Raw genomic sequence first — 115007 nt, forward strand, 5'->3', positions numbered from 1 at the left:
AGGCGTCGTCGCGCTCCACCCAGACGCCCACATTGGCGTCGCCGCCCTTGTCGCCGCTGCGGGCGGCCGCAACCCGCCCGAGCGGGGCACGCGTCGTCGGGCCCTTCGCTGCGTAAGGAGGCAGTTGCGGCTCCTGGACCGGAGCCAGTGCGACGCCGGCTGGCACGGTTCCACGGTTGGGCGGAACATCCACGGTGGTTCCGTCGGGCAGCGCCACCCTGTGCGGAACCTCCGTAGCAGCCACCCAGCCGGGGGTGTAGATGCCGTAGGGGGCGGCATCCCCGGGAGGGGCCATCAGGTGGAATCCGGGGTAGCTGGCCAGCCCGATCTGCACGGCGGCGTTGGAGAAGGCCCGGCCCACCACGTGGGGATCCTTGCCACGGGCCACGCAGTGCAGCATGGCGCTGGCTTCCTCTTCCGTGGCGGCGTTGGGGTGGTCGGTGCGGGCCAGGGTCCAGGTGGTGCCGTCCGGGACGGCGTCGTGGATTTGGCTTTGGATCAGCGCGGCCTTTTTCTCGATGTCCAGGCCGGTCAGGACAAAGGCAACCTCGTTGCGGTAGCCACCCAGCTGGTTGATGGAGACCTTCAGTGTGTCCGGCGGGGCCTCCCCGCGCACACCGGAAAGGCGCACCCTGTCAGGTCCTTCCTCGGCAACGGTGATGGAATCCATTCTCAGGACGGCATCCGGGCCTCCGTAGCGGGCACCGCCGATCTCATAGACCAGCTGGGCGGTGACGGTGCCGCGTGTGACGGCGCCGCCGGTGCCCGGGTGCTTGGTGATGACGCTGGAGCCGTCCGCTTCGATTTCCGCGATGGGGAAGCCGGGGCGACGCAGGTCCTTGATGGTATCGAAAAAAGCGTAGTTTCCGCCGGTGGCCTGGGTGCCGCATTCAATGACGTGCCCGGCGGCCATGGCCCCGGCAATCTTGTCGTAGTCGGTTTCAGCCCAGCCGAAGTGGTGCGCGGCCGCCCCCACCACCAGCGAGGCGTCAGTCACCCGGCCAGTCACGACGACGTCGGCTCCCGCGCCCAAGGCTGCGGCAATGCCCCAGCCACCCAGGTACGCATTGGCGGAAAGCGGGGTACCAAAGCCGAGCTCTGGCGCGCGGTCAATAAGGTCATCGCCGTGAACGTGGGCGATCCTGGCCTCAACTTTCAAGCTGGCGGCCAGTTCGCGGAGCTTCGCAGCGAGGCCCGTGGGGTTCAGCCCGCCAGCATTGACCACAATCTTCACGCCCTTCTCCTGGGCGAGCGCCAGACATTGCCGCATTTGTGCCAGGAACGTCTTGGCATAGCCGGTTTCCGGGGCCTTGGCACGGTCCCGGGCCAGGATCAGCATGGTCAGTTCAGCCAGGTAGTCGCCCGTGATGACGTCCACGGGTCCGCCCTGAAGCATCTCCAAGAAGGCGTCCGCCCTGTCACCGTAGAACCCCGAGGCGTTGGCAACCCGCAGCACGCTCATGCCGCGGGCCCGGAGCCAAGCCGGCTGGTGCCCGGCTTTCGGCCCTCTCCGGGCGGGCCGGCGAACGCCTGCACAATGTCCAGCCACGTCTCCGCATTGGGCCCCTGCGCCGTCACGGCCAGCTCGTCCCGGTGCCTGCGCCGGGTGGCCAACAGGCAAAAGTCCTCCGCCGGCCCGCTGACCCGCTCCACGGCGTCCGTGGGCCCCCACGTCCACAGCACGCCCGACGGCCCCTCTAGTTCAACCCGGAACTCTGCTTCGGGCGGCGTTAGCTTGTTGAGTTTGAAGGAAAAGTCGCGTGTCCGCACCGCCAAGTGTGCAATGTGGCGCAGCCGGTCCGTTGGCTCGCGGCTGGTTCCCAGGGCATCCACAATGTCCTGGCCGTGCGCCCAGGTTTCCATGATGCGTGCGGTGGCCATGGACGTGGCACTCATGGGCGGCCCAAACCACGGCAGCTTGCCGCCCGGCGCCACGGCCACCAGGGATGCTGCCAGCCGGCGTCGGCCCTCCCGCCACCGTTCCAACAACTCCTGCGGGGGCAGGGCGGCCAGTTCGGCCGCGGCCGAATCAATACTCACGGACCCCGTTTGCAGCGCGCGGGTCCAGGTGGCAAATGCCGCGGGGTCTCCAATCGCGGCGGTGGCCGCGTCACTGGCGACCTCGTCAGTCCACGCCAAGTGGCCGAGCTGGTGGCCGATGTTCCACCCCGGGGCGGGTGTGGGCCGGCTCCAGTCCTCGGCAGGAAGTGCGGCTAGGATGCCATCGAGAACCGCCGACTCAGCCTCGTAGTCGGCCAGAACATCCGCCAATTCCACCATCGCAAAAGCTCCCTTTGTTGCCGTTGTTTGCGCAATTGTGCCGCCGTCGTTGCCGGCCTGCCGTACGCCTAAGGCAAGTATGTGATGCGCGCCATAAAAAAGCAAGCATGCTTGCTTGTTTCTAAATCGTGCTACCGTCCCTCTTGTGAGCAAAACAGTCATTGCACCCCAGCAGGACCGCAGCCGCGCCACACGCGAACGGCTCCTGGAAAGCGCCGTAGCACTTCTGGCCCAGGCGGGTTGGATGAGCACCACAGTGGCCACGGTTGCCGCGCATGCCGGGGTTTCCCGCGGCGCCGCCCAGCATCATTTCCCCACCCGGGATGACCTGTTTTCGGCCGCCATTGAACACATGACGGTCTCGCGGGTCGAGGACATTCGAGCCACGCTGACTGCTTGCGCGGACGGCCCCGTGGAAGTGCGTAAGGTCCTAGATTCGCTAGTGAGCATGTACACCGGCCCTCTGTTCAAGGCGGCCCTGCAAGTCTGGACCGCCGCAGCAGTGGAACCAGCGGTGCGCCAGCACATCATTCCGTTGGAACAAACTGTGGCTCGTGAGGCGTTTCGACTGGCTTCCACCTTGCTCAACATTGACCGGGACAATCCCCGACTGCGCGCAATTGTGGCGGCCACCTTGGATTTGGGTCGCGGCCTGGGACTGGCCAACATTCTCACCGACGACGCCGAGCGGCGCACCTGGGTACTTGACGCCTGGAGTAAAGAATTAGAGACAATTATTGCGGCGGAAGCCGCCTGAACAGCCCGTTGCGAAAGCCGCCGGATAAGATATTCCCAATGCCAGCGTGGCATTGGGGTGGCTGCGTCGAATTGGGATATTCATGAGTGAAACAAAAAATGTAGTGGCCGCGGGGATAGGCACAAATTCATCGGGCACCAAAGTTCTGATCAGTCTCGCTGCCGCAGTCATAGTGCTTTTTGGCCTGAGCCGAATTTCCTCCATTGTGGGTCCGGTATTTCTGGCACTGATCCTGACCATTTGCGTCTACCCCCTCAAGCAAAAAATGCTCGCCCGGGGCGTTCCCGCCGTCGTGGCCACCTTAGTCACTATCCTGACCGTCTTTGCCATGATCGGTGCCCTTATTGCGGCCCTATGGGTTTCGGCTGTGCAATTCACCAGGCTCATCCCCCAGTTTGGGCCCCAAATTGCACAGTTGCGCGACGATTTGCGAGTTTTTCTCCACGATGACCTAGGCATTGGCGATGATCAGATTCGCTCGGTTCTGGCATCCGTGGACCTGCGCGTTTTGTTGGATACGGCGTACGGTCTACTGGGCAGCGCTCTGAACGTTGGATCAGGCACGATCTTTTTGCTGCTGCTGGTCTTGTTCATGAGCATCGACGGGGCGTACTACCCCACAATTTTGGCCGTAGTGAAACAAAAGCGGGCACCGGTCGTGGAGGCCCTGAGCAATTTCGCCAAACTTTCGCGTTCCTTCATGATCATGACCACCATTTTCGGTGCGATTGTGGCCCTCTTGAACCTCACCTTGTTGCTGGTGGTGGGTGTGCCAGGGGCCGGGCTGTGGGCCATGCTGGCCTTCGTGTGCGGTTTCATCCCGTTCATAGGCTTTTGGATAAGCCTGGTCCCGGCCGCCATCATGGCGCTGCTGGCAGGCGGGCTGCCGGCGTTCATCGCCGTCGTCGCCTTCTATGGAGTGATCAACTCACTCATCCAGTCCATTATCCAGCCCAAGTTCGTGGCTGGTTCGGTGAACTTGAACATGACGTTGACGTTCCTGTCAGTGATCTTCTGGTCAGCGCTGCTGGGCCCGCTGGGCGCCCTCATGGCAGTCCCGTTGTCCTTGTTCGCACGGGCCATCCTGGTTGACGCGCACCCCGAGTCGGCGTGGCTGAAACCCCTACTCGGGGACGTGTCCGTTTCCAAGGCAATGCTCAAGGAACAAAAAGCCGCCAAGCGCGCCACCTCCTAACAGACGCCGTATCACCTTTGGCGCGAATTATGCCAACGCCGTATCACCTTTGGCGGAGGCATGTTGCACCACCAGTCATGGTGATACGGCGTTCCCAAAAAAGCCACCAAAGGTGATACCGCGTCGGTGAAAAACGCGCCAAAAGTGATACGGCGTCGAGGGCTACTGGAGGTTGGAGGTCAGCCTTGCTGCACTATCCCAGAACTTCTCCCCTGCCGGCCGCTTGATCCAGTCAGCGAGTTCCAGCTCCTTGCTATTAGCCCGGTAGCCGTCCTCCACCGCCCGCATCTGCTGCACGAACGCGGCACTGTGGACCAGCACCGAGATCTCCATGTTCAGCGAGAAGGACCGGATGTCCATGTTGGAAGAGCCGATCACGGCAACGTCGGAATCAATGCTGAAGTGCTTGGAGTGGAGCACCTCCGGCGCCTTGTACAGGTAGATCTTTACCCCGGCCCGCAGTAGCGCCTCGTAGTAGGACCGTTGGGCGTGGTAGACCATGGCCTGGTCGCCGATCTCTGACACGAACAGTTCCACGGAAAGCCCGCGCCCGGCGGCGGTAATGATGGCCAGCAGCACCGAGTCCTCGGGCACAAAGTACGGGCTGGTGATGCTGACCCGTTCGGTGGCCTGGTGAATCATGGAAACAAACAGTTTGAGGTTGTTGTCGTTTTCAAAACTCGGCCCGCTGGGCACCACCTGCATGTCCACCAAATGCGCGGCCGGATCCATAACCACCGGAGAAGTGTCCAGTTCCAACAACACGTTGCTCTCGCTGAACCAATCGGTGACAAAGACGGCGTCGAGCTCGCGGACCACTGGCCCGTGGACGCGCATCATCAGCTCGTGCCAGCGCAACCCGCGCGCAATGTTCTTCTTCTTGTTGTAGCTCTCGTGGACAAGGTTTTGCGAGCCCGTGAACCCCACTTTGCCGTCAACGACCACCAATTTGCGGTGGTTACGAAGGTCGATTCGCTGCCATTGCCAACGCCACGGCCGCAACGGCAGCATGGCGTGGTATTCGGCACCCATGGCCTTCAGTGCCGCCAGGGTTTCCTTGCGTCCGGGATTCATCACCGATGCTAGGTGGTCGCTCAGTACCCGCACCTGCACCCCGCGCTGGCAGGCTCGTTCCAGGGCGTCAAAGAAGGGTTGCGTGGCCGCGTCTTGCACCAGGATGTAAAACTCCACGTGAACATAGTGTTCGGCGCCATCAATTTCGGCGGCCATGGCGGCGATGGAGCCGTGGTAATCGGGGAGAAGTTCGACGCCGTTGCCTCCCACCATGGGCAACGCACCCAGGGTGCTGTTGAGGGTGACAAGCGTGGCAAGACCTTTGGGCCAGTCGTCCCGGTGGCTAAGCTGTCCCAGCCCCTCGGTACGCTCCAGGATCAGCTCATTGACGTGTTTTTGCTTGTCGCGGCGAGCCTTGGGCAGCCGGTTGAAGCCCACCAGGAAGAAGGCGATGATCCCGATGTAGGGGATGAAGATGATGGTCAGCATCCAGGCGATGGCTGTCGCGGGCCGGCGGCGGGCCGAAATGTAGGCGACTGCCACGGCGCCCAGAATCACGTGCAGGCTCAACAGCACCCAGGCCAGGTTGTCGGCCTCGCTGAACCAATTAAGGATGCTCACGTAAAGTTTTCTCCCTCATGAAAAACGTGCGACGGCGGACTCACCCGAGTCCGCCGTCGCGTCACCTTGAATCTTGCCAGTCTAGGGCAGCTACGCTTGGGAACCCTTGGTGAAGTTCACAATCAGTTCACTGAGTAGCCGGGTGCCGTATCCGGTGGCACCGCGGGGGCGCCAGGAATCGTCGGTGTCGCTCTTCATGGTGCCGGCGATGTCGATGTGCGCCCAGGGGGTGCCCTTGACGAACTCGGACAGGAACAGCGCCGCCGTGATGGCCCCGGCGGTGGGCCCGCCCATGTTGGAGATGTCGGCAATGTCCGAGTTCAGCTGGGAACGGTAACGAGTCTCCAGCGGAAGCTGCCAGGCAGACTCCCCCGTAGCCGCGGCGGCTGCCGTGACCTGGTCTACCAACGGCTGGTCGTTTCCGATGGTGGCCCCGACAAGGGTGCCCAGGGCAGCCATGGCTGCACCGGTCAAGGTGGCAATGTCCACGATGGCGTCCGGCGTTTCTTCCATGGCCAGGCACAGGGCGTCCATCATGACCAGGCGGCCCTCGGCGTCGGTGTTCTTGACCTCCACCGTGGTGCCGTTGCGTGCGGTCAGGACGTCGCCGAGCTTGGTGGCCGTACCGGAAGGCATGTTGTCGGTGCACATCAACCAGGCACTGACTTCGGCGGTGGCGCCAAGATCGCGCAGACCCGTCATGGCGGCCAGTACTGCCGCGGATCCAGCCATGTCCATTTTCATGGCCAGGTGCATGGGATCGGAGGGCTTGAGGCTGATTCCGCCGGAGTCGTACATGATGCCTTTACCCACGAAGGCAAGGTGAGCCGTGGGTTCCGATGACGGCTTGTACCGCAGCACGATCATGCGCGGTTCTTCGTGGCTGCCGGCATTCACGCCCAGCAAACCACCGCAACCGAGCTCGATCAGCGCAGCTTTGTCGTAAGTTTCCACGGTGAGCCCGAACTCCGGGCCCTGCTCCGTGGCAAAGTCGGCATACTCGGTGGCCGTCAAATGTCCGGGCGGATTGTTTGCCAGATCCCTGGCAAGCGACGCAGACCGCACCAGGACCTTGCCCCGTGCAGCCCCGGCAGCGGCACCTTCCCCGGCGCCCACCACCTCCAGGCTGTCCACGGCGATGTCCTTCGGGGCGGTCTGCAGCGCATTGAAACGGTAGCGTGCCAACAGCGCACCCTCCACCGAAAGCTGCGCGGCATGGGCGCCCTGAAGTCCGTGGCCGGCAGGCAGCACGAGCGCCAGTTTGGCATGCCGGCCCGCGGCACGGGCAAACGCGGCGGCGGCGTCACGCAGCTCGTCGGCCGTGCGGGCGGCACCGCTTCCGGCACCCACCGCGATGACCGCCGTCGCATCTTCACGCGGCAATACCAGGGATTGCCCGGCAGCGCCCGTGAAGCCTGCGGCCGCCAAGGCAGCCCTACCCAGGCCGAGCTCGGCCGGGACGTCACCGTCCGTGGACACGAAGTATCCGACGGCGGTTGCGGCGCCAGTGAGCGCCGACGGTGCCGACACTGCTGGGTCCCGCTGCAGCGACGGGGCCGGATCGTAGGATTCGGGAATCAATTTGTTCGGAGAATGAGCCATGGAAAATCAACCTTTCATGGAATGCAGGGAAGCAGAGAAAGCGTCAGCTGGCGGGGCCCCACGGGATGCCTGTGACAAACCACAGCACCAGGAACGCCGTCCACACCACAATCAGGACCACCGTGTACGGCAACATCATCGCCACAATGGTGCCCACACCGGACTTGGGCCGGTACTTCTGGGCAAAGACCACAATCATGGCAAAGTACGGCATGAGCGGGGTGACGATGTTCATGGGTGAATCGCCCACACGGTAGGCGGCCAGCACGGCCTCCGGCTCAATGCCCAGGCGCATGAACAGTGGCACAAAGATCGGTGCCAGGATGGCCCAGGCGGGCAGCCCGCCCGGCATCAAGATGTCGATGATCAAGGCCACAATGACGAAGCCGATCAGCAGCGGGACCGGGCCAAAGCCCGACGTCTCCAGCCAGTCGGCCATGCCGACGGCGCCAACGGTGGCCAGATTCGTGTAAGCGAAGTAGGCGATGAACTGGGCGATGACCAGCAGCAGGAAGATCAGCCCGGCAAGGTTGGCGAAGGTCTTCACGATCGGGTTGATGATGTCCATGCTGTTCTTGATGGTGCCGGCGCCCAGACCGTAGGCGATACCGCAGCCAAGGAAGACGATCATGACCAAGAAGATGATGCTGTCCATCAACGGGGCGGCAACAATCAACGAGCCCGTGTCCGGGTTACGCAGCGGTCCCCAGGAGGGCAGCGATAGCACCAGCACGACGGCGGCGATCCCGATAGCCGTGAACATGGCCCATTTCAGGCCCTTCTTCTCCGCCGAATCCAGGGCACCGTCTTCGTGACCTGCCGACGGGCCCTCGTAGACACCCAAACGGGGTTCGACGAACTTGTCCGTCAGAACGGTGCAGACGATGGTGACCAGGATGGTGGAGGCGATGCTGAAGAACAGGTTTGCCGTCACGTCCAGGTTCCTGGCGGGGTCCATCATATGGATGGCCTCGTTGGTGACCTCCGTGAGCATGCCGTCCAGCGGTGTAATGAGCACGTTCACGCCGAAGCCTGCCGCAACGCCGGAGAATGCTGCGGCAAGGCCCGCCAGCGGATGCCTGCCCAAGGAGTGGTAAATAGCCGCACCGAGCGGGATGAGCACCATGTATCCGGCGTCCGTGGCGATGCTGGAGAGCACACCCAGGAGCACGATCACGAAGGTGATCATGCTCGGGTGCGTGACCAGTACCAGCTTGCGGATGAGTGCCGAAATCAAGCCGGCTTCCTCGGCCAGACCCACACCGAGCATGGCCACCAGAATCACACCAACTACACCAAAGTTGGTGAAGTTGGTGACCATGGAGGTGAACAGGAAACGGATACCATCGGCGTCCAGAAGACTGCGCACCTTGGTGGTGACGTCGTCGATCTCTCCTGTGACGATGTTGGCGCTTTGGAATGTTGCGCTGGCACCGGCCCAGGAGAAGATCACCGACAGCACCATGACGACGCCGATCAGGATCAAGAAGATGACGGCGGGGTGCGGGACCTTGTCCCCCACCACCTCAACGCCTGTCAAGAACTTCTCAAGTACTGACTTCTTTTGCTGCTTTAGTTCGGCTTCTTTATATGCCATGGTGCGCCTATCCCCAATCCCTCAGTGTTTGCTTAGACCAGTGCCTTGGCCTTGAGCTGCGCGTACTCGTCTTCGTTGATGGTTCCGGCGTCAAGGAGGGCCTTGGCCGCAGCGATCTGCTCGGCGGGGCTCTGGGTGTGCGCCACGCGGCGCAGGTACTCCTCGGTTTCCCGCTGTGCCTCATTGAGCTTGGCGATGTTGCGCTCGGCCATGCCCGGTCCGCGGGCGATGATGTACACCAAGGCTGTCAGGAACGGCACCACAACCAGGCCAATGATCCACAGAACCTTCATCCAGCCGGAGAGCTTGGCGTCGCGGAAAAGATCGGCAACAATCTGGAAAAGCAGGATCAGGTAAGACAAAAACAAGAAGAAAACAATGATGGACCAAAGAGTCTCAAGGAAGTTCATTTCGTACCTCAAATTCGTTTAGCAAAACGTGCACACTTTGGCGGCCCGTGAGTGAATTACGACGCTCAAGGAGCCGTGTTTCTTTGAAAGATTAGCAGTCGCTGGCCCCATCAACCTCCTTTGTCAGGTCACAATGTCTCAACGGTTGATTCCGTGTCTTAATTGTTCTAGTGGAGCCAAGTGGCTAGCCTGTGAGAATGACCGAAATAGCTACCATGCTGGTAATTCTGGCAATCACGATTGTCATATTTGTTTGGAACAAGATTCCGGTCGAAATCGTGGCCCTTGGTGTGGCCCTGGTCCTGTTCGCCACCGGGATTATCAGTATTGACGAGGCTTTTTCGGGTTTTGGTTCGGGCACGGTCATCCTCATTGCCGCCCTTTTTGTTGTGGCGGAGGCGATCGACGCCGCTGGCATCACCACCTGGATGGGCGGGCTGCTGGTCAAATATGCCGGCGAGAGCCGGACCCGGTTGATAGTGCTCATCATGGTCTTTACGGCGTTTTTGACTGCCATCATCAGTGTCAATGGTGCGGTGGCTGCCCTGCTTCCCATGGTGGTGGTCCTGGCTGTTCGGCTCAAGCGGGAGCCCGGGCAATTGCTGATGCCCATGGCGTTCGCCGCTCACGCCGGTTCCTTGTTGGTGCTGACGGGTTCACCGGTCAATATTTTGATCCTGGAAGCCGCACTTGATTCAACCGGCAAGGGCATCGGCTTTTTTGAATTTGCCCTGGTGGGCCTGCCGCTGCTGGCAGGAACCATCTTGATTGCCGTCTATCTGGGCCCGAAACTCCTGCCCCGGCGGACACCCGAGGACATCCCCAAAGATCTCAGCAATCTACCCTCGGTGCTGCTGAGCCAGTACTGGCCGGATGAACACGAGCTGGCCAGGCTGCACGTTCCGGCTGGTTCAACGCGGGTGGGCGATGCCCTGGCCGGCGTTCTGCCCACCACGCGGGGCGCAGTTCACCTCCTGAGCGTCCAGAACGTGGACGGCAAGCCACAGACCTCGGAGTTTCTGGAAGCCGGGAACTACCTGGTGGTGAGGGGAACGACGTCGGACATTGCGGACTTTGCGACGAGGAACGAACTGGAGGTGGAGACGGCAGGGCCCACCGAGCTCGCTTGCGGGCTGGTCAGCAAGTCCTTTGGTGTGGCCGAGGTGCTGGTTTCGCCACGGTCGAACTTGATAGGCACCGACGTGTTCCCGGGCATGGTCACCGAAAGCGGTTCGCTGGTGGTGCTGGCCCACCAGCGGGCGGGCAAATCGGGATCGAACGACGTCACCGCCGTCAAGGCCGGCGACACCCTGTTACTGCAGGGAAGTTGGGGCGCGCTGGATAAGCACACGCAGGACCAGAACGTGCTGCTTGTGGACTCCCCCGACGCCATCCGGCGCCAGACAGTGCCGCTGGGCCCCGGCGCCATTCCGGCGCTGATCATCCTGGCCGCCATGGTCATCATGATGACCACCAACATTGTTCCGGCATCAGTTGCCGCCTTGCTTGCCGCCATGGCCATGGTGCTCACCCGCGTGGTCACGATGGGCCAGGCCCACCGGTCCATGTCGTGGCAAACCTTGATTCTGGTGGCCGGCATGATCCCCTTGTCGGCCGCCATCACCAAAACGGGTACCGCCGAAATGCTGGCCAACGGAATTGTGTACCTCACCGGCGGCGGCAGCCCCTACCTGCTGTTGCTGGGCATCTTCGTCGTTACGGCGGTTTTGGGCCAGCTTATTAGCAACACCGCCACGGCCTTGATCATTATCCCCATCGCCTTGTCCGTGGCGGGCGAGGCCGGTCTGGACCCGCTGACGGTGCTCATGTGCGTCAGTGTGGCCTCCTCGGCGGCCTTGCTGACACCCGTCGCCACCCCGGCCAACATGATGATCATGCGCCCGGCAGGGTACCGCTTTGGTGACTACTGGAAGTTTGGCCTTGTCATCATGGCCCTCTACGTGGCGGTCGCAGTGTTCCTGGTGCCCGTGTTCTGGCCGTTCCACTAGCCTCCGCGGGGAAAATGACACCGCTCCCCGTTCTCGCTACCGGTGTACCGGTAGCGAGAACGGGGAACGGTAGCGACAACGAGAAAACCCCCGGCCTAGGGGCCGAGGGTTTTCTCTTCAAGTTGCGGGGACAGGATTTGAACCTGTGACCTCCGGGTTATGAGCCCGGCGAGCTACCGAACTGCTCCACCCCGCGATGTGTTCTTTACTTTACGCTGCGCCCGCCCCGGGCAGCAAATTGAGGGGACGTGACCTTCGTCTCCCACCTGCCAGCCTGGCCCGTACGGTTTAGACCATCCCGTTTAAACGCCTGCGGGGCTCGGAAGATGGTGGCATCTTCCGGGCCCCGCAAGCGTTTGCTACTGCCCTGCGCTAGGGTGCCGGACTCGGCGTGGCGCTCGGGGTTGCGCTCGGCGTTGCTGCCGACGCGGCGCCCTCGGCCGCAATGGCTGCCGTGATGGCTGCCTGCAGCGCCTTTTGAGCCACACCGTAAGCTGCAAAGTCGCCCTTGGCAAGGGCCGCCTGCCCGTCCGCCAGCGCCTGGTTGGCGTCGCTGAGCGCCTTGGCCAGGGCCGGGTTAGTGCTTGCCGGGGTGGTGCCCTCGGTGGAGCTGCCACTGGTTCCGGGGGCCTTTTGAACATTGGCGTCCCCGGCCTGGGCGCCGGAGTCGCCACCGAAGAGCTGGTCCAGGGCGTCGTTCAGCGTTGCCGCGTAACCAATCTTGTTACCGAAGGCGACCAGCACACGCTGCAAGGTGGGGTACGACGTCGAGCCCGTGGACTTCACATAAACGGGCTGGACATAGAGCACTCCACCGCCCATGGGAAGTGTGAGCAGGTTGCCGTTGATGACGTCGGACTGTCCAAGCTTCAACACGTTCAGCTGCTCGGAAACAGACGGGTCAGATTGGAACGTGTTTTGGACCTGGCCGGGGCCGGGCACCTGCGTGGCATCGGGCAGTTCCAGCAGTTGCAACTTGCCGTAGTCGGGGCTCTTGACACCCTTGACGTTGCCGGCGTCGCCGTTGGCGGCCATGAAACCGTACAAGATGTTGCGTGAATCGGTGTTCTTGACCTGCTGCGGGATGAAGTCAGTGGTCAGCGAGAACGCCGTCTTGTCTTTTCCTGGCATTTTCAGCGACTGGTAGTACGGCGGTTGCTTGTCAACAGCGGTGGTGGTGGGATCGTCGGGAACGCTCCATGCCAGGGTGTTGTTGTAGAACTTACCGGGATCGGTCACGTGGTACTGGCCCATCAGCTCGCGCTGGACCTTGAACAGGTCTTCCGGGTAACGCACATGGGACATCAGGTCCCCGGACATTTCCGAGTATGGCTTGATGCTGGTGGGGAAGATCTTTTCCCACGATTTCAGGATGGGATCTTCGGTGTCCCACGCGTAAAGGTCAACGGAGCCGTCGTAAGCGTCCACGGTCGCCTTGACGGAGTTGCGGATGTAGTTCACCGATGCCGGTGCCAGCGCACCGCTTCCACTGGAGGTGGTCAGCGAATCTGTGGTGGCCTCTTGCAGCTGTTGCTGCTGCGAGTACGGGTAGTAGGAGCTGGTGGTGTAGCCATCAACGATCCACTTGACCTTGCCATCAACGATGGCCGGGTAAGGGTTGCCGTCAATTGTCAGGTACGGGGCAACCTTGGCAACGCGCTCCTCCGGGGTGCGGTCGTAGAGGATCTGAGACTTGTCGTTGACACCGTTGGTCAGCAACAAATCCGAGGACTGGAACTTCATGGCGTACATGACCCTGTTGAACCAGTTGCCCAAAGATGGGCCGCCATTGCCGGTGAACGTTGTCAGCGACTCACCCGCAGCACTGGCATCGGTACTGGTTGTGGTCCCCTGGGGGCGGTCAAGCTCCACATTTGGAGTGCCCGTCGGGGCGCCCACAATGGAGTAGTCGGTGGTGGACTGACCGAAGTAAATGCGAGGCTGGTAGCTGGTGTCGGTGCCCAGCAAACCTGTGGAGGGGACACCTGACTGGATGAAATCGGGCTTGCCGTCGGAGGTCACGGTGTTTGCCTTGGCAGCGACCACTCCGTATCCGTGGGTGTAGACCAGGTGCTGGTTGTACCAGCTTTGCTGGTCCGGGTTGATGCCCTGCGGGTTCAGCTCACGCACGGCAATCACGGCGTCCTGGACCTGGCCGTCAATGGTGTATCGGTCCACGTTCAGTGTCTTGGGGAACTCGTAATAGGGACGGAACTGCTCCAACTGGGCAAAAGTGGAGGAAACCAGGTTCGGATCAAGCAAGCGGATGTTGGCCGTAGTGTCGGCGTCCGCGCGCAGAGCCCCGGGAGTCGCCGTCGTGGTGGCGTTGTAAGGGGTGACTTCCATGCCGGCAAGGCCGTACGCCTGCCGGGTCATGTCAATGTTGCGGCCAATGTATTGCGATTCGAGGCTCTGCTGGGACGGGACAACCTGCAGCTGCTGCACCGCCCACGGGTAAATACCACCAGCCACAATGGCCGTAACAAGCAGCATGCCTGTACCGATCAGCGGCAGCTTCCACTTGCCGATGAAGGCAGCAACAATGAACAAGATAGCCACGATCACGGCCGCCACGGCCAGGATCGCCTTCGTGGGGATCACGGCGTTGACGTCGGTGAACATGGCGCCGGCCCGGTAGCCGCCGTTATTTTGCAAGGTGGTGTAGCGGTCAAGCCAGAAATTGATGCCGAGCAGGACCAGGAACACCGCAGCCATCACTGCGAGGTGGATCTGCGACTGGCGCGAGGTGAAGATACCCCGCTCGGTGAGCCTGATTGCGCCGTACAGGTAGTGGGTCAGCAAGCCCACGATGAAGGAGATCACGGTGACGCTGATGAGCAGGCCCATGACAAAGCCAAGGAATGGCAACGTGTTGGTGTAGAAGCTGATGTCAAAACCAAATTGCGGGTCTTTCTGGCCAAAAGGCACCCGGTAGATGAACAGCAACACCTTCTCCCACTGTGCCATCGCCGCTGTTCCGGCAAACAGGCCAAAGACAACTGGGACGCCAATCATCACCACGCGGCGGACCGGCTCCAACTGCACCTGGTACCGGTTGAGGTTGTCATCGCGCTGGTTATCCGGCGCATAGACGGGCCGGGCCCGGTAGGCAACGCGGATGGAAAAGTACACGCTGACGGCCATGATCAGGAACGCCGTGACAAAGATCAGGAGCCTGGCAAGCTTCTCGCGCAGGAAAACCTCTGAGTAGCCCAGTTGGTTGAACCAGAGGAAGTCGGTGTAAATCCCGGAGAAAATCACCAGGGCAATCACCAGGACGGCAACCACAATGATGGTCGGCAAGAGGGCGCCGCGGCGCCTGCGTTGGGGGGCGTTACTGGGCGAAGGGGCTGGGCGCGATGTCACTCTTACCTCTGTTTGCTGGTGCTGGTGTCTTTACAAGCTAGTGTCCTACTGGTGCCACGAATGGCGGTAAGGCTAAGTTCCGTCCGATGCTCAATTGTTACTTACAAGTAGGAAGCGTGGAACTGTCTTTGCCCGAGCCGATGGCCGACACCGCCTCGTACGCTTCTTTAAGGGTAGCGACTTTAATCACCTGAAGCCCGTTGGGGACATGTCCGACGACGTCTGAACAGTTGGCAGCCGGTGCCAGGAAATACTGTGCACCATTTTGCTGGGCCCCGATCATCTTCTGGGCGATGCCGCCGATGGCGCCAACATTTCCCTGCGGGTCAATGGTTCCCGTCCCGGCAAACGGCTTGCCACCGGTTAGGTCCCCCGGGGTCAGGGTGTCCATGATGCCCAAGGCAAACATCATCCCGGCGCTGGGCCCACCGATGTTGCTCAGGGTGATGTTGACGTTGAACGGAAAAGTGAACGTGTCCTGCAGGGTGATTCCCAACAGGTACTTGCCGTCAGTGCCCTTGCGGGGGGTGATGGACACACTCTTGTTGACGCCGTCGCGCAGCAATTCAACGTTCACGGCCTTGCCCGGATCCTGCGCCAGTACGCCTTGAATGACGGAAATCCCTGTGATGGGCTTGCCCTCGATGCTGACCAGGACGTCGTCGGGCTTGATGATCCCGCCAGAGGCGCCGTCCGTGAGAACCGAGGCGACAGCCACCATCGTCTTGTAATCAATGTTCAACGCAGTCAACGCCGCCGCCGTCGCATTTTCCTGCGAGGACGTCATGGCAGCAGAGTTCTCGCTGTTGACTGCTTCCTGGCTGATTCCCGGGGCGTAGATGAGCTCCGCCGGGTAGATCGAATCCGAGGGGGTGAGCCAGGCACGCACGGCTTCGAAGAAGTTGATCTGGCTGTCGGGGAGGCCACCGGTAACATGCACGGTGGTCAGGTCCAGGCTGCCACTTGTGACGGGGAACGTCTCCGTGCCCGAAACCGTGATCACGGGTTGGTTGTTGATCTTGCCAATGGTGTTGATGGCAGGCCCTGGGGATTCCACAACATACGGGACCGGGATAGTCACGGCGGCAACGGCCAAGACCACGGCCACGACCCCGGAAATCATCATGAGGGAAACACGGCGTTCACGGGCAACGGTGGGCGGTGCCGCAACGTCCTGGTTCTCCTGGCTCAATACTCTTTACCTTTCCAAGAATTCCTGGGAATCGCTACGGCGCTGCTAGATCGCAAGGGCCTCTCCCCTACCCTACTGTGTTGAACCGTGTGCAAGCTGAAAGGATCCGGGGAAGAATCCGAAGCCGATTTTGGCGCATTTGCCTGTAGCGAACAGGGGCGGCCCATGGGGCGACAAGCACCCGTGACGGCGGTAACGTGAAGATACTCTTACATTCACTGCAACGATTGGCACATCATGTCTTCCACACCAGCCAACAACGACGACGACACCCCCAAGGACCCGCTCTCCGAGATGCTGGCCAACCTGATGGGCGGCAAAGGCATGGAAGGCTTTGATCCGGCGGAGCTGGCCAAGGCCGCTGGCCTGCCCTCCGATCCGAATGTGCTCGCACAAATGCTCTCCCAGGTCCAGGCCATGATGAGCGGCTCCTCCGACTCCCCCGTCAACTGGGATTTGGCGCACGACGCCGCCCGGAAAGCCGCGGCGGGCGATGACCCCTCCATCACCCCGGCACAGTCAAAGGCCGTCGATGAGGCCCTGCGTCTGGCCGAGATGTGGCTTGACCCCTTCACCGACTTGGAAGCCACTGCCATTACCGGCCGGGCCTGGTCACGTGCCGAATGGGTTGAGGAGACACTGGGAACCTGGCAGCGACTCACGGAACCGGTAGCCAACAGCATTGCCTTTGCCATCACCTCCGCCATGAACGAGCAGTTGCCCGAAGAGATGAAGTCCGCGATGGGCGGCGCGGCTTCCATGATGCAGAACATGGGCGGGGCCCTCTTCGGGCTCCAGCTCGGGGCGGCCGTGGGAGCCTTGGCCAAGGAAGTGGTGGGCTCCACCGATATAGGGATCCCGTTGGCGGACCTCCAAATGGCCTTGCTGCCGGCAAACATCAAGGCGTTTGGTGAGGGGCTGGAAGTTCCCGAGCAGGAGGTCCTGCTGTTCCTGGCCCTGCGCGAGGCGGCCCATGCCCGGCTGTTTGTCCAGGTGCCCTGGCTTCGCGGACACCTTTTTGGTGCCATCGAATCCTATGCTCGCGGCATCCACATCGACATGTCCCGGATTGAGGACCTGGCCGCGAACCTTGACCCGTCCAACCCCGAAACCCTGCAGGCTGCCCTGTCCGACGGCGTCTTCATGCCGGCCCGCACCCCCGAGCAGGAAACGGCCCTGGCCAAGCTCGAGACGGCTCTGGCACTGGTTGAGGGCTGGGTCGATGAGATTACCTTTGAGGCGGCAGCCAACCTGCCCGCCGCGGCGGCCATCCGCGAGACCATCCGCCGCCGGCGCGCCACCGGCGGTCCGGCCGAGCATGCGTTTGGCTCCCTGGTTGGCTTGGAGTTGCGCCCCCGCAGGCTTCGTGAAGCCGCAGCCTTGTGGTCCTCCCTGAAGGAACAACGCGGCATTGCCGGGCGCGACGCCATCTGGGCGCACCCGGACCTGCTGCCGACGTCGGCCGATCTGGACGACGCGGCAGGCTTTGGTGCCCGTCGCTCGGCTGCGGATGCCTCCGACTCCGATGTTGACGCGGCCCTGGCCAAACTCCTGGACGGCGGGTTCGATAACCTTCCCCCCGCAGGCGAGGACAACGACGGCGGCACACCCGGTGATGCGTCCGACGGCGGGCCGGTGGCCGAGAAGTAGCCGACTCGTTTCCTGTCTGGATGCAGATATGGTGCAGGGCGCCCGATATACCGGGCGCCCTGCACCATATCTGCATCCGGCATCTCAGGCCTCGAAATCGCCGTCAAGATCGCTGCTCATGCCCTGGATATTGCGGGCCGAAGCAAACGAGGCACCCTCCAGGAACGCCTCGGCACGCTTCAAATGCGGGTAGCCGGCGAGTTCAGCCCAGAACGCGGCACTGTGATTCGGATGGATCAGGTGCGCCAGCTCGTGCAAGAGCACATAATCAAGCACCCAGTCCGGCATACCCTGCACATGGTGAGAAATCCTGATCGACTTGTGCGCGTTGGTCGCTGAACCCCACCGGCCGTTTTGGTTGGTCACCCAGCGCACGGATTCCGGCACGGCCCGTGACCCCAAGTACCGTGCCGAAAGAAGCTCACACTGTTGCATTAGCGCCGTGTCGCTGGGCGCCACCCGACGACGCCGCCCGCCAGCCCGTGCGCGCTGGTCCGCTTCCAGCCGGGACACCATGTGCGGGACCCAGTACTGTTCATCTTCAATACTCATGCGGGCCGGAACGGCAATGACGGCGCGCCCCTCTTCCCAAAACGCTGCCACGCCGGTCTTTCGCCGCCGGGTGCGCCGCACCACCACCTGAGCCCCGTTGGCGGCCAGGTGCTTGGAAAATGAATCGCCCAGGGGTCCGGGGGTTCCCCGTCCGATGGGATTCCGCCGGGGATCACCCTGCGCTGGATCTTTCGTCGCTGCCATGATTCGACGGTACATCGCCGCACCGACAGAAATCGAGCCAGTACCCTCACCCTGTGGACAACCCCACATTGTGGATAACCTCAAGCGGGCCTACTCGGGCTGTGCCATGATCGCAAGGGAGCGACCCGCCCGTCCAGGAGGCCGGCAAAGAGAAAAGGAAACGCCCGTGACCACTATCAACCCGGGGCTTCGCATGGTTCACCGCGATGCCACCAGCATCCAAATTGGTGTGGGTCATGGCGGCACCATCATCGAGGGCCTCCAGCCACGCGACGTGGACTTCATTCAGGCACTGCGGGAAGGGGTCGCCGATTCCGAGCTCGCGAGCACCGCCCACGCCCTGGGCATCGGAGACGAGCGCGCTGCGGAAATCTGCGCCAACCTCAAGGGCCTGCTCTTCAACGATGACGAGCTGGCCACACGGGGCTTTCGCTCGGAACGGCTCCTACCCGAACATGCGGCCCTGCTAGGGCTGCATCGGGAACCGTCGCGCAAGTACATGGCCCGGCGCGAACACGCGGTTGTGCATGTCACGGGGTTGGGGCGAACGGGAGCCGCGCTTGCCCTGGTGCTTGTCAGCGCGGGAGTCGGGACGCTCTTTCTCGAGGATGACAGGGCCGTCACGGCCGTGGATGTGGCCCCGGGATCATTCAAACTCGCCGACATTGGGCTGATGCGCTCCGTGGCTGTGCGCCGGGCGGCCCTGGCCCTTGACCCGGGAACCCACGCCCACATCCTGCACGAAGGCGGAAAGGGTGGCCCGGATACCCGATGCCTGGATCTGGCCATTGTGGTGTCCCACGACGCAGTCGGTGCCGAGACGACCGGATACTTCATGGGCCTGGACCTGCCGCATCTCTTGGTTCTGGTCCGCGAGCAAGAGGGCACCGTGGGACCGCTGGTCATGCCAGGTTCTACGGCCTGCGCCGAATGTGTGGAACGGCACCGCGGGGCCCACGACCCCCTGTGGCTGTACCTCTGCGAGCAACTATCCTCCCAGCAAGGCCAGATTGACGGTCACCAGCACCGACCCGAGTCCTTAGAAAATACCGCCCTTGCCATGGCACTGGCAGGCACCGCGGCGGCCCAGGCCTTACTGTTCCTGGACGCCGTCAACCAGCCCAGCGCCTGGTCGTCGGTGCTGACCTTTCACCCGGATAACGGCCACTGGAGCCGGGAAGAATTCGCGCTCCATCCCGGCTGCAGCTGCCAATTGCAGCGTCAGGCGTTGGCCACGATTTCCAGTACAGCCTCTCCATAGCGCTCCAGCTTGGAGGGCCCAACCCCGGGCAACGCAGCCAACTCATCAAGATCCTGCGGGGCCGCCTCAGCAATGGCCATGAGCGTCGCGTCGGTAAAGACCACAAATGCCGGAACGTCGGCGGCGGTGGCTTCCTGCAACCTCCACTGGCGCAGATCCTCGAAAACGGCCTCATCGTAACCGGGAGGGCACGTTGAACAGCGTCCAATCTTGCGCTCGGCACCCGTGGTCAGCACCTGCCCACAGACGCGGCACACCGATGGTGCCGCGGTTTTGCGAGCCTTGCGGACTGCCCCTTGACTGCCGCCGGTGGGGGCACCGCCCACGCTGCCGGGCCGGAGCCCGTCAAGGAAACGTGAGGGGCGGCGGTTGGCCCGGCCACCCGGCGTGCGCGCGGTTGACCAGGAGAAGTTCAAAAATTCCCGTGCCCTGGTAATTCCCACATAGAGCAGCCGTCGCTCCTCATCCACAGATTCGGGGGCGTCGGCAAAGGAAATCGGCATCAGGCCTTCACTGAGGCCCACCAGGAACACGGCGTCCCATTCCAGGCCCTTGGCCGAGTGCAGGGATGCAAGGGTCACACCCTGCACGGTGGGGGCGTGTTGGGCCGTGGCCCGTTCCTGTAGTTCCGCCACCAAGTCCACCAAAGTGAAGGCGTGTTCGGGGGTGCTCCGGGTGACCACCAGATCATCGGCAAGCGCCACCAGCGCTGCCAGCGACTCCCATTTTTCCCGGACAGCCCCGCCGGTTTTGGGCGCCTCGTCCTGGTATCCCAGGTTGCCTAGGATGTCCCGGACCAGCTGCCCTAGGGGCTCGTCCTCGGCCGCACGGGAGGCCGCCCGCAACTGCAAGATGGCGTCGCGGACTTCCTTGCGGGCGAAGAACCGTTCGCCACCGCGCAACTGGTACCCAACACCGGCGGCGGTGAGCGCCTGTTCGTACGCCTCGGATTGCCCGTTGGTTCTGAACAGCACCGCAATCTCGCTGGCCTGGGTGCCGTTGTCAATGAGGTTCTTGATGCGCGCGGCGACGGCTGCGGCCTCAGCCTCGTCATCGCTGCATTCAAGGAACTCCGGGGAGGGACCGCCCGGGCGTTGAGCCACCAGGTGTAGTGGTGTGGACCAGAGGGCGTCGGCCGTGAGCCCGCCGCTGCGCCGGCTGTTCAGCAAGGTATTCGCCAAGCCCACCACCTGAGGCGTAGAGCGGTAGTCCCGGATCAGTTTCACAACGTTTGCCGTGGGGTAGCGCTTGGGAAAATCCAGCAAGTGCCGCGGTGTGGCGCCGGTGAAGGAATAGATGGTCTGGCTGGCGTCGCCCACCACGCACAGTTCATCACGGCCGCCCAGCCACAGATCAAGCATCTTTTGCTGGAGCGGGGAAACATCCTGGTACTCGTCCACCACAAAGTGCCGGTACTGGTCCCGGACGGTTGCGGCCACCCGTGGGTCCTCCTGCAAAATCCCCACCGTGATCAGCAAGACGTCCTCAAAGTCAATGAGATTCCTGTCCCCCTTGACGTCCTCGTACGCCTGGAAGAGGCGCCCGACGGCGAGCTTGTCCAAGCCGCCCGGCTCACCCCGGTCAAGGGCTTTGGTGAGGTAGGTTTCCGGGGTCAGCATGGACACCTTGGCCCATTCAATTTCCGCCGCAAGATCGCGGATGGCGGCCCTGTCGGTGGGCAGGCGCAGGCGCCGGGCAGCCTCGGCAATGATTTGGGCCTTGTGGTCGAGCAGTCCGGGGAGCTGTCCCCCGACGGCGTGCGGCCAGAAGTACTGCAGCTGGCGCAGTGCCGCGGCGTGGAAGGTGCGGGCCTGGACGGTGCCCACGCCCAGGTCGCGCAGCCGGGTCCGCATTTCGGCGGCGGCCCGGGCCGTGAATGTCACTGCCAGCAGCCGGTTGGGGTTGTACACGCCCGTGTGGACGCCGTAGGCGATCCTGTGAGTAATGGCGCGGGTTTTTCCGGTACCGGCCCCTGCCAAAACACACAATGGACCGCTCAGGGTGGTTGCCACGGCGCGCTGTTCTTCATCCAGGCCGGCCAGAATGCGTTCCTCGGCCGTGTGCTCATCCATGACAGGCAGCCCAACCTGGCTGGGGTCGTAGCTCATGAGAGACCTCCGGCGACGGCGGATCCTGCAACATCCTCGCCTCGGTCACGGATTGGCCCGCCGTACCAACGCTCGATCAGTTCCCGGGCAATGGAAAGCCGTTGGGAGATGATGGCCTCGCCACTGAGCACAGCCGCCTGCAATTCTGCACGGCCAAACCAACGAGCTTCGCGAACCTCCGTATTGTCCGGCACCGCGTCCACATCGTCCGTGTGGGCGATAAATCCCAGCATCAAGGAGCGCGGGAAGGGCCAGGCCTGCGAGCCGATGTAGTGGGTGCTGTGCAGGTGCACGCCTACTTCCTCGAAGATTTCTCGTCGGGCAGCCTGTTCGGCGCTTTCTCCGGCTTCAACAAATCCGGCCACGGTGGAGTACCTGTGGGGTTCCCAGGCAAAGTTGTTGGCCAGCAGGATCCGCTCATCTGCGCCCACAATGGCCACGATGACCGCTGGGTCCGTTCGCGGGAAATGCTCGGAGGCATCCAGCGTGCATCGGCGCATCCAACCGGCCCACAACAGTTCGGTGGCCGAGCCGCAGCGGGGGCAGAACCGGTGGCTTTGGTGCCAATTGGCCACGGCCTGAGCCTGGATGAAAATGGCCGCGTCCGGCCCGGACAGCAGCGCCGCAGCCTCTCTGTACCCGGCCCAGGAGGTGCCCTCGGATGCCCATGCCGAGGGGTCGGCGTCGTCCGCAAGGACCTTCAGAACGATGTCCGTGCCGGCGGGCAGGTGTTGATGGTGTCCGGGCAGTGTCTTGCCCAAGTAGATAGTCAGTACGTCGGCAGACAATTTCGCCGCCGCCGCTGCCGACTCAAAGAAGAGAATCTCCTGGCCGCGAATCAGCGTCTTTCCACGCTGGAAGATCATGACGCGGTGCGACGGCCGGGCCTGCACAGCATCCAAATAGCCGCTTGCGCTGCGTTGTTCACAGTCGCGATCGAGCACGGCTTCGGGAGAGGGCAGGGCTTGGATCATTCCTCTACCGTACGCAGTCCGCAACACTTTTGCATTCCTTGGGAGGGGCCGTGCACACATGTGTGACTTGAACAACCCGAAGGACTTCTCGCGACTCGCCGCTGCATGGGCGCAACGTTGCCGGTTTCGCGCTCTACGGTGGAGGGGTGAGACGAATGACTGCAATCGAATTGGCCGCTATTGCCAGCGCGGCCGTGCCCGGACTCAATGTCACCGCTTTTGGGCCCGAGCCTGACGACGCAGCTGATTTTAACGCCGCCTTGCTGGTTGATTCGGAGAACCGGCGGTGGCGGGTGCGCGCCCCGAAGCATGCCGAGGCAAGTACACGCTTGGAGACCGAGCGCGAGGTTTTGCGCGCCTTCTCACCCGCTATCAGGGCAGAATTACCGTTCCTTCTCCCCACAGTGGCCGGCACGGTTCGCCAGGGTGAACTGATTACTTTTGTGTATTCGCACATCGTTGGCAGGGCCGAATCCGTAGAGGAATTGGCGTCCGGAGGACCGGCATTGGCGCTGGAAATTGGTGCCGCCATCGCAGCGATTCACGACCTGCCCCAGGAGTTGGTGACCAACGCCGACCTTCCCAGCTACACCGCCAACGAATTCCGCCAGCGCAAGCTCAACGAGTTGGACCAGGCCGCCACGACGGGCAAGATTCCACCGTCGTTGCTACTGCGTTGGGAACATGCCATGGAGGACGTGGCGCTCTGGCGCTTTAATGCCTCGGTGGTCCACGGCGACCTCCATGAGGACAACATCCTGCTCGATGGCACCACCGTGACCGCCGTCATGGGATGGACGGACTTGCGCATTGGCGACCCCGCGGATGACTTTGCCTGGCTCGTGGCCATCAATGACCCGGCCTTCGTCGACACGGTCATGCAAGCCTATGCCGCGGCCCGCAACGAGGCACCAGACCCGCATTTGCTGCGCCGCGCCGCGCTGAGCGCCGAATTTGCGCTGGCCCAGTGGCTAGTCAAGGGCTTCGCCGCCGACTCCGCCCGCATGGTGGCCGACGCCGAGACCATGCTCCTGACTCTGAAGGCCGACATCGACGCGCACGGTGGCCAGCCCATCAGCACCGAACCCGCACCGGCCTCCGGGCCACTTCCGGTTGTCACCGGCGTTGTCCCCGTGGTGAATGCGCACGTCGCCGTGCCCAAGGTAACCACGGCTCCGATCCCGGTCGCAGAGCCAGAGCCAACGCAGACGGCGGCGGCGAAGCCGGCAGAAGAGCCCGCGGCAAAGCCGGCGGCTGACGCCGGCGAGACAGTTGCGGACAGCACCGAAGACTCCACGGCCGAGCCGGTACAAGATCCTGACGCGAACGACGCCGTCGCCCCGGACGCTGGAACTCCGGACGCCGGTACTGTGCCCACCGATGCTTCGGACAGTGCCGCCGAATCTGCCGCAGAGGCAAAATCCGAAGTCGGCGAAGCAACCAGCGAGCCCGTGGCTGGATCCGGTGAGGACGTTGACACCACGGCCATGAAGGTCATCCCGCTCAAGAAATAGCTGCGCAACGCCAGTACCCGGCCGGGCCGCAATTTCGGTGGTGCCCGGGTCGCGAACGCCGGGGCTGCCGCCGTTCCCGCCCCTGAGCGCACGGTTCCGCCGCTACTGGGTGTATGCCTTGGTCACGATCGCCTCCAGCTCTTCCTGGCCGGCCAGGTCCACGGGCCTGATCAATTTGTCTTGCCCCACGTAGTAAAACGCCGCCCTGACCTGCTCCAGGGGGACCCCTTTCAGGCGTGACCAGGCTAGGCGGTAGACGGCCAGCTGCACGCCGCGAACCGCCAGCTGCGTCTTGGAGGGCACTTTGCCCGTCTTCCAATCGATCAGGTCCCAACCGCCGTCGGGATCGCGGAAAATAGCGTCGATGCGGCCTCGGACCACCACCTCTGCCACTCGTGTTTCAATGGGCACCTCCAGTTCCGCCGGTGTCCTGTTGGCCCACGCGGAGTTCTTGAACGTTTCTTGCATGTCGGCCAGCCCGTAGGCCTCATCAACATAGGCGTCGGCGCCGGGGGCTTCGTCAAAGTCCAATTGGCCGGTGCTGCCAAAGAATTCCTCAATCCAGGCGTGGAAGGCTGTTCCCTTGCGGGCCGCCATACCCGGTTTGGTGGGGACGGGCCGGCGCATGGCCCGGGTGACTTTTTCCGGGTCCTCACCCAAGGCAACCAGCCGGGAGGCGGAAATGTGTGGCGGCAATTCCACCCGGAGCTGATCCGATTCCACCTGTTCCTGAGCCAATAGCACCGAGGTTTCCTTGCCCCAGCGCGGGTTTTCCACCAGGAACCCCGAAGTGCCGGCCTCCTCGGCTGGGGCCCCGGCCAGGGCGTCCAGGGCTGCGAGTACGGCAACCCCAGATGCATCTGCCGCGGCGCGGCGGCCCACCCGGGTTGCGACACCGGCACGGCCCTGGATGACTGGACCATTCAGGGGGTCGTAGGGCCACAGGGCCGTTTCTTCCCCGGCGCTGACGGGATTCTCCGCACCGTCCTCGGGGTCTTCGAGCCATGGCCCCATCCTGGCACTGTGCCGGGCTCCTTCTGCCAGCGGCAACAATTCACGCAAGAAAAGTGAGGGTTCCAGCGGTGTTTTCCCGCTTCCCCACACCGTGGTGGAGCACATCAGAAAGTCCCTGGCCCGGGTGAATGCCACGTAAGCAAGCCGGCGTTCCTCTTCCTCGCCGTGCAGTTTCACGTCGTCGGCGAACAATTTTTCATGTTCCACCAGCGTTTTCAGATCCGCCACGTCTGTGTCCCAGACGGGAAGATCGGCCCGGTCCCCGCGCAAGGGCCACGGCAGCGATTTAGCACCGGTGGTCCACCTGTCCGCGCGGGTGCTGGGGAACGCGCCGGTGTTCATGCCGGGAACGAAGACCACGTCCCATTCCAGGCCCTTGGAGGCATGAACCGTCAGCAGTTGGACGGCGTCGGGGTTGGTCTCCACGGCCGTCATCTCAAGCCCTCCCTCCTCGGATTCCGCCGTTTCCAGCCAAGCCAGGAACGCTGTCAGGTCCACACGTTCGGCCGCCTGCATAAACGTGGCAGCGGCGTCGGAAAACGCGTCAAGGTTTCGTCTGGCATGGTGGATGCTGGAGCCGGGCTTGGCCGCTAGTTCAATGTCCAGCAGCATGGTCCGCTCCACCACGCCCAGCAGGTTTGTCAGATCATCGCCCACAAAGGTGCGCAGCACCCGCAACTCGTCGCGAAGTGCCAGCAACCGCGTCCTGGCTGTGTCGGTCAGGGGCCGGGCCGCCTCGGGCCAGTAGTCGGGGCTCAGGTAGTCGAGGGCCTCAATCAAGGATGCGGCGTCGACGACGTCGGAGGTCACCACACGTTCCGGGACCTCCTCCCTCCCGTCCCCGCCTAATTCCCCGTCCGCCACGGCGGAGGGGTCAAACGGGAGCTGGTTCTTCGCCGCATAGGCCCTGCGCCTGGCCAGATACCGCGACCAATCCGCGAAGGCCATCAGGTCGGCCGGACCGATCCGCCACCTGGCCCCGGTGAGCAGGCGCATGAGCGAATCTGAGCGTCCGGGGTCGGCGATGACCCGCAAGGTGGCCACCAGGTCCACGATCTCGGGAGTGGACAGCAGCCCGCCAAGGCCCACAATTTCGTAAGGAATTCCGTGGGCCTCGAACACCGATTGAAATCCGGAGAACTGTGCCCGACGGCGGCACAGCACTGCCACCGTCATGGCCCCTTGGGCTCCCCGATGGGAGGTGAAATCGCCTTTTCGAAAGAGGATTTCCGCGGCAATGGCCTCCGCCTGGTCGAGCTCGGTGGCGAAGCGGGCCAGCACCACTTCGCCGTCCGGAGCGGCAGGCTTTTCCCGCAACGGTGAAACCACCACCTGCGGCCCGGCCGCCTCGCGTTCGGCTGCTGTCAGCCCCGCCGCCAATTTGGCGTTTGCCTTGCGGGTCTGCGCCGCCGTCAGCTCGGCGGACATGACGTTGGCGGCGTGCAGGATGTGCGCGGAGTTCCGCCAGGCAATGGTGAGTTCGGCGGTTGGCGCATAACCGCCGTCGTTCCTGCGGAAAATCTCCGGGAACCGGAACAGCTGGCCTGCCGAGGCTCCGCGGAAACCGTAGATGGACTGGTGCGGATCACCCACAGCCGTGACGGGGTGCCCGCCACCGTAGAGCTCGGCAAAAAGCTCCAATTGGGCGTGTGAGGTGTCCTGAAATTCGTCCAGCAGCACCACTTTGAAACGTTGGCGCTCCATCTCCCCGGCGTGCGGAACCTCCCGCGCGATCCTGGCCGCGAGTGCCACCAGGTCACCATAGTCAAGGGCGTTGCGGCGCCGCTTCGCTTCCGCATATTGCTGGACAAGGTCCACCACGGTGCCGCGGGTGCGCAGTACGTCAAGAAGTTTGGTGGCTGCCACGGACCGCGGCTTGGCGGTCTCGGCAATGTAGGGCAGCGCATCGAATTCGGCCAGGTAGCTCTCAAGCTCCGCTCGGACGTCGGTGGGGTCCTGCAGGTGCTCGGCACACTCGCCGGCCAGGTCCATGACCGATTGGATCAGCGTTGACTTGGCGGCGGTGAAATGCTGGTGCTCTCCGTCGTGCGCCTCAACGACGTCGCTGGCCAGCTGCCAGGCCTCGGCCGCTCCCAGCACCACGGCGTCGCGTTCAATGCCCAAGCGCAGGCCATAGTCGGTGACGATCCCGCTGGCGTAGGAGTGGTAGGTGGACACTTTTGGTTCCAGGGCGTCCTTGGCCGCGGCCGCCGGGGCAAGGGTGACCTCCCCGGAACGGGCCAGGGTGCCCAGCTTGGCCAGCTGTCCGCGGATGCGCGCTGCCAGCTCACCGGCAGCCTTGCGGGTGAAGGTCACCCCCAGGATTTCCTCGGGCAGCACCAGCCCGTTGGCCACCAGCCACACCACACGGTCCGCCATGGTGGTGGTCTTGCCGGAGCCGGCACCGGCAATAACCAACAACGGCTCCAGTGGGGAGCAGATGATGGCTGCCTGCTCCTGAGTGGGCGGGCGCTGGTCCAGAAGGCTGGCAAGTTCGAACGGGCTAAGCAACGGCGGGACCGAAGCTGCGCTCTGATCCGGGACAGTCGTGACTCTGGCGCCGGCACCGTGGTCACGTTCGTCGCGACGGACTTCAGAAAGGGACCTGCTGATGTCATCGCTCATTCGGTGATCTGTTTCCCTTCGCGGCATAGCGGGCAGATGGTAGGCAGCGGGCATCCGCTGCGTTCGGTCCAGTCCGCACCGTGGCGGGCCGGGAACATGGCCTGGGCCATGAGGTGTGCGGCCGTCAGTACTTCCGGGGTGGCCCAGTCCTCCTCGCCTGGGTGCAGAGCAGCCTGGTCCTGGGTGGCTACGGACTTGGTGCCGTCGCCTAGCGGTAGCAGGGCCGCGCCACCGGGACCGGCCTGCGGGAATCCTGCTGCCGCCGCCTTTTCGGCGAATGCCCCGGCCAGCACGGCGGCCTGGTAGGCGCCGAGTTGGAGGTGTCTGGCCAGCTGGGCCTTGGTGGGCTTGTTGCGCCCGGTTTTGATGTCAATGATGATCAGGTTTCCGTTGGCATCGACCTCCAGTCTGTCCACCTGGCCGCGCATGCGCGCTATCCGTGGATCAGAACCCTCGGCAGGTTCGGTGACCGTCTCAGAGCTCTCCTCCAGTGGCAGGTCCACCTCGAAGTCCACTTCCACGCCGATGAGCGTCCTGCCCTGTGCCCGGGCGTCCACCACGTACTGGGCCAGTTTGCGCAGCATTTCCTGGGCCCGTTCGTAGTCCTTTTCCCCTTCCCAGGATTCGCCCATGCCCAGCGAGGGCCAGCGCTTTTGTAGTTCTGCCAGGTACTCGTGCCCGGCACCGTTGGGGATGTCCTGGGCGATGGCGTGGATAAGTGTGCCCAGGCTGCGTGCAAAGTCGGTGGTGGCTTCACCCCCTGCCGCCTTCACAAACCAGTTCAGCGGCGACTTCAGCACCGCCTCAACCTTGGAGGGCGAGACCGTGACCACGTGACCGGCCGGCACAATCGGGGCATCGGTACTCAGGGGCGCCAGCCCCCACCACTGCTCCGGTGCGGCACCGGGAACGGCAGCAGAAGCAAGCACGGCCAGCATGCGGGCGGCCTCGGGCTCGGCGTGCGTTTCCGATTCCTGGCGCAACTCGGCCACCAGGGAGCGTAGCGTCATGGGGCGCGGCACCTGTTCCACGGCCCGTACCGGGTATTGGGACTCGCCGCCGGAATCCGTCACCGGAATGTAGGGCGCGGCCAGGTCAATGAATTGCGAGGGTTGCAGGTCATGCCCCGACGCCGCCGTCAGGATCAGCTGGCGGCTGGCCCTGGACATGGCGGCCGCGAAGCTGCGCAGCTCGTCATAGCGGATGTCCCGCAGCCGGGTGGCAGGGTCGATCTGCCGGGCGGCCACTGGACCCCTCTCGAGCACGTCCACCAGGAACTGGCTGCCCAGGAGCTCGCCACGCAACCGGGTGTTGGGCCACACCCCCTCCTGCAGTCCCGCCACGATGACCACCGGCCATTCCCGCCCGGCAGCACTGGCGGGGGTAAGGATCTCCACGGCGTCGGCCCGCTGGGCACGGGCGGCCAGGGTATCCATGGGCAGTTCCTGGCTGAGCAGGTAGTCAAGGAACTGTTGGGGGCTGGAGCCGGGCAGCTGGTCAACGTACCGTTCAGCCGTCTGGAACAGTGCCATGACGGCGTCCAAATCCCTGTCAGCCCTGATTCCGGTAGGGCCCCCGCGCAGGGCCTGTGACTCCCAGGTCCCCGAGCAATCCGAGGCCTCCCACAAGGCCCACAACACGGTTTCGGCATTGGCGCCGGGCTCGGCCACGGCCTGTTTCCCGGCGGCCAGCATGGCGGCGATCCGCAGCGCATTCTGTGCCTCCCAGCCGAGTGGGGCCAATTTGCCAGAATCGCCCAGCGCCTCCACCAACAGTTCATCGCTGGCACGGCCGCCACCGCTGTTCAGTTCCTGTTGCCGCAGGGCCTGCCTGAGGCGGCGCAGGTGAAGGGCGGTGGATCGTCCCAGCCGTGAGGTCAACAGGGACACGACAAGTTCCGCATCCAGCACCCCGGGGTCCAGGGCCACCTTGAAGGCCTCCAACAGGGGCCGCACGGCGGGTTCGTCGCGGACCGGGTTCTCGGCCACGGGCACCTTGACGGGGATACCCTGCCCGCTCAGGTACCGTTGCAGCTCCGCCAGAGCCGAACCAGTCCGCACGATCACCGCGATTTCGTTCAGGCTGTGCCCGGCCAGATGCTGCAAGTGCAGGATGCGTTCGGCCACCAGGCGCAGCTCGTGGACCTCGGAGGCCACCACATGCGCACTGACGTACGACGCCGGGCCCCCCACATCCCCGTCCAGCCCCGAGTCAGTCTCGGGGCTGGCAACGGGGACCCTCTCTCCCCGAGCAGGCCATTGGAGCACGCGCGCCTTGTGCCCGCCACGGGTCTGGGCGATCCGCTCCGCCACAGCCGACCACGCCTTGGCCACTTCCGGGGTCATCCTGTGCGAAGTGGAAAGGGAAAACTCACGCACGCCCACATGCTCTGTGGACAGGGCGTCCCGCAGGGTGCCCACCAGATCCGGCCGGGCGCCTCGGAATCCTTGCACCACGGTGTCCGGGGACGCCGCAAGCAAGATGTCTTTGCCCCGTCCCACCAACACCAGCAGGTCGTGCACCGAGCGGTTGGCTTCCTGTATGTCATCGACAAGGATCAAGGACAGCCGTGAGCGTTCGGCATCCAGGAACTCCTGATCGTTGCGCAACAAGGTGGCAGCCGCCGTGATGATGCCCGCGGGGTCGAAGGAACCGGATTTTCCCCAATCCACCACGTCCCGGTATTCCTGGTACAGCGAGGCCGCCGCAACCCAATCAGGCCGGTTGTTCTCCCGGCCCAGGGTGGCCAGCTCCTCCGGGGCGAGGTCGTATTCGATGACCCGGTCAAAGAGTTGGCGCAGCTCTTGCCTGAAGCCGCGGGTTTCCAGGGCATCGCCGAGGTCGGCGGGCCACGGCGGGGGTGTGCCCAGGCCGAGCTTGTGCCCGGCCAGCAGGTCCTTGATGATCAGGTCCTGTTCGGGGCCGCTCATGAGCCGCGGCGGGCCGTCAATATAGGGCATTCGACCCTCCACCTTGGCCCGGCGCAGCAGGTCGAAGGCGTAGGAGGACCACGTTCTGGCCGGGGAGGTGCTCAGGCTTCGGGTGAGGCGGGCACTGAAGCCATCACGCAATCTGGCGGCGGCCAGGCGTGAGGGTGCCAGCAGCAGGGCACCGGCGGGATCGACGCCGTCGTGCTCCATCCGCTTGACCGCAGCCTCGATCAACACCGTGGACTTCCCAGTTCCGGGTGCACCCCAAATGAGCACTGGCCCTGTTCCGGGGGCCAGACCCACCACGGCCTGCTGGTCGGAACTCAGCACGGGCGCACCGGTGAGTGAGCCTACAGGTGCCACCAGGGTCAGGCGGGGCAAGGAAATCTGGGCGGGGTTACTCATGCCCCCAGTCCATCACGGGGCTCCGACATTTGAGGGTGAGTGCCCGACGTCGTCGCTTCCGTGGCATGCAACCGTGTAGCGATTAGGTCAATGCGCTCGAAGTCGGGCTCGGTGGGATTCCACCGGGCCGCCGACATGTCCACCCGCCAGGAGGGGTGTTCACCGCTTATCTCCCCGCGCAGCGCCGTGGCTTCCTCGCCGTAGTGCACTAGCGCGCGGGCGTCATGACCCAGGGGTGGCTGCCCGCTGGCCCGGATCACCCTCCACCACGCAACCGCGGACCCGTGGTGGGACATGACCGCACCCACCTGGCGGGGTCCGCCGCGCTCCAACAACGCAGCAATATCACCATAGGAGAGGACAGCCCCGGCGGGGATCAGCTCCGCCACGTCAAGAACCGCTTCAACATACTCGCTACGCATGACTCAAGACTAGTTCCCGCACCAGCCGCGCCCCAGCCGGTAAACCTGCCGGGTAACCGCCACGCTGACGGGCGCGCAGGCGGGTTCAAAGAGGCAACGGGGCAAAGTGTCGGTGGCACCCGGTAGCGTTAGGGCATGACTAGCTGGAGCATGCACCCCCGGGCCGCGTTCGATTTGGAGACCACCGGCAAGGACCCGCGTACGGCCCGGATCGTGACGGCATCCATTGTGATGGTCGATGAAAGCGGCACGCTGACGGACACCTACGAGTGGCTGGCCGATCCCGGCGTGGAAATCCCCGAGGAAGCGGCCGCCATCCACGGGGTCAGCACCGCCCACGCCCGTGAGCACGGGCGTCCGGCGGATGAGGTCACCGCGGAGGTGGGTGCCGTTCTGGCCACCTTGTTCGCGAACAACATCCCCGTCATTGCCTTCAACGCCAGCTACGACTTCACAGTCCTGGCCAACGAGGCTCAACGGCATGAGCTGCCCGAAATCACTCCGGCGCCGGTCATTGACCCGTTCATCTGCAACAAGCATGTTGACAGGTTCCGCAAGGGCAGCCGCACACTGGTTGCCCTGTGCGAGGAGTACGGCATCTCGCTCGAGGACGCCCACACCTCAGCCGCGGACGCCGAGGCCACGCTGCGCTTGGCGGACGCCCTGGCCGCCAAATACAGTTCTTTGCGGATTGACCTGGCCGAACTGCACCAGGCACAGGTGGAGTGGGCGCGGGAGCAGGCCGCCGATTTCCAGCAATATTTACGCCGGGTCAAGGACCCTGTTGCCGTGATTGAGGGAGATTGGCCGGTCCTGCCCTAACCCGGCATGATCTAAATCACACTCGGGGCGGATCGCTCCGGGCGAGAATTGGCGCGTCAATACTGCAGCGTGCCGAGGCTCCTGGCCGGGCCGCCGCCTCCAATGCCGGGCATTATCCGCAGATCCTTTGGCGAAAAGCAATTCTGTGAAGCATTAGTTCGCACGCGCCACATTTTCTATGCGGATGACATAATTTAGTTCCGTGGGTTGAGTTCTGCTATGAATCTCCTGTGAGTTTGCCAAGAGCTCCCCGCCACTCGCGAGACCCCGCCGTCGTGTTACCGGCGTGGGCACCTGATATGAAAGTGAATGCTCCATGAAGAACTCACCCCTGAAGTGGCTCACCGCCGTGCCGGTCGCCGTCGCACTCGCCTTTTCCCTGGCAGCCTGCGGCGGATCTACGGCTACCAGCTCCGGCACGCCCACCGACGCCCTGGCCGGCAGCGACCAGGTGTCGCTGGATAAGTACACCACCGCCGACGTCACGCCCCTGGATAAGATTGATATCTCCAAGCTGGGCCTGATCACCCCCGGAACCATCACCGTCGGTACGCTCTCTGATGCCCCGCCGAACATCTTCATCGACAAGGATGGCAAGTTCACCGGCTACGACAACGAGCTGCTGCGCGCCATGGCCGACAAGCTCAAGCTCAAGGTCGAGTTCAAGTCCACCGACTTCTCCGCTCTCCTCTCGCAGGTGGCCAACAAGCAGTTCGACGTCGGATCCTCCTCGATCTCCACCACTGACTTGCGCCGTAAGACTGTTAGCTTCACCAACGGTTACGACTTCGGCTACATGGCTGTTGTTGCCAAGACCGATTCAGCCGTCAAGGGCTTCAAGGACTTGAGCGCCAAGACCCGCATCGCCGTGGTCCAGGGCACCGTCCAGGACGACTACGTCACCAATACGCTCAAGTTGGACCCGGTTCGCTTCTCGGACTACAACACCGCCTACGCCAACGTGAAGAACGGCCAGGTTGACGCCTGGGTTGCCCCGTCCCAGCAGGCCACCGGCCAGGTTAAGGACGGCGACGGCACCGCCATTGTCGAGTCTGTTGTCAACACCCAGAACTTCACCGCCTACGCTGTGGCCCCCACGAACCAGGCGCTCACCGACGCTCTGAACTCCGCTCTTGATGCCATCATCACCGACGGCACCTGGTCCAAGCTGACCAAGGAGTGGTACCCCACCCGCCCCATGCCCGCTGACTGGACCCCCGGTTCCAAGGCAGCAAAGATCTCCTAAGGAGTCTGCACGTGGACGCATACCAGCAGTTCCTTAAAACATTCTTCGATTGGCAAGCCATGGGGGACGTTGTTCCCCAGATGCTGACCGTCGGATTGCCCAACACGCTGCTCCTGGCCGCGGTCTCGGCAGTACTTGGATCCCTCCTGGGCCTGGTACTGGCCGTCATGGGCATCTCCCGAAACCCGGTTCCCCGGTGGATCGCACGCATTTACACGGATATTTTCCGTGGACTTCCGGCCATCTTGGTCATTGTGGTCATCGGTATTGGTCTTGGTCCGATTATCCGGCAGACAACGGGCATTACTAGCCCCTTTCCGCTGGCTATCTTTGCCCTGACCTTGATGGCGGCCGCATACATCGGTGAGATCTTCCGTTCGGGTATTCAAAGTGTTGACAAGGGACAGTTGGAGGCGTCACGGGCCTTGGGGTTCAGCTACACCTCCGCCATGATTCTGGTGGTGATTCCCCAAGGCATCCGACGCGTTCTGCCGGCCCTGGTCAACCAGCTGATCTCCTTGATCAAGGACTCGTCCCTGGTCTACCTGCTGGGTGTCACGGCGAGCCAGCGCGAGATCTACCGGGTGGCCAATGACTACGCCGCCAACTCCGGAAACATGTCGCCGTTGATCGCTGCCGGCCTGCTGTACCTGTGCCTGACCATCCCGCTCACCCACCTGGTGAACTTCATGGACAAGCGCATGCGGGAGGGCAAGAAATTGAAGCCCGAGCCCGACGACGTCGCCGCAGTAGTTGGAAAGGGCGCCTAAGCCATGAGTGAATTCAAGTCAGGCTCCCTGACAGCTACAAACATCCACCTGGCGTTCGGCTCCAACAAGGTGCTGCGCGGCATTGACCTGCACGTCCCGCAGGGCACCACGGCGTCCGTGATCGGCCCCTCGGGATCGGGCAAGTCCACGCTGCTGCGTGTCATGAACCGGCTGATTGAGCCGGATCAGGGCGACATCTTGCTCGATGGCCGCTCAGTCCTGGCCGATAACCCGGACGAGCTCCGCCGTCGTATTGGCATGGTGTTCCAGCAGTTCAACCTGTTCCCCCACAAGACTGTGGTGGAGAACGTGTCGCTGGCCCTGGCGAAGATCCGCAAAATGCCCAAGGATCAGGCACGTGCCAAGGCCATGGAGCAGCTCGACCTGGTGGGCCTGGCGCACAAGGCCGACGTCCGCCCGGGCAACCTCTCCGGCGGCCAGCAGCAGCGCGTGGCGATCGCCCGCGCACTGGCCATGGAGCCGGAGGTGATGTTCTTTGACGAGGCCACCTCCGCCCTGGACCCGGAACTTGTCAAGGGCGTTTTGGCGCTCATGACGGATCTATCCAAGGGCGGGATGACCATGGTTGTTGTCACGCACGAGATGGGTTTCTCCCGCAACGTCTCCGACACCGTGACCTTCATGGATGGCGGTGTGGTGGTGGAGACAGGCCCCCCGGATGAGCTATTCTCGGCGCCCAAGACCGAGCGTTTGAAGGGTTTCCTCTCCGACGTCCTCTGATCCCCGCGCCCTCCCACCACTCGCTGCGCTCGTGGCGGGTCCCGCGGGCGCATGGGCCCAACAAGTCGCGCATGGGCTCAGCACGTCGCGCGGGCCTCGGGCCCAACGCCCAACAGATTTAGTATCTGACCCGCAGTCGTGGTTTACCCCATGACTGCGGGTCAGCTATTTAAACAGTTTTTCGATTTTCACAGCCGCAACCCAGTGCCCGGGAATACGCTTGGAGTATGTTCCATCAGGAGCCGAAACAGGGCGCGGTGTTCCCCGCCCGCCGGGCCCGGGACGTCTTGGCTCGGGTGCCCGTCTGGGTGTGGCGGCTCTTCATGCACGCCATGAGCAAGGTGGAATTGCGGCACCTCAACGCCGACCCCGTCATCGGTGTCAGGTATTGGCACGACATCGATTTTGTGGGCGATCGGATCCGCTGGCACCGCCTGGATGTCATGGCCCCGTCAACTGCTGGAGGGACCGCCGCTTTACCGGTTTACGTCTATTTCCACGGCGGCGGCTGGACCTCCGGGGACAAGGCCTCCTTGACCAAGTACTGCGCCGGGCAAGCCGCCAGCGGCGTGGTGGTGGTCAACGTCAACTACCGGATGGCGCCGCATTTTCATCTGGGCCATGTTCTGGAGGATGCCAACGCGGCGCTGGCCTGGGTTTCGGTGCACATTGGTGAATTTAGTGGGGACAAGGGGCGCATTGTGCTGGGCGGCGACTCCGCTGGGGGCCAGATTTCTGCACTCATGGCCGCCACCACGTTCCGCCCCGAGCTGGCCCTGCACTACCACTTGGAGCCGGCCCTGCAGCCTGGGCAGGTGCGCGGCCTGGTGCAGCATTGCAGCATCGTAGACTTCTCGGTGTTCTTTGACAAGGGCTTTGTCATGAGCCTGAACTTCATCCGCATGCTGCTGCCCCGTGAGCACGCCGCGGCCGTCCGCCGGCGTCGAAAGGACGTCCCAGAAAAGGCGGGCCATCACAAACTGCGCGAGGCCGCCCACTTCATGTCACCGATCGAATGGCTGGATTCGCGCTGCCCGCCCGTCTTCGTCACCACCTCGGAACGGGACTTCTTCTACGACTCCAACATGAACTTCATCAAGCTCCTGGGCGAGCACGGTGTCAGCGTCGATTCCCTGATCTACGGATGGGGCAGCGCCAACACCGAGCACACCTGGCAGCAAAACTTCCGCTACCCGGAATCACAGGAGGTTTACCGGCGTCTGGAATCCTTCATCACGAAGGTGACCGTTCCGGCCTAAACCCGCTCCAGCGCCTCAAATGGCTCCTCTGGAAGTACGACGACGATTCTCTCGCCTGGGCGGATGGTGCCGCCGCGGCGGATCACACCCATGATGCCGGCCCGCCGAACCAAGGTGCCGGCGTCGTCGTAGCCCACCAACTCCTTGAGCAGCCCCTGCTGGAAATTTTCAATTTGGGCGCAGGGGTTTCGCAGCCCCGTCACCTCCACCACGGCACTCTCGCCCAGGTGCAGACGGGTTCCGCGGGGCAGCGCCAGCAGGTCGATCCCGGTCGTTGTCACGTTCTCCCCCAGGGCGCCTGGTGCCACCGTGAATCCCTTCGCGGCCAGGGCGTCAAAAAGCTCCTGATGCATCAGGTGGACTTGGCGCAGGTTGGGCTGCGTGGGATCCGCACGGACCCTTGAGAGGTGCTGGACGGTGACGCCCTGGTGCGAATCACCGGCCACCCCCAAACCGGCCAACAGTTCAATCTCGGGCACCGTGTGTTTGCTGAAGCGGTGCGTGGTGTCGGTGTGGACGGCCAGAATCTGTGCGTTATGGTTCACGCGCCCAGCCTACGCCCAGCATCCGGCGCGCCGCACACCAAGACGGCGCCAACTCGCCAAACGCCGTCGAAGATGCGCCGTCTGGGCGAGTTGACGCCGTCCTCACGGAATCGACGCGAGGAAACTACGCGGTTGCGGCGGCGGCAGCCTTGGCCGCGCCCGGGAGCGCGTCGAAGATCCGGTTCATGGCGGCGTCATCGTGTGCTGCGGACAGGAACCAGGCCTCGAACACGCTCGGCGGCAGGTACACCCCGGAGTCCAGCATGGAGTGGAAGAACGGGGCGTAGCGGAACACCTCTTGTGCCTGCGCGTCGGCGTAGTTGTGCACGCCGTTTGCCGAGGTGCCAAAGGCCACCGAGAACAGGTTTCCCGCGCGCTGAATGGAGTGGTCCACGCCCTCAACGGACAATGCCGAAGTCAGCGCGGCGGAAAGCTCAAGGGAGCGCGCATCCACGGTTTCGTAGACCGAGGAAGTAGCGGCCGTCAGGGTTGCCACACCGGCGGCCATGGCCACGGGGTTTCCGGAAAGTGTGCCGGCCTGGTAGACCGGGCCCAAGGGAGCCAGGTAGTCCATGACGTCCGCGCGGCCGCCAAGTGCCGCCGTCGGGAGCCCGCCACCAATGACCTTGCCGAAGGTGAACAGGTCGGGGGTCCAGCCCTCGGAAGCACCCGTCATGCCCCAGTACCCGGCCGCACCGACCCGGAAGCCCGTCAGAACCTCGTCCAGGATCAGCAGTGCCCCGTGCGCGGAGGTGATGCGGGACAGGCCTGCGTTGAAGCCCTCCCCCGGTGTCACGACACCCATGTTGGCGGGGGCTGCCTCGGTGATGACGGCGGCAATGCGATCCCCATAGGAGGCAAAGGCTGCCTCCACGGCGGCGAGGTCGTTGTACGGCAGCACCAGCGTCTCGGCGGCGGTAGCGGCCGTGACGCCGGCGGAACCGGGCAGCGCCAGGGTGGCCAGTCCGGAGCCGGCGGCGGCCAGCAGTGAATCCAGGTGGCCGTGGTAGCAGCCGGCGAACTTGATGATCAGGTCGCGGCCCGTGTACCCGCGGGCCAAACGAACGGCCGTCATGGTGGCCTCGGTGCCGGTGGAGACCATGCGCAGGCGTTCGACGCCGGACACGCGCCCCTGCACCAGTGCGGCCAGTTCGCTTTCGGCCGGGGTGGAGGCGCCGAAGCTCAGGCCGTGGTCAACCGCGGTGTGAACGGCGGCGAGCACGTCGGGGTGGGCGTGGCCCAGCAGGGCCGGGCCCCAGGAGCAGACCAGATCCACGTAGTCGCGGCCCTCGGAGTCGGTGAGGTATGCGCCCTTGGCGCTGACCATGAAGCGGGGTGTGCCGCCCACGGAGCCGAACGCACGCACGGGCGAGTTCACTCCCCCGGGCATGAGAGTCTTGGCGCGGTCAAAAAGTTCTTGTGAGCTGGTCATGAAAAATCCTTTGCTTCGGGGATGTCTGGGGCTTAGTTTTCGCGGATCCAGCCGGCCAGCTCGGCTGCCCAGTAGGTGAGGATCATGGTGGCGCCCGCGCGCTTGATGCACAGCACCGATTCCTCGATGGCGCGGCGGCGGTCGATCCAGCCGTTGGCGGCAGCGGCCTCGATCATGGCGTATTCGCCGGAAATTTGGTACGCGGCAACGGGGACCGGGCTCATGGCGGCGACGTCGGCCAGGATGTCCAAATAGCTCATGGCCGGTTTCACCATGACGATGTCGGCGCCCTCGGCCAGGTCCAGTTCCACCTCGTGAAGTGCCTCGCGGCGGTTGCCGGGGTCCATCTGGTAGCTGCGGCGGTCGCCGTCGAGCTGGGAATCCACGGCCTCACGGAAGGGGCCGTAGAACGCCGAGGCATATTTGGCGGCGTACGCCAGCACGGAAACATCGGCGAATCCGGCGGCGTCGAGCGCCTCACGGATGACGGCCACCTGGCCGTCCATCATGCCCGACGGCGCCACCACGTGAGCGCCGGCGGACGCCTGCGCCACGGCCATTTTGGCGTAGATGGCCAAGGTGGCGTCGTTGTCCACCTGGCCGTGCGCGTCCAGGACACCACAGTGGCCGTGGTCGGTGAACTCGTCCAGGCACAGATCGCTCATGACCACCAGGGAGTCCCCGACCACGGCGCGCACATCCCGGATTGCTTTGTTCAGGACGCCGAACGGGTCTAGCCCGGCCGATCCCACAGCGTCGCGGGTGGCGGGGATGCCGAAGAGCATGATGCCGCCCAGACCCAGCGCCACGGCCTCACGCGCGGCGGCGACCAGTGATGCCGTCGTATGTTGCACCACGCCCGGCATGGAGGTGATGGGTTTGGGCTCGCTGAGGTCCTCGCGGATGAACACCGGCAGGATCAGGTTCGCCGCGTCCAGGCGGTGTTCAGTGGCCAGTCGGCGAATGGCTGCGGTGGTGCGCAGTCGGCGGGGGCGGTGTTGGGGGAAGCTCACGTGGCGTATCTTTCCTAGATTACTGGTTGTGTAAATGGTGGTGGGCGGCGCGCAGGGCGGCGACTATCCCGGCCGGGGTGGGGTGCGCAGCCGTGGCGGCAACCGACATCCCCAGCCGCTGCGCCTCGGCCTTAGTTGGCTCACCGATGGCGATCACCCAACAGCTCTGCGGCAGGGGTGCCATGGTGGCGGCAACCCTCCGCGCGGCGCTTCCTGAGGCGAGAACGACGGCGTCGATCAGCCCGGCCTGCACCTGCTCTGCCGCTTGTGCCGGGGTGAGCTGCGGGTAGCCAGCCGGGGGCACGGAGCCCGAGTTAGCAAGTACGGCGTCCAGGCGGCTGCCGGTACGTGCCGGGTAGTCGACCGTTCTATAAGCTGTGAGCACCTCCGTGTTCCAGCCCTTCGAACGGATCCCGTCAGCCAAGGTCGTTTCGGCGAGGTCCGATTGCGGCAACAGGACCTCGCAGCCATCGCCGGGCGCCTGCGGCCACAATGCGAGTAAGCCCGCCGCGGATTGCACGTCCGCAGGTGCCAGAGTGGCCGTGATTCCTTCCGCGGCCAGGACGGCTACGGAGGTGGGCCCAATGGTTGCCACCTGGGTGGTGGCGGGGATGAGCTGCGCCAGCGTGGTGCCGGTACCCTCGCACCACTGCTTCAGGGCCCGCACAGTGGTGATGGAGCTGATGACCAGCCAGCCATACTCCCCCGCGGCCAGGCGCGCCATGGGAGAGGCGAGTACCCGCTGATCCGCCGTTTCAAAGTCGATGAGCGGCACCAAAACCGGCTCCGCCCCAGCAGCAGCCAAGGCATCAGCCATAGCCCCCGCCCGGTCAGCACTACGAGTAACGGCCACGCGAAGCCCCCTGAGCGTGCCCGGATGGGCAGAACTGACTTGTTTGGCCGCGGTCCCGTCTTCGGCGATCGCGCCAAGCGGCGGGTCCGGTGTTTCCGTAGGCGACGTCAGGGAGGCCGAAGGCCGCCCGCGGCCGATGGCCGGAAAGTCGCCGAGGGAATCCCGGTCTTGCCGCGGCGTCCCGTCTGCGAAGGCGCCATCACCGGTTTGCGTCACTTTGCCGAGCCGGCCAGATCTGCCAGGTTCCCTGCACCGTCCGCGAGCAACTCTTCGGCCAGTTCAATGCCGAGCAGGGTTGCGCCAACGGTTGTGAGGCCGTCGGTGGCTTTCTTTACGCGCATGGTGCGGGTGCCGTCGAGGGAGCAGACCACTGCTTCCAGGAACAGCATGGAACCCTTGCGGTAGGCGAAGGCTCCCACGGGGGCGCTGCAGCCGGCTTCCAAACGGGCCAGAAGTCCGCGTTCTGCCGTGATGGCCAGGCGGGTGTCGTGGTGGTCGACGGCGGCCAAGGCCTGGCCAAGAACGCCGGAGAGTTCGGTGTCGGCCGTGCGGCATTCCAGTGCCAGTGCACCCTGCCCGGGGGCGGGGAGCATGACGTCGGCTTCCAGGAATTCGGTGACCGTGTCCAGTCGTCCAATCCTGCCCAGCCCGGCCGCTGCCAGGACGACGGCGTCAAGGTCGGCGCTCTTGCCTGGCACCACATCGTCGGAGGGGTTGCCGGGCAGGCCGGGAACCCGGGCAAGCCGGGTATCGACGTTGCCGCGGATGTCCACGATCGTCAGGTCCGGGCGTGCCGCCAGGAGCTGTGCGGCGCGGCGGGGCGAGCCGGTGCCAACGGTGGCGCCCTGCGGCAGCTCGGCAAGCTTCATGCCATCGCGGGCGCACAAGGCGTCCCTGGCGTCAGCCCGTACCGGCACCGCGGCCAGTGACAGGCCGGGCACGGCCGCCGTCGGCAGGTCCTTGAGGGAATGTACGGCAACGTCCACCCGCGAATCCAGGACGGCGGCCCTCAGCTCGGCCGCGAAGACACCCGTGCCACCCATTTGGGACAACGGGCCGGTGAGGACATCGCCGTCGGTCTTGATGGGCACGATCTCGGCCGTGAAGCCGCCCACGGCACTGAGCTGGTCGGTAATTTGTTGAGTCTGGCTCAGGGCCAGTTTGCTTCCGCGCGTTCCAATTTTCACACTTGCCATTGTTTCAGCCATGAGGGGTTAAGAACCACCCGCAGCGGAGGCGCCCGCGGTGATGAGGCCCACGGTGCTGCCTACTTCGGCAATGACGGGCTTCTCGCCGCGGAAGTTGGCGCAGCAGCCGGGGTTGCAGACGTCGAACCACGGGCCAAGTTTGGTCATGGCGGGGCGCTCTTCAATGTGGTTTTCGATGGTGCGTTCGCAGATCATGTCAACGAGTCCGCGCACAAACTTTTGGTGCGTGCCCGGGGTGGGTGCGCGGTCAAAAGTCAGGCCCAATTCGGCGCACGTTTCTGCCGCCTCCGTGTCCAGGTCCCACAGCACTTCCATGTGGTCGCTGACGAAACCCAGGGGCACGACGACGACGCCCTGAGTGCCAGCGGCAGCCAGCTCGGCGAGAGCATCGTTGATGTCCGGCTCCAACCACGGCACGTGCGGTGCGCCGGAGCGTGACTGGTACACCAGCGACCATCCCTGGGCGGGGTCCACCCGGGCCATGACGGCCTCGGCTGCCGCCAGGTGCTGGGCCACGTAGGCGGAGTTTTCGGCAAATTCGCGCGGCTCCTCCGCCGAGCGTCCGGCGGCTTCGGCGTCACGGGTGGGAATGGAGTGCGTGGCGAACATGACGTGGACTGGTGCGTCAGCGTTTCCGGCGGCGGCCAGCTTGGCCTTGACCTTGGCCAGGGATGCGGCGGTGCCTTCGATGAACGGTTCCACGAAGCCGGGGTGGTCAAAGTACTGGCGCACCTTGTCCACGGCAAGCAGGCCGTCCAGACCCGTCTCGGTCAGTGCCATGCCGATGTCCTCGCGGTACTGGCGGCAGCTGGAGTAGGACGAGTAGGCGCTGGTGGTGACCATGAGCAGACGGCGGTGACCGGCGTCGTACGCGTCCTGCAAAACGGCGGGGATGTACGGGTCCCAGTTGCGGTTGCCCCACAGCACGGGCAGCTCGATGCCGCGGGCGGCCAGTTCGGCCTCCAGCGCGGCCTTGAGCGCACGGTTTTGAGCGTTGATCGGGCTGATGCCACCGTTCTTGCGGTAGTGGTGGCTGACCTCTTCAAGGCGCTCATCCGGGATGCCGCGACCGCGGGTGACGTTGCGCAGGAAGGGGATGACGTCGTCTTGGCCCTCGGGGCCGCCAAAGGAGGCAAGTAAGATCGCGTCGTAGTGAGCCGGTGCGGAGACGGGCGCGCTCATCGAAGAACCTCGGCAACCTCGGCTGCGCTGATGCGCCGGCCCGTGTAGAACGGCACTTCCTCGCGGACGTGCAGGCGGGCGTCTGAGTAGCGCAGGTGGCGCATCATGTCGACCAGATCGGTGAGGTCATCGGCTTCCAGACCCAGCAGCCATTCCCAGTCGCCCAGGGCGAAGGCGGAGACTGTGTTGGCCAGAACCTGCGGGAATTCCCGGCCCATCATGCCGTGTTCGCGCAACATCCGGCTGCGGTCCTCGGCGGGCAGGATGTACCAGTCGTAGGAGCGCACGAACGGGTAGACGCACACCCATCCCTTGGGCTCGTTGGGGCCCATGTAGGACGGGGCGTGGGACTTGGCAAATTCGGCTTCGCGATGCACTCCCATGGCGGACCAGGCGATGTCCGTGTTGGCGAACAGTTCGGTGCGGCGGATGGTGCGCACTGCCTGCTGCAGCCCCTCCGGACTAGGGCCCACCAGCCAGATCATGACGTCGGCGTCGCTGCGCATGGCCGAGACGTCGTAGGCTCCCCGCAAGGTGATGTTCTCGGCGGCAAGTGCGTCCACCTGCGCCTGGAAGCTGGCAGCGGCGCCATCGCCGGCGGTGAAGGAGCCGGTACGCTTGAACACGGTCCACAGGGTGAACGGCGTGGTCAGAGCTGCGTCAGGCTCAGAGGTTTTGGTGACAGATTCAGAGAATGTGTGGCTCATGGGTTCCAGTGTGCACCCAAGCTTCACCAAAACTGAAACCAACCTTCTCTACAACGCGTAGAAAGTGACCAACATCACTTCACTGCCTTGCTGTCAACCAGGGCCCTCAGCCGCCTTCGTGTTCCGGCAACCACGGCCGCCAAGCCGTTGCCGTGCATCCAGCCACCCGTCACCACCAGCCCCGGCATCTTGTTCACCAACGCCTGGATCTGGGCCATTTTTCCCTGGTGCCCGACGGCGGCAAACGGCAGGGTGCCTTTCCACCGGACGACGTCGGCACCCAGCAGGTCCGCGTCACCAAGCTGAACACCAAGCAGTTTGGTGGCATCGGCAAGCGCCGTCGCCACCAGCTCCGCGTCGTTGACCGGGCGGGCCGTGAGTCGCACGGCGTCGGCCGCGGCAACGCCAGCCCGGCCGTAGGAAAGCCGCAGCACGTGCGTGCCGGGGCCGGTGGATTCGGCAAGCCAGTCCCACTTGGCTGTGGCATGCGTGAGCGCTTTAGCCGAGATGCCAGGGGTTTGCGGCGCCACGAGGACGCCGGTTCCGCGCGGCTTTGAATCAAGCTCGGGCACGTCCACCACCAGCGTGACCAGGCGAATGTCAGGCCCCGGGGCGGGCGCGAACGGCAAGAGTTCGGGTATTTCAGGGCCCAGCAGATTCACGGCGGTGGGCCCGTCCGTGGCGAGAACCAACACGGCCGCCGTCTCCGCGCCGGTATCGGAGCCATGCTTCCACTCGACGCTCCAGTGCGCGGGGGCGCCGCCGTCGCGCTTTGACCGCGGGGAGGCCTCGGCAGATTCGTGCCGGACGGCGGTGATCGCATAGCCCAGGTGCAGCGCCACCCCGGCGTCGCGCAGTTGCCTCACGAGCGCGTCGACCATGGTGTGCATGCCCCCGGCCAGCCCTGCCACGGCAGATCCCGGCTTGCCATCCGGTGATCCCACGGCACGTTGGGCCGCCACAGCGGCGGCGAGTGATCCGTGCTCGCGGATGCCCGCCCTCAGGCCTGGGGCCACCATGTCGATGTCAAGAACTTCGGGATCGGCGGAGTGAACCCCCGCCACCACCGGGGCAACCAGCCTTTCCAGCACGCGTCGGCCCATCCGTGCGCGCACCAGCTCCGCCACGCTGGAAACCGCCTCGGAGGTGCCCACGCTGGCCGGCATGGTGGCATCCAGTGACGCCCGCAGGATGCCGGCCTTGCCCAGTGCCGCGCGGACCTCGGGGGCGTGCAGGTCCGAGGGTATCCCCAGGATTCCGGTCCGGGGCAGCGGCACCGGCCCTTCCGGGAGCCAGACCCAGGCCCCGGCCGGATCGGGGCTGACAATGTTGGCTCCAAGACCCAGTTCCGCCAGCAGATCGGCCACGGCGGTGTTTCGTGTGGCGAACGATTCCGCCCCGCTATCCAGCACCACCCCAGCCACCTCGTGGACGCCCACGCAGCCACCCCAGGTGGGGGCGGCGTCGTACACGCTCACCGCAAAACCGGCGGCTTGCAGATCCTTTGCAGCGAGCAGTCCGGAAATCCCGCCGCCCACCACAATGGCGCGTTCCGGGGTTGGCGCGTGGGTCTGCGGATGCTTGCTCTGGTCCATGGGTCTCTCCTTGCGCGATGGGCGGGGTGGGTGGAGGCGGGTTACGGTTCGATCGAGTGGATCAGTTCAACCAGGCGGGTCAGCACCGCCGGGTCGGTTTCCGGCGGGACACCGTGGCCCAGGTTGAGCACATGCCCGGGCGCGGCGGACCCGGCGGCGATGACCTCGCGGACGTGCGCCTCGAGCACCTCCCACGGCGCGCTGAGCAGCGCCGGGTCAATGTTGCCCTGCAGCGGCACCGTACCGCCCAGCCTGCGGTTGGCTTCATCCAGCGGCAGCCGGTAGTCCACGCCCATGACGTCCACGCCGACGTCGTGCATGGCACCCAAAAGTTCCGAGGTGCCGGTGCCAAAGTGGATCAGCGGGACGCCGAGGTCCCGGACGTGGTCCAGTGCCCGGGCCGACGCCGGGGCCACATGGTTGGTGTAGTCGGCCAGTCCCAGCGACCCAGCCCAGGAGTCGAAGAGCTGACCGGCGCTGGCACCGGCCTCGATTTGGGCGCGCAGGAATTTCCCCGAGGCGTCCGCGGCCCAGTCCAGCAGCGCCTTCCAGACCTCCGGCTGAGCGTGCATCATGGTGCGCGGGCCCAGATGGTCCCGGGACGGGCGGCCTTCCACCATGTAGGCGGCCACCGTGAAGGGCGCGCCGGCGAAGCCGATGAGCGGAGTGTTGCCCAGTTCGGCGACGGTGAGTGCCACAGCTTGCCGGATGGGCTCCAGGGCGGCGTCGGTCAGCTCGGGGAGGTTGGCTACGTCCTCGGCGGTGCGGATCGGCTTTTCCAGCACGGGGCCCACGCCCGGGACGATGTCCACGCCAACGCCGGCCAGCTTGAGCGGGATGACGATGTCGGAGAAGAAGATGGCGGCGTCCACGTCGTGGCGGCGCACCGGCTGCAGCGTGATCTCGGCGGCCATGGCCGGCTTGAGGCAGGATTCGAGCATGGTGGTGCCCACGCGGAGCTCACGGTACTCCGGCAGCGAACGGCCGGCCTGGCGCATGAACCAGACGGGCCTGCGGCTGGGTTTGCCGCCCCGGTAGGCGGTGATGAGCGGGGAGTTGGCGGTGCGTCCATCGTTCAGGGGATGGCTGGGGCTCAGTGTCATGGCACCACCCTACAGAGCAAACCTTGCAAGTTTTTGTGCACAAGTTGTCGCCAATACAGAGCCTCGGAATGCGTGCAGCGTAACGAGCATCACAGATACTTGCTGACAAATAAGGTCATCCTGTCCATAAACTCCCATGTTAAAGGTCTACGATATTGGCATTGTGGTTCTTTTCTCTCTCGTTGCCTCGCACTCCGCCATTGACCTGGAAACCGTTGCCCGCCTTAGCGCCGGGGCCGCGGCCGTCGGTGCTGAGGTGGTGTCCGCCGAGAACGCCGTCGCCGGCCTGGTTACGCTGGCCACCTGCAACCGCTTCGAGCTTTATGCCCAGGCCCGCAGTGCCGACGACGTCGAATCTGCGCGCAGCAGTCTCATCGCGGCTGTCAGCGCCCACTCCGGCCTGGCCGAACACCAGGTCTCCAACGCCTTGGCCACCCAGCAGGGGACGGCAGTTCCCCGGCACCTTTTTGCGGTCAGCACCGGCCTGGAATCGGCTGTGGTGGGGGAACGGGAAATCGCCGGACAGGTGCGCAGGGCGCTAAGTTCGGCCCAGGATCAGGGCACCAGCACCCCCGCCCTTGTCCGGCTTTTCCAGGCGGCTTCCAAGACGGCCAAGGACGTCGGCGCGCAGACCGCCTTGGGGCGGCGCGGCATGTCGATCGTGTCCGTAGCCCTGGATTTGGCCACCGACCTTCAGGATGCCCGCTCGCTTGCCGGCAAGACCGCCGTTCTTTTTGGCACGGGGGCCTACGCCGGTGCCGCCATGGCCCAGCTGGCCCAACGCGGTTGCACCGATATCCGGGTCTATTCCGGATCAGGACGCGCGGAAGCCTTTGTTGCCTCACGTGGCGGAGTCGCGTTGACTGACGCCACCTTGCCGGCAGCCCTGGCCGACGCCCACCTGCTTTTGGGTTGTAGCGGTTCGGACCGGCAAGTCTCTGCCGGTGACTTGGCACAGGTGCGCCACGGCCTTTCCCCCCAGTTGACTGTCATCGATCTGGCCCTGACCCATGACTTCGCCGCGGACGTGGCGGACCTCCCCCACGTGGACCTGCTCACCCTTGAAACCGTTCGCCAGGCCGCACCGGCGGAGCAGGAATCCACCCTGGCCGAGGCGGCCGGCCTCGTGGCCGATGCAGCCAGCAATTTTGAGCACGCCCAAAACGCCCGGTCCCTTGACCATGCGATCGTGGCGCTGCGCCGGCACACCATGGGCGTACTGGATAGCGAAATTGCCAAGATCCGCGCCCAGCATGGCTGCACGGCGGCCACCGCTGAAGTCGAGCTTGCCATGCGCCGCATGGTCAAGCAGCTACTTCACGTGCCCACCGTCCGCGCCAAGGAATTGGCCGCGTCGGGCGACACTGAGGGTTACCTGGCGGCCCTCAATGCGCTGTACGGCATCAAGGTTGAACCGGCCGCTGTGGTCCAGCGCGCCGCCGCCGTCCTGGAAGTCGCGCCGCCTGACGCTGCCTCGGCGTAATTGCGCCGGTGATGCCTGGCTCGGATTCCGTGACCCGTGAGCTGTGGCGTCTTAGATTCCTCTAAGCCACCACAGCTCACCACTCACGCCCGGTTATGCGAAGGCGTTGACCTTCGTCAGCTCGGCCGACAACGCCCAGAGCCGCGCGGCACCTTCGGGGTCGATGGCGTGGGGGTCGACGCCGGCGAAGCGAGCCAGCGGTGATTGCGGATCGGTGGGGCGCGCAATGTCACAGTCCTCGCAATAGACTCCGCCCATGCCGTCAAGGCGTGCAGAGGTGGCCGCCCAGACCGAGGTAGCCGCCCCTTGCTCCGGCGTTTTGAAGCCCTCCCGGACATTCCCGGCCTCGTCCATCCAGCCAGCCGCCACCATTTCCTCGCGCGCCAGATGGCGTTGAAGCTCGGTCATGATGCCCCCGGGGTGCACCGCGAAAGCGCGCACGCCATGGTCGGCACCGAGTTTGTCCAACTCCACGGCGAACAGGCTGTTGGCCGTTTTTGCCTGGCCATAAGCCTGCCACTTCTCATATCCGGTGGTGAAGTGGGGATCGTCAAAATGGATGCCGGAGATCTTGTGCCCCGTCGAGGACAGCGAGACCACACGGGCGCCGCCGCGGGACAGCACCGGCCACAGCGCATTGGTCAAGGTGAAATGGCCCAGGTGGTTGGTGGCGAACTGCGCCTCCCACCCCGGGCCAATGCGTGTTTCGGGGCAGGCCATGATCGCGGCATTGTTGATCAGAATGTCCAGCCCCCGACTCGAGGCGAGGTACCCCTTGGCGAACGCCTTCACGCTCGCCTGGTCGCCCAGATCCATAGCCCGCACATCCACCAGCTCCAGGCCGGCTGCGGCCAGCACCTCTCGGGCGTGGGTGGGTCTGCGTGCGGGAACCGTGACGGCCACCCCTGCCCCGGCCAGCGCCCTGACGGTTTCCAGCCCGAGTCCCGAATACCCGCCCGTCACGATGGCTGAGCAACCGCTCAAATCAACCCCGGCGAGAACCTCCGAGGCCGTACTGCCGTGCCCAAAACCGGATCCGATAGGCTGCTGTGGCGTCTGCGCCCGGGCCTGATGAGTCATGGAATGCCCCTTTTCACCGAGTGTTTTTACATCTTCAGCGAAATTTACTCCAGTCTGCCGCTTTTGTCGCTAGCCAGCCAGGCATCGATCCCTCCCTCAAGATGGACGACGTCGGCATACCCCGCCGCGCGCAGGCTCGCCAATGCCTGGGCCGAGCGGGCGCCGGACTTGCAATGCAGGATCAAGGGCACGCCGCGGGGAATCTGCGCCAACGCCGAACCGTCCTTTATACCTCCCACGGGAATCAGCAGGGACCCGGCGATGCGGGAGATCTCAAATTCCACCGGCTCACGCACATCAATGAGAAGGAAGTCCTCGGTTCCTGCGTCTCTTCCCGCCAAGCGGGTGGCGAGTGTTGGGACAGTGATGAGATCGCCGTCGTTCTTCTCCGCCGGAAGGATGCCGCAAAAGTAGTCGTAGTCGATGAGTTCGGTAATAGGGGCAGCCTCGGGATCCTTGGCGATGCGAATTTCACGCCAGCGCGAGCTGAGAGCATCGAAAATGAGGAGACGGCCCAGCAGTGTTTGGCCAATACCGGTGATGAGCTTGACGGCCTCGGTGACCATCATGGCGCCGATGGAGGCGCACAGCATGCCAAAGACGCCGCCCTCAGCGCAGGAGGGGACGGTCCCCGGCGCGGGCGGCTCCGGGTAAAGGTCGCGATAGTTGGGACCGAACTTGTCCCAAAATACGCTAACCTGCCCGTCAAAGCGCAGGATGGAGCCCCACACATACGGTTTTCCCAGCAGGGTCGCGGCGTCGTTGACAAGGTAGCGGGTGGAGAAGTTGTCGGCGCCGTCGAGGATGACGTCGTAGCCGGCAAAGAGTTCCAGCGCATTCGATGCATCAAGCCTGACAGGGTGCAGCACCACATTGACACCGGGGTTGATGGCGGCAAGGGAATCCCTGGCCGATTCCAGCTTGGTCCGCCCAATGTCCGACACGCCGTGGATGACCTGGCGCTGGAGATTGCTCAGTTCCACGGTGTCGTCGTCAACGATCCCCAAGGTGCCCACACCGGCCGCCGCCAGGTAGAGCAGTGCCGGGGATCCCAGTCCGCCGGCGCCAATGACCAGAACCTTGGCATTACGCAGGCGCCGCTGCCCCTGAAGGCCAATCTCGGGAATGAGTGCGTGGCGGGAATAGCGCTCAAGTTCCTCCGGGGTCAGCGGCGGGCCCGGCTCAACCAGGGCGGGCAAGGAATGCACGGGATTGTTGGTCAGTGGCGCAAGCAAGGAAACCATACTTAATAATCTAGTCCTGCCTGCCGCCTTTGGCTTGTTACCGGTAGGTACAATGGCATGGATCCTGCCCGTGGATACAATGCTGGCGGACAAAGTGAAAGGCACGCACCATGACTTTGGAAACCCCTTCCGGGGAACACCCCGCGCGCCGCACCCCCTTGACCCGGTTGCCCCGTGACGAACGCCGCGCCCAACTTCTGGCGTCCGCCCTGCAGGTGTTTGTCAGTAACGGTTACCATGGCGCTGCCATGGACGAGATTGCCGATACCGCGATGGTCAGCAAACCCGTTTTGTATCAGCATTTCCCCAGCAAGCGGGACCTGTACTTGGCGTTGCTTGACAGCCACCTGCAGTCATTGACCACGCTTCTGCTCTCCGCCTTGAACTCGACCACGGATAACAAGCAGCGCGTCCAGGCAACCATGAAAGCCTATTTTCAGTTCATGGCCAACGACGACCAGGCCCACCGTCTGGTGTTTGAATCCGATCTTGTCAACGATCCGGAAGTAGCGGCACGGCTGGAGAAGTTCAATTCCGAATACGGCGATGCGATCGGCGCAGTCATCGCCGAGGACACCAAATTGGCTCCCCTGGAATCGGCGCTATTGGGCCGGGCCTTGGCGGGCATGGCGCAGGTCAGCGCCCGCTATTGGCTGGAAGCCAACGGGGACCTGGACATCGACGTTGCCAGCGAGCTTGTCTACCGTTTAGCTTGGCGCGGAATTAGCCGGTTCCCGAAGGAATCCTAAGCGGCTGCGCATAGAGTTGCTGATACCTATATTTTGCACGTTTGCACCGAGGAGACACCTGTGGAAATCAAGATTGGCATTCAAAACGTTGCCCGCGAAATCATCCTTGAGTCAGAGCAAAGCTCCGACGAGGTTGCCGCGGCTGTTTCCGAGGCACTGGCCAAGGGCACGGAGCTCCGCCTGACGGACGAGAAGGGCCGCGTCATTATTGTTCCCGGCAACGCCTTGGGGTACGTTGAACTCGGTGGCGAGAAGGCTCGCAGCGTAGGCTTCGCCGCGCTCTAGGCGTCCGCTTTCACATCGTTTGGAACACAAGGAAATAGGAAACTTCATGGTTGCTGTGGTCATTATTGCGTTGACGGCCGGTGCCTTTGGCGCGCTTGCCTGGGCTGTTGACAAGTATCGCAGCACCTTTGGAGCGGTGCTTCCTGCCGGTGCCGCCATCGTTGGTGCCTTGGTGGTTTGGATGATCACCATGGCGATTGGCCTGGACGGTTCATCGGCGACGGCGTGGATCCCCTGGATTCTCTCCATGGCCGTTGGTGGCGTGGTGGCATGGGCCACCGCCGGTTTTGTGGGCCGCACACGCCACGCCCGCTTTGTCCAAAGGACCACAGAGATCTTGGCAATGCACTAAGGCGCCAAAACTCAGCAGCCAGTTCTCCTATGCGCAGGACCCGTCAGCGGGTCCTGCGCATAGTGGTTTATGCGCCAAACTCACTGGCGAGTCCTGCGCATAGCGCACCAGAAACGGGAAAGATCGTCCTCACGGCATACTTTGGCACTAGGCGCCTCTGTTGCTCTCGCGGCTGAACTGATAGCTTGCTACGTAATCGTTGCGTAAATGATCGTGATGATATTGATCTAATTGCAGCATGGTCTCAACGCGACGATGTTCCCCCGCGTGCGGAGCATGCGTCAGGGAGGACACCATGGGCAATGCCTCGATTATCGACGTTCATTCGCATTTTCTACCCAGCTGGTACATCGAGGAGGCTGTTGCGGCCGGGCACCTCACGCCCGACCGAATGCCTGCCTGGCCTTCGTGGAGCGTTGAGGATCATCTTCGCATGATGGACACGCACGGCATTGAGCGCTCCATTCTCTCCATTTCGTCACCGGGGGTCCACTTCGGAAGCGATATCCATGCACTTGCGCTGGCCCGGCGTGTCAACGAGTTCGCCGCGGACCTAGTTGCGGCTCGGCCAGAGCGTTTTGGGTTTTTTGCGGCGCTGCCCTTGCCGGCCATCGACGGTTCACTACGCGAAATTGCCTATGCCCTCGACACCCTCGGCGCAGAGGGTGTGGCAATTGAGTCAAATGCTGGTGGAAAATACCTGGGAGACGGGTTATTTGAACCAGTGTGGGCGGAGCTTGGCCGGCGGCACTCCCCCGTTTTCATCCACCCAACTTCCCCTGCGGGAACCGATCCCGCTGCGCAGGGCCCACCGCTCCCCATGATCGATTACATGTTTGACACCACCCGAACCATTATCGACCTTGCCTTGTCCGGGGCGCTGGGCCGGCATCCCGGGATGCAGGTGATCGTCCCCCACAGCGGGGCATTCCTGCCCACGGCTGTCGACAGGGTGGAGTTGTTTCAGTCCTTCATGCGGTCGGGGCTTCCCGCCGATCACCCCGCGCACCAGCTGGGCGACCTTCATGAAATTCTCCGGGGGCTCTGGTTCGACATGGCCGGTACCCCGTTTCCAACGGCGGTCAAGGCGTTAAAGAGTTCGGTAGGGACCGATCATCTGCTGTATGGCAGCGACTTCTGCTTTACGCCGCCAATACTGGTAGCCCGGCAGATCGAGACGCTCGATGCCGCGTGGGCCCAGATATCCGATACGCCTTGGCGCGAGCTCACTACAACGAACGCGCTAACGCTCTTCGCGGCTAGCGCAAGCATCAAACAAGGATAGGTCTAGACATGTCCCGCATAGACTCCATGAGTGTCGATCTCACGGCCGGGCCGATAGTTCTTAGCGGCGCAACTATCGTGGACACCCGCGATGGAACCCGCACCTCCGGCCAAGACATTGCCATCAAAGATGGCCGCATTCTCGACATTGTTTCAACGTCAACATCGCCGTCAGAAACCGATGCGGAACGCATCGAAGCCACCGGCATGTTCGTGGTGCCCGGATTCTTAGATATGCACGCCCACCCACTGGAATCCAAGGACCCAGAGGGTGCCCTCGCACTCATGTTGGCCTTCGGGGTCACCGGATTCCGGCAAATGTCAGGATCCCCGGCCATGCTCGCCAAGCACCAGCACGAGGCCTCTGCATCAAGCGGGCGGGCCCCTTCGGTAGTGGCTATGCCCGGATCGCTACTAACGCCGGCAAATGCCGCGACGGCGGCCATGGCCGTCGCTGAGATACGCAAGCAAAAGGCGGCCGGTGCCGATTTCATCAAGGTCGGCATGACGTCCACCCAGGTGCTCTTCGCGGCGCTGGCCGAAGGGCGACGGCTTGGGATTCCCGTTGGAGGCCATCTCCCGGCGACTACTGATGTCGCTGCGGCCGCTGTTGCCGGCATGAAATTCATTGAACATCTGGGACCAGGCCCGGCATTGTTGGCGGCCTGTTCCGATGATGAGGTTGCAGTACGCAAGTCAATCGCCGCCCGTCCGCAGCTTAAAGTCCCTCCTTTCAAGATTCCGTTCCTTGAAAAAATCATGGGGGGTGCCATTCGCAAGAGAATCGTCAACCCGACGTCCGGGGCTGCCGATGCCGACATAGCGATTCTTGCGCGCCTGGTCAGCACCTTCAGCGAAGAAAAAGCTACCGCCCTTGCGGCGGTCTTCGTCTCCAATGGAACATGGCAATCACCCACACTCATCCGTGAGCGCACCAGCCAATTGTGCGATGACCCGGAATTCAGCAGCGACCCAAACCTTCGCTATGTGGACCCGTCAACGGTGAAACTGTGGCAGGACACAGCTAGAGAATTCGCTGCACGTCCACTGGGACAGCGCGCCACGTATCAAGACTTGTACGCATTGCAGTGCAGGATAACGAAGCTCTTCGACGACGCCGGAGTGAAGATGATTGCCGGGAGTGACGTGACTGGCGCCGTGTGGGAAATCCCAGGGTATTCCTTGCACCAGGAATTCGATGAGCTGGCACGCGCAGGACTCCCACCTCTGCGGATCTTGCAAATGGCAACGCTCAATGGCGCAGAGTTCTTAGGCAAAAGTGCCGACCTTGGGACGGTGACTTCCGGCAAGGCGGCAGATCTTGTCCTGCTGAGCGCCGATCCACTCGAATCCGCGCAGAACCTGCACTCAATTGCCGGCGTCGTACGCTCTGGAAGATACCATTGCCGCGCGGACCTGGAAACGCTGAAGGACCGCCTAGCCGCCTCGCGATCCATCGTCTAGAGAACTCAACCGGCGGCCGTGGCCAGCATGGCTAGCTGGGGAGCGTTCCGGAGGCGAGGAGGTCGTCCGTGGTCTGTTCAAGGTGATGCACGAGCACCGCTTGGGCTTGGGCGCTCTTGCGTGCCGTGGCAAGTTCCATCAGTTCGCGATGCTCCGCGGCAATGTCCCGGTCCATGCCGTGGACGCTGGCCCCGGATAGCTGCCGGTAGATTTCGGCGCCATCACGCAGTGACCGGGTCAATGCCAAAAGTCTAGGGTTTCCACACGCCGAGACAAGGGCCTCGTGAAAGGCCGTGTGCGCCTCGCTCCATTCTTGCGTGCTGCCCGGAGAACTATCGTCGCGGAGCGTGGCCCGTTCAAGGACATGATGGGCGGAGATAACTTCCGCTTCCCAGCGGACGTCGCCGGACTCGATCGAACGCCGTAAGGCATCTGCTTCAAGCATGGTGCGCAGCTCGGTGATATTGACGACGTCGGCGCGTGAAATTTCGATAACACGGTAGCCCTGGTTGGGTGTCCACACCGCAAGATTATGTTCGGCCAAGCGGCCAAGTGCCTCCCGCACCACGGACATCGATCCGTCATAGGCCTCTGCGAGCGCTGCCAGTCGAAGCGGGGTCCCGGGACTCAACACGCCGCGCAGGATGTCAGCGCGCAAGGTGTCGTGGAGCTGGGTTGCGCGGGTCATGGCTTTGGTTGCTTGCATGACCCCATGCTAATACGCATTCGTCACGAAAGTGTAGATTATCGAAAATCCATTGACATTACGTAAATTCTGGGCTGGTATTGCACCATCACTCAACGGAGAGGACAACCCATGCCCATCGAACACAGCAACTACTTCCGCAACCCGAAGCCCCGCCCCCTAACCGTCCCGAAATTGCACCACGCTACCTTCATGACCATGGATGTGGACGCCATGGTGAATTTTTATGAACTTGTCTGCGGCCTTCAGCCCGTGTACTACGCCGAACATGCCGCGTGGCTCACCAACGACGAGGCAAACCACCGAATCGCCTTGCTGCGCCTGCCCGGCACTCACCCACCGGTAGACAAGCCCCACAGTGCAGGTTTGCACCACACTGCTTTCGAATACGCCACCTTCAACGAATGGCTGGATAATTACATCCGCCTCCGTGACCAGGGCATTGTGCCAACCATCTGCCTGGACCACGGCATGACCATGTCCATGTACTACGCGGATCCCGACGGAAACGGTGTTGAGATCCAGGTTGATGCGTTTGGTGACTGGGGCATGTCCAAAGAGTGGATGTGGGCGTCACAGGAATTCTCTGAAGATCAGATTGGCCCCCAGTTCGACCCTGAACTTCTCGTTCAAGCACGTCGAAACGGCCTGGACCCCGATGAGATCCACCGCCGAGCACATGCCGGGGAATACCTTCCGGAGGTACCACGCGCCGAGCTCACCTTCGCTGACCCCTGGCCGGCCAGAATTGAAGCAGACCCCACCCTTACCGAAGGGGTACCTTTCCCTCCCATGCCGACGGAGTCCTAGGATGCGAATCGCAAATCTCGACGGACGGGCAGTGCTCATCCAAAAAGGCCTGGCCGTGGATATCAACACCGCCAGCGAGGGAAGGTTCGGCCCGGATCCGCGCTCGATCTTTGAGAACTGGGATGCGTTCAGGGGCTGGGCCGCCGGAAGGACCCTCGGCCCGGGGAAGCCTTTTGATGAAGGGGCTTTGCAGGCACCGGTCCCCGATCCACGCCAGGTGTTCGCCATCGGACTGAACTATGCCGATCATGCCGATGAGGCGAAGCTGGGTCATCCGGAAAATCTGGTGGTCTTCACTAAATTTGCTTCCGCGCTTGCCGGGCCGAATGTCACGGTCGAACTACCGAGTGAGAGCGTGGACTACGAGACCGAACTTGTTGTGGTGATAGGACACAAGCTGCACAAGGGCGACGAAGCCGAGTCTAGGGCAGCCATCGCCGGATATGCGGTGGGCCAGGACTACAGCGAACGCCATGTTCAGACCCGGGGACCAGCCCCTCAGTTCAGCCTGGGCAAGTCGTTCCCAAATTTCGCACCCTTCGGACCGGCCGTGGTAACCCTCGATGAGCTGGCCACGCCGGATGCCTTGTCCATCAGCGCTGTCCTGGAGGGGCCCAGTGCGGCCGCGCATGGTGGCAGATGGACGGTGCAGGACGGCACCACCGCGGACATGATTTTCCCGGTGTCCAGGATCATTTCAGATCTTTCTGCCGTGGTGACATTGTTCCCCGGAGACCTCATCTTCACGGGAACACCGGCTGGGGTTGGTATGGCCCGGGGAATCTATTTGCGTCCCGGGGACACTCTGACAAGCACCATTGAGGGCCTCGGTTCCATCAGTAACAGGCTAGTTCGGGCATGACCGGCGATCCGGTGGGGGTCAAAGGCCCGGTCCACGCGCAGACCATCCTCTGGGAACCCACCGAAGCGGAGAAGACCACAAGCAAGATGGCCGGCTTCTTCGACTACGTCGGCTCCTCTCGAGGCACCACTCTGACCGACTATCGGGCAGGGTGGCACTGGTCAGTCGAGTCCCCCAACGAGTTCTGGGATGCATTGCGCGAGTTCTTTGACGTCATCGGTGACGGCTTTGGCGGCCCGGCACTAGCCGAGGACCGCATGCCCGGCGCCGTCTGGTATCCACAGGCGCGATTGAACTTTGCCGAGAATCTTCTCCGGCACGCAGATGGCCCGTTTGGGGATCAAGCGGCCATTGTTGACCTTAACGAAGACGGCTTCACACGCGAGATAAGCTGGCGCGAACTCCGTTCCCACGTGGCGTCGTTGAGCGCTGAACTGCGCAGCCTTGGCATCATTGCCGGCGACCGGGTGGCTGCCGTACTCCCCAACATCCCTGAGGCCATCATCGGACTGCTCGCTACTGCGAGCATCGGCGCAACATGGTGCGTTTGCTCGCCGGATCTTGCCCCGAAAGCTGTCCTTTCGCGGCTCCAGCAGCTGGCCCCACGCATCTTGATCGGCTCGTACGGCTATGCCTTCAACGGGCGGTTCTTCGATCGCCGGGCGCACCTTGCCGAAGTCCTTTCCGGGCTACCCAGCGTGGAGCACACCATTGTGGTATCCAGCGGGACAGTCGAGGGTGCACTCAGCTTCGATGGCTTGCTCAGAAACAGCGCAGAACCGCAATTCGCCCGGGTGCCATTCGATCATCCATTGTGGGTGCTATTTACCTCCGGAACCACCGGCACACCCAAGGGCATTGTGCACGGTCACGGCGGCATGACTCTTGAGGCGCTCAAGCTCTGCGGTCTGCATTTCGGACTGGGCCCCTCGGATCGCTACTATGTAGCGGCCAATACATCCTGGATGGTCTGGAATACGCTGCTATTCAACCTGATGGCCGGCGCTTCCGTCGTCACCTACGCAGGATCACCCCTTTACCCTCGCATCGACAGGCAGTTTCAGATACTGGCCCAAACGCGGGCAACCATGTTTGGTTCCGGCGCAGCCTATCTCCGACTGGTCCAAGACGCGGGCCTATCGCCGGGGCTCGATCACGACCTTGGCGCATTGCATACGCTCATGTCAACAGGCTCAACCCTTCCAGATGCGACTGCCCTGTGGATCGGCAGCGACATTGGCGCCCGGATACATCTGGGGGATTCCAGTGGAGGAACTGATATCTGCTCTGCATTTATCGGCCCCAATCCGTTGCAAGCCGTCCGCCTTGGCCGCATGCAGGGCCCTTTGCTCGGTGTCGCCCTGGCTGTCTTCAACGAGCAGGGCTCCCCCGTCCTGGATGAGGTTGGTGAACTTGTCATCACCGCCCCAATGCCGGCCATGCCGGTTGCGTTTTGGAATGACCCCTCTGGCGCGCGCTACCACGAGGCCTACTTTGAACACTTCGACGGCGTCTGGACGCACGGCGATTGGGTCCTGGAAAGTGCCGACGGCAGTTTCGAGGTTCAGGGACGATCCGATGCCACACTTAATCGTGCAGGCGTCCGGCTCGGCTCGGCAGAAATCTACAGTGCTCTCCAAGGCCTCCACGGTATACGGGACTCGCTGGTCCTTGGCATCGAGCTGCCCGACGGCGGCTATTACCTTCCCCTGTTCGTCGTTCTCGATCCCGGGCGTGAACTCGATGAATTGCTCGAACAACAAATTATTGCCGTGATTCGAGAGCATGCATCACCGCGCCATGTTCCCGACGCCGTCATCCCTGCCCCGGCCATTCCGGTGACCCATGCTGGGAAGAAGGTCGAAGTTCCGCTCAAACGCCTGTTCGCAGGGGGTGATCCAGGGAAAGTTGACCGCGGCGCTTTGGCCAATCCCGACGCTTTGGACTGGTTCGTCGATCGCGCCACCTCATTTCGTTCAACGCTGGAGGCCTCTGCCACAACCCCCAAGAAGGGAAAATGATGTCTAGTACACCTACCCACACCACAGTCGTGGACGTGCTGATCATAGGGATGGGGCCGGTCGGAAAAATGGCTGGCCTGCTGCTGGCGCGGGCCGGCCACACCGTAACGGTCGTTGACCACCGCGAGAGCGATTATCCGCTGCCGCGCGCGGTTGGGCACGATTCAGAAATTGCACGGCTGTTCCAGAGCGCAGGCCTTCCCGTGGACTTGATGGCCGAGGCCGTCGATTCCTACGATGACCTCTACATTTGGGCCAACGGGAGGGACGAGGTACTCCAGGAACTGGACATCTCCGGGACCGGTCCCTCGGGTTGGGGAAACATGTATTTCTATCACCAGCCAAGCTTGGAAGCCCGATTGGATGCAGCCCTCCGGTCCTACCCCGGGGTGACGGTTCGCCGCGGTGTACGCGCCGCGGTGGCCGCCCAAGACGAGCGCGGCGTCGATGTAGAACTCAGCCCCATCGCAGAGAACGGTGCGGGCTCAGTGATACGGGCCGGCTACGTGCTCGCCGCCGACGGCGCTAACGGTTCAACACGCAAGGACTTGGGCATCAAATGGCACGATCTTGGGTACTTCTTCGACTGGCTTGTAGTGGATATCATCCCGGGCCCCGATGCCAAAGTCACCCACCTGGCCAAGCAGGTCTGCGACCCCGCACGCCCAACCACAGTGGTCCCGGCCGGTCCAGGCCGCCGGCGTTGGGAATTCATGTTGAAACCCGAGGACGATCCGAGCACCATTGTCCAGCCTGAGAACATCTGGAAACTTCTGGAACCCTTCGGCATCAATACCGCCAACTCGCAGATGGAACGCGGGGTGGTCTACACGTTCGCGGCCGCCTGGGCGGAGAAGTGGCGCTCAGGCCGTGTCTTTCTGCTCGGTGATGCCGCCCATCTCATGCCACCTTTTGCCGCCCAGGGGCTCGCCTCGGGGTTCCGCGACGGGTTGAACCTGTCCTGGAAACTCGATCTGGTTTTGCGGGGGAAAGCCGGGGACGCCCTTTTGGACAGCTACGACAGCGAGCGCATCCCCCAGGTTAATGGGCTGATTGACTTCTCTATGGCCCTGGCACAGGTCATTTGCATTTCGGATCCACAGATTGCGGCCGCCCGCGACGAACAAATGATCGCCGCCATGAAGTCCGGTGCGGCACCGGCCCCTCTTCCAACCCCCAAGCTGGGGCCCGGTGTGCACGTCGGTGAACACGGAGGCGAGTTGTCTAGGCAGGGCATGATCCTAACCTCGAACCTTGCCGCACCAGCCCGATTCGACGATGTCTACGGCGCCGGGGCACTCATTCTCCGGGGAGCAGAAATGCGCGATGCCCTCACCGCCGAGGATACTGCCCGGCTCGCGGAGGTGGGGATCGCCGTGGCAGTCTTTGCCGCCGGATGTTCCCATCCTGGCTCATTCTCCGATGTAGAAGGAAGCTACGCCCGCTGGTTCCAAGAGTGGCAGACGGGGGCCATTCTCATCCGCGCCGATTTTTCCGTGTTCGGAACGGCCTCAAACCCGGCTGATGTTAGCGAACTCGTCGCCGGATTGCTTGAAGCCCTTCACGCCAGAGTTTCACCACGCAGTCAGGAGGCCACCGCATGATCCACCATGTTGTCAGCGTACGTTTGCTTCCCGACACAAACAGCTTGGATGTCCAAAACCTCTGCGACACCTTGAGCGGTCTGGCTGCGACGTTGGACGGGGTTGTAAGTTACGCAATCGGCACAGACTTGCGGTTGCGGGACGGAAACGACGATCTGGCAATCGTCGGGGCATTCGCGGACAGTGAGTCCCTGCACCGTTACCTGAGCCACCCGGAGCACCTGGCAGTCCTGGCCAAATTCGGCCCGAGGTGCATTGCCGAAAAGCACTCGGTCCAATTTGAAAGTACCGACCGGACGCCTGAATAACGGACTCGGTGCCGGGAGGAAGATGTGGAAGCCACATCTTCCTCCCGGCAATGCTAGACGATAGGCGTGATTCGCTCTTCGACACCCAGGAGAGCTTTGCCATAGACCTCGTAGCCGACCGCGGGGAGGATAACTGCATGGCGGGCCCCTGTTGCCGAGTCACGCCAGATGCGTTGGAGCGGGCTGACGTCAGCAAAGCTACCGGCACCGTGGGCGCTGAGCAGGATGTCGATGGCACGGGTGACATGGTCGATAGTCCACCCGATGTCAGCCTTGATGCGTGCACGGGCGACATAGTCGGGGTACTCACCCCTGAGTGCGGCGGCAGAAATGTCATCAGCCGCCCTGTAAGCGTGCAGATTGGCCGTGTCCAGGAGCATGGCTGCCTCGGCAATTTGCAACTGGAAGGCCACAGAATCGCTTTGCTTCTCAAAGAAGGTGTACGAAATGGCCTTCTTTGAGGACTTTTCGATCACCAGGTCGAGGGCAGCCTGACCCAGGCCGAGCTGCGGGCCCGCTAAGACAAGGCCGGCAACAGGGCCAAAGGCGCCGCGATAGTTTGGCTCGGATTCGAGCATCTCCGACGGGTAGTTGCCCTCTAGCGCCGCAGGAACGGAGAGTATCCGGTGGTCCGGGATGAAGATGTCTTCGGCGATGAGGCAGTTGCTGCCGCTGGATTTCATCCCGGCCACGAACCACGTCTCCTCGACCCGGAAGTCCTGGGCTGGGATGAGGGCAAGGCCTTGGTCGACCACGTTTCCATCAGCGTCGACAATGGGCATGCCAACCGCTGCCCACGTCGCGTGCCATGAGCCCGAGTTGTAATACCAACGGCCCGATACCCGGAATCCGCCCTCAACCTTTTCCGCTGTTGATGACGGCGCCAGTACGCCGGAAACCTTCGCGTCCGGATCAGCCCCGAAGACTTCATCCTGAGCTTGGACGGGGAACAGGGAGGTGAACCAGGCACAGACGTTCGTCAGGGTGACCACCCAGCTGGTTCCTCCGTCGGCGGTCCCTACCGCCTTGAAAACATCAAGCATGGTTCGCATATCGGCTTCGTAGCCGCCGTACCGTTTGGGAACGGCCAGTTTGAAGATCCCGGCGTCGGTGAGAGCCTGAATCGACTCTTCCGTAACACGGCGGTCCTGTTCACCCTGGGCGGCGTTCCTCTTGAGCAACGGCAACAGGTCATTGACCCTTGCCACGAGTTCTTGCGCGGTGGGTGTTGTTATGGTCTGCGAATCAATGCTGGTCATTACTCTCTCTTCTCAGTGGTTGATCTGTGGCATTTGTTGGCGGGGTTCATCGGCGAAACGCACCAATGCTTTCTTCCAGGGCCCGTTTGGGGCGGTGGGCAAATTCGGAATGGGTACCGAAAAGACGATGACTGTAAACCATGGGGGCTGTTTCGGTATTGGAAACGGCCGTCACCTTCCCCAGCAAGATCACGTGATCCCCGCCAGGAAGGGTATCGGCCACCTCACAGCTCAGCCAGCTGGCTACCCTGTCGAAGCGGGGAAGCCCATGGTCCAAGTGCCATTCAGCGTGGGCAAACTTCTCCCGCCCCGGCCCGCCGAAGATCATGGCCAGCTCTGCTTGTTGCTCGGCAAGGATATTGACGGCGAACTGCCCGCGCTCCCGAATGCGATCTAAGACCCTGGAAGAATCTTCCATCGCAATCAAGATCAGGTGGGGATTTATCGAAAGCGGCATAAAGGCGCTCACGGTTGCACCTACAGGACCGTTTTCATCCGCCGTTGTCACGATAGTGACCGGGGAAGGAACAGAGGCCCTAAGATCACGGAATTGCTGGGGGGTGACCACGCCGCCTCCTAAAAGATCATGATGATTATGAATTAAGTATTGATGTGATCCAGCTCTCATGTCAAGGGTTGATCTATGATGATGATGGCCGCTCTAAAGAGGCGCCAGGGAGGCAGGACATGACTGAAGGGCCGTACGGAAACGACGTTGCGCTTGACCGGGACGCGTGGGGAGCTCGGAGTCCTAGCCAGGACTCGCTAACGCCAGGGCCCGCAAATCGCGCGGAATTCGCCGCCGGGATCATTGCGGACATCGCTGCGGCAGCCCAACCCGATGATCGACTCGGCAGCAAGGATGAACTTCGCGAACAGTGTTCGGTTTCGGTTGGCACCTTTAATGAGGCCTTGAAGATGGCCGAATCTCGAGGATTTGTTACTCTTCGCAGGGGCCCAGGTGGTGGTATTTTCGCCGCGCAACCCACCCCGATGGTGCGGCTTGGAAACCAGTTCCTGGCTTTGAAACCGGATAAGAACACGGTGGCCGATGCACTCCGAATGCGAAACGCACTCGATCAACTGGTAGTTGAGGACGCGCTGTTGTATTCGTCCTCAGCTGATGTTTCCAGGCTGCGCGAAGAGATAGTGCGCATGCGCGCGGCAATAGCCGCCAACGATGTCAGGGCATTCCTGCACGGAAATTGGGCGTCACAGTCCCACCTAGCCCGCGTATCACCAAACCAGATTCTGCGCACCGTTTACTTGGCGCTGCTCAATATCTTGGAAGAACATGCCACAGAGTTGCAACCGATGCCGGGGCAGACGCTCGATGAAGCGTTCGCTGCCCGGATCGAGCACTATGTGCAAATGGCAGATGCCCTGGCGTCCCGGGACCGCGAAGCGGCGATCCGAGTCGCTATCGCACACCGGACTGGCCCCCAGCCATCCCCCGCCAGGCCGGCGTAGCACCTCGCACTGGCGAGTCCGGCGCAGGCCGGTCCGGCCCCCTACTTCGTGCGGCCCTCCTCCGTGCAGATGCACAGCCGGTTGCCTTGAGTGTCTGTGGCCACCACAAACATGGGCGCCTGCCCGCGGTCCAAGGCCGCCCCGGTGGCTGCCAGCGCGTCCAGCACTGGCCCGCTTTCACTAAACGGCACAATCACGTCTACATGGAACCTATTCGTATTGGGCGTGGCAGTCTCTTGGAACCACAGGGACGGACCCCGCCCCATCGGATCGGCAAGACTGCCATCTTCTTGACGTTTGTATCCCAATGCGGTCCGCCACGTTGCTGAAATCGCGTCGACGTCGTCGGTGTCAATGGCGATTTCCACGGTGCGCAGCAGTTCCGGCCGCGCCGTGGCACCCATTGCCGCCGCGGCCGCGGAAATAGTGGCGGCCAGGGCGGTGTCCCGCGCCGTCACCGCCGAGCCGGCGTCGTGCGAGGTCAGCGTCACGAACAAGGTGTCGTAGCGCCAGTCCACGTCCGGGTGGTGATTGGCTGCCTGGGCCAGTCCCCCAATGCTGGCAAACAGATCCAAGGCGGCAGCCGACGTCGGGCACTTCAGCGCTGTGCACAGGGCGCCTTGGCCATACCGCCAGGCAGGAAGTGACGCCAGCTCCGCATCGATTTGGGTCCGGGCGAGAACATCGGATGCGGTCATCATGAGCTCCTTGAGGTTACATTTACAGGTCCGGGCGTCCGTCCATCGCCGAGGACGCCAAGGCGTGGCGGCGTTTGGGGATGCGGCCACCCTGTGCTGCCAGTCTGCCACCGATGACGGCATGTTTGAAGGCCTGGGCCATGCGCACCGGATCTTGTGCACGGGTGACTGCCGTGGCCAACAGCACCGCGTCACAGCCAAGTTCCATGGCCAGGGCGGCGTCAGAGGCGGTGCCTATTCCGGCGTCGAGCACCACGGGAATGGAGGCGCGGGAGACGATCAGCTCAATGTTGTGCGGGTTCAAGATGCCCAGGCCGGTGCCGATCGGGGCGCCCAGCGGCATGACGGCCACGGCGCCCAGTTGCTCAAGGCGCAGGGCAAGGACTGGGTCATCGTTGGTGTAGGCGAACACCTTGAAACCTTTGTTGACGAGCTGTTCGGTGGCTTCCACCAGTTCCACGGCGTCGGGCAGCAGGGTGTGTTCGTCGGCGATGACCTCCAGTTTCACCCAATCAGTTTCCAGGGCTTCGCGGGCCAGCTCCGCAGTCATAACAGCCTCCCGGGCGGTGAAACAGCCGGCGGTGTTCGGCAGGACGCGAATGTTGTGTTCTAGCAGGAGCTCAAAAAGGTTAGTCCCACCGGGCGCTCCCTGCTCCGGGGTGCTGTAGCGTCGCATGGCCACGGTGGTCAGCTCCGTCCCTGAGGCGAGCAGGGCGGCACCCAGGCCGGCAAGGCTCGGGGCACCGCCGGTGCCCATGATCAGCCTGGACCCCAGGGTGACGCCATCAATGGTCAGCGGATCCGGCTCGGTCAGCAACTCGGTCATGAGATTCTCCTTTGCGCAAGCATGTGTGGGCACTGTTCTTAGCCGCCTTGGACGGCTGTGACGATCTCGACGTCGTCGTTTTCTTCGATGCGACTGTGCGCCCATTGGCTGCGCGGCACAATATCGGCGTTGCGGGCCACGGCAACACCCAGGCGCCCGCCGTCGGCCGCCTGGCCCGTGGCGAGGAGGGTGCGTCCCGTGACCGCAGTGACGAGATCGGCAACGGTGGTTCCCGGGTTGAAGGGGTGAGCTGCACCGTTAAGTTTGAGCGTGGTCATGGTCTCTCCTGGAAGGATGTGAGCGATGGCGAGAACCTGTCCGGGCGAAAACGGGACCAGGCCAGGTCGGTGATGTTGCCTATCAGCTGACGGCAGATGAGGGCGGCAATGGGGGTTAGGAGCACCCCATGGCGGAAGAACCCGGTGGCGATGATGAGCCCGGGAATGTCCCTGCCGTCCGTGCCCGAAACCCGACCCAGCAGGGGCGCGTTATCCGGGGTCCCGGGACGGGCGCGGGCGGTGGATTCCAAAAGCTCCAGCTCGGCAACGGCCGGCACCAGCACTTGGGCGTCGCGCAGGAGTTGGTGAACTCCCCCGGCGTTGACTCCGGCAGAACCGTCTTCCCGGCTGGTGGCACCAATCACCACCGTCCCGTCAGGCCGCGGAACAATGTAGACCGGCAAACCCCTGACCAATCCGCGAACGGTGGCGGTGGTCAATGGGCGCAGATGATCGGGCACGCGCAGGCGCAGAATATCCCCGTAGACCGGACGCAGCGGCAACACCAGGCCTTGCGGCAGTCCATTCAATGCGGGCGCACCCAGCCCGTTGGCCACAATGACCTCCTGCGCGTGGACTTCCCGTCCGTCCGCCAGCACCACGCCGGTCACCGCCGAATGCGTGTTTCCCGCCTCTTGGTGCAGGAGTCCCACAGCCGCCTGCTCCATGACAGCGTCCCCGCCCTCACCACGGTCTGCGGCAACCTCGGCAAGCCGGACCCGGATGGCTGCTGCCACTGCCCGCGGATCGACTTGATGGTCTTGCGCCACCCGGTAGGCGCAGGAAATATGCGGGCCAAGAAGGGGTTCCTCAGAACGGGCGGTGCGGATACTGAGCTGTTCCACGTCGAGCCCGTGGCAGAGCTGGACGTCCCTGAGGTCGGCCAGCGCCGCGCGGTCTGTGGGGTCGGCACCCACCACGAGGGTCGGCGTCGTGCGTAGTGCGGCCTCCAAAAATCCCGCCTCCACCAGTGGGGCAACAAAGTCTGGCCACCGCGCATTGGAGGCCAGGGTCAGCTCCAACAAGTCTTCTTCTTGGTAGTGCAGCTCGCTCACGGGTGCAAGCATGCCGGCTGCTGCGAAGGTGGCACCCGTGGCTGGCGAAGGGTCGATGACCCGCACGCTGCGCCCCGCTCGTTGAATTTCCCAGGCGATGCCCAGGCCCACAATTCCGCCGCCAATGACGGCCACGTCGGTGGTAATAATTTCCGGCACAGCACGTGCCATTGCGTCTCCTTCCCTACGCCGGTATGAGCCGGATCAGGTTCCACGCCCACTGGGCGTATTTCGGTCGGCGCATCAGGCGCCCTCTCAGCCAGCTTGCCTGGCTCCCGCGGTACTGAACTAGTCTATGAGACATGAGCCGTTCCTCCGTCACCTATGACGCCCAGCCCGCAATTTCCACCCCACCCGCGACGTCACCTCTGGCCGATGCCCGGCTCTATGTGTGCACCGATGCCCGCACAGACCGGGGAGACTTCGTAGACTTCCTGCGGGCTGCCTATGCCGGCGGTGTTGATATTATCCAGCTGCGGGACAAGTCTCTTGAGGCCGCGCAGGAACTTGAACTATTGGCCGTGTTGCGCACCGTGGCCCAGGATTTCGGCAAGTTGTGGGCCGTCAATGACAGGGCCGACCTTGCCGCTCTCTCCGGAGCGCCCGTGTTCCATGTGGGCCAAAAGGACCTGCCGTTGCCTGCAGCCCGCTCCCTCGTGGGGCCGCCGGTGTCACTGGGACTCTCCTGTCACGACCCCGCCCAAGCTGAAGCGGCCGCCGCCGATCCCGACACGGATTACTTTTGTGTGGGTCCACTATGGGCCACCCCCACAAAACCCGGGCGGGCCGCCGTCGGGCTGTCCCTGGTGGAACATGCGGCTGCATTGGAATCGGTCAAACCATGGTTTGCCATTGGCGGGGTGGACCTGGGCAACGTGGATCAGGTGGTTGCGGCGGGTGCCTCACGCATTGTGGTGGTCCGTGCCATCACCGACGCCCAAGATCCGACGGCGGCCGCACGGGAATTGCTCTCACGCTTGCCTGAGCTGGGGTAGTTTTCGCGCCCGTTCGATTTCAGGAACCTGCACGGGCTACCGCTTCAAGCTCGGCGCGGTAGGCAAGCCATTGTTCCGGCGTACGGTTTGAGACGTTTAGATCCAGCGGACCGTTGCCAGTGGAACCATCTATCAGTTCGCGAAGGATATCCGCATGGCCTGCATGCCGTGCGGTCTCCACACACATGTGGACCAGGATCTGGTGGAGCGTCACCTGTCGCCGCTCGGCGCTCCACCACGGCACCTCCCCCACTGCGTCTAGGGGGAGCAATCCGATGGTCTCGTCGCTGTGGCGGGCTGAAAACTCGTGGAATTCCACAATGTCGGCCCGGCTTTCCTGCGGGCCTGCCCACATGTCAGCATCCATGGGTGCGCCATCGGCCATCCACGGCATCTCCGCACCACTGGGGCGCCCAAAAACCAGGCCAAAGTACTCAACTTGGACGCTGCTGACGTGTTTGACCAACCCCAGCAGATTGGTGCCGGTGGGTGTCATGGGTCGGCGCACGTCGTAGTCGCTCAGTCCGTCCAACTTTGCCAGAAGGTCCGCACGACGAGCACGCAAGTATCCAAGAAGAACAGTTTTTTCATCCATACTGGCCACTATGGCGTAATACCAACCATTTGTGCCAGCAATTGCAGGTGGGCGTCAAAAAGTGCTGCCGGATCGCTAAACGTTGCTGGTCCATACTGGCCGAAAACCTCGAAGTTCACGACCCCGAAAAGAGCCGCCCATACCAGCACTCCCCGGGTGAGCGATGCATCATCAAGCGGCAGTCCAAGCTCGGCCCGGACGGCATTGAAATCGGCGGCCAGGGCATCCGTGGGCCGCCCCGCGGGGCCGCTTTGAGCCACTAGTGCCCCGGCCTGCTGGGCGCCTTGGAAGATTCGCACCAGCTGCCCGATCACCCGGGTTCCCGGGGCGGTGGTTTGCTCCGGCGGCGCCTGGTACCCGGGCACAGGTGAGCCAAAAAGCAAGCCATAGCGGGCCGGCTCGGCCAATCCCCATTCTCGAACAGCCCGGCCCAAAGCCTGAAACTGCCCGTAAAAATCGTCGTCTGGTACGGCCTTAAGGGCGGCGTCAACACTCTCGCCGAGGGCGTTGTAGCCGTCAACCACCAGGAGCGTGAGTAGCTCATCGCGGTTCTTGACGTACCTGTACACAGCGGAGGACACCACACCCAGGTCACGCGCCACGGCACGCAGCGACAATCCGGCGGCCCCGTGGAGCGCCAAATGCCTGCGCCCGATGCGCACGATCTCCTCCATGGTTGCCAGCCTGGCCCGTTCGCGCGGTGTTTGTGTCATGACCCCAAGTTTTAGACATTTTGAGAGCATCGTCAACTTTTGTGAGCACTGCTCTTGACATTATCGACACGCGGGGTCATTGTTAATTGGAGAGCAGTGCTCTCAAATTGGTGAGCAGGCGGAATGGAGAACACAATGAACGCGATCAAGGTTGTGACAGGTGCTGGCCCGGTGGGTTGGAGTGTCGCCAGCGCTCTGGCCGCGGCTGGCCAAAACGTGCGGCTCCTGACCCGTTCCGGCTCAGGGCCAGACCACCCCCTGATCGATCGCCGCCGCGTTGATGTCGGCGATCCGGCACAACTCAGGCCCGCCATCGAGGGAGCAGACGCTGTGTTTCATTGCATCCACGGCTCAAAGTACCGGGCCGAAACCTGGCTCCAGGAGCTTCCCGGAGCAGAGCAGGTGGTGTTGGCTGCGGCCGGTGAAATGGGCGCCGTCGTCGTCTTCCCGGAAAGTCTTTACTCTTACTCCGCACCGGAAAATCTTATGAAGGAGACCAGTCCCCGGGAAGCAACCGGGGGAAAGCGCGGCGTCAGGACGCAATTGCTTGCCGCCCGAGACGCCTCCGTAACGCCCACTGTCAGCGTGGTGGCATCTGACTTCTTCGGCCCTCAGGTTCGCAATGCCTATGCAGGCGAGCGGATGGTGCCGCCCATTCTGGCAGGCAAGACCGTGCGGGTGCTCGGCAGCGCCGACATGCCGCACTCGTTTACGTACGTTCCCGATCTTGCCGCCGCCATGATTGCCGCCTCCACAACCGCCAGCGCATGGAACACGGTACTGCACGCGCCCACGGGCCCAGTCCTGTCCCAGCGGGCCCTGGCCGCTGCTTTTGCCTCAGCCGCCGACCTGCCGGATCCGAAAATCGGCACCGTACCGGGTTGGGTCATCGAGACGGCGGGCTTGTTCTCCAAGGACATGCAGGAGCTGACGGAGACGGCATATCAGCTGCGGGAGCCGTTCGTCATGGACTCTGCCGCGAGTGAGGAGCTTCTACACCTGGCGCCGACCGCATTGGATATTGCGGCCAAGGAAACCGTTAATTGGTGGCGCGATCAGGCTTAGGTTCATCGACGCTGCGGCGGCGCCGCACGCGAACCGTTTGAATCACCATGATGGGAATGAGCATGACAGCGAGCAGAGGACTGCCGACGGCGGCCACCGCAAGAGCCGCTGCGATGGAGAACGTCACACCGCCCCCGCGTCCCAGACCCAGGGATCCTCCTCCGCCGGCGCTGTCCGCCAGGAGGTATTCGCCGTCGTACGTGTCCAGCGAATCCGCGCAATTAACCGTGTAGGTGCCGGAACTTGTCGCGGTGAACCAGCGGATTTGTTCGACCCCGGGACGGGCGGTGTACCACCATAGGGTGTCCGCCCAGCCAAGGTCGCGAACCGAGTACACAGATGTTGGCTCACCGTGAGGTCCTGCCACAGTGCATTCCGCGGTGCCCAGTAACGCCGATGCTCCCGTTGCCCAGATGCCGATCGTTTCACCGCTACGTGCTTCGTGCACTATCGGGGCCCCAAGGGGCGACGGCGAGGCAGACTCGATGGAGCGGTTGATCGGCATTACCCAAAGAACCCAGACCAACACGGCAACCACCACGCTCGCACCAGCAACGAACCAGCCAAATTGCAGGCGCTCACGGCTTGGCAGCTGCGCCAGCCGGATCATGAACGGCCCCTAGTCTGCACGCCGCTATCGCTGAGCTCCTTGGCCGATTTGGCCGCAAATATGCTCAGATCCTTTCGGCGTGTTGGCTGCTTTTCAAGTCCAGCCCCGGCCAGCCTGCGAATGGTTACTTTCGAAAGCGGTGGAAGCTGGGCAAGCACCGTTTTCGGTGTTCGGGCCAAGCCAGCAAGCAGAGAAATCCTCCGCCCATGGACATGGACTTCAACCCTCGCGTAATCACTCTCGCATCGCCAGATCAACCGATCGAGATCCCGGTAATTGATAGTTACATTTTCGGATCCCACCGCAATCCGGATCCGGTCATTGCCAAAAGCAATTGAACAAGGAATTGTTTTGCGGCCCACGATTGCTTTAAAGATGAAGTAGCCAGGAAGCCCAATCAACAAGCCAAAAACTATGACGAATAGTTTCGGGCTTGCAAGTTTGAGGAAGAACGCGTCAAAGGACATCAACAGCCAAAAGGCTAACCCGCTGCCAACCAGGCATACCCCCACCATCACGAAGGTCAGGTTCCGTGTTTGCATTGGAACCGCTGAAAACTGCAGCTGTGTTCCGGGGCTTGTGTCCTCCCACGCTGGAGCTATCCGAGCAGCTTTGGCCTTTTCTGATGGCTTGGATGCGCTGAAGGTGATCCGGCCCAGCAGACCAAGCCAGATCCAACCTGCCGCCGGGACGGACCCCATTTGGAACAAGAAAACCAGCCCACTAGCCTGTTCCGGCAGCTCCTTCAGAAAGCCTTTACCCCAAAACGTCATCCAGTGAAGAAGTAGCCCCATACCCGCGGCCCCTGCCACATGAAGCACCACACCCAGCCCCGTGTGCTTCATGCCCAGGGTGAAATTGACGAAGGCAAAGCCACACAGCCACCCGCCGACCAACGTCAGCAGGAAAGGCGCTAGATCCATACCGTTCCCAGCCAGATACCACGGCGAAGCAAGCAAAGCGCATAACAACGCCCAGAGCAGTGGCTTCCGAATCAACCGACCCCACCAAGGGACGGGCACTGGCTGGAGGGGGTCGTATGACATAGCGAACAGTCTAACCAACAGTTTCAGAGGCCGAGTGCCTGTGGGCATTGGGTAATCACTGTCCAATTCTCCAGAGAAACATTGGTGAATATTCGTAAAACTCGCGATTATCAAACGAATATTCGATATCCTAAATTTTCACGAGCACTGACACAATTCCGCTGAAAAAGAGTAGTGGACCCCACCGCGAGGAGCAACTGCATGACCATTTCTATTCGGCGGCGCTTTGCCGTCGGTTTCTTTTTGGCCATCGCAGTTCTGCTCGGGCTTATGGCGGTTCCTGCATCGGCGGCTCCGGTGGAACCGCTGGCCACCAGTTGTGACTACGCCAACGCGGACGGCGGCGGTAAGTACCCCACCTCGATTTGCTGGATCGATTTCACCGGTTTCAATGCCACCGAAGCTTCCAGCACGGAGGGCCAGAATCTAACCATGCCCCTGGGTGAATACACCGTGAGCTTCAACGTCATCCAGCGCAACGTTCCCTCGAAGACCTCCCGTTCGACTGTTGCCAGTGCCCCGGTCGGTCCTTTCGGAAAGCCGGGCTACTACGACGGCATTGGCGGGAAGCCCTTGCTCTATGCAGAGTCCGGAAACCTCAATGGCGGAGTGAATATTGCCATTCGTGATTTCTCGATAAGCATCAAAGGCACAAGCGTTGCTGGCTATTCGCTTGTCAGCGCTTCCGCCGAAACCCTTGACGCCTACGACGGGTTCTTCGGCGAGTCCATCAATTGGACCTCCGATCAGCCCCTGACCATGATCGATCATGCTGGCGAGTTCACCAGCGGAGGCGGCTGCCTGCTACCGCCGTCCGGCGACGGAACTACCAATGTCTGGTGCGACGGCGCCAGCGCCGGACAAACAAGTGCCCATGGAGTAATCGTTGCCGCCCCATCCGCCACCACCATTAGCGGTGCGGTCACCATGACCAGGGGCGGTGAGCGCGAGGCCGTCGCCTTCGGAGTCCAAACTGCACGCGCCTCCGTGACAAAGCAGGTCGACCGCCGCGTCGACTCCGATGAATCCTTTGACGTCTCCGTCACTTCCCATGAGGGCCCCTTGCTCGGATCGGCCACTACGGGAACCGCCGCCACAGCCACGACTGGCAGCACCATCGTCATTCCGACCGGCCCCATCACTTTGGCCGAGGCCGCGTCCGCCGGGTCACCGGGGTCCATGGACTTCTACAACAAGTCGTGGAGCTGCACCAATGCAAGGTCTGGCAGCGCCACCGTGCTCCCCACAGGTGGCGGCATGAGCAAGACCCTAGATTTGGCCGCAGGCGATGACGTCTCCTGCATTGTCACCAACACCGCCTTGCCAGCAACGCTCGCGCTGGAGAAAACAGTGAACGTCACCTCCGCAGCGGTCGGCGATTCCGCAACGTTTGATTTCAAGGTCACGAACACTGGAGAAATTCCCCTGGACTCGCTGGCACTTACCGAGGACTCCTTCAGCGGAAGCGGTGCACTTTCGGCCATCTCCTGCCCCACCACCACTCTGCCCCCCGGTGCTTGGACCACCTGCCATGCCACCTATGTGGTCACTCAACAAGACGTCGACGCCGGGTTTGTCACCAACACGGCCACAGCCACCGCTCAGCCGGTCAACACCAAAACCGTTGTCAACTCAAACCTGTCAACGGTCAAGTTCACCACCCCTGCCACGAGCGCGCTGAATGTGAGCAAGACTGCCGACCGCAGAACGAGCCAGACGGGTGAGAAGATCACCTACACCTTGAAAGCTACGAACAGCGGAAAAGTCACCCTGCGCAACGTGACCCTCACAGAGAAGGCCTTCTCCGGCACGGGGACCTTGAGCGGGCTGACTTGCGACGCCGCACAACCGGCCACGCTTTCTCCCGGGCAGGTCCTGACATGCACGGCCCGCTACACGGTGACGGCTACGGACACGATCACCCTTAACAACACGGTCACCGGAGCCGGAACAGATCCCTCCAATACCGTTCTCACCGGCGACGCCTCTGCCACAGTTACGGTGGTCATGCAAAACCTGGCCGTAACCGGATCACAAAACGTTTTCCCCATGCTGGCCACAACGGGTGGCCTGGCCCTTGCCGGTATCCTCTTAGTGGTCGCCGCACGGCGCCGTTCAACGGACTCGGCAATCAACTAATCCGCAATAACAAGGTGCCCTCACTTCACGGTGAGGGCACTTTGCCGTGCGGGGCTACTGCGGTGTCTCGAGCCTCACGGCGATCTTGCGCAATAAAGCGGCCAGCTCGGCTTGTTCCCCGGCGTTCAGCCCGGCCAGCATTTCCCTGTCCCGGATGAGGAAGTTCGGAAACAGTGCATCAACAAGTTCCACGCCAGCGACGGTGAGAGTCAGGAGCACCACGCGCCCATCGTGCTCCCAGGGCAGGCGCTCGATGAGCCCGCGCTTGACCAGCCTGTCGGCATTTTTGGTGGTGGATGCCCCGCTGAGCATGGTGGCGGCGGTGACCTCGCTTGCGCGCAGGGCCCTGCCGGCCCTGGCAAGGGTGCACAGGACATCAAATTCAGCGCGGGTCAGGCCTTCAGGGGCCAGCGCGTGTTCAACCCTTTGAGTCACGAGCGCGGCAATGCGGCTGATCCGTCCCATCACCTCAATACTGGAGACATCCAGTTCCGGCCTGGTCCGCGCCCATCCTTCCCTAGCCACGTCAACAAAGTCCGCGGCTTCCGCTTCTGCTCTCATATCCACCAGTCTAGAGAGTAGTCTCACATAGTTCCCATCTATTTTACTAGTAAAATAGATTGTAGACTTGACGTATGACCAACTCACTTCGAATCCGCCACCTTGGCGTCGCCTTGGCCCATCCACTTTCTGGCAGTGCGTGGCGGAATTCGATGATCATACGACCCGCAGACGCCATATTTGCCCCGGCCCTCAAGGTCGCCGTAGCGGCAACTATAGTGCTCGTGGCAGGTGGGCTGCTTGGCGATCAGCGCCTCGCCGGCATAGCCGCACTAGGCGCGTTGTCCTCGGCTTTTGGCCGCTACCAGCCCTACAGGCGTCTGGCGCAACAGCTTGGCGTCGTAGCTGCCGCGCTGCTCACCGCTGCCGGTGTTGGTGCGCTTCTGGCGGCAGCGGGCGCCCCCTTGTGGCTGCAAATCGGACTGCTGTCGATGATGGCTGGTGCGGCATCGCATCTCTTCACCGCGCTGCGCATCACCGGTCCGGGTCCTGTCATTTTGGTCTTTGCCGCCTCAGCCGGAGCGGGATTCGCCACGTCCTTCACCGCTGTACCGCAGGTCTTAGCGGCCGTCGGCCTCGGGGCAGGCGTTGGCTGGCTAGTATCGGTCGCGCCGGTTTTGGTGGTTCCCATGGGCCCGGCTCGATTGGCCAGCGCTAGGGCCATCACCGCCGTCGTACGCCTCAACGGGGACGACGGCGAAACCCCTCGCAGGGCAGCCAGCGCCGCCATCCGCAATGCCCGGGAGGCGATTGCGCTCAGCACCCAGCGGTGGCACTCCCCCGATCGCGGACTCGCAGCTCAGGCTGCCCAGCTCAACGGTTTACTCGATGAGGCCCAGGCTGTTCTGGACATGGCGGCGGACGTGGACTCCTCCGAGGCCCGTGAACGTCTGGCCCGGCACGAGGTTGCGCTGCGCAAGATCCGCAGCACCACCGTTTCTACTGGGACAGGGAGCACTACCAGCGCACCTGCCGAATCGTTTCTGGCCGTGGCTCGTGCCGGAATTGCCTCCAGGAGCAGCGTGCACCAAGCGCTGCGGATGACGGCGGCATCCGCACTGTCGGGGTGGGTGGCCGTGGCCCTTGGATTGGCGCATCCGCTGTGGGCCTCGATGGGCGCGGTGGCGGTCCTGCAAGGGCTCAACTACAGGATGGGCGTCCAGCGCGGCATCCAACGGCTACTCGGTAATGTGATTGGCGCGTTGGTGGCAGTGGGGATACTGTCCCTGTCCTTGGGGTTTTGGCCGTCAGTAGCTCTGGTCGTCGTGCTCCAAACCCTCGCCGAACTGCTGGTTCTGAAGAATTACGCGTTGACCACCATTGCCGTCACGCCCATGGCGTTGATCATGACAGGACTCGGCAGCCACCTTGGACCGGAGGCCGCCATGATGCGGGTGGCGGATACCTTAGTCGGCGTGGTGATAGGCGTCCTGGTGGCGGCGTTGAGCATTTCACACGCCGACAAGGCCCACCTGAAGCAAACAATCTGACCGGTCTTTGCCGCCGTCGAACTCATCCAGGGTGCAGATAATGCGGGCTTTTACCTCAAAACCCGCATTATCTGCCCACTGAGTGTCAGGCCCGGAGTTCCATCGCCTGCGCCAGCAACTCGAAGCTGCGGATCCACGCCGTCCGGTCGGTGACCTGGGTTGCCACAATGAGTTCATCGGCGTCGGCCTTTGCCGCGAAATCTTCCAAGTACTCCCGCGCCACCGCGGGCGAGCCCACAGCCGAGTACCGCATCATGTTCAGCACCTGCTGGCCGGCCGCCGATTCAAGCAACATGTCGGCCTCGGCATCCGTAAAGGTCCGGCCACCGCCCACCATGGCGGCCACCCGGCGTCGCTTAGCGGTCAGGAACAAGGCGTCGGCCTCCTCCTGGGTGTCGGCCACGATCGCGTTGACCCCCGCAATGACGTACGGCTCTGCGAGCGCATCGGAGGGCTTGAATTCGCGGCGGTAGATCCGCACTGCGTCCTCCAGCGCTTGGGGCGCAAAATGCGAGGCAAAGGAGTAGGGCAGGCCCAGGGCGGCGGCCAGCCGAGCGCCGAACAGCGACGAGCCCAGAATGTACAGCGGCACATTGGTGTCCTTGCCCGGGTAGGCGTTCACCCCGGAAATGCGTGTCTGTCCGGCGAAGTATGCCTGCAGTTCCTGCACGTCAGCGGGGAACGTATCCGCGGCCATGGGGTCACGGCGCAGGGCCCGCATGGTGTTTTGGTCGCTGCCGGGGGCGCGGCCCAGACCCAGATCGATCCGGCCCGGGTGCAGGGTTTCCAGTGTGCCGAACTGCTCGGCAATTTGCAGCGGCGAATGGTTGGGCAGCATGATCCCGCCGGCGCCTAGCCTGATCGTGTTCGTGTGCGCGGCCACGTGGGCGATCAGCACGCTGGTGGCGGAGGAGGCGATCGAGGGCATGTTGTGATGCTCGGCAAACCAGATGCGCGTATATCCCCACTCCTCGGCTTTTTGTGCCAGCTCCACGGAGGCCTTGAAGCTCGCGGCAATTCCGTCGTCGCCAATGTGTGCCAGGTCAAGGATGGAAAGGGGAAGCGTCATGGGAAATGCCTTTCGTAAGGGTCTCACTAGCGCCAACTGCCCAGCGGCCCGGGTTATTTCCCAGCGCTGCCCGGTGCGTAGAGGATCACACGGACGCCGGAACGCTGAGACGTTCAATGGCGGCCAGTGCCGCGGCACGGCCTGCCCTGCTGGCTCCGAGTGTGGATGCTGAGGCGCCATAGCCAACCAGCAGAAGCCGGGGTTCACGGCGCACCTTGACCCCGTCCATGGCGATCCCGCCGCCTGCTTCGCGCAGCTTCAACGGGGACAGATGGTCCATGGCTGCCCGGAAGCCCGTGGCCCACAGGACGGCGTCGGCGTCAAAAGCGCTGCCGTCGGCGAAGGTCGCTCCTGTGGCGGTGAGCCGCTGCAGTGGGCCCCGGGAGACGAGCGTCCCGGCGGCAATGCCGTTTTGGTACTGCTGAGTTAAGGGCAGTCCGGTCACGCCCACCACGCTGAGCGGGGGCAGACCGGCGGCCGTGCGTTCGTTGACTTTCCGTTCCACATCACGCCCCCAGTCAGGATCAAAATCAACCGTGGTGAATTCCGGCGGCCGTCGCGTGGACCACGCGGTTTCCACTCCGGCGTCGGCCAATTGCAGCAGGAACTGCACGGCGGAGGTTCCCCCGCCAACCACCAGAACCCGCTGGCCGGCGAATTCCGTCACGGATTCAAAGTCATGGGTGTGCAGCTGCCTGCCACCAAAAATTTCCACGCCCGGGTAATGGGGCCAATGGGGCTTGTCCCAGGTTCCCGTGGCATTGATGACAAGGCGTGCCGCGTAATCGCCACGGTCCGTCTCCACTACTAGGGGCGAGCCTAGGGTGTCGGCGGGAGCGCCGTCGTCGAACTTTCGCACGGCTCGCACCTTCACTGGCCGGTGCACGGGCAGCTCAAACGTTGTCTCGTACTTCCCGTAGTACCGGGCCACGACGGCGGAGGCCGGCTCGGCAGGGTCCGCCGGCTCCAGCTTCATCCCGGGGAGGTCGTGGATGGCGTGCGCGGCGCCAAGGGTCAGAGACGGCCAGCGGTGGAGCCAGGCTCCTCCCGGCCCGGAGTTTGCGTCCAGCACCACAAAGTCAGATTCGGGCACCAGCCCGTGCCGCGCCAGGTAGTAGGCCGCCGACAACCCTGCCTGGCCAGCTCCGATGATCACCACGTCAAGCATTCAAAACCTCCGTCGTCCTGTGGATGGAACGTGGAAGCCGCGCGTCACTATTCCGATCGTGAGGCAAACCACGGCCGGATCCGCTGTGACAGAGCAACGTCCGCGTAGTAGACGGCGATAGCACCCGCGGCGTAGGCCACCAGGTCAAGGGCGGAAAATGTGGTGCCCAGGACCAGACGCGACGGCGGGAAGCTCACGGCCAGCTGCGCCGGAACACCTGTCAATTGAGCGAACTCGATGACGGCGCTGATGGCAAACGCGCCCAACGCCAAGCGGTGGCGCTGCGCCGTGGGGGCGATGAGCGCCAGGAGCAGGTACAACAGCACCGTGAACAAGGCGTCGGTGATCAGGCTGGCAACGTCCCCGGGAACCAGGTAGTGCAGAACCAGTCCCAGGATGGCGACGTCGGTGGCTGCAATGAACAGCGCGATGCGCCGGGAGCGGTTGGTTTTCACGAAAGACATGGGCTTGAGTCTACAAAACCCTGCGGGCTACGCACGCACCACGGGCAGCTCGGCCCATTCGGTGGTGTACTTCGGCGAGGACAGTTCGCGTTTCATCGACCACGACGGCGGCTCCGCCAGTCCGCCGAATCCGAGCCCTATCGCCTGTCCCCCGAACTTTGTGCGGACCTCTCCCAGAACGTCTCCCACTCCCGGTTGCCCAGCCGGGGCGGCGAACACGTCAAGCATTTCGGGTCCGGACAGGGGTTCGAGCCCGTTGAACATCACCCCTGCCCGCAGGTATGACGCCCCGGGGACGGCACTTTGGCCGATGGCGGCAACGGCGGCGCGGACCAAAACAATCGGGTCTTGGGTGGGGGTGGCGAATCTGATGGTGGTGGCCGGGAAGCTGCCCTCGCCAGCGGCGAAACGGCTGGTGCCGGCGGTTATGGTCATGGTTGAGGCGCGCAGGCCAGCCTCGTTGAGCCGGGCGGCGCCGCGCTGGGCATACACGGCCATGACCTGTTCCATGCCGTCAACGGTGGTGACGGGTGTGGAGAAGCTGCGTGAGAACATGATCTGCTGCTTGTCCACACGTTCCTCGGTGTGCGGGATGCATTCTGTGCCGTTGAGTTCCATGACCGTGCGCTGCAGGACCACGGAGAACTTCTTGCGAATCAGGGCAGGGTCTGCGGCCTTGAGGTCGGCAATTGTTTCGATGCCCAGCATTTTCAGACGGGTGGCCGTCCGCCCTCCAACACCCCACAGCCCGGACACCGGCACACGCTCCTGGATGGCGTGTACGTGCCCGGCGGGCATCGAATCCAAGGCACAAACGCCAGCCAGTGCCGGGTTTTGCTTGGCGATCCGGTTGGCGAACTTGGCCAGCGTTTTGGTCTGGGCAACTCCCACGCAGACAGGCACGCCCACGTGCCGCATCACCGCTGCGCGGATATCACGCCCGGTAGCCTCCAGCTGCGCCGCATCCCCCAAAAGCCCCACAAACGATTCGTCGATGGAATAGACCTCCTGCCAGGTGCCAAACCTGCCCACCACTTCCATGACTCGGGCGCTCATGTCCCCGTACAGCTCGTAGTTACTTGACCGCGCCACCAGCCCCCAAGCCTTGGCCTGCGCCTGCAGTTGAAACCATGGCGCGCCGGTGGTGATCCCCAGCGCCTTGGCTTCGGCGGAGCGGGCCACCACGCAGCCGTCATTGTTGGAAAGCACCACGACGGGGCGGCCTTCCAGCCGCGGGTCAAAGACCCGCTCGCAGGAGACATAAAAGTTGTTGACATCCACCAGTGCGATGCGGTCGCTTGTCACAAACGCCCCACTGTCCGGGGAGCCGGCGCTAGTCGTTGCGGCACGCTTTCCTCCCTGCTGGCACGGTGATGGTCTAGGAGGATCAGTTTACGTGCCGGCACTGACAATGCAGCCTACTGGCCACCGTTTTCGGCACCCGACTGGGCCCTCCCGGCCAATTTTCATATTGCTCCACCTTTTGCCGTCACGATTCTCAGTGAGCGCACTCTTAACAGGTGTGGGTGTTGTTCACGCCGGGCTAAATCAGCCATCCCAAACGGCGGGGAACCACATGGCACCCACCGGCTCTACCGTTGCCCCCCAGTAGAGGGTAGAGCCGAATTTCATCTTGCCCCGCGATCCTCGAGACCAGATCAGTGGGCAAGGTGAAGGAGGCTGGGTCTGCGTTCACTGCCCCCCAGAAGCGCAGGCCCAGTCTCCCCTTTGTATAGGCACCCCTCGCCTGCCTAGTCGTGCAAGAGGATTTGGTAGAGGTTGTGGTCTTGCCATGCCCCGGCAATTTGCAGGTATCGCGGCGCCATGCCAATCTGCTCGAAGCCAGCTTTCAGCAGCACCCGTTGCGAGCCAATATTGTGCAGCAAGGTGCCGGCCTCGATGCGGTGCAGGCCGAGGTCGTCACGGGCCGTGGCAACAATAGTCTGGACTGCAGCCGATGCCAGGCCTCGTCCGGCATACTGGCTGTCTACCCAGTAGCCCAGCCCGGCATTCTGGAAGGGGCCGCGGACGATTCCGGCCAAATTGAACCGGCCTACCAGTACGTCTCCCGCAAACAGGCCAAGGGGATACCCTGTTCCGGCCTCATGGGTGGCCAGCCGGCTGGCAATGTCCGCCGCCTGCCATTCCTCGGTGAAATACTCCCCGGGGCGTACCGGTTCCCATGGAGACAAATATTCGCGGTTGCGCACATAAGCGGCGGCAAGAGCTGCCGCATCGCTGATGCGCAGAACACGCATGGTCACGTCTTGGCTGAGTTGGCTGGATTCAAACACCTGCCAACACTACTCGCGAGCCTTGTTTACCTTCGCCATTGGGAGTGATGTCGCGTCACCTATTACTGAACATGCGACGTCGACCGTGGTAGTCCCAACACGGTCTAGACCCGATTTCACAGTGCGGCCATGGCCAGCCATCGGCCCCTCCCACCCCGGACTTTGATCTGGCCGCGGGAAATATGCCCGGCTCTCAGCGCAATAACGGCCAGAATCCCCAGCCAATACCGGGCTCATTCGCAGCCCCCGCAGCAGCCGTGTGTCTTAGACTCATCACATTGGGCCCAGCTCCGTGCCGGACTCCGCCAGAGGGAGATGAGTCTGAATGGGTGAAGTGATTGCACCGGCACCGCCGCCCGCATTGGATGTTACTGACTTGCAGGTCGCCTATGGTTCACGAACAGTGGTCGACGGCGTGAGCCTCACGATTAGCCGCGGGGAGATTTTCGGTCTACTTGGCCCGAATGGGGCAGGGAAAACAACCACGCTCAGCGCCATTGAGGGGCTAGTCAAAGCCAAGTCCGGCACTTTGCTGGTGGACGGGGTTCATGTCCAGCAACAGCCGCTTGAGGCCAAGGCCCGCCTCGGTGTGCAGCTGCAATCCTCTAGTTTTCAGGCCGAGCTGCCCATCGAACAGATCGCAAAACTCTATGGCGGCTTGTACGGGATGAAACTCTCGAATGAGCAGATCCAAGAGGGCATGCGGGACATCGGGCTCGAGCAGGAACGGGGCAAACGGTTCAAGCAGCTATCCGGCGGGCAGCAACAACGGCTGGCCTTATTCGTCGCCACCATCCACGATCCATTGCTTTTGTTGCTGGATGAGCCCACGGCCGGGTTGGATCCGCAATCTCGCCGCGGACTATGGCGCCGCATCGAGAGGCTTCGCGGCGATAATCGAAGTATCCTTCTCACCACGCATTCCATGGAGGAAGCTCAGGCCGTGTGTGACCGGGTGGCAATCATCGACCACGGCACGCTGCTCACCACGGGGACGCCTGCGGAGCTGATCGACAAACATGAACACGACCCCCGCGTAGTTGCAGAAGCCCACGGCGCGGTCACCTTGGAGGATGTTTTCATCGGCCTGACGGGAAGTGAGATCCGTGACTAGTATCAGCACCGGGAGCGCCCGCCCGTCACCGGCCCTGGCCATGAGGTCGTTGTTGCGCGCCGATTTCCTTGTACTTCTCAACAGTAAAACATCGGGCCTGCTGAGCTTCTTTCCCCCTGTCGTGATTGTTGTGGCCACCACCTTTGGCAAGTCACAATCACGCCTTGGTGGCCCCGGCCTGATTATCGGGCTTGCCCTCACCATCGGCTTGATCATCTCTTGCCTGCTGGGTTACACCTTGGCACTGGCGCATGACCGCGAGATCGGGGTGCTGCAACGGCTCCGGGTCACCCCCGCACCAACGTGGATGATCCTGTCCAGCAGGCTAATAGTCCAAGTCGTCATCAACCTTGTCGCCTCGATCGTTGTTGTCATCGTCGGCGCAATCCTGCATGGCTTGGCAATAACCGCAGGCCAGTACTTGCTGGTTCTGGCCATCGCCACCCTGGGCGCCGCCGTGTTCCTCTCCATTGGCCAAGCCCTTGTCGGTCTGGTTCGCTCCACGAACGCCATCAACGCCATCGCCAGGCTCTTGATGGCTGTCCTCATGATCTTGGGACTTGTCGGGGGAACTGGCCTCCTCGGCGACACGCTGAAAACCATTGCCGACTGGACGCCCGTCGGAGCCCTGATGACCCTGTTCTCGGATGTCCTCAACCACGCGGCATGGAGCAGCCAAACAAGCTACGCCCTTCTTGCCTGCACCGGGTACATCATCGTGTTTGCCTACATTGGCATCCGCTGGTTCCGTTGGGAGTCCCGGTAAGAACCTTGGACCGTGACGCTAGAATCCCAGCCGTGCCAGGCTCGTTGCCTACGGCTACTTGGCGGCCTGGATTCGCCGCGGCGCCCAGAGCCAGAGCGGCACATTGAGCCGCGCGATGGCAACAAACGCGGCAGTCCACAAAAGTACGGAGGCCACAATTAGTACCTCGACCAGTGCTCCACGGCCGGCAAGAATGGCCAGCACCATCCCAACGGTGACACCAACTGCGGCCACACAAAAGCAGGTCGCCGCAACAACCACGGATCGTTGCACCGGTACCTTAGTCCCGCGGCTGACATCTGGAACGGGTTCCTCCCGAATCAGGCCTCCCACAAATAGTCCCGCCAGCGCCGGAGAATACGCAGAGCCGGCGCTGGGCTCGATGAATTGCGCGGCCACAGCTAGAACGAGGAAAACTACCACGACGGCGTAGGGAAGCGGCGAAGCACGGCGAACCAAGCGCGTACCCCCTTTGCCGCCGCGAAAAAGGGCGATCGCCCTAGCGAGGACAGCCGCCGACACCGCCACCCCGAGAACCACGCCCACGGCAGTCCCGCCGTCGGGCTTGGGGAAGATCAAAAGCAACGCCACGGTGAACAATGACAACAGTGTCATCAGGGCGGCGCACCCAATCCTCATCTGCATTTCCCGGTCTTCTCTCATGCCCCATGGTGTCCACGAACCGAGAGGCCTGTCAATGACGCAGGGACGCCCGCACCTCGTCAGCCTGTATCGGTCAGAGAAAGGGACGGCTAGAGAGAATCCTGCTGGGCGAGCTTCGCGTCGTTGGCAGGTGCCTTCGCGCGCTTGGCTGCGATCGCGGCAGTGATAGATCCCAACACGAGGAAAATTCCGAGCATCTGTGGCGCCGTGAAATCTTCGCCGGCCACCGCCCACCCGAGGAGTATGGCGACGACAGGACTGAACAGGCCAAGGAAGGCCGTGGTACTGGCGGGAAGTAGGGCGACTCCCCGAAACCACATGACATAGGCAAAGGCAGTGCCGACAATGGAAAGGTATGCGTAGCCACCAAGGTTCGACGGCGTCAGCGCAGCCGGGAGCCCCTCCACGGCGAGCATGACGATCAGCAGAGTGAGCCCTCCGGTGACGAGTTGCCAGGCGGTGGTTGTCAGTGGAGCTGCGGGTTGTCCCCATTTCTTGGAAAGCACGATCCCGGTGGCCATGGAGAAGGTTCCACCGACTGCGGCGAGGACGCCGAGCGCATCCAACCGGGCCTGCGCTTGGAGCGTTATCAAGCCCACCCCGAGCACGCCCGTCATGCCGGCCACCACCACGCGGGGAGTCAGCTTCTCGCCCAGAACCCTGCTGGCCAGCAGTGCGACGACGAGCGGCTGGATGCCGCCGACGATCGCGGCAACACCTCCCGGAAGTCGGTAGGCCGCGATGAATAGCAGCGCAAAGAACGCCCCGATGTTCAGAATCCCGAGGACCCAAGACTTCCACCACCATTCACCACGTGGCAATTGGCGGCAGATCAGTAGGAGTAGTAGTCCCGCCGGTAGTGCGCGCAGCGTCGCCGCGAGGAGCGGACGGCCAACGGGCAGGAACATGGTGGTGGTTAGGTAAGTGGTGCCCCAAAGCGCGGGCGCCAGAGCCGTGGTCAAGATCAAGAGAGTTCGATTGCTAAGCACTTAGCTATTCTAGCTAAGTGCTTAGCAAAAGCCTAGACTTGGGCCATGGCAGATAAAGTGGACCGCATCCTTGAGCAGTGGCAACTGGAAAAGCCAGGGCTTGACGTCTCACCCATGGCCGTCATTGGCCGACTTAGCCGTGCCGCACTCGCCGTCGAATCCCGCCTGGCGAACACCTTTGCCCGGCATGGCCTGGATGCGTCATCATTCGACGTCCTCGCCACGCTGCTGCGAAGCGGCACCCCCTATCGGATCACCCCGGCGGACCTGGCCCGGGAAGCGATGATCTCCACGAGCGCGGTGTCGCAGCGACTGAACAAGCTGGAAGCTCGTGGGCTGGTCCGACGCGAGTCAAACCCGAACGACGGCCGCGGCACTCTGGTTGGTCTCACCGAAGCCGGAAAAGAACTCATCGAAAGGGCGCTGCCGGACCATCTGGCAACCGAACGAACCATCGTGTCCACACTCAATTCCGAGGAGCAGGCAGTCCTTGCCCGGCTGCTCGGCCGGCTCGAGGACCCAGCAAGTACTTCAGAATCATTGCGTGAACGAGCATGACTACCCCTCATCTTGGCCACTGGCCTCCCACCGACCCCAAGTATCGTCGCTCAGAGGTAACAACACTTCTTGGAAGCGGCGAAGAGCTTTGGCAGCGCGCGGCCGAAGGCGTTCTTTGCTGGAAGGTAAAAACCTCGAGTGGATTTGCAGTGGACTCCCTTCCTCCGGTGTCACCCGGTGCCCGCGTCAATGTCACGGCTCACGTGTTCGGTTTGACCGTCGTCGAACCAGTTGAAGTCGTCTCTGTTGTGCAGGAAACATCAAGAACCGGCTTCTCATACCGGACATTGCCTGGGCATCCCGTTGACGGGGAGGAGGCCTTTATTGTCCACCGTTACGACGACGACGTGCATCTCACCATTCGATCGCTCACTCGAGCAGCATCACAACAACCGTGGCGGCTACTTTTCCCAATCCTCCTCATTGCCCAACGCATAGTCCGCAGAAGGTACCTACGCTATGGGATCCATCTTTAATCGCACTATAGGGTGGGATGACAGCATTGGATCTTGAGCCCACCTAACAGGTGGTGCCGGAAACTGGGGGCTACCGTGTACGCAGGGTTTGGAATAATGGGTGGCCTCTTTTTCGGCCTCTACCTTCTTGTCATCGTCGTGGTTGCAGTACTCGTTATCTGGGTGCTGATCTTGGCCGTTATTTTTCTGAGACTGCGAATCGCGGAACTTCGGCGCACAACGGGCCCGGCAAACCGCAGCGAATAGTCCTGGGGCGGCCGTTCTGCTCCATACATAATCACGTCATTGCGCTCCCAGAACTTTCTTCACCATGGATTCCGCTGCCGAGGCGATCGCCTCGGCAGCGTCGCGTGGCGACCAGCCAAGAAGGTTCCGCGCTTTGTCGTTGGAGGTCTTTTTGGCGTAGCCGAGGTCGGGTAGCATCTCGCGGAACTGTGGGTTGGATTCCGCTGCGGCGCGCACCACCTCATCCGGAATGGTCTGGGTGGGAACCCTCTGCGTTCCTTCGCTCAAGCGTGCTCGGATCGTCGCGGCGATGTCCGTCATCTCGATCGCTGGCCCGTTCGAGAGCAGGAATCGTTGTCCGGCGGCCTCGGGGGTCGTCATCGCCAAGATATGCGCCCGGGCGACGTCGCGAACGTCAACGATGGGGATGAAAAGGCGTGGCGTGGCCGGCATTGCGCCGTTGAGCATTCCCTGGATCAGGTGGTTGGATCCGGTGACATCGCGGCCCATCACTGGCCCCATCACGGCCACCGGCAGCATCGTGACCAGTTCGGTGGAGCTGTTGGCCATGAGCTCCCACGCGGCTTGCTCGGCCAGGGTCTTACTTTTGGCGTAGGCGTCGACACCGGGCCCGTCGAGCACGGTCCAGTCAGCCTCGGTGAAGACGTGCCCGTCGTGGGGGTGTCCCCAGCTGACTGCGTGGAACGCCGAGGTGAGGACCGCCCGCTTGACCCCTGCGTCACGGGCTGCGCGCAGCACTCGCACCGCGCCCTCGCGGGCCGGGATGATGAGCTCATTCTCGTTGTCGATGTGGCCGGGTTGTACCGGGGATGCCACGTGGAGGACAAAATCGACGTCCGCGACTGCTTCGGGCCAGCCCTCGTCGCTGGTCAGATCGGCCGCGACGAAACTCAGCGCACCGCCGTCGACCATTCCGGCGTCTGCGAGGACCTCACGTACCAATGTTTCCTTGGCGAGGGAGCGCACCGTCGTGCGGACTTCATAGCCCGCGTCCAGCAACTGCAGGATGCAGTGGCCGGCGATGAACCCGGAGCCTCCGGTGACGAGAACGCGGCTGGTTGGCATGGTGGTCTCCAATTCTTTGCTGGCGCTGTTCTTCCCAGTCTCACCCCTTGGGCGCATGAGTACCAGCCCTCCCGGCTCCTGATGGTCCGACTAGTGCTTGGCGGTTTGTCGACGGTGAGTGGTCCCAATGATGGCAAATCCGGCGCCTAGAAGTACGATCATGCCGGCGCCGATTCCGAGCCTGTTGACGCCGAATCCTGTCGCCGCCAATTCCTGTGTGTCCGAAGTGAGCGGGGTTATCGCTGCCACTGCTGCGGCTGTGGTTTCGGTTGGGCCAGGTGTTTGCGTCGCAGTGTTGGTGTCCGTCGGAGTTGCGGATGCGGTCTCCGTAGGGATCTCCGGCAACGTGACAAGGATAGTGAGGGTGCCCGATGAGCTGTAAGTCTCGGGATATTCCCTGCTTCCCGGCGTTAGCAGGGTCGACCAGGTCAGCGTCTTAGCTCCCGGTGTAGAGAACATGAAGGTGTTTGTCGCCGCGTTGTATGTGAATCCTGGATCGGCTGAGGTGGGGACGATGGCGGACCCATCCTGATTGGTGAGCGGGTTCGGCACAGCGATGGACCTCACTGCGGACGCTAGGACGGCGTCTTGCGGTTCGGCGAAGAAGTAATACCTGACAATCAGGTCCTTCATTGCGCTGAGGTTCGTGACGTGGTTGTTCTCGATGTGGAAGTCACTCAACGTCTGGCCGAGTCCCGTGAAGTTGCGGCCAAGGGCGCCCAATGGCGTCACATCGCTGATGTTGTTGTGGTCAAGGCTGATTGTTCTGGCCCCGGTAAGATGCTCGATGCCGGTGAGGTCTGTAATCCCACGATTGCTACACGAGACTTGAAGTTGCAGAGCGGGATCACTGACCTGGCTTGGCCGAATATCGTCAGCGGCCCCCTGGCCCAACATCTCATTCAGACAGGCCTTAAGAGCAACATCAGGGATAGCGATCGGATCATCTGCTGCGGAGGCAGGTCCTGCGGTCGCGACGGAGAGAGCGAACAAGGACGCTCCCAGTGCGGTGGTGACGAGAGTGGTTAAACGGCGATTCGACATTAAAGTTGCGTTTCCATTTCTGTACGGCGACCGGCGCGAATATCAAGAAATCTAGGGACATCACATGCTAGATAACGCGATTCCCTGCCCCGAAACTGGCCGAATCAAAATAGTGACAATTGAATTCAACTATTAGTTTTCCATTTTTGCCATAGAAATGCGCAACTGTTTCATAGGACTCATTTGCGCTCTCACTGCGCCGATCAAAGAACACAAATTCCCCACAAAATCAGGCATCCAAGGGCCCTGGAAAGATACCAACGCACCCCCAATAGGGGTCTTTTATTGACAGAAATACGACCAAAGATCGGTATGAAATATAATTAGCATTTCAAATACTTCTATTACTTTCTACCTATTTTAAATAGGCGCATAATATGCGAGTATTGCGTTCGCATTTATCGCGGTGGATATCAGGCGCGGCAGGGGTCGATTGGCGTTCCTCGGGATCACGCGGCGCAAGTTCCTGACCGTTGTCACGTCCTTTCAGTCTGGCGAGGGCGTGATTAATCACGATATTCCTCGCCGGCTCGTCCATCGACTCGGAAGTCGCATTCCCATGGCGACCATTCATCTACATGGACCACGCACTGACCGCAGCCGCGCCTCATAAGTCCAGGCAGTCTCATCATCGCTGCCACAGCTCCACTTGGGTGTGGATCTTCCTCCTCGAAGGCGCAGGGTTCTCATTGCCGCTCGGCGCGGTCAAAGCCTAGCTACCCAGTCTGACCGGCCATGGCGGCATCGGGGTGGGTGGGCAGCAAGAGCCGCTCGGAATCGGCGTCGTACTCGTAAAGTTCGCCGTAGCGACCCCAATCGATGGCTGTCTCCAATTGCTGGTGCGCGTCCTCCTCGCTGTAGCCGCGCCGCAGTTCGGCGAGCAGCGTCTCTGACCTGAGGACGCCGTCGTCGCTGTGCCGCAGCTGGCGCACAATGCTTCGCACCAACGGCGCCTGCTCCACGGCCAGCGTGGCAAACTGCTCCTTGGCGCGCAACACGTCCGACACCGCGTAGCGGCGGCCCTGCTCGCTGAGCCGCAGGCGGCCGTCCTGAGGGTAGGCGAGTTTGAGGAGTTGGGCAGCGTCAACAAGTGGGAGCAGGTCATCGAGTTCGTAGCGGAGCTGGTCGGCGATTTCGGCCAGACCCTCATTGCCTCCGTGGGCGTTCAGGAGTTCCAGCAGGCCGCCGAGCTCGCCGGTGCTGGCCTTGGGAAGAGGAGCCTGGCCTTCGCCAAGTTCGACGCCGAAGGGTGCGGCCGGCGCAATGGTGCGGGCCGCTGACGGCTGCCCCGTCAGGATGCCATAAACCTGGTCCACCAACGACTCAAAGGCGGGGCTGCGACGATCCCGCGGATGCGCCAGGTCGATGGACAGTTCGGCCTTGATCCGGCCGGGATTTGAATCCAGCACCAGCACCCGGTCCGCCAGTTGAATGGCTTCCTCGATGTTGTGGGTGACGATCAAGGCACTGCGGGTGGGGAATGTGCCGTCGTTCCAGAGCCGGATCAGCTCTCCACGCAGGTTCTCGCTGGTCAGGACGTCCAGGGCCGAGAACGGCTCGTCCATGAGTAACAGGTCCGGCTCCACCACCAGGGCCCGGGCGAACCCGACCCTTTGACGCATGCCGCCGGAGAGCTCCTTGGGGTAGGCGGTTTCGAATCCGTCCAGGCCGATCATGTCGATGGCGCGCAGGGCCCGTTCGCGCCGTTCGGGTGCCGGAACTGCCCGTGCCTGCAGCCCGAGTTCAACGTTTTCCTGCACGGTGAGCCACGGCAGCAGGGCAAAGGACTGAAAGACCATGGCGACGCCGGGATTGGCGCCGTTGAGGATCTCGCCCTTGTAGGACACGGTGCCGCTGGTGGGTGAGGCAAGCCCGGCGATGCAGCGCAGCAGTGTGCTCTTGCCGGAGCCGCTGCGCCCTAGCAGGGCCACGATTTCGCCCTCGTTGACGCGCAAGGTGACGTCGTCAAGGACGGTGAGGTGGCCGCCGTCGGTCGCAAAGTCCATGCCCACATTGCGGGCATCGATCAAGGTGTTGGGGGTAGTGTTCATGGTTTCCTCCTTGAGGGAATCAGCTAAGCGAGAAGCGGGTTTCGGCGAGCTTGTACAGGCGGCGCCAGAAGAGTCGGTTGAGCCCGACCACGTAGACGGACATGACGATGACGCCCACCAGGACCTTGCCGAAGTCGCCGCTGGCGGTGGCTTCGGTGATGTAGGCGCCGAGTCCGGATGCGGTAAGTGTCTGGTGGTTGTAGGTGACGATCTCAGCCACGATTGCCGCGTTCCAGGCCCCGCCGGCGGCCGTGATGCCGCCCGTAACGTAGGACGGGAAGATGGCCGGCAGGATCAGTTTCCGCCACCGCTGCCACCGCGTCACGCGCATGCTGTCCATGGCCAGGCGCAGGTCCGTGGGGATGGCGCTGGCACCGGCGATCACGTTGAACAGGATGTACCACTGCGCACCCAGGGACATCAAGACGATCCCGCCCAAGTTCAGCGAGATGCCGGAGAACACGAAGAAGGCAATAGCGAACGGGAAGAGGAAATTGGCCGGGAAGCTCGCAAGCAGTTGGACAATTGGTTGTGCGAGCCTGCTGATTTTCGGGTTCATGCCGATCCAGACACCCACGGGAACCCACACGATGGTGGCGGCGACCAGGATGACCAGGACTCGGCCAAAGGTGAGCGCGCCCAGTCCGAATGCCTCGGCGAATGCAGCAAGACCCACCGTGTGTTGAATGAAGGTGAACGCCTGGTAGATGCCCAAGAGGACCACCGCGCCAACCACGACGGCGAACGCGGCGTCACCACTGCGCCGCACCGAGGCCGGGGTGTGCAGCGGGTGTTCGGCCAGCCCGAAGGGGCGCGTCACCGAATCTAGGAACTTGCCGATTGGCCGCAGTCCGCGCGAGACCACGTGCGGAATGGATGACCGCCGCAGCATGTCTAGGACTATGCTGCGCGGGCGCTCCGCGGCCACGGTGTCCTCCTGCCGGAACTTCTCGGCCCAGGCCACCAGGGGACGCCAAAACAGGAAGTTCACGCCAATCACCATGATGGCCATGGTCAGGATGGCCCACCAGACCCGGCCCAGCTGGCCCTGCTCGACGGCGGCTGCCACGTAGGCACCAACGCCGGGCAGGGCGTAGTCGTGGTTGTTGACGGAGATGGCTTCCGAAGCGGCCAGGAAGAACCAGCCGCCGCCGAAGCTCATCATGCCGTTCCACACCAGCGGGATCATGCCGGCTGGTACGTCTAGTGTCCAGAAGCGTTGCCATTTGGTGAGGCGCATGAGCCGTACGGCTTCGTCCAGTTCGCGGGGCTGGCTGATAAGGGCGTAGTAGAACGCGAAGGTCATGTTCCAGGCCTGCGAGGTGAAGATGGCGAAGATGGCCGCGCACTCCAGCCCGAGCGTTGAATGCGGGAACAAAGCGATGAAGCCGGTCACGGTGACGGACAGGAAGCCCAGGATGGGCACCGACTGGAGGATATCCAGCAGTGGCAGGAGCACTTTCTCGGCCCTGCGAAGCCGGGCGGCGGCAATGGCGTAGACGAAGGTGAACACCACACTGGCGGCCAGGGCAATGAACATTCGCAGCAGGGAGCGTGCCGCATAGTAGGGAAGGTGGGCCGGGTCGGTGGAGATCGACGTCGGCGCGTTGGCAATGTTGAAGGGCGCGTTCAGCCCGGGGCCGAGGCGCACCAGCACATAAAGCAGCACAACGACGGCGCCGCCAACGAGGACGTCAATCCAGTTCAGTGTTGGGCGGCGCAGGATTCCAGCGCCGGGAAGGGTACGAATAGCAGGCATGAAGAACTCCGCACAAATAGTGCCCGCCAGTCTTCACGAAGCCGTCTAGTGCGGTGGTGAGGGGAGACTGCCGGAAGTGAGGTTAGTTGAGGTGTAGCTCGAATGCGGGCCAGGTTTCATTACCCTCACCTCCTTAGCGTCTATGCTGCGGTCCAAGCCACAGCGCGTTCGTCATGTCAGCGAAGCAACGCAGGGGGCGCCGGAATCAGGGACAAAAAGTCAACTGCCGACGGCGAACACCTCCTCGTCAGAGCTTTGGCACTGCACGGCGTAATCCCGTTGAGGGTAGCCACTTGGGGTCACCCCTTAATCCGGGGAGACCTGTCCTGACCTGGGGTGTCTTTCGACAGGGAAGGTCAGTGGCCTGTGTCCATGCAGAAGCCTCACCGAACAAGGTGTTGCAACAATTTGAAGTTAGACCCTCAGAGGTCATCCGTCAACTGGGGTGCATAGAATCATTGTCAATGCTCGCGCAACGGCGCCCCTGCGGTGCAGGTTGATCCTATTTGACGTTGGGCAGGGCAGCTTCTGGGAGCATGGCACTATGGAAGATTTCATGAGGTCACTGGCGATCGACATTATCAGGACCATGGGCCCCGGACGCCGGCTAATAGCGGTGGACGGCGTCGATGGCAGTGGCAAGACTTCCTTCGCCGCCAACCTGATTCTCGAGATCCGGGATCGGCCGGTGATCGTCATTCACGCAGACGACTTTCTGAATCCCCCACTGATCAGGCATGCAAAGGGACGCAACTCGGCGCGGGGCTTCTGGGAGGACACCTACAACTATGCAGCTCTGCAGGATCTATTGCTCGCACCACTCGGTCCGAACGGGGACGGCTGGTACTCGCCAGCATTCTATGACCACGGAGCCGAGCAAACTGCACAAGTTGAGTCCGAATTCGCTCCCCCAAATGCACTAATCCTTGTGGAAGGCATGTTTCTGCACCGCGACGAGCTCGCCTGCTACTGGGATGCCTCAGTATTCCTTGACGTTCCTTTTACTGAAACCGCGGCACGAATGGCGGTTCGCAACGGCAGCAATCCCGACCCGGGGCACCCCACGATGCTCCGATACGTGGACGGGCAGCGACTCTATTTCGAGGCCGCCCGCCCCTGGGAACGAGCCACGTTCGTCGTGGACAATACCGATTTCACGTCACCGATTGTCATCAGGCCGCACATGGTTTCACATCTCCGGTAGCAATTGGGCGTCCGTTTATGCCAGCGTCTGCCTCCGGCTCATGGGCAGCTTTCCCCTGGTAAACATCCAGGCGGCGGCCGCTCCGAAGAGGGGCACAAGGATCAACAGGACGCTAAATTGCAGCCAGGGCACAACGATTGGTGTGCCGCGTGAAAGGGAAAGTAGGACGACGATCGGCACGGCCCCGGCGAACAGGCCCAAAACTGTACCAAGGAATGCCGTCATGAGTGTCTGCGACGCCGACAGCGCCTTGCGCAGCCGGGGGTCGGCTCCCACACTGGCCAGGGTGGCATGATCATTGCGTCCGTCGGCCAGTGCCAGGCCTGCGGTGATGCCGGCGGCGCTGAGCGTGACGAGTGCGGCACCGACGACCACCATCCACAAGATCATGGTGATATTGGCGGCGGGTCCATTTTGAATCTGTATCCCATAGCTCTGTCCCATGAATGAAGCCAGTGTGCCCTGCAGATTGTCCTTTTGGGCCGGTGTGAGCGCTTGCGGGACGGTGACGAGCATGAGCCGATCATCAACGGGGATGCCCAACTTGGCGGCGGCGGCTGGCGAAACCACTCCGTAGAAGTCCAGCGGTTTGTCCGGGGCGTCCACCACAGCGGCCAGTTTCTGGGTACTTGCCGCCACCAGGCTGGGCCGCATGAAGAATTTACCGTCGTCTCCTGGCTGGGTTGCCGCATAGCTCAGTGGGTCGGTGGGATCGTAGGTGATGACCGACGCCGTGTGGTCCTCGTTGAGATAGATTCTGTTAGTAATGACTATCCCGTCCTCGCGCAAGACCTGTGATGCGGCACTGCTGGGAGCGCGTCCAAGAAGGGCCGCCAGTTCGCTCTCCCCGCCCACCACGATGGAGGGGACGTCTCCCCCGAACCCGTTGTTGCTCATGGATCCCTTGCAGCGGAAGTCCTTGAGGTCCTTGGGCTTGTAGTCGGCGGCCATTTCACAGCGGTTGGCGGCTGGTTCCGCCAGGGCCCAGCCATAGCAAGGCTCAGCAGGCTTTTCCAGACCGGCCGCTTGCGCCTGTTCCAGGAGCCGGTGGCACGGGCTGGTTCCGGGTGCTCCGCGAAGGACCTGGGTCAGGGTGTCCTGCCCCAAGGCACCCTTGAGCGCGAGACTCAATTTAGCTGGATTGATGCGGGACGTTTTTGGATCGCTGAGATTTGTGGTGCCTGGCCCAGCCGATGTTTGTGTGTAGCTGGTGTACTCCAGCGGAATGCCGGTTTGGTTGATGTTGTAGCGCCATTGATAATTCTCATTGTCTTGGGCCATGATGCTGGCTGTGACCACCATGAGCGCGCCAGAAAGCGTAGCGGCGGCCAGGACCGCGGCTACCGCGGGGACGGTTCGGCCGCGGTTTCGGGCTGCATCCCGGGATGCCAGACGCAAGGGGATAGGCAGCCACGAGGTTTTGGCTGTTATCAGCTTGATGATGGACCCGGTGAGACAAATCAGTGCGAAGACCAGCATGACGGCCCCGGCGATGACTAGGCTGGTGGTCAGTGACGTCCACGTGTAGGCGGAGTCAGTGCCGTTGCTTACCCAGGTAATCAGGCTGGCTGCTGCCATCACAACTGTTGCCAGAACCAGCAGGGCCAGCCCGATGCGGGCGGTCCATTTCGAGGGGGCATCTGCCGTGCGCCCGGACTTCAAAGCGGCGAGGGTGGCTTGTTTGGCCACAGCCCTCGCGGGAACCATGGCCGCCACCAACCCTGCCGCAACACCAACCACAACGAGCCCCAGCGCCACAGGCCACATGATGTGGACACCAGGGAACCTGGAGATGCCTTGGGATTGCATCACCACAACCCCCACGGCGGCGGCGATGCTGCCTAGTACTGCCCCCACAACGCCTCCGGCCAGTCCCAGCCATAGCCCGCTGGCTGTAACAGTGGTCCGGACCATGCTGCTTTCCGCCCCGGAAGCTGCCAGCAAGGCCAGGTCACGTTGCTGCTTTCTGGCACCCACGGCGAAGGCTGCGCCTGCCAGCAATCCGACCTCCAAAAGTGCCAGGACCCCAAACAGGCTAGCTGCCAGCGCTGAGGAGCCCAGGCTGTCCAGGCGGGCATCTGCGGTCAAGTCCTTGGCGTGTGGACCGATCTCTGCCATTGATGGCGGATCCAGGAGCAGATTGCGAGAGGTCAGGATGACAGCCTTGGCGTTGAAGGCGTTTGCATCGGCCCAGGTCAGCGGCTTTTCACCGAGCAAATAGATGTTCTCCTGGTCAGGGTGGTCCGCGAGGGGAACCGGAATCTGCTCCTGCTTCAAATACACCCGGCTGACGTCGTCGTCGGAGCCGTGATCCCGGATGGTCCCGACGATCGCGAACGCCCCCGCCGACGTCGTCAGTTTCTCACCCATCGTCAAGCCAAAACGATCAAGGAGCCCAGGTGACCCGAGTGCCTCGTTGGCCGAAGTTGGTGCATGCCCGTCCAGCAGGGTGTACTTGCCCTCGAACGCCGGGTTGAGCACGTCGGCGGCCACATTCGGCAAAACCACATTCGCCGCACCCACTGGAACGGTGAGATTAAAGGATCGCCACGGCAGTGCCTGGTACCCGGCCGGGACCATGCTGGCCAGATTGGGGGAAGTGAAATTTGGGTCCGGTTCACCTTCGGAGTGCTGGGGTCCCAGATCGCCTCGGGGGCCCTGCTGGGACAGGCCATTCTGCGCGTACATGGTGCCGATCCTGCCCTGGGTCTGTCCCAGTTCCATGGCCACGGTTTCCGCCGGGGTGGCGAGCATGCTCAACCCCAGGGTCGCGGCCAAGGACATGGCAAAGATGGGCAGCGCGATCAAAGAAATGATCAAGGCCGAACGCCCCTTGTGGCGGCGAATGTCGCGCCAGGCCATGGTCAGGGCAAGCCGTAGGCGGTGTCGTTTTCCTCCTTTAACGGGAGCCAAATCCAGGGCCATCTCAGCGCCCCAAGCCGGTCAGTAACACCGAGGGGTCATGCTGTGCGGCGGCCTCGTCAACAATGCGCCCATCCTTCGAGAACACCACCCTGTCAGCCCAGCCTGCATGCCTGGCCTCGTGTGTCACCAGCACGACGGCGGCACCTGCGTCCGCTCTGTTCCGCAGCACCTCCAAGATCCCATCCCCGGTGGCCGAGTCAAGGGCGCCGGTGGGTTCATCCGCCAAGATCAAGCGCCGGTCGCCCACAATGGCGCGGGCAATAGCCACACGCTGCTGTTGACCGCCGGACATTTGGTCCATGAACCTGTCCGCCAAGTCCTCTATTCCCACCAGTCGCAACGCATCTTTGGCCTGCCGGCGGGCCTTGCGGGCAGGGATACCGTCGAGTTCACGCGGCAATGCCACGTTCTCGGCGGCCGTCAAGGTGGGCACCAGGTTGAAATCCTGGAACACGTACCCCACAGCGCGGCGCCGCAGCCGGGCCAGCTCATTCACGCTCAAGCCGCCAAGCGGGGTGCCCTCTACAAAAACCTCACCGGAGGTGGCTTTGTCTAGTCCACCGGCGAGGGTTAGCAGCGACGACTTGCCAGATCCGGACGGGCCCATGACGGCGACAAACTCGCCCGCATTGATTGTTAGATTCACGTTGCGCAGTGCTGCCACTTCGGTAGCGCCCTCGCCGTAGGTGCGGCTCACGCCAGCTAGCTGCAGGACCTCGTTGCTCACTTCGACACCGCCCTGACGGTCGACGCCTTTGGCTGTGATAGTGGTGTTTCCGTGCTGGCCTTGGCGTTTTTTCGGGCGGCCACAGCACGTTGGGCCATCCAGCCCTCGCAGTGGTCCAGCCAGCGCACCTCCGCCTCCGTGGAAAAGATCAGCGAATCCAGCACCAACAGCCAGGCCGCGTCAGTGGCGTCCCCCGTTGCCTGGGTGCCGGACAGCCCGGTCCCAGCATTGGTCGCGGCCGTGCGCCGTTGGCGGGTGTAGTCCTGCAATAGCCGCATCGACGCCGTACGCTGGGCTTGGATGACAGCGGCTACATCAACGCCGTCCAGAGTCATGGCCAGCGCCAGCTTGATAGCCAGCTCATTCCGAGGCGGATTCGTGGCGGCAACAGGGGCGGCAAACCAGCCCATCACCTCGGCGCGCCCCGCGTCGGTGATGCTGTAGATGACGTGGCCCTCGCCGTCGTCCCCATCCTTTTCCACCAGAGCATCCCGCTCCAGGCGGTCAAGGGTGGTGTAAACCTGACCAATGTTCAGTGGCCAGGTGGAGCCTGTTCGCTGCTCAAACTCGCCCCGCAGCTGATAGCCGTACCGCGGCTCATCCTGCAACAACGCCAACAACGAGTGTCGAATCGACATGAGAACTCCCCCGGCTCGGCGCGACCGCCCCCAATGGCCGGTCGCTGCGGCGGTATGCATACCGCGTATGGTCAAGACTAGCTACCGAGTATGCAAATTGGCAAGGAGAGTAGTGTCAGCTAGCGGCAGTCGAAGTCATGCAGCTCGGGCCAAACGGGATCGACACCGCTGCCATACACCGACAGGAGAGCGCCGTCGCTGGTCCATTTGAAGTCATATGAGCCTGATTCTATGGGCCGGTAGCCGTCATCGGCAGTCCAGGAGCTGACGGGCATGCCAATGCCACCAAAACCCACCTTGTATAACTCGCCTCCGCCGGAAAACAAGAACGAATCTTCCCGCGCCACGGCCTGGCAGAAACCCGGCCCCGAGGGCTGCAAAACCTGGTAGCTGGCATCAAAAGCAAGGTCGCGAAATCCAATAAATCCCGCACAAATAGCGGTCACAACGGCGAGCGCCGTCCACCATCCCGAACGCCTCCGGGGCGACCCCTCCCCCGTGGCACGGTTCCGCTGTTTGCGGATGATGGATCGGGCGACCGTCAGAAGCAGCGACACCAGCAGAAGAGTTGCGCCTACAGCCCACGCCGGCATGACGCGCCCGCCCCACACCAGCAGAAGACCAAACATTCCACCCACGGCAGCCCCGGCCGACACCAGCAGAATCACGCCGATAGCCAGATCCAGGCGTTGTTCGGTCGTTGACCGCTGTCTCAGCGGCTTTTGTGTGGAGGTCATGGCGCAAATCTACAGGCATGGCGGGGCGTGCTGGTGTGTGCGGGTCCGGCAACCAGACCGGCAAGCCCGGTACGGGAAGGAGTCACTGAACGCGATCAGTCGGTCTCCTCATTTGTCGCTTTGCGCCCACCCGTCAGAAAGGCGCTCCGTTTCTCAAGCCAGGCCGCGCGATAGGGATAGCGGGCGTCCTCGATATCAGCCTGCAACACGGCCAGTGTCGCGGGCGCGAGAGCCGCGGCATCTCGATCATCGCCCTGGTAGCCAACTCCCCAGGGCAGTACGAAGCGGGTGCGGTAATAGTCCATCAGTAGCACCACGAGATTGCGGTCGCCGTCGAGGCGAGCTGTAGCAACGCTGCCGCGTTCGTTCCTTGATATCTTCCAGGCACCGCCGCTGATTTGCTCGGCGCTGAATACCGGGTCAGAGTCCCAACTCCATCGACCTCGGGTCATTTTAGGGGCATCCCGCCCGGCATTCTCTAATGATGCGGCGAGAGCTTCTGGGGTCCAGGGGGCAGGAAACCACGTATCAAGACTGACGCTCAGTTCCAGACTGGTGAGCCATGGTGAAAAATCGTCATTACGGTAGTGCATCTGGTTGATCGCAGCGGAAAGCGCAACGGTTGGCAACGCCGGCCCACCGACATCGAGCAGAGCAAGGTGCAGTTGAAGCATCTTCATGTACTGTCGGCGCGCGGCGTTTGACCGGAAAGGGGGCAGCGGAATGGAACTGACGACTGGGCTATTCCAAGGAGCCGTCTTGCTCAGGAAATTCATGCCGCAATGCTACACGGAGATCTGGCACGCTTGCCGCGTCGACGGGCGCCGCGGCCAGACCATCTTGCTGAGCGAAGGCAGGACAGCGCACCGGATTTGGGTGTCCCTTTAACGATCGGCTGGCGGGCACTAGATCGGCTTTGTTGGGAGGAAGTCAGTCAGTGACTTTGTCAAAAGATCAGGCGCTTCTTCGTCCATGTGGTGCCCTGAATCGATGCCGTGTCCTCTCACGTCGTGAGCCCAGTTTTCCCAGATCTTGACTGGATCGCTGTAGAGCTGCTGCAGGTCGTCCCGCAGGGACCACAGCACCAGTAGGGGCGTAGCAAGGCGCCTCCCGGCAGCTTGGTCGGTTTCTTCGTGGGCGCGGTCGATGGTGAGTCCGGCCCTGTAGTCCTCGAGCATCGCTCGCACGACCTTCGGCTTATGGATGGTCTCGTGCCACTCTGCATAGTTCCCGGATCCCATCACTGAAGGGTCGCCGCGGTACCAACTGTCCGGGTCCGCATTGATGACGCGTTCGGGGATGTCAGGTTGCGCATAGAAAAACCAGTGCCACCACATCGTGGCGAAACGGGCATCGGCAGGGGAAAGATGCTCGCTCATGGGTATGCAATCCAGCAAGGCGACGTGGTCGAGACGACTCTCATGGTCCAGTGCAAGCCGAAGATCAACATAGCTTCCGCGGTCATGGCCAACGAGGTGGAAGCGCTCATGGCTGAGGGCCGTCATCAGTTGCGCCATGTCCCCGGCGACGGCTCGCTTTGAATGATTGATGTGGTCCGCCGTCGGCTCCGGTCCAGTCGAGCGACCGTATCCGCGAAGATCCGGACATACCACCGTGAAACCCGCCTGGATCAGCTGCGGGGCCACCTTGTGCCACGTCGCCCCAGTGCGCGGGTGCCCATGAAGGAGCAAAATCGAGGGCCCGTCACCTCCATGCCGAACGTGCAATACCGCATCACCAACGGCAACGTCCTCGACCACGAAATTCTCGAACATTGTCCAATCATGCTGCACCGCAGAAACACGCGAAGCCATGGGTGCGAGCCCGTGCCGCACCATCGAAGAAGCAGTGACAGTTCCGGGCGTGGATCATGGCCGCCCTCACCAGATATTCGACTTGGCCTCAATCCTCAATCCCGCATAACTGGGCAAGTTCGGTCAGTAGCGTTGAGGTTGGTCCGAGGTCAACAGCCCCGCTGCCGCCGGCACGTTCTCCTGACGCTGGCAGCAGCGCGTCGTACGCACGGCGTCCGGCGCCCCGGTTTCCACAGTCAATCGCAGCAAGTCCGATGAGGAACCATGAGACCTCGAGCATCAGATCACGTGGCGGATCGGCAACGGTGTCGAGAGCTGCGGTGGCTTCCTCTTGGCTTCCGCTCCGGGCAAGAAGGAGGGGGCGCACCCACGGTTCGTAAGGGCCAAATTGTCCGTCGGGAAGCTCCATGCCGGCCCGAACGGCAGCCGTAAGTTGCGTCAATTCGCGCAGGCCGACCCTGAATCCGGGCATTTCACTGCCTTCCTGCGGCGATGGTCCCTGCAGGAAGGCCCAACGGAACCAGGTGGTGAAGACGGTCGCCAGGGGTCGATCGAAACGGGCTGCAAGTATGTCGATCCGGTCGGCCTCCCCCGAGGCAGCGATGATGTCATCCAAGGCGCACAGGGCCTGCATCCTGATCAACCGCCCTTGAATTTCGAAGGTCGACAACTCCGCCGCCACTGCCAGATCAATGATCTCGGAACCGATTATTTCGCGTGATGCGGCCTTACCTGTCGTCTCAAAAGTCTGCAGGTAGCGGGCGCTGAGCGCGAAGCACAGCAGAGCGGGATCCGTGAGTCGCCGGGCGATCCGTTCAGCTTCGGCGGCCTCAATGAGTCGGTTGGCGGTGCCACGTGATTCCATGGCAACGGTGGCGAGCAGCCTCGCCCGTACCCGGTCTGAAGTCTCCAGAGGCAGTGCCGTGATGGTCCGCAAAGCTGCGTCGACGATTGCTGCCGACTGCTCCGGATCGTCCGATCGACTCCAGCTGCCGGGCACATCGAATCCACCGATGACGCGCGCCAGTAGTTCCGGGTCGCCGAACTGCTCGGCAGCGGCTATCGCAGACATTCGTTGATCAGCCGCGAACTGGACCGCGCCGGACACCGCGAGGAGCGGAAGGAGAACGGTGACGCTTTCGAGCTGAGCCCGCGCACCGGTACGCGCAGTGGCGGTGACGGTTCGAAACAGGATCGAGTCGCCGTCGTCGTCGAGATCCAGTGAAGGATCGTGACCCAGGATGCCGCGCTCGAGCTCAGTCAGTTGACCACTGGGAGCCAGCCCGAGATCCTGCATAAGGGTGGAGCGGGCCTGAGCGAGTACGGCAAGAGCATCCCCCTGGCGCGCGGACCGATAGAGTGCCAGTGCGAGTAACCGCCAGCCGTCCTCTCGCCAAGGATGTTCACTGATGTGAGTGTCGAGCAGCGCAATGACGTCCTTCGGCCTGCCCATCGCAAGCCGGATTTCAGCTAGCCGCTCGACCAAACTGGCCCGGAGCTCAGCACCCCGTGCCCTTTCACTCTTGGCCCAGGGACGCGTGCTGAACTCCTCGAAAGCGGCTCCGCGCCACTCCTGAAGCGCCGCCGTCAACAGTGCTTCCCGGGCCTCCGTGCTCTGTCCATCCGCGGACTGGATAGCCTGCTCGACCCTCCAGAGGTCGACGCCGGTCACCGGGAGTTTGAGGGCATAGCCGTCGCCCACGGTGACGAGGTTGGCTGGGGGCGTGCGAGCCGGACGCTCCGGCTCGAGGATCCGGCGCAACTCACCGATAAAGGTGCGAACGGCACCCACCGCGCCTGCCGGGGCGTCCTCCCACAACTCATCAACCAGCCTGCCCGTTGACACCGTCCTGCCGTGAGCTGCCACCAGAATGCCCAAGATCTCACGGTGTCGTGCTTTGGAAAGATGAAGCGGACCGCCGTCGATCTCCGCACCGATCGGACCTAGAACGCGGATTCGCAGCTTACTCACCCGCTCAGTCTAAGTCGTAGGCGGGGCCAGCTGATCGGGGGCTGATTCAGGTGTGGGATTCTCACATTGAACCCGCGCTGGAATTACCCGCCGCGGAAGATGCCGCCTTTTCGGTACGCGGCCAGAGGGAGAAAAAATGGACTTGAAGATCAGCGGCAAAAAGGCGTTCGTTAGCGGGTCAACCCAAGGTATCGGCTACGCAATCGCGAAAACGTTGGCCGGCGAGGGTGTGGATGTGACACTCAATGGGCGTGACGCCGTGAAGCTTGCCGCGGCAGTTGAGTCGCTGCGACGAGAGGTACCCGGGGCCTCCGTTACTGGCCTCGCCGCCGATTTCTCTGACCCCACCCAAGTAGAGCGACTGTGTGCCGACCTTGCCGACGTCGACATCCTCGTCAACAACGTAGGGCTCTTCGAGTTGAAACCATTTGAACTCATTTCGGATGACGACTGGCGGATGTACTTTGAGGTGAATGTACTCAGCGGGGTGCGACTCGCCAAACGGACCATGCCGGCAATGCTGGATCGAGGGTGGGGCCGGATCATTTTCGTGAGCAGTGAATCGGGCGTCAGCATCCCGGCCGACATGATCCATTACGGTGCGTCAAAGACGGCGATGGTCGCCGTTGGCAACGGCTTGGCAAAGCTCACCAAGGGCACGGGCGTGACTGTGAACTCGGTACTCGGTGGCCCCACTTACTCAGACGGTGTTGCTCAAACCGTTGAGGAGCTTGCTGAGCAATCGGCCCTTTCGGTAGCCGATATGAAAAAGGCGATCATCGCCACGAACCAAACCTCACTGCTAGAACGATTCATCGAGCCGAGCGAGATCGCGAACATGGTGACTTTCTTGGCAAGCCGTGGCGCCTCAGCAACGAATGGGTCAGCGGTGCGGGTCGACGGAGGTGTTCTGACGGCCCTGTTCTAGGCCAACCGGGTAGAGAAGTATGGCGCACGTCTGGGCGAGCGGTGCCGCGCAGGGGTGGTGGGTTCTCTGGCACTGGCCTAGTGTGGAAATTGGACGATAGGAGCACTTCATGAAGAAAATCCTCATGATACTGACCAGCGTTTCCGAGATCGGCGATACAGGAGAGAAGACCGGCTACAACGTGGCCGAGGCTGCGCACCCTTGGAAAGTCTTCAAAGATTCCGGGCATTTTGTCGACTTCGCCTCGATCAAGGGCGGCCAACCACCCCACGACGAGGTGGACACACACGATCCCATCCAAGTTGCCTTCACCCAGGACGAGGCAACCCGCGCCGGCCTCTATAACACCGCCCGTGTCGACGTCGTCGATCCCGAGCAGTACGACGCCGTTTACCTGGTGGGAGGGCACGGCACCATGTGGGACTTCCCGGACAGTGAGGGCCTGCAGAAGCTAGTGGCCAGCGTTTACAACGCCGGCGGTCTAGTGGGCGCGGTCTGCCACGGACCGGCCGGCCTGCTGAACGTGAAATTGAAGAACGGGCTCGGGATCGTCCAGGGCCGCAATGTGGCTGCCTTCACCAACGACGAGGAGGTTGCGGCGGGGAAAGACAAAGTTATCCCGTTCTTCCTGGCGGACCGGCTTGTGGAGCAGGGTGCGACCCACGTCTGCGCTGACGCCTTTGAGGAGAAGGTGGTGGTGGACGGCAGGCTGGTGACCGGGCAGAATCCGGCCTCGGCCGCCGGCGTGGCCAAGGAGATGGAGAAGCTCTTCGCGGAGGTCATCCACCACGAAAAGGCTGAAGAGCAACACGAGGCGGAGGCCCTGCGTGCAGTGAAAGACGCCGAGAAAAACGCCAAGAAGAAGGCGGCGGCAGACTCGGAGCACTAGCACCGATCGGGAATTGACACTCAACGGCCGCCCCAACAATGAGGCGGCCGTTGAGTTCGGCGGTAAAGGTCCAGCTATGTGGGTAGCCGGTGTTGGTCGTCTTGGAACTGTTCCCTCGTTTTGAGGTTGGTAAAGCCAAAATTGACGATAGGCGCCAGCCCTGTTTTGAGACGCTCCAAGACGTACCGTTCGTGGGGAACGAGGGTCTCGGGCAGGTCATCAAGTTTGAACCACTCCAAGCCAGCCGACTTGTCTCGTTCCACGATTTTGGGATTGCCCGCCCAGGACTCACAGGTGAAGAAGAAATCAACGCGTTGATCCAGGGCACGTGAGGTTCCTTGGGTGCGGTGCATAGTGGTCAAGGGAACCAGATCATGGGCTTCAACAACGATGCCAAGTTCCTCTCGGACTTCGCGGGAGGCTGCTTCGCTCACAGATTCATGGGCCTCAACGTGGCCTGCCGCAGCGGCCGACCACTGACCATTCATAGCCCCGGTTCCTTGGCGTAGCTGGAGCAAAACAGAGTCCCCACGCCGGAGGATAACGTAGCTAACCGGGGTCAATGTGAATCTTTCTACCATCTCTAAATGTCCCTCCTATGATGGAGTCCCACTTGCTAAACGTGGTGAAGGCACCGCGTCACAATGCCCCACACGGTCCCCCCTTCCAGGCTTTGCCCGCCGCCTGCGGCCGGGGACGGCTGGTTGGCTGGCTCGGTCATCAGGGAGGCACCGGCGTCGCGCATTAACAACCGACGGATCAGGAGCTCGCCATCCACCACGGCAACCACTACGGAGCCGTCCTTGGGCGTGAGGGACCTGTCGACGATGATTTCATCGCCGTCGCTGATGCCAGCACCCGCCATGGAGTCCCCCGAGACACGCATAACAAAGGTGCAGGTGCGGTCCCGGATCAGGTGTTTGTTGAGGTCGATGCCCCCATTGAAATAGTCACGTGCAGGATTATCCAACCCAAACATTTGTCATTCTTTAACGTCCTTATGGGAGAAACCTCCCGGTCTCTGGGCCTTCAAGACGATCTTATCTGGTACCCGTCTTTGACAGGACCGCCCGACTGCCGTCGCCTAAAGGGTTGCCTTGCCAGCTATTTCAGGGAATGCTTGATGTCAATCCTGCTCAGGAGGTCTGGAAAGTGCCCAAAATCCAGCGCGTTTCGATTGCAGATCAAGATCCCACGTGGACCGTCATTGGCCCGGATCTTCTGCCGATCGGCCCTATAGAGGACTACCTGGAATTTCTTCGGCAAACCGGTAGCTCCCCCAATACCGTGCGGGCATACGCAACAGGCCTAGGAAAGTGGTGGCGTTTCTTGGATCTCCGGGACAGGCAGTGGGACGCGATCCGGTTTGAGGATCTCACAGGCTTCCTGGGCTGGCTTCGTACGGGGTTACCTCCAGATATGTCAGTCATTGGCACGGACCGTCCCGAGCAGTTATCGGATGCAACCGTGGCGCTACGGCTCCAGTCCGTGCGTTCGTTCTACGTCTTCCATCAATGGCGCGGGCTGCAGATATTGCCAGCTCTTTCTTCGTCTTCACAATTCGGACCGCCCTACAAATCGTTTCTCCATCACACGCACCGAAACGGCTCCAATCAGCGAGCTACCGTGAGAGTTCGTCAACGACGAAAAGCAGCCCCTACCCTGACACCGACTCAGATCGCACTCATCAAGGACACGTGCGCCACCTTCGATTCACGAGTTCGCGCATGGGAGGGCGTGTTAAGGGATCGTCTATTCTTCAACCTTTTGGAAGAAACCGGCTTGAGGATAGGCGAGGCCTTGTCATTGCAGCACCGCGACTGGCATAGCGGCGGTGGCGAGAATCCTTACCTTGAGGTCGTACCAAGGCCGCACCCACATGGGGCAAGGGTCAAAGGCGGAAACTATAGGAAGCTCTATATTTCTGACGATCTCGACCAGCTCTACGCAGAACACCTATGGCAGCTTTGCGACCTGGGCATGGACCTAGTTACGCCGCGCATGGATGAGGCCTACGTCTTCGTTAACCTTCACGGCTCCAATCGTTTTGGGCCGATTCGTCCGGAGACGATCTACAAACTCGTGGCACGAATCAGCCGAGCCAATGTTTCGAAACTGCCGCAAGGGTGGTCCCCTCACTGGTTTCGGCACACTCACGCCACGGCCCTTTTGCTGACCGGCAGCCCGATCCACGTTGTGAGCCGCCGGCTCGGACATCGAGATGTCCAAACCACCCTCAATACCTACGCCTGGGTGACTGAAGATGAGGAATTGAAAGCCCTGGCTGATTGGAAAACCTTGACGAGAAAATGGCGGGCCGTCCATGAAACCAGCTGATGCAAATCTCTACACCCACCTGCGAGAGATCAACGCCGATCCATTCTCGACCTCCGTCAATGAGCGACTCCTGGACGTAGTGCCGGAAGACCTGCAGGTCTTACATTATTCGAAGGCCGTGATCCCGGCAGAGTATTGGCCGTTCTTTGGATTCAATAACAAGGTCACTGTGCTGCGACTCGAAGACATGCCCGTCACGTTTAGACGCGAAATAATCTTCGCAGTGTGGCGCATCATCGAAATTGGGGGCCGAATCCCTACAAGTGCGCTGGGCATCCTGGTCCGCGAGCTCGGCCCCACCCTTGAGCGGCTTCGAACGTCAGGGCGCCCTCAACAAAGCCTCATGACTCTGACGCTGGATCAGTGGCGCAAAGAGTTGGAGGTCACCTTTGCCAGGCGCACTGGTCAGCTTCCCAGTCAATCATCAGTCACGACCCCGTTCTCTGCACTATGCCGCGTATACAAGTTGCTCTGGTTTGCCTACGACACCAACCCATGGTGGCAGCGGGAGATATGGAGCCTTACCCTGGATCAACGAATTCCTAGACGTGGTGAAGAGCCCAACGGGCAACGAGCCATCCACTGGCACACGATCGAACCATACTGGCTTAGGTCAGCTGGCATGTATCTCGTCCGCTCTTTGATGGATTCAGGACAGATCTCGTGGTCAACGGCGCATCAATACAAAGACAGTTTCAGAGAATTCGGCCAGTACCTCACTCAACAGGGCATCACGACGCCACGTCTGGTGGCCAACGAAGAAGACCTTCGCCCACTCATGATGGACTTCCTGACAACCATTCGAACGCTTCCGCCCAGAGCACACGGCGTGGCGGGGCCAAGACGCTCTATGACGTCAATCTCGCACGTGTTCACCACGGTCCGAACACTGTACGGTTTCATGCACGATTTCGGCAATGAAGCAGCCAAAGCCGTTGACGAGCCTCGTTGGGAGGGGTTGGGGCCCGAGTACCTCCGATTCTGGCGACCGGGAGATCTCGGGAAGACTTCCAAGTCGCATGCCGGCGTCGAGCACCTGTTCAGCGACGATGACCTATCTCGCATTGCCTCGAAGGCCCACCTGCTCGGAGCACCGAGCGACCAAGGCGGCCTTGGCGATCCGCAAGCCATGCGAATTCTGCTCCTCATGATTGCTACTGGTCGCCGTATCAGCGAGATCTGCATGCTGGATGCGAACCCACTCACAATCATCGAGACGGGCAAAGCTGGCGACGAGCCATTGGCGAAACTTCACTACGCCCAATCGAAAATCGACAAGGCCCCCAACACAATATTTGTCGACTCCGAAGTCATCACCATCATCGCTGAGCAACAAGAATGGCTCAACCAGCGCCTAGCAGCCACTCCCTCCGAAGACCCCGCGCCGTACCTGTTTGTCCGAACCCAAAATAATCTCCGAGGACAACGACCCTACCTCGGCACCATCTTCCGCAGCCAACTCAACAAATTCGTCAATTTGGCGGGTCTTGTGGATAGCCAGGGACATCCAATGTCTATCAGCAAGACCCACCGGTTCCGCCATACCAAGGCCACCAACCTCCTCAACTCAGGTATGCCACTTCACGTTGTTCAGCGCTACTTGGGTCACACCTCACCCGAAATGACGATGCATTATGCCCAAACTCTCGATTCAACAGCAAAAGCTGAATTCTTGAAGTATCAAAAGCTCACCAGCACTGCTTCACCGCCGATCTTGGCCGCGGAAGACCTCTACGACCTGATGCTGCTGGACTCCCATACGGATCGGGTCCTACCCAACGGATGGTGCACACTACCGCCTTCAAAGTCGTGCGAGAAAGGCAATGCTTGCCTGACCTGCGACCTCTTCGTCACCGATGATCGCTTCCTTGACGTGCATAAAGCCGAGCTAGTGTCCCTCGAGTCCCTGATCGAGACGCGTCAGGATTCCCACCGAGATAGGACCGGCGAACCCATGAGCGAAAACCATGTCTGGTTGACCTTGCGTCGCCGCGAACAGAAGGCGCTCAATGTCATCATTGACGCCATCGATAATCCCTCGGTGACTTCATCAAAAGCTGCAGGTGTACCCGCTCGGGTCGAATCCGACAGCTACCCCGCTAGTGCGGATCCGATGGCGCCGAACCATGGTCGGTAACCCAGAAAACCTGCGCGCAGCTGCGCGCAACAAACATGACGCCGCGCAGCTACGCGCAGAACAAGGACTCCGACAACTGATTCGAAAGAATGAACCCATCACCTTCGAAAGGGTTGCCGCCGAGGCCGGCGTGTCCAAAGACTTCCTCTACCGAATGCTGGACTTGCGAACGCGCATCACGGAGCTACGCGACCACCAACAGACCACCCGGCACACGCCATCCACGATCAGCACCAAGGCTGACATTGCAGCTGAAAGTACCAGTAACATCATCCGAACGCTCACAGCAAAACTCGCCCACGAGCGCGCCAGCAATCGCCAGGAAATTGCCGAACTACAAGCCGCCTTGTCAGCAGCACACGGCGAGATTCTGAGGCTCAAACGATCACTCCGAGCTGATCCCTCCTAGCGCGGTGCCGTCTTCTTCCACCATGTTCCAGACCCGCCTGCACAGACCACCTACGTCCGTAGCGAAACCTTCACCGGGACAGCTGATGGCATCCCAGTCAACGGCTACCGTTCCCTTGTGGTGTCTGCCAAGAAATGGTTCAGGCGCGGTCGTAGGTGAGAACACGCACGCCTGAGTCGAGCAGAGTCTCCTCAACCGGCTGGAACATATGGGATTGGAAAGGGCCGTTGAAGAGCGGGATTCCAGATCCAATAACGGATCGGTTCTGTTTCAGTACGAGTCGGTCAATTTCTGGTAGCAGGGAGTGGGCCAGCTTGCCGCCTCCCACCAGCCACAGGTCTTTGCCTTCCTCGGCTTTAAGCGCGCGCACGCGTTCCATCGCGTTGTCGCGGACAATCTCGACAGCTGGATCCTGGCTTTCCAGTTTGGTTGAAAAAACGAGGTGACGAAGGTGTGGGTACGCGTTGGTCAGCCCAGCAGCAAGCCCGATCTCGTAAGACGCCCGTCCTTCCAATACGGTGTCGAATACCTTGCCGGGGTTGACAATGCCCATTGCAGCACGCACAGGCCCAGGGACGGTTTCGGGGTACTGATCGACGATGAATTGGATGACATCGGGCGTGAGCGGGAAATAGTCTGCACCGCTTGGATCACCGCCGTCAGGGCCAGCGATATAGCCGTCAAGTGTCGTAGCCACGTAGTACACGAGTTTTCGCATTCTTGTCCGTTCCTGAGATGACGAGCGCGTAGCCCTCAGCATGCCAAGAGCGTCGAACCCGGGTCAATAAGCATGTGGATCGCAGCGATAAAAGGTGGCTTTTCGCAGCGCTGAATGTCTCCCCCGGTGCCCGAAAGCCGAACCCTATCCGGGCGTTGATCGTTCACGACATGTCGGCGTGCACTGCCGGGCCTCAGTAGGTACAGCTCCCAGGCTAGAGATCCTTGCCGAGTTCACTGAGCCCTCTCAGGAGGACGTCGGCAACTAAGCGGGCATAGCGTCCATCAGGATCCAGGTCAGGATCGAATACCGTTACCGATGCACCTATCGCGCCCGGAGCAAGCTGGGCCAGCAATGCCGTCAGCTGTGAAGTGTTGAGTCCGCCGGGATCGGGACTGTCAACCGCCGGCATGATGCTTGCATCGAGCACATCGACATCGATTTGCAACCAGTAGCCGGCACTGGCCACGTCGCGGGAGGCAGATCCGACTTCATCCGGCGTTTTCTCGATAGCGCTTGCGGAGGAAATCACGAGGCCTAGGGTGGCGCGCGCTTCGGTCGCTTCTTCATCGTCCGCGCGGTGGCCAATGTGCACAACGCGCTGCCGGTCGAAGTATGGGCCGAGACCGTCAATGTCCGCGACTGCTGGCCAGTGCAGGCCGACCGCGGCTGCGAGGTCTTCACCCGCAACGCTCGCACATTTGTCGCTATTACCGGGGTGCCTGAAATCCGTATGACCGTCGACATGCACCAAGCCCGTCCCGCCGCGTCTCGACAGTGCCATACCGATCCCGAGGAGTACGCTACAGTCACCTCCGATGACCAGGGGGATGTCGCCCGCGTCAAGAACGCTCGTCAGACGGGAGGCCAGGCGTTGCGCATGATTCACCATCGCCGGCTCATTCCGCACGTGTCCGTCGGCACGGGTATCGTCGTCGTCGACGTACCGGCCGCTGAGGACGATGCCCGCGTCCCGGGCTCCTTGGCTGATCAGTTCCCGGAACAGGCCCACTTCTCGCAATGCCTCGGGAGCCTTGTCCGTGCCTGGAACGCTCCCACGTAGGGGCGGACGCAGTCCGAGGTTGGTGGGAGCCGAGATGAGAGCGATCATCTTTACATTCTGACGGATTCGTCGGCGTTAGTCATGCCCGTAGACCGGTCCGGCTCCGGGACGTTGAGTCGCCAAGGTCAACAGTGGCAGAACGATGAATCTTGGTGCCCGCAGGCCAACGGTTAGCTGACAATTAGGCCTGGCCTGTCGAGTCGACTGGTCCTTGAGTGGCGCGGGTTTTTTGCTCGTGTCAAGAATCCGATGCACCGCACCGACGATGTTGATACTAGCGAACGGGCCGATTGCGTAGCGAAGAAAGTTAGCAGGGAGACTCGAAGTGTGCTCCTGCGTTGTCACTTGCCAAGTAATCTCTGCTGGCGATTGATCGAACCCGAATAGTTCGATGACGACGGTCCGGTATCTGTTCTTGAGAATATCGCTGTGGTCGTACTGGCCCTCGGGCCGCTCAGTGGATCGATTCAGCGACTTTGCGTATCGGATTTCGCTGCAGGAAATGACCTTGAGTATTTCGTTGCTTTGTCAAAGAGCTGCATCTATTGTCTGTATTATGCCATCCAACAGTGGGTGACGCATCACAATTGCTGTCCCGGGAGGGTGTGCTGTGGGCGGCCCAATGGAGAAGGCAGGAATCCCTCATGGCTGATCTGATAGTTATCGCTTTCGACTCCGAACAGGAAGCAGAAGACGCTTACGAAGTAGTGCAGCAGCTGCAGAAGGACCTCATCGTTGAATTGTCGGGGCTCGCGCTCGTCAAAGTCGACAGCGAAGGTCGGACGAAGGTGGAGTATCCGGGAGCCACCGGCAAGATCGGCGTCGGGGTCGCACATGGTGCGCTTTTCGGTACTCTCATCGGCATTTTGTTCTTCGTGCCTTTCGCGGGACTGGTCTTTGGGGGCCTGTTCGGTGCCCTGTTCTCCGGGCTCGACAAGACTGGACTCGATGAGCAGTTCCGGGGCCGTGTGAAATCGACGGTCACTGCCGGCAAATCAGCGGTCGTGATCTATGCGGTGAAGCTCACCGAGGACAAGTTTGCGGCAGCTCTAGCACCTTACAACGGGACGGTCGTGCAGACATCATTGTCCGCCGAACAAGAGCAAGAACTCATCCACGACCTCAAGGGTAAGTAACCCAGACCCGCATTGTTCTCTCGCGCTGTGAGTACCATCAATGTGCATCCCCGGCCTGGCGGTCACCATCGTCCCGGGTGGAGACCGCTAGCCGGGTTGCGGCGGGCGTTAATCATCCGTGAAGCACTGGCCGGAGTGACGCTACTGGCTATCGCGGTACCTCTGAACATCGGTTACGCCCAGATCGCCGGCCTACCACCTACCGCCGGGCTTTATGCACTTGTGCTTCCGGCCTTCGCGTACGCCCTCGTGGTGTCCTCACGACAAGTTGTTGCCTCACCTGATGCAGCCGCCGCCGCGCTCGTCGCTTCGTCGATCGGAGGACTCGCTGTGGCTGGCGGCAGCGGATACGCGACCATGGCGCTCGCGCAAGCCATCATCTGTGGCGTCCTCCTCGTCGCGGCCGCAGTGTTCAAGCTCGGCTTTCTGGCCAACTTCCTCTCGAAACCAATTCTCATCGGATTTGTGGGGGGCTTAGCGCTCGATATTATGGTGTCGCAGCTTGCCAAGATGCTCGGCATTCCTCTCAAATCAGGCGAGGAATTCCTCGGCAAACTGAGCCAATTGAGTGCGGGTTTGGGAAAAACCAATCCCTGGTCGCTGCTCATCGCCGTCGCCTCAGTCGCCATCCTGCTACTGGGCCGGCGCATCGCTCAGGTAGTTCCGTGGGCGCTCGTCGTCTTGATCTTCACCACCGTACTGGTCGTGACTGCAGGTCTCGAAACGTCCGGTGTTGCCGTGCTTGGACCCGTGGATGCGGGTCCGCCCGTGTTAACCTGGCCCGTTCTGGACTTGGCGGGTTGGCTCGTGCTGGTTCCCTCAGCGATCGCACTCACTCTCGTGACTATGGCCGAGGGGCTGCTGGTCGCCCGCAGCTACGGCGAAAAGAACGGCTACCCAACATCACCGAACCGCGATCTGCTCGCGTTCGGCGCAGCGAACATCGCAGCGGGTGCCTCCGGCAGCTTCACGGTTGGCTCTTCCACCTCACGAACTGCCGCAATGGACCAGGCGGGTTCGCGCACGCAGTTGCCCACGCTGGTCGCGGCGGCCGGAACGCTCCTGCTTCTGCTCTTCGGCACCGCTCTGCTAGAGCACATACCTTCACCGGCGATCGGTGCCGTCGTCGCCGTCGCCATCCTTCCCCTCCTTGGAATTCGTGAGTTCCGCGTGCTCTGGCGCCAGGACCAGTTTGAGTTCATCGTTGGAGCGGTGTGCTTCCTCGCGACGCTCCTCATCGGTGCCATCCCGGGGATCCTCATTGCATTCGTGCTGGCACTCGTCAATCTGGCAAAACGCGCTGCGACACCAGCGGTAGACGTGCTCGCCGCGGAAGGTGATCCGTTGGCCGCTGTTGTCCGCATCGCCCCGCCTGGCACCGCGACCGCGCCAGGCGTTCTCCTTATTCGCGTCGCCGCTCCGCTCTTTTTCGCCAACAGCAGCGCTGTCGCCGAAACGATCCGGGACCACATCGAAGCGATCGTCGACCCGCTGGTCCGCTACCTTGTCCTTGACTTAGAGGCCGTCACGGACGTGGACGTTACCGCCGCGGAAACCTTCATTTCTCTCCAGCATTGGCTCAACGAGCGCCACATAACACTGTCGTTTAGCCGAGCGAGACCGGGGCTGGAGGATCGGATGCGAGCACTCGGCATCATCACCGATGAAGCGGTCTACCCCACCAACCGAGCCGCCCTCGACGCGGCCGCAGAACGATAGGAGACTTCATGGGTTCCGTCATTGGAGAACTGTTGCCTCTTGCCATTGGCATTGCCGTCAGTCCACTTCCGATCATCGCCGCGATTCTGCTGCTGCTTTCGCCGCATGCGCGTGGCACCTCTTTCGGCTTCCTTATCGGCTGGCTACTGGGCATCATCGTGGCCACTGTCGTGTTCATCTTCGTCGCCACGGTACTCCCTGAAACTGGCACGGACGGGCCACAACCGATCGTCGGGACCTTGAAGATTATCCTTGGCGCAGCGCTGCTGGTGTTCGCAGTGCGCCAGTTCCGCGCTCATCCCGCCGACGGGGCCGAGCCCCAGTTGCCAAAGTGGATGAGCGCACTCAACACGATGACCGCAGGGCGCGGAACGTTGCTGGGGCTCTCCCTCGCGGCGCTGAACCCGAAGAACCTCGTCATGGCCGCCAGCGCCGGAATTACCGTTGGCGCCGTAGAACTCGACCCCGGCAGCACGATCGTTGCCGTCGTCCTGTTCACCCTGATTGCGGGGAGTACTGTGGGCGTCCCCGTGATCGCCTATCTCACAGCAACAGAGCGCATGAGCGCACCGTTGGCCACGCTACGAACGTGGCTGGTGCGCAACAACAGCACAGTCATGGCGGTCCTGCTGCTCGTCCTCGGCGTCACACAAGTCGGGAAAGGCATCGGCGAATTTTCCTGACAGCTCTATGGCACGAAATGTTGTCGCTCGTTGCGCAACGTTCTCTGCCCTGGAGTTGAGAGCCGCCTCTGTCTGCACATGCCCACGTCGGCCCGAGAGCAGCCGTCGGCCCGACCCCGGCTGCTTGATGTAAACATGAAAAAGGACGAAACGAGGTTGTTGAACAAGGCACAGGGCGACAGGGTCCTGCTCCGCCGCGAACACAACAACCTGCGAATTAGTTCGGTTGCGCCCGGTGTCGTGATGACCGGGACTTGTGCGAAATAAGCAGCCGCGGAACGTGACCAGTCTTGTGGACGCTGCCGCTCCTGACGCGACTCCTGAATTGCGAACAAACCCTTGCCCAAGAGCTCACAATGACCTACTAATTGACTATGACGACTGCCGATGAAACTGCAGAGTGGCCTGACCGTACGCGCCTGCCCATCCCGCCGTACCAAAAGGTCGGACGGATAGCCCGCACAATTGCGGAGTCCGATCCCATAGACTGGCCACAAGAAGTGGAAGCACCCGAAGGTGCCCCAAATATCCTGCTTGTTATGACCGACGATGTCGGATTCGGCGCGTGCGACGTGTTCGGAGGACCGATCCCAACCCCGGTCTATGGCAGGCTCGCCGAGCAGGGGCTGCGTTACAACCGGTTCCACACCACTGCACTGTGTGCACCGTCTCGTGCGGCACTCATTACTGGTCGTAACCATCACGTGGCTGCGACCGGGATCATCTCCGAGTTCTCCACCCCATTCCCCGGCTACCACAGCATCATGTCCAAGAGTGTGGGCAGCATCGGTGAGATACTCGGCGCCAACGGGTATGGCACGGCGTGGTTCGGCAAGAACCACAACGTGCCCGATTGGCTCACCACCCCGGCCGGTCCGTTCAATCTCTGGCCGATGGGCCTGGGGTTTGACTACTTCTACGGGTTCCTCGGCGCCGACGCCCATCAGTTCCGGCCGGCCATCTACGAGGGCACCGTACCCATTGACCCTTATCTCGGGAGGGAGAAGGACTACCACCTCGATGCGGACCTCGCCGATCACGCCATCTCGTGGATCCACACCCAAAAGTCAGTGTCACCGAACAAACCATTTCTGGCGTACTACGCCCCCGGTACCGCTCATGCCCCGCACCATGCTCCGAAGGAGTGGGTGGAGAAGTTTGCCGGCCAGTTCGACCACGGCTGGGACGAGCAGCGCCGGCGCACCTTTGAACGTCAGAAGGAAATGGGCGTCATTCCGCCGGATGCGGTGCTCAACCCGACTCCGGAGAGCTACCGCCGCTGGGACGATCTCGATGACGACATGAAGCGTGTCTGCGCCCGCCAGATGGAGTGCTACGCAGCAGCTATTGCTCACTGTGACTACCAGGTTGGCCGGGTCATCGATGCACTCGAGGAGATGGGCCAATTGCAGAACACTTTGGTCATCTACATTCAGGGCGACAATGGCTCCAGTGCCGAAGACCCCACCGGACACGGGTTCACCAGCGAGATCGGAGTGCTCGGCAATGGCGTCGTCGACCGCGAAGACTACATGGTGGAGAACATAGACGAGTTCGGCGGCATGTGGCTGCAGAACCACTTCTCGCATGGCTGGGCGCACGCGATGAACTCGCCCTACCAGTGGGACAAAAAGATCGCATCCCACCTCGGTGGCACTCGAACCTCCATGGTGGTGGCTTGGCCAGAACGGATCGTGTCGGGCGGTGGGCTGCGCAGCCAGTTCACCCACATCACCGATATCGTGCCGACGATACTAGAAGCTGCCGGGCTTCCAATGCCAGTGACGATCAACGGCATCGAGCAGCTGCCCCTCAATGGCGCCAGTTTGTCATCCACGTTCGATGACGAGGCGGCCGAGGAGCATCACACAACGCAGTATTTCGAGGTCATCGCAAACCAAGGCATTTATCATGACGGGTGGATGGCCAACACAGCGCCGAAGCGATTGCCATGGGTTGGAATGGGCCCGACAACGGCGGACCCATTCGCAGACTATGAGTGGGAGCTCTATGAC

101 protein-coding genes, 1 tRNA gene and 2 riboswitches (2 of these 104 cut by a window edge) are annotated in these 115007 nt (G+C 62.4%); of the genes, 42 read left to right on the top strand and 60 right to left on the bottom strand.

Going from position 1 to position 115007, the window contains the following annotated elements:
• On the bottom strand, positions 1–1462 hold the 5' portion of the coding sequence (locus CXQ94_RS10630) for an acyclic terpene utilization AtuA family protein (RefSeq protein WP_104089707.1). The gene continues 233 nt to the left of window position 1, outside the view; the window shows 1462 of its 1695 coding nt (coding positions 1–1462); the start codon lies at positions 1460–1462; the stop codon falls past the left edge of the window.
• A complete protein-coding gene (locus tag CXQ94_RS10635; RefSeq protein ID WP_104089710.1) occupies positions 1459–2280 on the bottom strand; it encodes a TIGR03084 family metal-binding protein in 822 nt (273 codons plus the stop codon). Before CXQ94_RS10635 ends, CXQ94_RS10630 begins: the two co-directional genes overlap by 4 nt.
• 145 nt (positions 2281–2425) lie before the next feature.
• Between CXQ94_RS10635 and CXQ94_RS10640 the strand changes: the two genes are divergently transcribed.
• Together CXQ94_RS10640 and CXQ94_RS10645 are read left to right on the top strand one after the other, a co-directional pair.
• Positions 2426–3037, top strand: coding sequence for a TetR/AcrR family transcriptional regulator (locus CXQ94_RS10640; RefSeq protein WP_104089712.1), 612 nt, complete (start codon positions 2426–2428; stop codon positions 3035–3037).
• An 82-nt stretch (positions 3038–3119) separates the two neighbouring features.
• Entirely contained in the window at positions 3120–4232 is a 1113-nt protein-coding gene (locus tag CXQ94_RS10645) for an AI-2E family transporter (protein WP_104089714.1), read from the top strand.
• Between the two features lie 162 nt (positions 4233–4394).
• Here CXQ94_RS10645 and cls read toward each other — a convergent pair whose 3' ends face one another.
• The 4 genes from cls to CXQ94_RS10665 all read right to left on the bottom strand — a co-directional run bounded on the left by cls (position 4395) and on the right by CXQ94_RS10665 (position 9476).
• Entirely contained in the window at positions 4395–5867 is a 1473-nt protein-coding gene (cls, locus tag CXQ94_RS10650) for a cardiolipin synthase (RefSeq protein WP_258066996.1), read from the bottom strand.
• A 90-nt stretch (positions 5868–5957) separates the two neighbouring features.
• A complete protein-coding gene (locus CXQ94_RS10655) occupies positions 5958–7469 on the bottom strand; it encodes a leucyl aminopeptidase (protein ID WP_104089716.1) in 1512 nt (503 codons plus the stop codon).
• Between the two features lie 43 nt (positions 7470–7512).
• Positions 7513–9066, bottom strand: coding sequence for an AbgT family transporter (locus CXQ94_RS10660; protein ID WP_104089720.1), 1554 nt, complete (start codon positions 9064–9066; stop codon positions 7513–7515).
• Positions 9067–9098: 32 nt separating this feature from the next.
• Positions 9099–9476: an SHOCT domain-containing protein gene (locus tag CXQ94_RS10665; protein WP_104089723.1), complete on the bottom strand. Its 378-nt coding sequence runs from the start codon at positions 9474–9476 to the stop codon at positions 9099–9101.
• A 197-nt stretch (positions 9477–9673) separates the two neighbouring features.
• Between CXQ94_RS10665 and CXQ94_RS10670 the strand changes: the two genes are divergently transcribed.
• Positions 9674–11485 (top strand): SLC13 family permease, encoded by a 1812-nt coding sequence (locus CXQ94_RS10670; RefSeq protein ID WP_104089725.1) that lies wholly within the window; start codon positions 9674–9676, stop codon positions 11483–11485.
• Between the two features lie 122 nt (positions 11486–11607).
• Here CXQ94_RS10670 and CXQ94_RS10675 read toward each other — a convergent pair.
• From CXQ94_RS10675 to CXQ94_RS10685, 3 genes are all read right to left on the bottom strand, one after another.
• Positions 11608–11681 (bottom strand) — tRNA-Met (locus CXQ94_RS10675).
• Positions 11682–11857: 176 nt separating this feature from the next.
• Positions 11858–14788 (bottom strand): UPF0182 family protein, encoded by a 2931-nt coding sequence (locus CXQ94_RS10680; protein WP_258066998.1) that lies wholly within the window; start codon positions 14786–14788, stop codon positions 11858–11860.
• 160 nt (positions 14789–14948) lie between these two features.
• On the bottom strand, positions 14949–16043 hold the full coding sequence (locus tag CXQ94_RS10685; RefSeq protein WP_258066999.1) for a PDZ domain-containing protein: 1095 nt from the start codon (positions 16041–16043) through the stop codon (positions 14949–14951).
• Between the two features lie 237 nt (positions 16044–16280).
• Here CXQ94_RS10685 and CXQ94_RS10690 point away from each other — a divergent pair, with 237 nt between their 5' ends.
• Positions 16281–17693 carry a zinc-dependent metalloprotease gene (locus CXQ94_RS10690; protein ID WP_104089729.1) on the top strand — a complete coding sequence of 471 codons (1413 nt, stop codon included), beginning with the start codon at positions 16281–16283 and terminating at the stop codon, positions 17691–17693.
• A gap of 84 nt (positions 17694–17777) precedes the next feature.
• Here the strand turns inward: CXQ94_RS10690 and CXQ94_RS10695 are convergent, their stop codons facing one another.
• Positions 17778–18449: a M48 family metallopeptidase gene (locus CXQ94_RS10695; RefSeq protein WP_104089978.1), complete on the bottom strand. Its 672-nt coding sequence runs from the start codon at positions 18447–18449 to the stop codon at positions 17778–17780.
• A gap of 166 nt (positions 18450–18615) precedes the next feature.
• Here CXQ94_RS10695 and CXQ94_RS10700 point away from each other — a divergent pair, with 166 nt between their 5' ends.
• Positions 18616–19710: a TOMM precursor leader peptide-binding protein gene (locus CXQ94_RS10700; protein ID WP_104089732.1), complete on the top strand. Its 1095-nt coding sequence runs from the start codon at positions 18616–18618 to the stop codon at positions 19708–19710.
• Here CXQ94_RS10700 and CXQ94_RS10705 read toward each other — a convergent pair.
• Entirely contained in the window at positions 19671–21818 is a 2148-nt protein-coding gene (locus CXQ94_RS10705; RefSeq protein ID WP_258067001.1) for an ATP-dependent DNA helicase UvrD2, read from the bottom strand. The two genes, CXQ94_RS10700 and CXQ94_RS10705, sit on opposite strands and share 40 nt — an antisense overlap.
• Positions 21815–22792, bottom strand: a complete 978-nt coding sequence (gene nudC / locus CXQ94_RS10710; protein WP_104089734.1) for an NAD(+) diphosphatase — start codon at positions 22790–22792, stop codon at positions 21815–21817. Before nudC ends, CXQ94_RS10705 begins: the two co-directional genes overlap by 4 nt.
• Positions 22793–22947: 155 nt before the next feature.
• On the opposite strand from nudC, the gene CXQ94_RS10715 reads away from it, so the two are divergent.
• Positions 22948–24306, top strand: a complete 1359-nt coding sequence (locus CXQ94_RS10715; RefSeq protein ID WP_104089736.1) for a macrolide 2'-phosphotransferase — start codon at positions 22948–22950, stop codon at positions 24304–24306.
• 102 nt (positions 24307–24408) lie between these two features.
• Here CXQ94_RS10715 and CXQ94_RS10720 read toward each other — a convergent pair whose 3' ends face one another.
• Genes CXQ94_RS10720 through CXQ94_RS10730 form a run of 3 tightly spaced genes read right to left on the bottom strand, consistent with a single transcriptional unit; the run spans position 24409 to position 31702 of the window.
• A complete protein-coding gene (locus CXQ94_RS10720; protein ID WP_104089739.1) occupies positions 24409–27945 on the bottom strand; it encodes an ATP-dependent DNA helicase in 3537 nt (1178 codons plus the stop codon).
• On the bottom strand, positions 27942–31280 hold the full coding sequence (locus CXQ94_RS10725) for an ATP-dependent DNA helicase (RefSeq protein WP_104089742.1): 3339 nt from the start codon (positions 31278–31280) through the stop codon (positions 27942–27944). Before CXQ94_RS10725 ends, CXQ94_RS10720 begins: the two co-directional genes overlap by 4 nt.
• The gene (locus CXQ94_RS10730; RefSeq protein WP_104089745.1) at positions 31277–31702 is read right to left on the bottom strand and encodes an MGMT family protein; all 426 of its coding nucleotides are present in this window, start codon (positions 31700–31702) and stop codon (positions 31277–31279) included. The genes CXQ94_RS10725 and CXQ94_RS10730 overlap by 4 nt, the downstream gene beginning before the upstream one ends.
• A gap of 135 nt (positions 31703–31837) precedes the next feature.
• Here CXQ94_RS10730 and CXQ94_RS10735 point away from each other — a divergent pair, with 135 nt between their 5' ends.
• From CXQ94_RS10735 to CXQ94_RS10755, 5 genes are all read left to right on the top strand, one after another.
• Complete coding sequence (locus CXQ94_RS10735; protein ID WP_104089748.1) at positions 31838–32524, top strand: 3'-5' exonuclease; 687 nt, start codon at positions 31838–31840, stop codon at positions 32522–32524.
• Positions 32525–32840: 316 nt separating this feature from the next.
• Complete coding sequence (locus CXQ94_RS10740; RefSeq protein WP_104089750.1) at positions 32841–33770, top strand: ABC transporter substrate-binding protein; 930 nt, start codon at positions 32841–32843, stop codon at positions 33768–33770.
• Between the two features lie 59 nt (positions 33771–33829).
• Positions 33830–34540: an amino acid ABC transporter permease gene (locus CXQ94_RS10745; protein WP_104089983.1), complete on the top strand. Its 711-nt coding sequence runs from the start codon at positions 33830–33832 to the stop codon at positions 34538–34540.
• A gap of 3 nt (positions 34541–34543) precedes the next feature.
• Positions 34544–35281, top strand: a complete 738-nt coding sequence (locus tag CXQ94_RS10750; RefSeq protein ID WP_104089753.1) for an amino acid ABC transporter ATP-binding protein — start codon at positions 34544–34546, stop codon at positions 35279–35281.
• A 227-nt stretch (positions 35282–35508) separates the two neighbouring features.
• Positions 35509–36540, top strand: a complete 1032-nt coding sequence (locus CXQ94_RS10755) for an alpha/beta hydrolase (protein WP_258067002.1) — start codon at positions 35509–35511, stop codon at positions 36538–36540.
• Here CXQ94_RS10755 and CXQ94_RS10760 read toward each other — a convergent pair.
• The 9 genes from CXQ94_RS10760 to hemE form a co-directional block, all read right to left on the bottom strand.
• Complete coding sequence (locus CXQ94_RS10760) at positions 36537–37085, bottom strand: MOSC domain-containing protein (protein WP_219817025.1); 549 nt, start codon at positions 37083–37085, stop codon at positions 36537–36539. The two genes, CXQ94_RS10755 and CXQ94_RS10760, sit on opposite strands and share 4 nt — an antisense overlap.
• Positions 37086–37209: 124 nt before the next feature.
• A complete protein-coding gene (gene hemL / locus CXQ94_RS10765) occupies positions 37210–38517 on the bottom strand; it encodes a glutamate-1-semialdehyde 2,1-aminomutase (protein WP_104089756.1) in 1308 nt (435 codons plus the stop codon).
• Positions 38518–38549: 32 nt separating this feature from the next.
• Complete coding sequence (gene hemB / locus CXQ94_RS10770; protein ID WP_104089759.1) at positions 38550–39530, bottom strand: porphobilinogen synthase; 981 nt, start codon at positions 39528–39530, stop codon at positions 38550–38552.
• A gap of 19 nt (positions 39531–39549) precedes the next feature.
• Complete coding sequence (locus CXQ94_RS10775; RefSeq protein ID WP_258067005.1) at positions 39550–40599, bottom strand: uroporphyrinogen-III synthase; 1050 nt, start codon at positions 40597–40599, stop codon at positions 39550–39552.
• Complete coding sequence (hemC, locus tag CXQ94_RS10780; protein WP_104089762.1) at positions 40596–41579, bottom strand: hydroxymethylbilane synthase; 984 nt, start codon at positions 41577–41579, stop codon at positions 40596–40598. Before hemC ends, CXQ94_RS10775 begins: the two co-directional genes overlap by 4 nt.
• Before the next feature lie 18 nt (positions 41580–41597).
• Positions 41598–42773, bottom strand: a complete 1176-nt coding sequence (locus tag CXQ94_RS10785) for a ferrochelatase (protein WP_104089764.1) — start codon at positions 42771–42773, stop codon at positions 41598–41600.
• Positions 42770–43480, bottom strand: coding sequence for a hydrogen peroxide-dependent heme synthase (gene hemQ / locus CXQ94_RS10790; protein ID WP_104089766.1), 711 nt, complete (start codon positions 43478–43480; stop codon positions 42770–42772). The genes CXQ94_RS10785 and hemQ overlap by 4 nt, the downstream gene beginning before the upstream one ends.
• Positions 43481–43554: 74 nt before the next feature.
• Positions 43555–45075 carry a protoporphyrinogen oxidase gene (gene hemG, locus CXQ94_RS10795; RefSeq protein WP_104089768.1) on the bottom strand — a complete coding sequence of 507 codons (1521 nt, stop codon included), beginning with the start codon at positions 45073–45075 and terminating at the stop codon, positions 43555–43557.
• Between the two features lie 41 nt (positions 45076–45116).
• Positions 45117–46178, bottom strand: a complete 1062-nt coding sequence (gene hemE, locus CXQ94_RS10800; protein ID WP_104089770.1) for a uroporphyrinogen decarboxylase — start codon at positions 46176–46178, stop codon at positions 45117–45119.
• 163 nt (positions 46179–46341) lie between these two features.
• On the opposite strand from hemE, the gene CXQ94_RS10805 reads away from it, so the two are divergent.
• The gene (locus CXQ94_RS10805; RefSeq protein WP_104089993.1) at positions 46342–47661 is read left to right on the top strand and encodes a glutamyl-tRNA reductase; all 1320 of its coding nucleotides are present in this window, start codon (positions 46342–46344) and stop codon (positions 47659–47661) included.
• Between the two features lie 93 nt (positions 47662–47754).
• Here the strand turns inward: CXQ94_RS10805 and CXQ94_RS10810 are convergent, their stop codons facing one another.
• Positions 47755–48741 carry an SDR family NAD(P)-dependent oxidoreductase gene (locus tag CXQ94_RS10810; RefSeq protein ID WP_104089773.1) on the bottom strand — a complete coding sequence of 329 codons (987 nt, stop codon included), beginning with the start codon at positions 48739–48741 and terminating at the stop codon, positions 47755–47757.
• A 44-nt stretch (positions 48742–48785) separates the two neighbouring features.
• Positions 48786–49985, bottom strand: coding sequence for a molybdopterin-synthase adenylyltransferase MoeB (gene moeB, locus CXQ94_RS10815; RefSeq protein ID WP_181034168.1), 1200 nt, complete (start codon positions 49983–49985; stop codon positions 48786–48788).
• A gap of 110 nt (positions 49986–50095) precedes the next feature.
• Here moeB and CXQ94_RS10820 point away from each other — a divergent pair, with 110 nt between their 5' ends.
• The 5 genes from CXQ94_RS10820 to CXQ94_RS10840 all read left to right on the top strand — a co-directional run bounded on the left by CXQ94_RS10820 (position 50096) and on the right by CXQ94_RS10840 (position 54119).
• Positions 50096–50734, top strand: coding sequence for a TetR/AcrR family transcriptional regulator (locus tag CXQ94_RS10820; protein ID WP_104089776.1), 639 nt, complete (start codon positions 50096–50098; stop codon positions 50732–50734).
• A 60-nt stretch (positions 50735–50794) separates the two neighbouring features.
• Positions 50795–51019 (top strand): DUF3107 domain-containing protein, encoded by a 225-nt coding sequence (locus tag CXQ94_RS10825; RefSeq protein ID WP_104089778.1) that lies wholly within the window; start codon positions 50795–50797, stop codon positions 51017–51019.
• A gap of 46 nt (positions 51020–51065) precedes the next feature.
• The gene (locus CXQ94_RS10830; RefSeq protein ID WP_104089780.1) at positions 51066–51371 is read left to right on the top strand and encodes a hypothetical protein; all 306 of its coding nucleotides are present in this window, start codon (positions 51066–51068) and stop codon (positions 51369–51371) included.
• A 295-nt stretch (positions 51372–51666) separates the two neighbouring features.
• Positions 51667–52656 (top strand): amidohydrolase family protein, encoded by a 990-nt coding sequence (locus CXQ94_RS10835; RefSeq protein WP_104089783.1) that lies wholly within the window; start codon positions 51667–51669, stop codon positions 52654–52656.
• An 8-nt stretch (positions 52657–52664) separates the two neighbouring features.
• Complete coding sequence (locus CXQ94_RS10840; protein WP_104089786.1) at positions 52665–54119, top strand: amidohydrolase family protein; 1455 nt, start codon at positions 52665–52667, stop codon at positions 54117–54119.
• A 31-nt stretch (positions 54120–54150) separates the two neighbouring features.
• Here the strand turns inward: CXQ94_RS10840 and CXQ94_RS10845 are convergent, their stop codons facing one another.
• Entirely contained in the window at positions 54151–54825 is a 675-nt protein-coding gene (locus CXQ94_RS10845; RefSeq protein WP_104089789.1) for a GntR family transcriptional regulator, read from the bottom strand.
• Between the two features lie 111 nt (positions 54826–54936).
• On the opposite strand from CXQ94_RS10845, the gene CXQ94_RS10850 reads away from it, so the two are divergent.
• From CXQ94_RS10850 to CXQ94_RS10870, 5 genes are read left to right on the top strand one after another with little or no spacing between them, the layout of a single operon-like run.
• Positions 54937–55635 carry a VOC family protein gene (locus tag CXQ94_RS10850; protein WP_104089792.1) on the top strand — a complete coding sequence of 233 codons (699 nt, stop codon included), beginning with the start codon at positions 54937–54939 and terminating at the stop codon, positions 55633–55635.
• A gap of 1 nt (position 55636) precedes the next feature.
• A complete protein-coding gene (locus CXQ94_RS10855) occupies positions 55637–56497 on the top strand; it encodes a fumarylacetoacetate hydrolase family protein (protein ID WP_104089796.1) in 861 nt (286 codons plus the stop codon).
• Positions 56494–58518 (top strand): acetoacetate--CoA ligase, encoded by a 2025-nt coding sequence (locus CXQ94_RS10860; RefSeq protein ID WP_104089798.1) that lies wholly within the window; start codon positions 56494–56496, stop codon positions 58516–58518. Before CXQ94_RS10855 ends, CXQ94_RS10860 begins: the two co-directional genes overlap by 4 nt.
• A complete protein-coding gene (locus CXQ94_RS10865) occupies positions 58518–60122 on the top strand; it encodes a bifunctional 3-(3-hydroxy-phenyl)propionate/3-hydroxycinnamic acid hydroxylase (RefSeq protein WP_181034169.1) in 1605 nt (534 codons plus the stop codon). The genes CXQ94_RS10860 and CXQ94_RS10865 overlap by 1 nt, the downstream gene beginning before the upstream one ends.
• A complete protein-coding gene (locus CXQ94_RS10870; protein WP_104089802.1) occupies positions 60119–60430 on the top strand; it encodes a Dabb family protein in 312 nt (103 codons plus the stop codon). The genes CXQ94_RS10865 and CXQ94_RS10870 overlap by 4 nt, the downstream gene beginning before the upstream one ends.
• Positions 60431–60483: 53 nt before the next feature.
• On the opposite strand, the gene CXQ94_RS10875 is transcribed toward CXQ94_RS10870, so the two are convergent.
• Entirely contained in the window at positions 60484–61689 is a 1206-nt protein-coding gene (locus CXQ94_RS10875; protein WP_104089805.1) for an acyl-CoA dehydrogenase family protein, read from the bottom strand.
• A 46-nt stretch (positions 61690–61735) separates the two neighbouring features.
• The gene (locus CXQ94_RS10880; RefSeq protein WP_258067009.1) at positions 61736–62317 is read right to left on the bottom strand and encodes a flavin reductase family protein; all 582 of its coding nucleotides are present in this window, start codon (positions 62315–62317) and stop codon (positions 61736–61738) included.
• Between the two features lie 59 nt (positions 62318–62376).
• Between CXQ94_RS10880 and CXQ94_RS10885 the strand changes: the two genes are divergently transcribed.
• A complete protein-coding gene (locus CXQ94_RS10885) occupies positions 62377–63159 on the top strand; it encodes a FadR/GntR family transcriptional regulator (protein ID WP_146070278.1) in 783 nt (260 codons plus the stop codon).
• Positions 63160–63200: 41 nt separating this feature from the next.
• On the opposite strand, the gene CXQ94_RS10890 is transcribed toward CXQ94_RS10885, so the two are convergent.
• From CXQ94_RS10890 to thiO, 4 genes are all read right to left on the bottom strand, one after another.
• Positions 63201–63857 (bottom strand): 4a-hydroxytetrahydrobiopterin dehydratase, encoded by a 657-nt coding sequence (locus tag CXQ94_RS10890; protein WP_104089814.1) that lies wholly within the window; start codon positions 63855–63857, stop codon positions 63201–63203.
• A gap of 22 nt (positions 63858–63879) precedes the next feature.
• Positions 63880–64683, bottom strand: coding sequence for a thiazole synthase (locus tag CXQ94_RS10895; protein WP_104089816.1), 804 nt, complete (start codon positions 64681–64683; stop codon positions 63880–63882).
• Between the two features lie 38 nt (positions 64684–64721).
• Positions 64722–64961 (bottom strand): sulfur carrier protein ThiS, encoded by a 240-nt coding sequence (gene thiS / locus CXQ94_RS10900; RefSeq protein WP_104089819.1) that lies wholly within the window; start codon positions 64959–64961, stop codon positions 64722–64724.
• Positions 64958–66187 (bottom strand): glycine oxidase ThiO, encoded by a 1230-nt coding sequence (thiO, locus tag CXQ94_RS10905; protein ID WP_104089822.1) that lies wholly within the window; start codon positions 66185–66187, stop codon positions 64958–64960. Before thiO ends, thiS begins: the two co-directional genes overlap by 4 nt.
• A riboswitch (TPP riboswitch) is annotated at positions 66181–66304 on the bottom strand. It overlaps the preceding gene by 7 nt.
• 14 nt (positions 66305–66318) lie before the next feature.
• Here thiO and thiE point away from each other — a divergent pair.
• Positions 66319–67011 (top strand): thiamine phosphate synthase, encoded by a 693-nt coding sequence (thiE, locus tag CXQ94_RS10910; RefSeq protein ID WP_104089824.1) that lies wholly within the window; start codon positions 66319–66321, stop codon positions 67009–67011.
• Positions 67012–67030: 19 nt separating this feature from the next.
• On the opposite strand, the gene CXQ94_RS10915 is transcribed toward thiE, so the two are convergent.
• Complete coding sequence (locus CXQ94_RS10915; protein ID WP_104089997.1) at positions 67031–67606, bottom strand: DinB family protein; 576 nt, start codon at positions 67604–67606, stop codon at positions 67031–67033.
• Between the two features lie 8 nt (positions 67607–67614).
• Entirely contained in the window at positions 67615–68319 is a 705-nt protein-coding gene (locus CXQ94_RS10920) for a TetR/AcrR family transcriptional regulator (protein WP_104089826.1), read from the bottom strand.
• Positions 68320–68454: 135 nt separating this feature from the next.
• On the opposite strand from CXQ94_RS10920, the gene CXQ94_RS10925 reads away from it, so the two are divergent.
• Positions 68455–69384: an NAD-dependent epimerase/dehydratase family protein gene (locus tag CXQ94_RS10925; protein WP_104089829.1), complete on the top strand. Its 930-nt coding sequence runs from the start codon at positions 68455–68457 to the stop codon at positions 69382–69384.
• Here CXQ94_RS10925 and CXQ94_RS10930 read toward each other — a convergent pair.
• Positions 69359–69994, bottom strand: a complete 636-nt coding sequence (locus CXQ94_RS10930; protein ID WP_104089832.1) for a hypothetical protein — start codon at positions 69992–69994, stop codon at positions 69359–69361. The genes CXQ94_RS10925 and CXQ94_RS10930 overlap by 26 nt on opposite strands.
• Positions 69991–70917 (bottom strand): hypothetical protein, encoded by a 927-nt coding sequence (locus CXQ94_RS10935; protein ID WP_146070279.1) that lies wholly within the window; start codon positions 70915–70917, stop codon positions 69991–69993. Before CXQ94_RS10935 ends, CXQ94_RS10930 begins: the two co-directional genes overlap by 4 nt.
• A gap of 324 nt (positions 70918–71241) precedes the next feature.
• Between CXQ94_RS10935 and CXQ94_RS10940 the strand changes: the two genes are divergently transcribed.
• Positions 71242–73179 (top strand): DUF11 domain-containing protein, encoded by a 1938-nt coding sequence (locus CXQ94_RS10940; protein WP_104089838.1) that lies wholly within the window; start codon positions 71242–71244, stop codon positions 73177–73179.
• 54 nt (positions 73180–73233) lie between these two features.
• Here CXQ94_RS10940 and CXQ94_RS10945 read toward each other — a convergent pair whose 3' ends face one another.
• Positions 73234–73740 (bottom strand): MarR family winged helix-turn-helix transcriptional regulator, encoded by a 507-nt coding sequence (locus CXQ94_RS10945; RefSeq protein ID WP_104089841.1) that lies wholly within the window; start codon positions 73738–73740, stop codon positions 73234–73236.
• A 74-nt stretch (positions 73741–73814) separates the two neighbouring features.
• On the opposite strand from CXQ94_RS10945, the gene CXQ94_RS10950 reads away from it, so the two are divergent.
• Complete coding sequence (locus CXQ94_RS10950; RefSeq protein WP_104089843.1) at positions 73815–75230, top strand: FUSC family protein; 1416 nt, start codon at positions 73815–73817, stop codon at positions 75228–75230.
• A gap of 85 nt (positions 75231–75315) precedes the next feature.
• Here CXQ94_RS10950 and CXQ94_RS10955 read toward each other — a convergent pair whose 3' ends face one another.
• The 5 genes from CXQ94_RS10955 to CXQ94_RS10975 form a co-directional block, all read right to left on the bottom strand.
• A complete protein-coding gene (locus CXQ94_RS10955; RefSeq protein WP_104089845.1) occupies positions 75316–76299 on the bottom strand; it encodes an LLM class flavin-dependent oxidoreductase in 984 nt (327 codons plus the stop codon).
• Positions 76300–76384: 85 nt separating this feature from the next.
• Positions 76385–77467 (bottom strand): FAD-dependent oxidoreductase, encoded by a 1083-nt coding sequence (locus tag CXQ94_RS10960; protein ID WP_104089847.1) that lies wholly within the window; start codon positions 77465–77467, stop codon positions 76385–76387.
• Positions 77468–77514: 47 nt separating this feature from the next.
• Positions 77515–77931 (bottom strand): DUF2809 domain-containing protein, encoded by a 417-nt coding sequence (locus tag CXQ94_RS10965; protein ID WP_104089849.1) that lies wholly within the window; start codon positions 77929–77931, stop codon positions 77515–77517.
• Between the two features lie 27 nt (positions 77932–77958).
• The gene (locus CXQ94_RS10970; protein WP_104089851.1) at positions 77959–79236 is read right to left on the bottom strand and encodes a Y-family DNA polymerase; all 1278 of its coding nucleotides are present in this window, start codon (positions 79234–79236) and stop codon (positions 77959–77961) included.
• A 446-nt stretch (positions 79237–79682) separates the two neighbouring features.
• Complete coding sequence (locus tag CXQ94_RS10975) at positions 79683–80225, bottom strand: GNAT family N-acetyltransferase (RefSeq protein ID WP_306418897.1); 543 nt, start codon at positions 80223–80225, stop codon at positions 79683–79685.
• Between the two features lie 325 nt (positions 80226–80550).
• Here CXQ94_RS10975 and CXQ94_RS10980 point away from each other — a divergent pair, with 325 nt between their 5' ends.
• A complete protein-coding gene (locus CXQ94_RS10980; protein WP_104089854.1) occupies positions 80551–81339 on the top strand; it encodes an ABC transporter ATP-binding protein in 789 nt (262 codons plus the stop codon).
• Complete coding sequence (locus tag CXQ94_RS10985) at positions 81332–82105, top strand: ABC transporter permease (RefSeq protein WP_104089856.1); 774 nt, start codon at positions 81332–81334, stop codon at positions 82103–82105. The genes CXQ94_RS10980 and CXQ94_RS10985 overlap by 8 nt, the downstream gene beginning before the upstream one ends.
• 54 nt (positions 82106–82159) lie before the next feature.
• Here the strand turns inward: CXQ94_RS10985 and CXQ94_RS10990 are convergent, their stop codons facing one another.
• Both CXQ94_RS10990 and CXQ94_RS10995 read right to left on the bottom strand, forming a co-directional pair.
• Positions 82160–82768: a hypothetical protein gene (locus CXQ94_RS10990; protein WP_181034170.1), complete on the bottom strand. Its 609-nt coding sequence runs from the start codon at positions 82766–82768 to the stop codon at positions 82160–82162.
• An 89-nt stretch (positions 82769–82857) separates the two neighbouring features.
• Positions 82858–83757 (bottom strand): EamA family transporter, encoded by a 900-nt coding sequence (locus tag CXQ94_RS10995; RefSeq protein ID WP_104089860.1) that lies wholly within the window; start codon positions 83755–83757, stop codon positions 82858–82860.
• Positions 83758–83802: 45 nt separating this feature from the next.
• Here CXQ94_RS10995 and CXQ94_RS11000 point away from each other — a divergent pair, with 45 nt between their 5' ends.
• From CXQ94_RS11000 to CXQ94_RS22600, 3 genes are all read left to right on the top strand, one after another.
• On the top strand, positions 83803–84315 hold the full coding sequence (locus CXQ94_RS11000; RefSeq protein WP_104089862.1) for a MarR family winged helix-turn-helix transcriptional regulator: 513 nt from the start codon (positions 83803–83805) through the stop codon (positions 84313–84315).
• The gene (locus CXQ94_RS11005) at positions 84312–84791 is read left to right on the top strand and encodes a DUF1990 family protein (protein ID WP_104089865.1); all 480 of its coding nucleotides are present in this window, start codon (positions 84312–84314) and stop codon (positions 84789–84791) included. Before CXQ94_RS11000 ends, CXQ94_RS11005 begins: the two co-directional genes overlap by 4 nt.
• A 96-nt stretch (positions 84792–84887) precedes the next feature.
• Entirely contained in the window at positions 84888–85037 is a 150-nt protein-coding gene (locus CXQ94_RS22600) for a hypothetical protein (RefSeq protein WP_181034171.1), read from the top strand.
• A 36-nt stretch (positions 85038–85073) separates the two neighbouring features.
• On the opposite strand, the gene CXQ94_RS11010 is transcribed toward CXQ94_RS22600, so the two are convergent.
• The 4 genes from CXQ94_RS11010 to CXQ94_RS11025 form a co-directional block, all read right to left on the bottom strand.
• On the bottom strand, positions 85074–86102 hold the full coding sequence (locus CXQ94_RS11010) for an aldehyde reductase (RefSeq protein WP_104090003.1): 1029 nt from the start codon (positions 86100–86102) through the stop codon (positions 85074–85076).
• A gap of 90 nt (positions 86103–86192) precedes the next feature.
• Positions 86193–87146, bottom strand: a complete 954-nt coding sequence (locus CXQ94_RS11015) for a hypothetical protein (protein ID WP_104089868.1) — start codon at positions 87144–87146, stop codon at positions 86193–86195.
• Between the two features lie 716 nt (positions 87147–87862).
• On the bottom strand, positions 87863–89197 hold the full coding sequence (locus tag CXQ94_RS11020) for a nitrate/sulfonate/bicarbonate ABC transporter ATP-binding protein (protein ID WP_104089870.1): 1335 nt from the start codon (positions 89195–89197) through the stop codon (positions 87863–87865).
• Positions 89198–89216: 19 nt separating this feature from the next.
• Positions 89217–90956 (bottom strand): ABC transporter permease subunit, encoded by a 1740-nt coding sequence (locus tag CXQ94_RS11025; protein ID WP_104089872.1) that lies wholly within the window; start codon positions 90954–90956, stop codon positions 89217–89219.
• 233 nt (positions 90957–91189) lie between these two features.
• A riboswitch (M-box (ykoK) riboswitch) is annotated at positions 91190–91358 on the bottom strand.
• A gap of 154 nt (positions 91359–91512) precedes the next feature.
• On the opposite strand from CXQ94_RS11025, the gene CXQ94_RS11030 reads away from it, so the two are divergent.
• On the top strand, positions 91513–92160 hold the full coding sequence (locus tag CXQ94_RS11030; protein WP_258067012.1) for a uridine kinase: 648 nt from the start codon (positions 91513–91515) through the stop codon (positions 92158–92160).
• Positions 92161–92175: 15 nt separating this feature from the next.
• On the opposite strand, the gene CXQ94_RS11035 is transcribed toward CXQ94_RS11030, so the two are convergent.
• The 7 genes from CXQ94_RS11035 to CXQ94_RS11065 all read right to left on the bottom strand — a co-directional run bounded on the left by CXQ94_RS11035 (position 92176) and on the right by CXQ94_RS11065 (position 100973).
• Positions 92176–94980 (bottom strand): FtsX-like permease family protein, encoded by a 2805-nt coding sequence (locus CXQ94_RS11035; protein WP_181034172.1) that lies wholly within the window; start codon positions 94978–94980, stop codon positions 92176–92178.
• Between the two features lie 106 nt (positions 94981–95086).
• Complete coding sequence (locus CXQ94_RS11040) at positions 95087–95812, bottom strand: ABC transporter ATP-binding protein (RefSeq protein WP_104089878.1); 726 nt, start codon at positions 95810–95812, stop codon at positions 95087–95089.
• Positions 95809–96450, bottom strand: coding sequence for a PadR family transcriptional regulator (locus CXQ94_RS11045; RefSeq protein WP_104089880.1), 642 nt, complete (start codon positions 96448–96450; stop codon positions 95809–95811). Before CXQ94_RS11045 ends, CXQ94_RS11040 begins: the two co-directional genes overlap by 4 nt.
• 119 nt (positions 96451–96569) lie before the next feature.
• Positions 96570–97187, bottom strand: a complete 618-nt coding sequence (locus tag CXQ94_RS11050) for a hypothetical protein (protein WP_104089882.1) — start codon at positions 97185–97187, stop codon at positions 96570–96572.
• 95 nt (positions 97188–97282) lie between these two features.
• Positions 97283–97963, bottom strand: a complete 681-nt coding sequence (locus tag CXQ94_RS11055; protein WP_146070280.1) for a hypothetical protein — start codon at positions 97961–97963, stop codon at positions 97283–97285.
• A 129-nt stretch (positions 97964–98092) separates the two neighbouring features.
• Entirely contained in the window at positions 98093–98962 is an 870-nt protein-coding gene (locus CXQ94_RS11060) for an alpha/beta fold hydrolase (RefSeq protein WP_104089886.1), read from the bottom strand.
• Between the two features lie 127 nt (positions 98963–99089).
• Positions 99090–100973, bottom strand: coding sequence for a BTAD domain-containing putative transcriptional regulator (locus CXQ94_RS11065; protein ID WP_104089888.1), 1884 nt, complete (start codon positions 100971–100973; stop codon positions 99090–99092).
• Positions 100974–101109: 136 nt separating this feature from the next.
• Between CXQ94_RS11065 and CXQ94_RS11070 the strand changes: the two genes are divergently transcribed.
• Both CXQ94_RS11070 and CXQ94_RS11075 read left to right on the top strand, forming a co-directional pair.
• A complete protein-coding gene (locus CXQ94_RS11070) occupies positions 101110–101901 on the top strand; it encodes an SDR family NAD(P)-dependent oxidoreductase (protein WP_104089890.1) in 792 nt (263 codons plus the stop codon).
• 109 nt (positions 101902–102010) lie between these two features.
• On the top strand, positions 102011–102790 hold the full coding sequence (locus CXQ94_RS11075; RefSeq protein ID WP_104089893.1) for a type 1 glutamine amidotransferase domain-containing protein: 780 nt from the start codon (positions 102011–102013) through the stop codon (positions 102788–102790).
• 74 nt (positions 102791–102864) lie between these two features.
• On the opposite strand, the gene CXQ94_RS11080 is transcribed toward CXQ94_RS11075, so the two are convergent.
• Entirely contained in the window at positions 102865–103371 is a 507-nt protein-coding gene (locus CXQ94_RS11080; RefSeq protein ID WP_104089895.1) for an NUDIX domain-containing protein, read from the bottom strand.
• Positions 103372–103406: 35 nt separating this feature from the next.
• Positions 103407–103769 (bottom strand): LexA family transcriptional regulator, encoded by a 363-nt coding sequence (locus CXQ94_RS11085; RefSeq protein WP_104089898.1) that lies wholly within the window; start codon positions 103767–103769, stop codon positions 103407–103409.
• 137 nt (positions 103770–103906) lie between these two features.
• Between CXQ94_RS11085 and CXQ94_RS11090 the strand changes: the two genes are divergently transcribed.
• The 3 genes from CXQ94_RS11090 to CXQ94_RS11100 are packed head-to-tail and all read left to right on the top strand — an operon-like array spanning position 103907 to position 107673.
• Positions 103907–105127: a tyrosine-type recombinase/integrase gene (locus CXQ94_RS11090; RefSeq protein ID WP_219817028.1), complete on the top strand. Its 1221-nt coding sequence runs from the start codon at positions 103907–103909 to the stop codon at positions 105125–105127.
• Positions 105114–107264: a tyrosine-type recombinase/integrase gene (locus CXQ94_RS11095; protein WP_104089901.1), complete on the top strand. Its 2151-nt coding sequence runs from the start codon at positions 105114–105116 to the stop codon at positions 107262–107264. The genes CXQ94_RS11090 and CXQ94_RS11095 overlap by 14 nt, the downstream gene beginning before the upstream one ends.
• Positions 107254–107673 (top strand): DUF6262 family protein, encoded by a 420-nt coding sequence (locus CXQ94_RS11100; protein WP_104089903.1) that lies wholly within the window; start codon positions 107254–107256, stop codon positions 107671–107673. The genes CXQ94_RS11095 and CXQ94_RS11100 overlap by 11 nt, the downstream gene beginning before the upstream one ends.
• A gap of 139 nt (positions 107674–107812) precedes the next feature.
• Here CXQ94_RS11100 and CXQ94_RS11105 read toward each other — a convergent pair whose 3' ends face one another.
• Together CXQ94_RS11105 and CXQ94_RS11110 are read right to left on the bottom strand one after the other, a co-directional pair.
• Entirely contained in the window at positions 107813–108391 is a 579-nt protein-coding gene (locus CXQ94_RS11105) for a dihydrofolate reductase family protein (RefSeq protein ID WP_104089906.1), read from the bottom strand.
• Between the two features lie 214 nt (positions 108392–108605).
• Positions 108606–109502 (bottom strand): arginase family protein, encoded by an 897-nt coding sequence (locus CXQ94_RS11110; protein WP_104089909.1) that lies wholly within the window; start codon positions 109500–109502, stop codon positions 108606–108608.
• A gap of 596 nt (positions 109503–110098) precedes the next feature.
• Between CXQ94_RS11110 and CXQ94_RS11115 the strand changes: the two genes are divergently transcribed.
• The 4 genes from CXQ94_RS11115 to CXQ94_RS11135 all read left to right on the top strand — a co-directional run.
• Positions 110099–110590 (top strand): DUF1269 domain-containing protein, encoded by a 492-nt coding sequence (locus CXQ94_RS11115; RefSeq protein WP_104089912.1) that lies wholly within the window; start codon positions 110099–110101, stop codon positions 110588–110590.
• 27 nt (positions 110591–110617) lie between these two features.
• Positions 110618–112309 (top strand): SulP family inorganic anion transporter, encoded by a 1692-nt coding sequence (locus tag CXQ94_RS11120; protein ID WP_258067014.1) that lies wholly within the window; start codon positions 110618–110620, stop codon positions 112307–112309.
• Positions 112310–112317: 8 nt separating this feature from the next.
• Complete coding sequence (locus CXQ94_RS11125) at positions 112318–112992, top strand: GAP family protein (RefSeq protein WP_104089918.1); 675 nt, start codon at positions 112318–112320, stop codon at positions 112990–112992.
• Positions 112993–113366: 374 nt separating this feature from the next.
• On the top strand, positions 113367–115007 hold the 5' portion of the coding sequence (locus tag CXQ94_RS11135) for an arylsulfatase (protein ID WP_104089922.1). 687 nt of this gene lie beyond the right edge of the window; the window shows 1641 of its 2328 coding nt (coding positions 1–1641); it begins with the start codon at positions 113367–113369; its stop codon lies off the right edge, out of view.

Origin of the sequence: Arthrobacter sp. GMC3 (assembly GCF_002929305.1) — a bacterium.
In the GTDB taxonomy this organism is placed as follows: Bacteria; Actinomycetota; Actinomycetes; order Actinomycetales; family Micrococcaceae; genus Specibacter.

Bases quoted from the DNA above. Each gene is read 5' to 3' on its own strand.
- CXQ94_RS10635 (WP_104089710.1), bottom strand. From the start codon at position 2,280: ATGGTGGAATTGGCGGATGTTCTGGCCGACTACGAGGCTGAGTCGGCG.
- CXQ94_RS10645 (WP_104089714.1), top strand. From the start codon at position 3,120: ATGAGTGAAACAAAAAATGTAGTGGCCGCGGGGATAGGCACAAATTCA.
- CXQ94_RS10655 (WP_104089716.1), bottom strand. From the start codon at position 7,469: ATGGCTCATTCTCCGAACAAATTGATTCCCGAATCCTACGATCCGGCC.
- CXQ94_RS10660 (WP_104089720.1), bottom strand. From the start codon at position 9,066: ATGGCATATAAAGAAGCCGAACTAAAGCAGCAAAAGAAGTCAGTACTT.
- CXQ94_RS10665 (WP_104089723.1), bottom strand. From the start codon at position 9,476: ATGAACTTCCTTGAGACTCTTTGGTCCATCATTGTTTTCTTCTTGTTT.
- CXQ94_RS10670 (WP_104089725.1), top strand. From the start codon at position 9,674: ATGACCGAAATAGCTACCATGCTGGTAATTCTGGCAATCACGATTGTC.
- CXQ94_RS10690 (WP_104089729.1), top strand. From the start codon at position 16,281: ATGTCTTCCACACCAGCCAACAACGACGACGACACCCCCAAGGACCCG.
- CXQ94_RS10695 (WP_104089978.1), bottom strand. From the start codon at position 18,449: ATGGCAGCGACGAAAGATCCAGCGCAGGGTGATCCCCGGCGGAATCCC.
- CXQ94_RS10705 (WP_258067001.1), bottom strand. From the start codon at position 21,818: ATGAGCTACGACCCCAGCCAGGTTGGGCTGCCTGTCATGGATGAGCAC.
- nudC (WP_104089734.1), bottom strand. From the start codon at position 22,792: ATGATCCAAGCCCTGCCCTCTCCCGAAGCCGTGCTCGATCGCGACTGT.
- CXQ94_RS10715 (WP_104089736.1), top strand. From the start codon at position 22,948: ATGACTGCAATCGAATTGGCCGCTATTGCCAGCGCGGCCGTGCCCGGA.
- CXQ94_RS10720 (WP_104089739.1), bottom strand. From the start codon at position 27,945: ATGAGCGATGACATCAGCAGGTCCCTTTCTGAAGTCCGTCGCGACGAA.
- CXQ94_RS10725 (WP_104089742.1), bottom strand. From the start codon at position 31,280: ATGAGTAACCCCGCCCAGATTTCCTTGCCCCGCCTGACCCTGGTGGCA.
- CXQ94_RS10730 (WP_104089745.1), bottom strand. From the start codon at position 31,702: ATGCGTAGCGAGTATGTTGAAGCGGTTCTTGACGTGGCGGAGCTGATC.
- CXQ94_RS10735 (WP_104089748.1), top strand. From the start codon at position 31,838: ATGACTAGCTGGAGCATGCACCCCCGGGCCGCGTTCGATTTGGAGACC.
- CXQ94_RS10740 (WP_104089750.1), top strand. From the start codon at position 32,841: ATGAAGAACTCACCCCTGAAGTGGCTCACCGCCGTGCCGGTCGCCGTC.
- CXQ94_RS10745 (WP_104089983.1), top strand. From the start codon at position 33,830: ATGGGGGACGTTGTTCCCCAGATGCTGACCGTCGGATTGCCCAACACG.
- CXQ94_RS10750 (WP_104089753.1), top strand. From the start codon at position 34,544: ATGAGTGAATTCAAGTCAGGCTCCCTGACAGCTACAAACATCCACCTG.
- CXQ94_RS10755 (WP_258067002.1), top strand. From the start codon at position 35,509: ATGTTCCATCAGGAGCCGAAACAGGGCGCGGTGTTCCCCGCCCGCCGG.
- hemL (WP_104089756.1), bottom strand. From the start codon at position 38,517: ATGACCAGCTCACAAGAACTTTTTGACCGCGCCAAGACTCTCATGCCC.
- hemC (WP_104089762.1), bottom strand. From the start codon at position 41,579: ATGGCAAGTGTGAAAATTGGAACGCGCGGAAGCAAACTGGCCCTGAGC.
- CXQ94_RS10785 (WP_104089764.1), bottom strand. From the start codon at position 42,773: ATGAGCGCGCCCGTCTCCGCACCGGCTCACTACGACGCGATCTTACTT.
- hemQ (WP_104089766.1), bottom strand. From the start codon at position 43,480: ATGAGCCACACATTCTCTGAATCTGTCACCAAAACCTCTGAGCCTGAC.
- hemG (WP_104089768.1), bottom strand. From the start codon at position 45,075: ATGGACCAGAGCAAGCATCCGCAGACCCACGCGCCAACCCCGGAACGC.
- hemE (WP_104089770.1), bottom strand. From the start codon at position 46,178: ATGACACTGAGCCCCAGCCATCCCCTGAACGATGGACGCACCGCCAAC.
- CXQ94_RS10810 (WP_104089773.1), bottom strand. From the start codon at position 48,741: ATGACTCATCAGGCCCGGGCGCAGACGCCACAGCAGCCTATCGGATCC.
- moeB (WP_181034168.1), bottom strand. From the start codon at position 49,985: ATGGTTTCCTTGCTTGCGCCACTGACCAACAATCCCGTGCATTCCTTG.
- CXQ94_RS10820 (WP_104089776.1), top strand. From the start codon at position 50,096: ATGACTTTGGAAACCCCTTCCGGGGAACACCCCGCGCGCCGCACCCCC.
- CXQ94_RS10830 (WP_104089780.1), top strand. From the start codon at position 51,066: ATGGTTGCTGTGGTCATTATTGCGTTGACGGCCGGTGCCTTTGGCGCG.
- CXQ94_RS10835 (WP_104089783.1), top strand. From the start codon at position 51,667: ATGGGCAATGCCTCGATTATCGACGTTCATTCGCATTTTCTACCCAGC.
- CXQ94_RS10840 (WP_104089786.1), top strand. From the start codon at position 52,665: ATGTCCCGCATAGACTCCATGAGTGTCGATCTCACGGCCGGGCCGATA.
- CXQ94_RS10845 (WP_104089789.1), bottom strand. From the start codon at position 54,825: ATGCAAGCAACCAAAGCCATGACCCGCGCAACCCAGCTCCACGACACC.
- CXQ94_RS10850 (WP_104089792.1), top strand. From the start codon at position 54,937: ATGCCCATCGAACACAGCAACTACTTCCGCAACCCGAAGCCCCGCCCC.
- CXQ94_RS10855 (WP_104089796.1), top strand. From the start codon at position 55,637: ATGCGAATCGCAAATCTCGACGGACGGGCAGTGCTCATCCAAAAAGGC.
- CXQ94_RS10860 (WP_104089798.1), top strand. From the start codon at position 56,494: ATGACCGGCGATCCGGTGGGGGTCAAAGGCCCGGTCCACGCGCAGACC.
- CXQ94_RS10865 (WP_181034169.1), top strand. From the start codon at position 58,518: ATGTCTAGTACACCTACCCACACCACAGTCGTGGACGTGCTGATCATA.
- CXQ94_RS10870 (WP_104089802.1), top strand. From the start codon at position 60,119: ATGATCCACCATGTTGTCAGCGTACGTTTGCTTCCCGACACAAACAGC.
- CXQ94_RS10875 (WP_104089805.1), bottom strand. From the start codon at position 61,689: ATGACCAGCATTGATTCGCAGACCATAACAACACCCACCGCGCAAGAA.
- CXQ94_RS10880 (WP_258067009.1), bottom strand. From the start codon at position 62,317: ATGAGAGCTGGATCACATCAATACTTAATTCATAATCATCATGATCTT.
- CXQ94_RS10885 (WP_146070278.1), top strand. From the start codon at position 62,377: ATGACTGAAGGGCCGTACGGAAACGACGTTGCGCTTGACCGGGACGCG.
- CXQ94_RS10890 (WP_104089814.1), bottom strand. From the start codon at position 63,857: ATGACCGCATCCGATGTTCTCGCCCGGACCCAAATCGATGCGGAGCTG.
- CXQ94_RS10895 (WP_104089816.1), bottom strand. From the start codon at position 64,683: ATGACCGAGTTGCTGACCGAGCCGGATCCGCTGACCATTGATGGCGTC.
- thiS (WP_104089819.1), bottom strand. From the start codon at position 64,961: ATGACCACGCTCAAACTTAACGGTGCAGCTCACCCCTTCAACCCGGGA.
- thiO (WP_104089822.1), bottom strand. From the start codon at position 66,187: ATGGCACGTGCTGTGCCGGAAATTATTACCACCGACGTGGCCGTCATT.
- thiE (WP_104089824.1), top strand. From the start codon at position 66,319: ATGAGCCGTTCCTCCGTCACCTATGACGCCCAGCCCGCAATTTCCACC.
- CXQ94_RS10915 (WP_104089997.1), bottom strand. From the start codon at position 67,606: ATGGATGAAAAAACTGTTCTTCTTGGATACTTGCGTGCTCGTCGTGCG.
- CXQ94_RS10920 (WP_104089826.1), bottom strand. From the start codon at position 68,319: ATGACACAAACACCGCGCGAACGGGCCAGGCTGGCAACCATGGAGGAG.
- CXQ94_RS10925 (WP_104089829.1), top strand. From the start codon at position 68,455: ATGAACGCGATCAAGGTTGTGACAGGTGCTGGCCCGGTGGGTTGGAGT.
- CXQ94_RS10930 (WP_104089832.1), bottom strand. From the start codon at position 69,994: ATGATCCGGCTGGCGCAGCTGCCAAGCCGTGAGCGCCTGCAATTTGGC.
- CXQ94_RS10935 (WP_146070279.1), bottom strand. From the start codon at position 70,917: ATGGATCTAGCGCCTTTCCTGCTGACGTTGGTCGGCGGGTGGCTGTGT.
- CXQ94_RS10940 (WP_104089838.1), top strand. From the start codon at position 71,242: ATGACCATTTCTATTCGGCGGCGCTTTGCCGTCGGTTTCTTTTTGGCC.
- CXQ94_RS10945 (WP_104089841.1), bottom strand. From the start codon at position 73,740: ATGAGAGCAGAAGCGGAAGCCGCGGACTTTGTTGACGTGGCTAGGGAA.
- CXQ94_RS10950 (WP_104089843.1), top strand. From the start codon at position 73,815: ATGACCAACTCACTTCGAATCCGCCACCTTGGCGTCGCCTTGGCCCAT.
- CXQ94_RS10955 (WP_104089845.1), bottom strand. From the start codon at position 76,299: ATGACGCTTCCCCTTTCCATCCTTGACCTGGCACACATTGGCGACGAC.
- CXQ94_RS10960 (WP_104089847.1), bottom strand. From the start codon at position 77,467: ATGCTTGACGTGGTGATCATCGGAGCTGGCCAGGCAGGGTTGTCGGCG.
- CXQ94_RS10965 (WP_104089849.1), bottom strand. From the start codon at position 77,931: ATGTCTTTCGTGAAAACCAACCGCTCCCGGCGCATCGCGCTGTTCATT.
- CXQ94_RS10980 (WP_104089854.1), top strand. From the start codon at position 80,551: ATGGGTGAAGTGATTGCACCGGCACCGCCGCCCGCATTGGATGTTACT.
- CXQ94_RS10990 (WP_181034170.1), bottom strand. From the start codon at position 82,768: ATGAGAGAAGACCGGGAAATGCAGATGAGGATTGGGTGCGCCGCCCTG.
- CXQ94_RS11000 (WP_104089862.1), top strand. From the start codon at position 83,803: ATGGCAGATAAAGTGGACCGCATCCTTGAGCAGTGGCAACTGGAAAAG.
- CXQ94_RS11005 (WP_104089865.1), top strand. From the start codon at position 84,312: ATGACTACCCCTCATCTTGGCCACTGGCCTCCCACCGACCCCAAGTAT.
- CXQ94_RS22600 (WP_181034171.1), top strand. From the start codon at position 84,888: ATGGGTGGCCTCTTTTTCGGCCTCTACCTTCTTGTCATCGTCGTGGTT.
- CXQ94_RS11010 (WP_104090003.1), bottom strand. From the start codon at position 86,102: ATGCCAACCAGCCGCGTTCTCGTCACCGGAGGCTCCGGGTTCATCGCC.
- CXQ94_RS11015 (WP_104089868.1), bottom strand. From the start codon at position 87,146: ATGTCGAATCGCCGTTTAACCACTCTCGTCACCACCGCACTGGGAGCG.
- CXQ94_RS11020 (WP_104089870.1), bottom strand. From the start codon at position 89,197: ATGAACACTACCCCCAACACCTTGATCGATGCCCGCAATGTGGGCATG.
- CXQ94_RS11025 (WP_104089872.1), bottom strand. From the start codon at position 90,956: ATGCCTGCTATTCGTACCCTTCCCGGCGCTGGAATCCTGCGCCGCCCA.
- CXQ94_RS11030 (WP_258067012.1), top strand. From the start codon at position 91,513: ATGAGGTCACTGGCGATCGACATTATCAGGACCATGGGCCCCGGACGC.
- CXQ94_RS11045 (WP_104089880.1), bottom strand. From the start codon at position 96,450: ATGTCGATTCGACACTCGTTGTTGGCGTTGTTGCAGGATGAGCCGCGG.
- CXQ94_RS11050 (WP_104089882.1), bottom strand. From the start codon at position 97,187: ATGACCTCCACACAAAAGCCGCTGAGACAGCGGTCAACGACCGAACAA.
- CXQ94_RS11055 (WP_146070280.1), bottom strand. From the start codon at position 97,963: ATGAATTTCCTGAGCAAGACGGCTCCTTGGAATAGCCCAGTCGTCAGT.
- CXQ94_RS11060 (WP_104089886.1), bottom strand. From the start codon at position 98,962: ATGTTCGAGAATTTCGTGGTCGAGGACGTTGCCGTTGGTGATGCGGTA.
- CXQ94_RS11070 (WP_104089890.1), top strand. From the start codon at position 101,110: ATGGACTTGAAGATCAGCGGCAAAAAGGCGTTCGTTAGCGGGTCAACC.
- CXQ94_RS11075 (WP_104089893.1), top strand. From the start codon at position 102,011: ATGAAGAAAATCCTCATGATACTGACCAGCGTTTCCGAGATCGGCGAT.
- CXQ94_RS11080 (WP_104089895.1), bottom strand. From the start codon at position 103,371: ATGGTAGAAAGATTCACATTGACCCCGGTTAGCTACGTTATCCTCCGG.
- CXQ94_RS11085 (WP_104089898.1), bottom strand. From the start codon at position 103,769: ATGTTTGGGTTGGATAATCCTGCACGTGACTATTTCAATGGGGGCATC.
- CXQ94_RS11090 (WP_219817028.1), top strand. From the start codon at position 103,907: ATGCTTGATGTCAATCCTGCTCAGGAGGTCTGGAAAGTGCCCAAAATC.
- CXQ94_RS11095 (WP_104089901.1), top strand. From the start codon at position 105,114: ATGAAACCAGCTGATGCAAATCTCTACACCCACCTGCGAGAGATCAAC.
- CXQ94_RS11100 (WP_104089903.1), top strand. From the start codon at position 107,254: ATGGTCGGTAACCCAGAAAACCTGCGCGCAGCTGCGCGCAACAAACAT.
- CXQ94_RS11105 (WP_104089906.1), bottom strand. From the start codon at position 108,391: ATGCGAAAACTCGTGTACTACGTGGCTACGACACTTGACGGCTATATC.
- CXQ94_RS11110 (WP_104089909.1), bottom strand. From the start codon at position 109,502: ATGATCGCTCTCATCTCGGCTCCCACCAACCTCGGACTGCGTCCGCCC.
- CXQ94_RS11115 (WP_104089912.1), top strand. From the start codon at position 110,099: ATGGCTGATCTGATAGTTATCGCTTTCGACTCCGAACAGGAAGCAGAA.
- CXQ94_RS11125 (WP_104089918.1), top strand. From the start codon at position 112,318: ATGGGTTCCGTCATTGGAGAACTGTTGCCTCTTGCCATTGGCATTGCC.